We start from the raw sequence: 115343 nt of genomic DNA, 5'->3' as shown, positions 1-115343 counted from the left end.
AGGACATCGCCATGCCGTTGTCCTCCACCGCCCGGCGTGGCCGCCGCACCCGTGCTGAGGGTGCAGCCTCACCGTTCTCCGCTTAGATCCACGCGCAGAACGCCACCGCGCTGCACGAAGGACTCGGGCAGCCACGGCTGGTCCACCTCGCGGCCGTTCCACCTGGCGCCCTGGACGTAGATGTCCGGGGCGCCGGGCGCGAAGATCGTGATGTTGCGCTGGGCGATCCGGGCCTTCGGGAACATCGGGCTGGACAGGTGCAGTTCGGCGCCGCTGGGCGTGCGCGGGTACAGACCGAGCGCGGCGAAGACGTACCAGGCGGACATCGTGCCGAGGTCGTCGTTGCCGGGCAGGCCGGACGGGCCGGTGCGGTAGACCAGTCGCGCCATCGCCCGGACGGTTTCCTGGGTCTGGTGCGGGCGGCCGAGCTCGTTGTAGATCCACGGGGTGTGGATGCCGGGCTCGTTCGTCGGGTCGTACCTCAGTGCGTCGCCGCCGGTCGCCCACGAGCCGTCCACGCGGTGGAAGAACGCGTCGAGCCTGGTGGCGGCGGTGTCCTTGCCGCCCATCGCCTCGGCCAGCCCGGCGACGTCGTGCGGGACCATCCACGTGTAGGTGGCGCTGCTGCCCTGCGCGAAGCCCTGGTCGGAGGCCGGGTTGAACGGGGTCACCCAGGTGCCGTCGGCCTTGCGGGCCTGCTGGTAGCCGGTGGCGGGGTTGAAGGTGTTGCGCCACCAGCCCGCGCGCTTCCGCAGTTCCTCGCTGGGACGGCCGAGGCGTCGCGCCAGGTCGGCCAGCGCCTGGTCGGCCACGGAGTCTTCCAACGTCTCCGCGGCGCCGCCCCAGCAGTGGCAGGTGTCCTGCGGGGCGTAACCGAGGCGCAGGTATTCGGCGAGGTTGGGGCGCTGGCCCTCGCACTGGCCGGGGCAACCCTTGTCGGACAGACCGTCCGGGTGCGGAACCGTGGCCTGGCGCAGCAACGAGTCGTAGGCCGCGCGCACGTTGAAGTCCTTGGCGCCCATCGCGTACATGCCCGCGATCGCCGGTGCGGACGGGTCGCCCGTCATGACGTGCGTCGGGCCGTTGACGTGCACCCAGCGGTCCCAGACGCCGCCGTTCTGCCAGGCGAGGTTCAGCAACGACTGGGCGTAGTCGCTCGCGACCCGTGGTTCGAGGAACGCCAGGAGCTGGGTGTGAGCCCGGTACTGGTCCCAGCCGGAGAAGTTGCCGTACTGGGCTTTCTGGCCCGGTGCGAGCCGGCGGACCTGACGATCGCTGCCCAGGTAGGTGCCGTCGACGTCGCTGGCCACGTTCGGCTGCAGGAACGCGTGGTAGAGCGCCGTGTAGAAGATCGTCCGCTCGTCGGCCGTGCCACCGTCGATCTCAACCGCGCGCAGCTGCTTCGCCCAGGCCTGCCGGGCGTCCTTCGCGACGTCGGCCACGGTGGCGCGCTTCGGGATCTCCGCCGCGAGGTTGCGCTTGGCGGCTTCCGCGCTGGTGTAGGAGATGCCGATGCGCGTCGTCACCTTGGTGTCCGCAAAGGACACATAACCGCCGGAACCCCTGCCCGCGCGCGCACTTCCGGTCAGGTAGCCCTCGCCGCCCGTCGCGGTCGTCGTGCCCGGCCTGAGCTCGCTGTTGACCCACGTGCCGTACGCCGTGATGGGACGGTCGAACGACGCCGTGAAGTACAGGCGGTAGTAGGTCTTCTGGTTGTTCACGCCACCGTTCGCGCGCCTGCCGCAGAACGCGCCGGTGAGCACCGAGCCCGAGACCGTGCCGCTCGCCGGGTCGATGGTGATCTCGGCGTCCTCGCTGCCGTTGAGCGAGTTCGAGGTGCGGAACAGCAGCGAACCCGTGTCGCTCGCGGGATAGGTGAACTCGCCGATGCCCGCCCGCGTCGTCACGGACAGGTCCGCTTTCGCGCCGGACTTCAGGCCCACCCGGTACCGGCCGGGTTCGGCGATCTCGTCGGCGTGCGCGAAATCGCTGGCGTAGACTTGGTCCTTCGTGTCGGCGGTCGGCGAGGTCGTGATCTCACCGACGTGCGGCATGATCGGCACGTCCCCCGCCGCGCCGGGGTGACAGCCCGCGCCGTTGACGTGGGTGAGGCTGAAGCCGCGCACCCGCGTGGCGTCGTAGGCGTAACCGTTGGCGGCGCCCGTGTTCGTCTGGTCGCCTCGGGTCGACGTCGGGCTCCACGAGATCATCCCGAACGGCCGTACGGCACCCGGATAGGTGTTGCCGCCGCCCGCCGAGCCGATCAACGGGTCGACGTACCTCGTGTCGTCTCTCACCGCCGCGCTCACGGGAGTCGCCAGCGCGGCGGTGAGGACAGTGACCAGGATGATCGGGAGCGCTCTCACGTCCCGGGACAGTAACCGGTTTCTAGTAAACGCAGGGTGGCCGGTAACCGTCGATTTTCAGCCCTTGGAACTCCAGGTCGTTCTTCGTCTTGCCGACGAAGACCAGGCCACGGGCGTCGTCGAGCGCCTCTGCGAGCGGGTAGGCGGGCTTGCCGAGCTCGGGCAAGGTTGTCCACTTGTCAGGGTTGAAGCTGAAGAACTTCCTGACCAGCTTGCCCTGAGTGGACGGGATCTTAGTGACCCATTTGTCACCGCCGCTCCAGTGCGACGCGGGCCGCAGCTGGACGTGGAGGTCGTTGGTGGCGCGGTAGGTCATCCAGAAGCCGTGCGACTTCGAGAGGTCGGCCTGGGCCTCGAACTTGTTGCCCAGCCACACGACCATGACGGCCCAGTCGTCGGCGAGGAACTTGATCTTCGCCGTGTGATCGTGCCGGTTCCTCGGCACGAGGATGCTGCCGGTCGCGGGCTCGGTGGCGCCTTCGCCACTGGCGATCCACTGCTGCAACCGGTCGATGGACGGTGTCCCGCACTCGCTGCCGTGCGAAGCGGTGGCCGCGGTCGTCGAGCCGAGGGTGGACATCAGCGCGCACGCGATCACCGCGACGCGGCCGAGCGTCGAATTCAAGCGCATCTGGCGGACCGTAGCGGATAATGGTCTGAACCATTGCGTTCACCGTTGACCGCATTACCTGGACAGCGGATTGTGAGCGTGTCTCGTGATGGCCAGAGTTGCGTCGTGCGCCCCGCCAGATCGCTTGGATTCATAGGTGTCGTAACGATTTTCTCCCTCCAACTGTCCTCTCCGGCGGCCGCCGGCCCGCGCGGCTGCCCGACGTCGATCGACGACCGGACGTTCGCTTCCGCCGTCTCGTTGCGCGAGTCGAACGCCCAGATGGCCGGGTTCGGCGTCCGCGCCACCGGCAGCCCCGCCCACCACCGCCTGATCTCCTGGCTGGAACGCCACGTCTCCCGGCTTCCCGGCATGTCCGTGCGCTCCGAACGCTTCCCCATCACGCGCTGGCAGCCGGGCCCTGGTTTCCTCGTCTCCGACGGCGTGGTGCCAGTCGCGGGTGCCATCCCCTACTCCGCTCCGGGTCTGCGGTCCGGTGAACTGGTCCACCTGCCCACCGGCACGCCGATCACCGCCGCCAACGCGCGTGGCAAGGTCGTGCTGCGCGACTTCCCCGCCGTCGACCGCGGCTACTTCGCCGAACCCCTGCTGGACCGCGACATGGTCGACGCGGGCGTCGCCGGAGCCGCCGGAGTCGTCATCGCCTTCCCGTTCCCGCACGAGCAGGTGCGGGGCTACTGGGATCCGCACCTCGGCACGCACTACCGCGTGCCCGGCGTGTTCGTCGGCTCCGACGCGGCGCTGAAGCTGCAGGTCGGCCACCGCACGACGATCGGCGTGCTGGCAGGGCGTTTCCCGGGGTCGACGCGCTCGTTGATCGCCACCCTGCCGGGACTGAGCAGCGAGCGGATCGTCATCGACACCAACACCGACGGCGTGGGCTGGGTGCAGGAGAACGGAACCGTCGCACTCCTCGCCCTGGCCGACCACCTCGCCCGGCTGCCGCTGCGCTGCCGGCCGCGCACGATCGAGTTCGTCTTCGCGACCGGCCACCTGCACCGCCCGGCGGAAGGCAGCGAGTTCCGCGCGCGAGCCCTGGATGCCGAGTACGACCAGGGTTCCGTCGCGTTCGCGTTCGTGCTGGAACACCTCGGCACGCGGGAGTTCCTGCCCAGCGCGGGTTCCCTGCGACCAACGGGCGCGGCCGAGTTCTCGGGCTGGTTCGCAGGCAGTCCCGTGCTCGCCCGAGCCGCCGCCACGGCGCTGGCCGGACGCGCGGTGGACCGCACTTTCGTGTTGCCCGGCAGCGATGTTCCGGTGCCGGGCCGGGCGCCGCCGCAGTGCTCGTTCGGTGGCATCGGCACGCACTTCCACTCGCACCTGATCCCGACGATGGCGATGATCTCCGGGCCGTGGACGCTCTGGGCGCCGTCGTTCGGCGCCGCTGCCGTCGACCACGAACGGATGCGGAGCCAGGTGCTGGCCGCGGGCGACGCCGTGCTCGCGCTGGGCGGAGTGCCTCGCGACGAGATCGCCGGGCCCTACCTGGGCTTGCGGCAGGCACGCACGGATGGCGCGCCGACCTGTTCGCACGAACTGCCGCCCGAGTGGGCGCCTAGAAGATGATCGAGGCCTGCACCGGCAGGTGGTCGGACGGGAACTGGCCGTCCCGGTGGTAGGTGTTGATCGCGGCGGCCTGGATCGCGGCGCCACGGGTGAGGATCCAGTCGATGCGCGGGCCGTCCGGGATGAGCGGTCCGTAGCCGTGGAACGTCCCGTACGCCGGCGTGGTCCGCGACCCCGCGAGCCACGTGTCGGTCAGCCCGTTGGTCAGGGTGCAGTAGGTGGGTGAGGCGGCCGGGGCGTTGAAGTCGCCGGTGAGCACCACCGGCAACGTGAAGGCGTTGATCCGGTCGCGCACGAACTCGGCGCTGCGCAGGCGGGAGTTCTCCGACTCGTGGTCGAAGTGCGTGTTGACGGCCACGAACTGCTTGCCCGTCAAGCGGTCCGCGAACCGGACCCACGTGACCATGCGGATGACGTTGTTGCCCCACGACCTCGAACCCACGACGTGCGGTGTGGCGGAGAGCCAGTGGTGGTCGAACTCGAGCGGCTCCAGCCGGAGCGTGTCGAAGAAGACCGTCATGAACTCGTCGTGGCTGCCGCCCGCACGGCCGAGCCCGATCCAGTCGTAGTGGCCGGGCAGGTCGTGCGCGATGTCGCGCAGCTGGCCGTAGAGCCCTTCCTGGGTGCCTAACAACGCCGGCCGTTCGTTGAGCAGCAGCTGGGCCATCACCGGGCGCCGCGCGACCCACGAGTTCGGCTCGGTGTTCGAGGCGTACCGCAGGTTGAACGACATGACGCGCAGGGGATCCACCTTGCCGATCATGGCACAGGCCTGTGCTGTGACTCTCACAGCACAGGCCCGCGTTCTCGCTATGCCGGCGCGTAACCGGTGGGGCGGCTGGTGAACGAGCCGCGGCCTTGTGTCCGGCTGCGCAACCTCGTCACGTAACCGAACATCTCCGCCAACGGCACGCTCGCCGTCACCACCGTCGTGCCCGTCCTGGCTGCGGAGCCGAGGATCCGGCCCCGGCGCGCGGCCAGGTCACCGAGCACGCCGCCGAGGTAGTCGTCCGGAACGGTGACCGTGACCTCGGCGATCGGTTCGAGCAACGTCATCGCGCCCGCCTTGAGCGCCTCGCGGAGCCCGAGCCGGCCCGCCGTGCGGAACGCCATCTCCGAGGAGTCCTTGACGTGCGTGGACCCGTCGGTGAGCGTCACCCGCAGCCCGGTCACCGGGTGGCCGAGCGGGCCCTCGCCGAGCGCGTCCCGGCAGCCCTGTTCGACCGCGCGGACGAACTCCTGCGGCACCCGCCCGCCGGTGACCGCCGACCGGAACTCGAACCCGGTCTCCAGCGGTTCGGTGGTGATGACGATGTGGGCGAACTGTCCCGAACCTCCGTCCTGCTTCACGTGCCGGTAGACGAATCCCGTGACGCCCGCAGCGAGCGTTTCGCGGTAGGAGACGCGGGGCCGTCCCATGGTGATCTCGATGCGGTGGTTCGTGCGCGCCTTCTCCACCGCGACCTCCAGGTGCAGCTCACCCAGGCCGGACAACACCGTCTGGCCGGTCTCGGGGTCCGTCCTGACCTGCAGCGACGGGTCCTCGTCGACCAGATGCGCCAACGCTTCCGTGAGGCGTGCGTTGTCCGCGCTGGTCTTCGTTTCGACCGCCACCGACACGACCGGATCGGCCGAGACCGGAGGTTCCAGCAGCAGCGGAGCCGTTGGCGCGCAAAGGGTTGTCCCCGTGCGAGCCGACTTCAGCCCCACCAGTGCCACGATGTCGCCCGCGACGGCCTGGTCGACCGGCGTGTGCCGATCGGCCTGGACGCGCAGGATCCGGCCGATGCGCTCGGCCCGTCCCGCCACGCTGACCGTCTCTCCTTTGTGGAGGGTGCCGGAGTAGACGCGGACGTAGGTCAACCGCCCGTTGGGAGTGGCGTTCACCTTGAACACCAACGCCGCGAACGGTTCGTCCGGGTCCGGCCGCCGTTCCTGGCCGTCGACGCCCCGCACCGGCGGAACGTCCACAGGGGACGGCAGGTACGCGATCACCGCGTCCAACAACGGTTCGACACCCCGGTTCCGGTACGCCGAGCCGCACAGCACGACGGTGCCGGCACCCTGGCGGGTCAGTTCCCGCAACGCCTTCCGCAACGTCTCATCGGACAAACCTCCAGTGAAGAACTCCTCCAGCGCGTCCGGATGCAGCTCCGCCACCGTCTCCTCCAGGAGGCGACGACGCCGTTGTGCCTCCGCCATCAGTGTTTCCGGTACGGGACTTTCCTCGAACGAGTCTTCCCAGGTCAGCGCACGCATGCGGACCAGGTCGACGACGCCGGTGAACCCGTCCTCCGCGCCAATCGGCAGCTGCACCACGAACGGAACGGTGTGCAGCCGCGTGCGGATGGACTCCACGGCGTGGTCGAGGTCCGCGCCCGCCCGGTCGAGCTTGTTGACGAACGCGATCCGCGGCACGCCGTGCCGGTCGGCCTGCCGCCACACCGACTCGCTCTGCGGTTCGACACCCGCGACCCCGTCGAACACCGCGACAGCCCCGTCCAGCACGCGCAGCGCCCGTTCGACCTCGTCGGAGAAGTCGACGTGCCCTGGCGTGTCGATGAGGTTGATCCGGTGCCCGTCCCACGTGCAGCTGACGGCCGCGGCGAAGATCGTGATGCCGCGATCGCGCTCCTGCGGGTCGAAGTCGGTGACGGTGGTGCCGTCGTGGACCTCGCCGCGCTTGTAGGTGGTGCCGGTGGCGAACAGGACGCGTTCGGTGAGCGTGGTCTTGCCGGCGTCGACGTGGGCGAGGATGCCCAGGTTGCGGACGGCGTTCAGCGTGGTCGTGCGCATGGCTCAGTGCCTTTTCGGTGCGAAAGGACTACAGGTCAGCGCGATGAGCCGACGAACGCCTCAGCGGGGTTCGTCAGACACTCCGGTGCCCGGCGCGCAGCGGGCAGCCGGGGTGCGGAGACACGAGGATCACGTCGAAACGGGACGGGAGGACGGCAGCGGTGCGCATGGCCGGTCTCCTCTCGTCGCTCGCCCGGTGATGGTGATCGTGGGATGTTGATCGTGGAGTGTAGACGGACGAAAGCTCATACGACAGCGGTTTGGCGAATCAGGAGCGCCTGAACCTGGCCCGCGACAGCACCAACCGCGTCCACCTCCTGCTGATCGCGGAACACGTCGCCGAGCTCGAACGAGAGCTTCGGGTTCACGACCGCGTCGCGAACCCACCACTCGACGACCTTCTCCGCCGCCGCCTGCGACTCCCACTGCCCTGGCACACCCGACCCCGCTTCCACTCCTTCGTTCCGGGTGGGAAGTGCAACAGATCGGTGGCGGCGACGTTCGCGACCACGCACCACCCCAGGAGTTCGTCCACCGTCACAGTCTGACCAGGAACAGCACTTCGACGCCTGCCGTTTTAAGGGGTATGCGTCTGTGTTTGCTCGGTGACTCCATCGCCGCCGGTGTTGGCAGCACCCGCCGCGAGGACACGCTCGGCCCGTTGCTCGCCGCCCGCCTCCGTGCGGCCGGGCACGCCGTCGACCTGAGCGTGCACGCCGTACCGGGTGCGCGCTCGGCAGACCTGCGTGCGCAGGTGCGGGCCGCGGTGGCGAGCGGAGTGGACATCGCTGTGGTGGTGATCGGGGCGAACGACCTGACCAGGTTCATCCCCGCGCACGTCGGTGCACAGCAGCTGCACGACGCGGTCGCGGAGCTGCGCCTGGCGGGCGCCGAGGTCGTGGTCAGCACCGCGCCCGACCTGAGCGTCGTCGCCCACGTGCCGCCCGCGTTGCGCGACGTCGTGTCGGCCGTGAGCCGGGACTACGCCCAGGTGCAGCAGCAGGCCGTCATCCGGGCCGGCGGCGTGGTCGCCCACGTCGAACGCGTTGTCACACCGCGGTTCGCCGCGGATCCCTCGCTCTTCGCCGCGGACCGCTTCCACCCGTCCGCCGCCGGCTACCGCGAGATCGTCGAGGCACTCGCGCCCGCGGTCGAGGCGGTCGCGACGCGGCATCACGCCTGAGCGATTGCGATCACGGGCCGCGCGTCGTACTGTCCGCACTAAGTTCAAGCATTGAACGAATGAACGAGGTGGAAGATGACTGCGCCCGCTGCGCCCACACCGGCAGACAAGTTCTCCTTCGGTCTCTGGACCGTGGGCTGGCAGGGTCGTGACCCGTTCGGCGAGGCCACGCGGCCTGAGCTGGACGTCGTCGAGGCGGTGCACCGGCTGGCAGAGCTGGGCGCCTACGGCCTGTCGTTCCACGACGACGACCTGTTCGGGTTCGCGGCGACGAACCGCGAGAAGCAGATCGGCAGGCTTCAGGGCGCGCTGGCCGAGACCGGGATGGTCATCCCGATGGTCACGACGAACCTGTTCAGCCACCCCGTCTTCAAGGACGGCGGCTTCACCAGCAACGACCGCGCGGTGCGGCGGTTCGCGTTGAAGAAGGTGCTGCGCAACATCGAGCTCGCGGCCGAGCTGGGCGCCGAGACGTACGTGCTGTGGGGCGGGCGTGAGGGCTCGGAGTACGACACGGCGAAGGACGTCCGCGCGGCGCTCGACCGGTACCGCGAGGCCATGAACCTGCTGACCCAGTTCGTCACGGACCGGGGCTACGGCCTGCGGTTCGCGATCGAGCCGAAGCCGAACGAGCCGCGCGGCGACATCCTGCTGCCGACGGTCGGGCACGCGCTGGCGTTCATCACGACGCTGGACCGCGCCGACCTGGTCGGGCTGAACCCCGAGGTCGGGCACGAGCAGATGGCCGGGCTGAACTTCGTGCACGGCATCGCGCAGGCGTTGTGGCACGACAAGCTGTTCCACATCGACCTCAACGGCCAGCGCAGCATCAAGTACGACCAGGACCTGGTGTTCGGGCACGGCGACCTGATGAACGCGTTCGCACTGGTCGACCTGCTGGAGACGGCGGGCTACCAAGGGCCGCGGCACTTCGACTACAAGCCGTCGCGCACCGAGGACATCACCGGCGTCTGGGACTCGGCGAAGGCGAACATGTCGACGTACCTGCTGCTCCGCGACCGCGCCCTGGCGTTCCGGGCCGACCCGGAGGTGCAGGAGGCGCTGGCCGTGGCGGGCGTCGCGGACCTGGGCAAGCCGACGCTCGGTGACGGCGAGTCCTACGAGGACCTGATCAACGACGACAGCTTCGACCCGGACAAGGCCGGCGAACGCGGCTACGGCTTCGTGCGCCTGAACCAGCTCGCGCTCGAGCACCTCGCCGGGGCGCGCTGACATGACGCTCGTCGCGGGCGTCGACTCCTCGACGCAGTCGTGCAAGGTCGTGGTGCGCGAGGCGGAGACCGGCAAGCTCGTCCGGGAGGGCCGCGCGTCCCACCCGGACGGCACCGAGGTGCACCCGTCGCATTGGTGGAGCGCACTGCAGTTGGCTCTCGCGGACGCCGGCGGGCTCGACGACGTGGCGGCTCTGAGCGTGGCGGGCCAGCAGCACGGCATGGTCTGCCTCGACGAGGACGGCGACGTCGTGCGGGAAGCGTTGCTGTGGAACGACACCAGGTCCGCGGCGGCGGCGGCTTCGTTGACCGCCGAGCTGGGCGCGGAGCAGTGGGCCGCGCGGATCGGGCTGGTCCCGGTCGCGTCGTTCACCATCACCAAACTCCGCTGGCTCGCCCAGCACGAACCGGCCAACGCCAAGCGCACCGCCGCCGTCTGCCTGCCGCACGACTGGCTGACCTGGCGACTGCGCGGCAGCGGTGACCTCGCCGACCTGGTCACCGACCGCTCGGACGCGTCCGGCACGGGCTACTTCGACTCCGTGGCCAACGAGTACGTGCCCGACCTCGTCTCCCTCGGCCTCGGCCGTTCCGACGTGCTGCTGCCGCGAGTGCTCGGTCCCTCCGAGTCCGTAGACGGCCCGGTGCGCCTCGGCGCGGGCGCCGGCGACAACGCGGCGGCCATGCTCGGCGTCGGCGGGGGCACGGACGTCGTGGTGTCCCTCGGCACGTCCGGCGTCGTGACCGCGACCAGCGAGGTCAGGGCTCTGGACGCCTCCGGGATCGTGGCGGGTTTCGCCGACGCCACGGGCCGCTACCTGCCGCTGGCCTGCACCTTGAACGCCGCCCGCGTGCTGGACGCCACCGCCCGCATGCTGGGCGTGGACCTGGCTCGGTTGAGCGCGCTGGCGTTGTCGGCCAAGCCCGGTGCGGAAGGCGTGGTGATGGTTCCGTACCTGGAGGGCGAACGGACCCCGAACCTGCCGGACGCGACCGGCGCGTTGCACGGCCTGACGCTCAGCAACTCGACGCCCGCGAACATCGCCCGCGCCGCCGTCGAAGGCATGCTGTGCGGCCTAGCGGTGGGACTCGACGCCCTCGCCTCGCAGGGCGCGGACGTCACGGGCGTGCGCCTTGTTGGCGGGGCCGCGGCGTCCCCTGCGGTGCGGGAGATCGCGCCGATGGTGTTCGGGGTGCCCGTGACCGTGCCCGCGCCGGGTGAGTACGTCGCTGACGGTGCCGCGCGGCAGGCGGCCTGGGCGCTCGCGGGCGGGGACCTGCCGCCGGAGTGGTCCGGGGCCGAGAGCACGCGGTTCGAGGGGGCGGCGGTGCCGGAGATCCGGGCGCGGTACGGGGAGGCGGCAGAGCGGTACCTGAGCCGATGACGGCCGAGCGGTGGGCCGCACTCGCGTCGGGAGACGGGGGTCCGGCCGAGAGGTGGACCCCACGCGCGTCGGGAGACGGGGGTGCGGCGCGGCGACGACAGGTGCCCAGGGCCGGCGCGGTTCGCCGTGGCGGCCGGGCGGTGGTGCGCCGGACGGCGTCCTCGCGATCGGATGCGGTCCACCGCCTTGCCGCGATCCTGGGCCCGGCGACCACGACCGGCCACCCGCGCCGAGCTCACCGTGATCCAGCGAGGATCCGGCCGCCGGCCCGCCGCCTGCCCGGAGTCCGCGCGCTGCCCACCGCGGCCCCGCAGCGATACTGGGCGCGATGACCACCGTCGACCACCTGCGCCAGGTTCGCCTCGGCAACCTCCGGACGGTCCTGCTCGCCCTGGTCGACCGGCCCGGCTCGCGCGCCGACCTCGCGGCCCGCACCGGCCTGACCAAGGCGACGCTGTCCAACCTCACCGAGCCGTTGCTGGCCAACGGGATCCTCCTCGAGGAGCCCGCCACGTTCGCCGGCGTCGGCAGGCCGTCCAAGCCGCTGCGCTTCCACCCGGAGGGGCCGGTCGCGGTCGGCGCGGAGGTCAACGTCAGCCACCTCGCCGTCGAGACGCTGGGCCTCGACGGCGAGACCATTCGCCGCCACTTGGTGCCAGCCGACATGCGCAAGGCGACACCCGACGAGGTGCTCGACCGGGTCGCCGAGTTGATCCGCGAGATCACCGGACCGCGCAAGCTGCTCGGCGCCGGACTCGCCGTGCCAGGTGTGGTGCACGACGGCGTTGTCGTCCGGGCCCCCAACCTGCCCAACCTCGTCGGCGTACCGCTGGCCGCGGCGCTCGGCGAACGGCTCCAGCTCGACGTCGAGCTGGACAACGAGGCGAACCTCGCCGCGCTCGCTCACCTGTGGCCGCGGCACCTCGCGGGTGAGGACTTCGTGCACGTGTCGGCGGACGTCGGCATCGGTGCGGGCGTGGTGCTGAACGGTGAGGTCTACCGCGGGGCCAGTGGGTTCGCGGGCGAGCTCGGGCACGTGGTGATCGAACGCAACGGCACCAAGTGCACCTGCGGCAGCCGTGGGTGTGTGGAGCGGTATGCGGGGCTTGACGTCATCCTGCGCGAGGCGGGACGGCGCAGGCTCGACTCGCTCCACAAAGCACTCGAGGCCGGTGATCCCAAAGCGCTCGACTCGGTTCACCAGGCCGGGACGGCGCTCGGGGTCGGGCTGGCCACGTTGATGAACCTCTTCGACGTGCCCACGGTCGTGCTCGGCGGCAGCTATGCCGTGTTGTACGAGCATCTCAGCGCTGCCGTCCAGTCCGAAATGGACACCAGGGTGCTCGCGGGCGGTGAGCGGCACACCCGGCTGACGGCCTCGCCGCTCGGCGAGTTCGCCGTCGTGCGGGGTGCGGCGGGGTTGATCACGCGGCGCGCCGTGCACCAGCCCGAGAGGCTCTTCGCATAGCGAGGCCGCCCAGCGCACCGGCGACGGCTCCCACCACCAGCGAGACGTAGCCGCCGACGATGCCGTAGCCGGTGCCGGGCCCGCCCTTGGCCATCAACACGACCAGCGCGCCGATCACCACCCCCGCCGCGCCGGCGGCGACAGCCACGACGGCACCCCGGCGCCGCGTCAGCGCCAGCACACCGAACACCACACCGACCAGGCCGAGCGCTCCGCCCACCAAGGACCAGGCGCGCCCCGCGGTCATTTCATAAGCAGCCTGTGCAAGTGACATGGCACCAGCCTGTCCGAGAGACCCACCGCAGGTCGTCGTGCGAGCGCAGACAGTGCCTACTGCGGGCGCGGTAGCCGAACAGTCCTCCCCACGCAGGATCTACCAGCGCGAACATCGGTTTAAGGTGCACCCATGAGCAGGCGCTGGCTGGACTGGGCGATCGCCGCAGGGGTCGCGGCGAGCCTCGTGGTGGCCGGGCACCCGGCCACGCCCGCGGGGTACGTCCTGCTGGCCGCGAGCGGGCTCGTACTGGTCGCACGCAGAACAGCACCCAGAGCCGTGCTCGCCGCCACCGGACTCCTCGCGCTGGGATACCAGGCGACCGGGGCCGAGGTACCGGTGATCGCGTTCCTGTTCGCCGTCTACGCGACGATGAGGGCCGGCCATCGCGCGGTCACGCTCGCCGGGTCCGTGCTGATGATCGTCACGCTCCCCCTCGCCGCACTCGTGTCGCCGCGCGACCTCACCACCTTCGAGGCGTTCGCGCAGACCCGGGACGTCCTCCAGATCGCCTGGCTCATCGCCGCCGCGGCAGCAGGGGAAGCGCTCAGGCAGGCCGAACGAAGGGCCGACGAAGCCGAGCACACCAAGGAGGAAACGGCCAGGAGGCGCGCGAACGAGGAACGCCTGCACATCGCCCGCGAACTCCACGACTCGCTCACCCACCAGATCTCGGTGATCAAGCTGCAGGCCGAGGTCGCCGTCCACCTGGCCCAGAAACGCGGCGAACAGGTACCGGACAGCCTCGTCGCGATCCGGGACGCCGGACGAGAAGCGGCCAGAGAGCTCCGCGCCACGCTGGAGGCGTTGCGAGACGACGACAAGAACCCGCCGCACGGCATGGACGACGTCCCCGAGCTGGTCCGACGAGCCAGAGCCACCGGCCTGAACGCACAGCTCACGATCGAAGGCCGCCACGACGGTGTGCCCGCGGCGGTGGAACGGACGGCGTACCGGATCGTGCAGGAGTCGCTGACCAACATCGCGCGGCACGCCGCCGCCGCGACCGCCAAGATCAGCATCGACTACCGGCCGGACGCGCTGCTCATCCGCGTCGACGACGACGGCACGGCATTTCCCAAGGACACCGCGGCTCCGGGCGTGGGACTGCTGGGCATGAGGGAACGGGTCACCGCGCTCGGCGGCAAGCTCGACGCGGCACCGCGCAGCGAGGGCGGCTTCACCGTCCAGGCCGAACTCCCCGTGGCACAGCCGTGATCCGCGTCCTGCTGGTGGACGACCAGCCGTTGATCCGCAGTGGTTTCCGCGCGCTGCTCGACGCGGAGGACGACATCGAGGTCGTGGCAGAGGCCGCGAACGGCAGGGAAGGCCTGGAACAGGCCCGGAAACACGCCCCGGACATCGCGTTGATCGACGTCCAGATGCCCGAGGTCGACGGCATCGAGGCGACCAGGCACATCGCCGCCGACCCCTCGCTGGCCAGCACGCACGTCGTGATCCTGACCAACTACGGCCTTGACGAGTACGTCTTCCACGCCCTGAAAGCCGGTGCGGCAGGGTTTCTCGTCAAGGACGTCCAGCCAGAGGACTTCCTGCACGCCGTCCGGGTCGCGGCACGCGGTGACGCGCTGCTCGCCCCGTCGATCACGCGACGGCTGATCGACCGGTACGTCAGCCAGCCGCTCAAACCCAGCACCAGCCTCACCCAGCTCACCAACCGGGAGCGCGAGGCCGTCGTGCTGGTGGCGCGGGGCCTGTCGAACGACGAGATCGCCGCGAGCATGGTGATCAGCCCGCTCACCGCGAAGACCCACGTCAACCGCGCGATGACCAAGCTGCACGCCCGCGACCGCGCCCAGCTCGTCGTCATCGCCTACGAGTCGGGCCTCGTCGTCCCGCACACCTCGGAACGCGGATAGGTCTCCGCGCAGATCCGCTTCTCGGCGTCCGAAGTGGACAGCGACCAGCGGATGATCCGCGAGTCGTTCGCGCCGGACACCAGTTCGTCCTCCCGCGTGAACGCCACAGCCTGCACCGGACCGGTGTGCCCGGTCAGCGTGGCGCCAGTGTGGGTGCCGAGGTCCCACACGACGACCGCGTGGTCCTCTCCCCCGGACGCCAGCGCGTGTCCGGACGGGCTGAACGCCAGCGTCACGACCGGCGCGGAGTGGCCGGACAACGTCATCAGCTCGGCACCGGTGGCCACGTCCCAGACCTTGACCGTCCGGTTCGCCCCCGCCGTGGCGAACCGCGTGCCGTCCGGGCTGATCGCCACGTCACGCACGTCGCCCTGACCGGTGCTCACCCGTCGTTCGAGCTTGTCGGCGGCGACGTTCCACAGCATCGCGCCGCCCGCCGGGTCGGTGGAGATCAGCAACCTGCCGTCCGGCGTGAACTCGACGGCGCTCGCGATGTACGGGCCGCCGGAGAACGTCCCTTGGACGAGGCCGGGCAGGCTCCAGCGGAACCGGCCGAGCGACGCCGTGACGAGCCCACGCCCGTCCGGTTGGTAGGCGATGTCGGTCGACGCTCCCAGACCGCTGTAGGAGAACGACGACAGCTGCGAGCGCCGGGCGACGTCCCAGATCGTGATGGTGTGGTTGCGGGTCAGCGCGGTCAGCCGGGAGCCGTCCAGGCTGAACGACACGGACTCCACCCGGTCCGGATGACCATCCAAAGTGGCCAGAGCGGTGCCGTCGAGCCGCCACAACCGCACCGTGCCGTCGTCACCCGCGGACGCGACGGTGTCCTCGAAGACGTCGATGTCGTTGACGCCGTCGGCATGGCCGGTGAACGCGGGCACGGCGTCCTCGCGCACCGCGACGGTCCGGCCGAAACCGCCGGACACCAGCAGCGTGCCGTCCCGGCCCAGCGCGAGCGACCTGGACTCGGTGCGGCCGCGGTCGCGGTAGGTCGTGATGGGGCGGCCGGTGCGGATGTCCCAGATCGTGATCAGGCCGTCCTCGTCCGCCACCGCCATCCGCCCGCCGACCGGCGCGGAGGCCTCCCACGCGTACGGGCCCTGTTTCGGCAGCTCGGACAGCAGCTTTCCGGTCACGTCCCAGAAGTTCACGCCGTTGCGCAGGGTGGCCGTGGTGATCTTGGCGGGGCCGTCGAAGCTGACGTTGTTGACCTCCAGCGACGGGATCTCGCCGATTCGGGTGCCGGCCGCGACGTCCCAGACCAGCGGGTGGTCCTTGCCGTTCGCGGTGACGAGCAGCGCCCCGTCCGGGCTGAACGCCAGCGAGTTCACCTCGTGCGCGTGCCCTTTCAGCGTCCGGCTGACCTTCGAGACGACGTCCCACACCTGGACGTCGCCGCCCGCGACACCGACCGCGAACGACGTCCCTGCCGGGTGGAACGCGAGTCCGGTGGTGAGCACGTCGAACCGTTTCGAGAACACGACCTGGCGGGTCGACAGATCCCAGACCACGACGTCGCCCGGGCTGCCGGCCAACGTCGGCATGGTGGCGTTCGAGGCGATGTACCTGTCGTCCGCGCTGAACTCGACCTGCCGGGCGTAACCGCCCTCCGTAAGTCCATTGTGGTCGGACAGCAGCAACGTCCGCTCACGCGTCCTGGGATCCCACAGGGTCACGTTGCCGTCCCGGTCGGCGGTGGCGATCACGTCGCCCTTGTACGACACGCTGACGTCCAGCACGGGCGGGCCGTCGTTGTTCAGGTCGACGCGCCGCCGGGGTGCGGAGGCGGTGCTGAGCAGGGCGCCTCGGGTGTCGTCGTCCGCGTGCAGCCGGAACGCGGAGATGGCGAGCTGCCCGGCGAGGTCGGGAGCCGTGTCGACGAGGCCGCGCGCGGACAGCGCGAGCTGGTGCGACTGGTCGATCCGTTGGCGCAGCTGGGCTTCCCGCGACTGCCACCACGCGACACCGCCACCGCCCGCGGCGAGCACCAGCAGCACGCCCATGATCGCGACGAGCTTGGTGAGCAGCCGGTTGCGGCGCTTCACGGTCACCTGCTCGGCCTCGTCGCGATCGCGGCTCGCCTGGAGGAACGCCTCCTCTGCCGCGTTCAGCTCGCCGGGGTGGTCCTGCGCCCAGGCGGACGCGGTGACCAGCTGGGTGCCCCGGTAGAGCGCGCCGTCGTCCTGGTCCAGCTCGGTCCACGTGTGGGCGGCCGCGGTGAGCCTGCGGTGCACCAGCAACGTCGACCGGTCGTCGGAGAGCCAGCGCTGCAACCGCGGCCAGGCGCGGATCAGGGCCTCGTGCGCGATCTCGACGGTGTCGTCGTCAAGTACGATCAACCGTTCGGTCACCAGCCGGTCCAGCACGCCGTCGATCACCCGCGGTGCGGCGATGCCGTCGAGTTCCGCGCGGCGGATCGGCCTGCGGGTGTCCTCGGTGCCGTCGCCGAACGCGGTGAGGCGCACCAGGATCCGGCGCATGGCCTGCTGTTCGGCCTCGCCGAGTTCGTCGTAGGCGCGTTCGGCGGTCTGGGCGATCGCGCCGTGCACCCCGCCACCGGCCCGGTAGGCGGCCAGGTTCAGCTCGGCGCCGCACCGCTGCCAGGTCTCGACGAGCGCGTGCGAGAGCAACGGGAGCGCGCCGGGTTCGGTGTCCACGTCAGCGAGGACGGTGGCGAGCAGGTCGGCGGCGACGGACAGGCCGCTCATCGCCGCCGGGCGCAGCACGATGTCCCGCAGGTCGGCGGTCGAGGGCGGCCCGACCAGCACGGTCGCCTCGTCGGCCAGCGCGGTCACCAGGCCGGGGTGCTGCGTGACGTGGGCGAGGAAGTCCGCTCTGATGCCGAGCACGACGCGGGTGCGCCGGTGTGGTCCCTGCGCCGCGTCCAGCAGCACTGCGATGAACTGTGAGCGCTCACTTTCGCTGGCGCACAGGGTGAACAGCTCTTCCAGCTGGTCCACGACGAGCAGCACGCGCACGTCGTCGGGACCGCCGGAGAGGGCGTTGCGCACGTCGACGTCGAACGCGGCCGGATCGCTGCCCAGGTCAGCGCGCTTGCCGGTGATCGACGCGAGCGCGGTGGTGAGCGCTTCCACCGGGCGCGCGGTCGGCGTGATCACGACCGGCCGCCACGTCTCATCGAGGCCGCCTACGACACCGGCCCTCAGCAACGAGGACTTGCCGCTGCCGGACGCACCGAACACCCCGACCACGGGATAGCGCTCGATCCTGCGCGTGACCAGTTCGACGAGGTGGTCGCGGCCGAAGAACCACGGGTGGTGCTCCGGCTGGTACGCCATCAGGCCGCGATACGGGCAGTCGGCACGGGAAAGCTTCGGCGGAGCGGGTTCGTCGACCTGTTCACCCCGCAGCATCGTCTCGTGCAGGCCACGCAGGTCGGGACCCGGTTCGATGCCGAGATCGTCCACGAGCCGTTCGCGCGCCCGGCGGAACACCTCCAGCGCCTCTGCCTGCCGGTTCGCGCCGTAGAGGGCGGTCATCAGCTTGGCGTGCAACGGTTCCCGGTACGGGTGGGCCTCCGCCAGCTCGGCCAGCTCACCGATCACCTCGGCGTGCCTGCCGAGCGCCAGTTCCGCCGCGACACGCGTTTCGACGGCTCTCAGCCGTGCCTCGTCGAACCGTGCCGCGAACTGGCCGGGCAGGTCCGGGTAGGCCGGTCCGCGCCACTTGCCGAGGGCCTCGGCGAGCAGGTCGGCCGCCTTGGCCGGGTCGCCGTCCGCGAGCGCCCGTTCGCCGTCCTCCGCCAGCTGGTCGAAACGGTTCGCGTCGAGTTCACCGGCGTGGATCGTGAGCTCGTACCCCGCCGGCTCGCGCGTGAGCCGGTCGCCGAGATCGAGCGCGCGCTTGAGCTGGTAGACGTACAGCCGGACGTTCTCCTGCGCGGAAGCCGGCGGGACCTCCCACAGCGCCTCGATCAACCGCTGCGGCGAGACAGGCGTGTTCGCGTGCCGCAACAGCATCGCCAGCAGGATCCGTTGCTTGGCCGAGCGCAACGGCACCTCGGCGTTCCCTGCCACGACGACGAGCGGACCAAGCACCCGGAACTCCACGCACCCTCCCCCTCGACCGGCGGAACGGTAACAACGACCAGGCGTTATACGAAGCCGATACGGGAAAATACGGTCCTCACCAGACCGTTCCGGGCTGTGCGGAAAATCCATGTCGCGCTGTCGCTGCGCAGCGCCCTGCTGGCAGACAAGATCTCCTCGCGCCTGGCCACCCTGTCGTGGGCTGCCCCAGGCACTCCCGCCGATGTGACCGTCACCGACGCCGCCACCGCCGGCGGGCCGCGGACCGTCGCGGTGCTGCCGTTCGTCGGCGCCGTGGACGGACTGGTCCGGGCGGGCGTGACCGGGCTCGTGCTCGCCGACGACCCGCTGGACGACATCGTGCGGGCGATCCACGACGTGCACCGGTTCGGCGGCTGGGTGTCGCCGCGGCTGGTGTCGTCGCTGCTGCCCACTCCCCCGCCGGCGTCCCTCACCGGCCGTGAGCGCGAGACGTTGCGGCTGATAGCAGAGGGGCGGGAGAACGCGGAGATCGCCGCCGCCATGTTCATCACGGTGAGCGCGGTCAAGTACCACGTCTCGAACCTGCTGAGGAAGTTCGGCTGCCGCGACCGCACGCAACTGGTCTCGCGACTAGGGCGCCCGCTGCTGGTGCGTTCCTAGCGTGCTGGGCATGAGAATCCTCGTTGCCGCCCTGATCTCGTTCGGGGTTCTGATAGGACTCGTCAGCCCTGCTCAGGCCGCCCTGCCGGCGTGGCCGAACGTCAAGGTCGGCCAGAACGGGTCGAACGTGCTGACGGCCCAGCACCTCCTGCGCCACCGCGGCTACAACATCAGCGCCGACGGCGACTTCGGCCCGGCCACCGAAACCGCGGTCAAGCAGTTCCAGAGCGCCAACGGCCTGTCCTCCGACGGTGAGATCGGCCCGAACACCTGGCCGAAGCTGATCGTCAGCGTCCAGCGCGGCAACAACAGCAACGCGGTCCGCGCCGCCCAGGTCCAGCTCAACCGCTACGGCTACGGCCTGGCGGAGGACGGCGACTTCGGCGGCGGCACCCACAACGCCGCGGTCGCGTTCCAGAGCTCGAAGGGCCTGTCCGCCGACGGCGTCGTCGGCCCGAACACCTGGCAGACCCTCGTCGGCGGCACCCCGTCGTCCGGTGGCGGCTCCTACAGCCTCCCGCTGGCCAAGAGCGCCCTGCCGCGCAGCGAGTACGACGACCCGCACCACGACTACCCGGCCATCGACCTGCCCGTGAACAACGTCCCGGCGTACGCGGCGGTCACCGGCACCGCCTACCGCATCAACGAGCCCAGCGGCTGCGGGAACGGCCTGCGGATCGTCAAGAGCGGCGTCGACTACATCTACTGCCACTTCTCCGGGTGGTCCGTGGCGAACGGTGCCGCCGTCAAGGCCGGCGACCGGGTCGGCACGACCGGCAACACCGGCAACTCGACCGGCCCGCACCTGCACTTCGCGATCAAGATCAGCGGGACGTCGTACTGCCCGCAGAACTTCCTGCTCGCGATCTACGACGGCCGCACGCCGCCGGCGCCGTCCTCGCTGCCGAGGACCGGCTGCTTCTACTGAGCAGGCCTCCGAAAAGGTTCTGTCCGTGACGCGCCACGCGGTCGTCGCCTGGCCCTGATGGCGTCTGCAAGTACCACCAACTCAACATCAACAAGCACTTCTCCACTACCAACTGCTCCCGGACCTGCTGCGGCGGACAGCGAACAGGTTGGGTGTGGTTGAGGGCGATTCGATCAAGTGTTGGTAGTACTTGCAGACGCCCTTCGAGACCAACGAGCCAAGAGGTTCACCTAGGCGTTCGAGCCGCAGGCCTGATGCGCCGAACCGGCCGGGCACCCGGCCGCCAGCCAGTCGCGGGTGCTCGCGTACGCGGCGTCGATCAGCTCCCGCCCGCGGGTGAAGTCACCGGGTGACACCCGCAGCGGGCAGAGCGAGGGCACCACCCGCAGCTCGACCTCGTCCCGATAGCGTTCGACGTCCACCGCCAGCCGATGGTTGACCAGCAACGTCAACGCCTGCAACGCGATCGCGACGGCGCTTCTCGGCGGCGAGGTCAACGAGCACGCGTAGCCGGTCGGCAGCACCCACACCTGATCGGCACCCAGCGCGACCGCGTGGGACACCGGGTTGTTGTTCACCGCGCCGCCGTCCATCAGGTACCGGCCGTCCAGGTGCAGCGGTGGGAACACCGCGGGAATCGCGGTCGAGGCCAGCACCGCGTCGACCGCGTTTCCCCTCGACAGCAGGACTTCCTCCCCGGACAACACGTCGGTCGCGCCGACGTGCACGGGAATCACCGTGCTGGTCAGGTCGATCGAGCCCAGCGAGCGTGCCAGCAGGCGGCGCAACGCGGCGTTCGGCACGAGGTGGTCGCGGAAGCCGAACAGGCCGAGCAGTCCGCGCACCGGCCGGATCGGGAAGACGTCCGTGCGGCGCAACGAGACCCAGAGGTCGACCAGCGAGTCCACATCGGACGGATGCAGCGCGTACCAGGCGGCGTTGGCCGCGCCCACCGAGGTGCCGACGACGAAGTCCGGGTGGACGTCCGCGTCGATGAGCGCGGCCAGCATGCCGACCTCCGTCGCGCCCAAGCTCCCACCGCCTGCGAGCACGAACGCGGTCGCCATCCCCTCATCCTCCTCGCGCCACGCCCGCCGCAGCGAGGGGCCAACTCCTCCGGCACGGGTGGTCGCGGACCTCCGAACCATCCGCGCGAGGTGAACCGGCACGCCCGATCTCCCAGCCAGCCTGGGGTTTCCGAGCGACGAGAGGTGGGCGACGTGGTCAGTGCGGAGAAGCAGCGACTGCAGGAGGCGGGTCCGTGGCGGAGGTGGGGACCGTATCTCAGCGAACGGCAGTGGGGAACGGTCCGCGAGGGTGGCGACGACGCCTGGACGGCGTTCACCCACGACCAGGCCAGGTATCGGGCGTATCGATGGGGTGAGGACGGGCTGGCCGGGTTCAGCGACGACCGGCAACGCGTCTGTCTGTCGCTGGCGTTGTGGAACGGCACCGACACGATCCTCAAGGAACGGTTGTTCGGTCTCACCAACGGCGAGGGCAACCACGGCGAGGACGTCAAGGAGTGCTACTACTACCTCGACGCCACACCGACTTCCTCGTACCTGCGGATGCTCTACAAGTATCCGCAGGCGAAGTTCCCGTACGAGGACCTCGTCGCCACCAACGCCGCGCGCACCCGGCAGGATCCCGAGTACGAGCTGCTCGACACCGGCGTGTTCGACGACGACCGCTACTTCGACGTCGTGGTGGAGTACGCGAAGGACGGTCCCGAGGACGTGCTGATGCGCGTCACGGCCCACAACCGCGGCCCGGAAGAAGCGACGCTGCACCTGTTGCCCACGCTGTGGTTCCGGCACACCTGGTCGTGGGCGGGCGATGTCCGCATGCCGACGCTGCACACCTGCGAGCCCGGCACCGTGCGGGCCGAACACCCGGAACTCGGCGTGCGGTGGTGGTACGTCGCGCCGCCGGCCCCGATCCTCGTGACGGAGAACGAGACCGACAACGAGCGCGTGTTCGGCTCGTCCAACGTCACCCCGCACGTGAAGGACGGCATCGAACGGGCCGTGCTGCACGGAGATCTCACCGCCGTCACACCGGACGGCGTCGGCACGAAAGCCGCCGCTCACCACGAGTTCCGCATCCCCGCGGGGCAGAGCGCCACGGTCAGCGTGCGGCTCAGCGACCACAGTCTCCAGGACCCGTTCGCGGACTTCGACGCCACGATCACCAAGCGGCGTGAAGAAGCCGACGACTTCTACGACGAGGTGCTCGGCGGTGATCCGCGCACCGACGAACGGCTGGTGTGCCGGCAGGCGCTCGCGGGGCTGCTGTGGTCGCGGCAGTACTACGCGTTCGACGTCGAGCGCTGGCTGACCGAACGGGGCGCGGATCCGCTGGGAGGCGACCAGAACTGGCGGCACCTCGTCGCCGAGGACGTCATCGTCATGCCCGACAAGTGGGAGTACCCGTGGTTCGCCGCGTGGGACCTGGCCTTCCACGCGGTGCCGCTGGTGGTCGTGGACCCGGAGCTCGCGAAGCAGCAGATCGACCTGCTGCTCGGCCGCCGCTACCTGCATCCCAACGGGCAGATCCCGGCGTACGAGTGGAACTTCAGCGACGTCAACCCGCCGGCGCACGCGTGGGCCGCGTGGTTCGTCTACCAGTACGACGGCGACAAGGAGTTCCTGGCGCGTGTGTTCCCGCCGCTGCTGCGCGCGTTCGGCTGGTGGCTCAACCGCAAGGACGCCGACGGCCGCAACCTGTTCCAGGGCGGGTTCCTCGGGCTGGACAACATCGGGGTGTTCGACCGCAGCGCTCCCCTGCCGACCGGCGGGCGGATCGACCAGGCGGACGGCACCGCGTGGATGGCGTTGTACTGCCAGAACCTGATCCAGATGGCGCTCGAACTGGGTGAGGTGGAGCAGGCCGCGACGTTGCTCGAGAACCTCGCGTGGATCGCGGCGGCCACCGGCAACGTCGGCAGCGGGTTGTGGGACGAGGAGGACGGTTTCTTCCACGACGTGCTGCGGCATCCGGACGGGACCACCACGGCGTTGAAGGTCCGCTCGGCCGTCGGGTTGCTGCCGCTGGCCGCCGCGACGGTGATCGGGCCGGAGGTCCGGCGCGAGCATCCCGAGCTGGTCGACGGCATGCGTGAGTTCCTCGACCGGCATCCGGCCGTGCGGGCCGCGCTGTGGGGGCACGGAGCGCAGACCGACGCGGACGGCCCCGTGCTGTTCTCGCTGTTCGACGAGAGCCGGCTGCGCCGGATCCTCGCGCGGATGCTCGACCCCGCGGAGTTCCTGAGCCCGCACGGGATCCGCTCGTTGTCGCGGTGGCACGCCGAACATCCGTACGTGCTCACCGTCGACGGTGTCGAGCACCGCGTCGGCTACCTGCCGGCCGAGTCCGACAGCGGGATGTTCGGTGGCAACTCGAACTGGCGCGGACCGGTGTGGTTCCCGATCAACGCGCTGGTCATCCGGGCGTTGCGGCACCTGCACGAGTACTACGGCGACGAGTTCACCGTGGAGTGCCCGACCGGTTCCGGGCGGCAGCGCACCCTCCGCCAGGTGGCGGACGACATCGGCGAACGGCTGCTCGACACATTTCTGTCCGGTGTGGACGGTCGCCCGGTGCACGGCGGGCAGACGCGGTACAGGGATCCGCACTGGCAGGAGCTGCCGCTGTTCTACGAGTACCTACACGGGGACAACGGCGCGGGCGTCGGCGCGAGCCATCAGACCGGGTGGACGGCACTGGTCGCCCTGCTGCCGCGGGAGGTGGCGCGATGAGCTGGCCAGAGCAGCCGGTCATCTACGAGATCAACACCGCCGTGTGGCTGAACGAGCTGTCGCACCAGGCAGGTCGCGAGGTCACCCTCGGCGACGTGCCCGCCTCCGCCTGGCACGCGGTCACCCCGGCCGGGGTCGACGCGGTGTGGCTGATGGGCGTGTGGGAACGCAGCGTGCTGGGGCTGGCGATCGCGAACGCGCATCCCGGCCTGCGGGAGTCGTTCCGCGCGGCGCTGCCGGACCTGCGCGCGGAGGACGTCGCCGGGTCGCCGTACTGCGTGCGCCGCTACGCCGTGGCCGAGGAGCTCGGCGGCGAGGAAGGCCTCGCGAAGGCACGCGCGGAACTGGTCACCCGCGGGGTGCGGCTGATCCTCGACTACGTGCCGAACCACGTGGCACCGGACCATCCCTGGGTGCTGGAGCATCCGGAGTTCTTCGTGCGCGGGGACGCCGACGACTACACCGACGACCCGCGCAGGTGGCTCGTCGTCGGGGGAAACGTCCTGGCTCGTGGCAAGGATCCGTACTTCCCGCCGTGGCCGGACGTCCTGCAGCTCGACGCCTTCTCCCCCGCGTTCCGCGCGGCTGCCACCCTGACGCTCAGCTCGGTCGCCGCACGCTGCGACGGGATCCGCTGCGACATGGCCATGCTCGCCACCAACGAGGTCTTCGCGCGCACGTGGGGCAGGACGGCACCGGAGCAGGACTTCTGGCCGGAGGTCATCGGGGGCCTGCGGGCCGACCACCCGGAGACCGTGCTGATCGCCGAGGCGTACTGGGACATGGAATGGCCGTTGCAGCAGCAGGGTTTCAACTTCTGCTACGACAAGCGCCTCTACGACCGGCTTCTCGGCAACGACGGGGTGCGCGATCACCTGCGAGCCGATCCCGGTTACCAGTCCAGGCTCCTGCGGTTCCTGGAGAACCAGGACGAGCCGCGCATCGCGAGCCGGCTCTCGCCGGCCGCCGCGCGGGCAGCCGCCGTGGCGATCGCGACGTTGCCCGGTGCGACGCTCTGGCACGAGGGACAGTTCGAGGGCAGGCGCGTCCGGCCGCCGGTGTTCCTGGCCCGGCGGCCGGACGAACCTCTCGACCACGACCTCGCCGCCTGGTACCGGCGCCTGCTCGCGATCGTGAGCGATCACCAGGTGCGGCTCGGCGAGTGGCGGCTGCTCGACGCCGAGGGCTGGCCGGACAACCAGTCGTGCCGGCGACTGCTCGCGTGGACGTGGACAGCCGCCGGCGGTGCCCGGCACGTCGTGGTCGTGAACTACTCCGACCGGCCGGCCCAGGGGCTGCTACCGGTGGAGCTGCACCGGTACACCGATCTGCTCGACGGAATGGTGTACGAGCACGAGGACGATCTCAGTCCGCTGTTCGTGGCACTGGAGCCGTGGGGCTGTCACCTCTTCGCGGCGGTCTGAGCAGGGCCGCCGCCCAGCCCGCCGCCGGGTCGATGTCGACCAGCAACACCTTCACCAGCACCGTGAGCGGCACCGCCAGCAACGCGCCGAGCGGGCCGAGCACCCAGGCCCAGAACACCAGGGCCAGGAACGTGACGGTGGTCGACAACCCGGCGGCGTCGCCGGTGAACCGCGGCTGGATCAGCGACTGCACCACGAAGTTCAGCGCCACGTAGAACACCAGCACGGCCAGCGCCCGGCGCGGGCCGTGCTGGAGCAGCGCGAGCACCGCGGGCGGCACGACCCCGAGGATGAACCCGATGGTGGGGATGTAGTTGGTGACGAAGGACAACACCCCCCACAACACGGCGAGCGGGACGCCGAGCAGAGCCAGTCCCACCGTGTCGAGCACCGCCACGATGAACCCGAACACCGTCGTGACGACCACGTAGCGCCGGGTCCGGCGGACGAACTCGATCAGCGCCTCCCGCAGGTACGGCCGATCCGCCGCGATGTCGGCCAGCCGGGAGTTCGCCCAGCCGACCTCGACACCGAGGAACAGCAGCAGTGCCACCAGGAACACCAGACTCGTGGTGAGGCTCGTCAGCTCGGTCAGCAGCCCGCCGATCGCGCCGACGAGCTGCCCCCTGTCGAGGCCGTCGATCGCCCGCACGGCCCGCACGACCAGTTCGTCACGCGCGAACTCCGGCAGCATCGACGCCAGCCGCGCCCCGGACATCGCCACCGTGACGGCGACGACGCCCAGCACGCCGTAGACGAGCACCACCACCGCGAGCGTCGCCAGCCACGGCGGCGCGCCGCGGCCGCGCAGCCGCCGGTGCACGGGACTGATCGCGATGACGACCAGCAACGCCAGCATCGCCGGCGCCACCAGCCACGCGACCGCCCGCACACCGGCGACCACGACGACCGCGGCCGCGCCACCGAGCAGGATCGTGAGTGCGCGAGGCATCAGTGGTTGTGCGTCGTCTCGTACTTGGTCGTCATCGTGGCGTCCGCCTCGGAACCGTGCACGACCACAGCCCAGATCACTATCACGCACAGCGCGATGACGATCGTGGACCACACCGGGTGCACCGACATGAACGCCAGTTGTGCCACCGAGTTGACCACCGCGAGCACCACCGTGAGCACCCTGGCCCACGCGGCACCGGAGAGCAGCGCGGCGCCGGCGAGCGCCACCAGAATCCCGATCAGAAGGGTGATCCAGCCCCACGCGGTGAGGTCGAAGACGAGCACCTGCTCCTCGGTCACGACGTAGTACTCACCGCGGAACAACGCCACCAGCCCCTCAATGGCGTTGAACGAGCCCATGACGATCATCATGATGCCCGCGAACCAGATCCAGCCGAGCCAGCCTGTTTCCCGCATCGTGCCTCCGTTGTCTCGGGACGAGGAATTGCCCGGTCACCGTGGCACCGGCGCGCGGCGCGGATCTTCACCCGTTTCGCGCGAGAGGCGGCGCGGTGCTCGGTCCGGGAGGGTGAAGACCTGTCCCCGCCCTGCCGCGAAGTCTCGATCCCATGACGACACAACCCCCGTACCCGCTGATCGCCGACCACGGGCTGATCGGCGACCTGCAGACCTCCGCGCTGGTGTCCACCGACGGCACCGTGGACTGGTTCTGCGGCCCGCGGTTCGACTCGCCGTCCGTGTTCGCCTCACTGCTCGACCGGCAGCGCGGCGGGTTCTGCCGCATCAGGCCTTCCTCCGGGCACACCGGGCGTCAGCTGTACTTCCCCGACACCGCCGTGCTGATCACCCGGTTCATGACCGACGAGGGCACGGGTGAGGTCGTCGACTTCATGCCACCCCTGCCGGACGAGAACGCGACCGAACGGCATCGGCTGGTGCGCATCGTGCGGTGCGTGCGCGGACGCATGACGTTCGAGGTCGATGTGGCGCCGCGGTTCGACTACGGCCGTCGCGCCCACCGCGCGCGGATCACCGACGACGGCGTGATCTTCGACTGCGGCCAGTTCGGGCTGGTGCTGCACGCGGTCCGCGAACCCGGCGATCCGCGGGTGGTGTCCGGGGAGATCACCGACACGCAGGACCTGCGCGCCACGCTCTCCCTGACGGAGGGCCAGACCCGTGGCATCGTGCTGGAGTCCGGTGCCACGGGTCCGCCCCGTGCGGTCAGCGCGGCCGAGGCGCGGGAGTTGTTCGACGCCACGGTGCTGTTCTGGCACAGCTGGCTCACCCAGTCGACCTACCGGGGCCGCTGGCGCGAGGCGGTCGACCGGTCCGCGATCACGTTGAAGCTGCTGACCTACGCGCCCTCCGGTGCGTTGATCGCGGCGCCGACCGCCGGCCTGCCGGAACAACTCGGTGGCGAGCGGAACTGGGACTACCGGTACACCTGGGTCCGTGACGCGTCGTTCGCCGTGTCGTCGTTGCTGCGCCTGGGCTTCACCTCGGAGGCCGCGGCGTTCGGACGATTCCTCACCGAGCGCTGCGAAGAGGCAGGGCCGTTGCAGGTGATGTACGCGGTCGACGGGTCCGCCGATCTCACCGAGCACGTGCTGGAGCACTTCGAGGGATACCGGGGATCGTCGCCGGTGCGGGCGGGCAACGGGGCGGCGGGCCAGCTGCAGCTCGACATCCACGGCGAGTTCATGGACAGCGTGTACGCGGCGCACCTGTGCGGTCTGCGGATCTCGCACCGCGGCTGGCACGCGGTGGTCGAGCAGCTGGAGTGGCTGGCGCAGAACTGGGACCAGCCGGAGGAGGGCATCTGGGAGACCAGGTCAGGGCGCGCCGACTTCACCTACGGCCGGGTGATGAGCTGGGTCGCGTTCGACCGGGCGATCCGCATCGCCACTGCGGAAGGCAGGCCGGGGCCGGTGGAGCGCTGGCGTTCGGCGCGCGACCAGATCTACGGCCAGGTGTGGGAACGGGGCTGGGACCGGACGACCGGAGCGTTCGTGCAGCGGTACGGCTCATCCGCGCTGGACGCGTCCTTGATGCGGCTGCCGCAGGTCGGTTTCGTCTCCCCGCACGACCCCGTGTGGCTGGACGCGTTGGCCGCCATGGAGTCGCTCGTGCACGACAGTCTGGTGCTGCGCTACGACACCGAGGCCGCACCGGACGGACTGCGCGGGTCGGAGGGCACCTTCTCGTTGTGCACCTTCAACTACGTGACCGCGCTGGCACTGTCCGGACGGGCCAGGGAGGCGCGGCTGGTGTTCGAGAAGATGCTGACCTACGGCAACCACCTCGGTCTGTTCGCCGAGGAGATCGGGCTGACCGGCGAGCAGCTCGGCAACTTCCCGCAGGCGTTCACCCACCTGGCCCTCATCGACGCGGCCGTCACCCTCGACGAACAGCTCACCCTCGGCGGGTGAGGACTCGTGCTCTGTTCTTCTCGCACAGTTTCGGCCATGGCCACTTTGACCGTGTGGAAGTTCGACACCTCCGACGGGGCGCGCAACGCGCTCGACCTGTTGCAGAAGCTCCAGGACCAGCAACTGATCACCATCCGCGACACGGCGTACGTCTACTGGGAGGAAGGTGCGAAACGCCCGAAGACCAAGGAGCTCGGCAAGCTCACCGGCGCGGGCACGCTAGGCGGAGCGTTCTGGGGGCTGCTGTTCGGGCTGATCTTCTTCATCCCGGTGCTGGGGGCGGTGATCGGCGCGGGCATCGGCGCGCTGTCCGGCTCGCTGTCCAGGGCAGGCATCGATGACAACTTCGTCCAGGACGTCCGCGAAAGCGTCACGCCGGGCACGTCCGCGTTGTTCGTGATGTCCGAGAACGCGGTCGTGGACCGGGTCGCCGACCAGTTCAAGCAGACCGGGGCCTCGCTCATCACCACGAACCTCTCCGCGGACCAGGAGAAGCTGCTGAAGGAGACGTTCACCTCGTGACCTGGGCGGTGGTGCGGCCGGCAGCGACTGTCGGGGTGCTGCTGCTGGTCTACTACCGCCTGCCGATAGACCAGCCGGAGGACGGATTCACCGTGCTCCGGCTGGTCGCGGCTCTGCTGCTGGTCGTCGTGGTGTTCTGGTGGCAGGTGCGGATGATCGGGCGGTCGGAGCACCCCGGCTGGCAGGGCGTGCAGGCGCTCGCGCTGGTGATTCCGTTGTTCCTCATGGTGTTCGCCCAGGCCTGCTTCCTGCTGGCCCGGCATCAGCCCGGCAGCTTCACGGTTCCGCTGAGCCGCACCGATGCCCTGTACTTCGTCGTCACGGTGTTCGCGACGGTCGGATTCGGCGACATCACCCCGGTTTCCACCACAGCCCGGGTGCTGGTGACCGTGCAGATGGTGCTGGACCTGCTCCTGCTGGGCGTGGCCTTGAAGGTCATCCTCGCCGCGGTTCGCCGTCGCTCCGGATGAACAACGCCAGCACGAGACCCGCGGTGGAGAACAGGACCAGCAAAGTCAGCGCCGCGCGGTACGGATGCCCCGCCCCGAGGAGAACCGACCCGACCAGCGCCGTGCCGAACGAGGACCCCAGGTTCGACATCGCCCGCGACACCCCGGACACGTCCGCCTGGTCCTCGTCGGGCCAGCGCGACTGCACGACGTTCACCGAGGCCGTCAGCATGATCCCGATGCCAGCGCCGAGCAGGAACAGCCCGACCGGTTGCTGCAGGGTGCCGAAGATCGTGAGCACGAAGCCCACGCGGATCAGCGTGGGCTGGGCGTACTTGCGCGCGAACCTGCCCGCCAGCGCGGAGGTCACGAGCATGCCGACGGTGGCGGGCAACAGCGCGACGCCGGTCTCGATCGCGCTGAGATGCTGTTCCTGTTGCAGGTGCACGGAAAGCACGAAGAACGTGCCCTGCAGCACGAGCCACTGGATCAGCTGCGTGCCGAGGCCGAGGTTCGACGTGCGGTCCTTGAACAGCTTCGGGTCGCACAACGGGTTCTTCGCCCTGCTGATGTGCACCCCGAACAACGCCAGCACCACGACCCCCGCGCCGATCAGCAACCACGTGGTGGTCTGCCAGCCGTTCACGTTGGTGCGCAACACCCCCAGCACCAGCAGGAACAGCCCGGCGCCCGACAGGATCGCACCGATCCCGTCGAACCTCCCGCCTTCCGGCGCGGTCCTGGGCAGGTTCCTGGCCAGCACGATGATCGTGAGGACGACCAGCACCTGCAGCCCGAACGAAGCCCGCCAGCTGAACGCGCTGGTGATCAGGCCGCCCAGCAACGGCCCCGCCGCCGCACCCAGCCCACCCGCGCCGGAGACGATGCCGAAGCCTCTGGCCCGCGCTGTGGAATCCTTGGCGAGCGCCGTGACGAGGATGTAGATCGGCGGAATCATCAACGCGGAGCCGATGCCTTCGAGCAACGCGTACCCGACCAGCAACAGTCCGGGACCGGGCGCGAGCGCCGCCAGCAACGCGCCCGCGCCGTAGATCGTGAGGCCCAGCACGAAACACCGGCGGCGGCCCCAGATGTCGGTGAGCTTGCTGCCCGGCACCATGAGCGCGGCCATGACGAGGGTGAACAGGGTGATCGTCGTCTGGACGCCGGTGATCGTGGTGCCGAGGTCGTCGGCGATCGTGCTGATGGCGACGTTCATGTTGGTGGCGGCGTAGCTCGCGATGAACTGGGCCAGGGCCAGGGGAAGGATCTTCACGCCGGCCCGCCTCCGACCCGCCCGTGGTCCGCGGGCCGCTCGTGGTGCGCTTGGCGCTCATCGTGCGCTTGGCGCTCATCGTGCGCTCGGCGCTCGTCATGCGCTCGGCGCTCGTCATGCGCCCGGCGCTCGTCATGCGCCCGGCGCTCGTCATGCGCCCGGCGCTCGTCATGCGCCCGGCGCTCGTCATGCGCCCGGCGCTCATCGTGCGCCCGGCGCTCATCGTGCGCCCGGCGCTCATCGTGCGCCCGGCGCTCATCGTGCGCACACCGCTCGTCATGCCCACACCGCTCGTCATGCGCTCGGCGCTTATCGTGCGCACACCGCTCGTCATGCCCACACCGCTCGTCATGCGCTCGGCGCTTATCGTGCGCACACCGCTCGTGGTCCGCGCGCGGAACTGGTGCGGGCGATGGCCGGCCGAGGGCGGGCGATGGCCGGCCTGTGGTGGGCGATGGCCGGCCTGTGGTGGGCGATGGCGAGCCTGGGGCGCGCGGTTGCTCACCGGTCCCCGAATGCCGCACCCGCTGGCCTTCCGCAACCGACGGCCCACCCAGCACACTCTCGTCCCACCGCGGACCGACCACTTCCCGACCGGCACCGACCGGCACCGCCGAACCCGCGGCCGACCCGCCTGCCCCGGCCACCGGCTCACCAGCCGGGCTCTCCCCCGTCCCCGCACGCTCCGCCCACCGACCGCCCCACTCCGCCGGCCCGCTGGGTCCGCTCTCCCCCGCCCGCCTCCCCTCCACTTCCCGGCCGCTCCCACCGGGCGCGTTCTCCCCAGTCCGCGCCCCTTCCACTGCCCGGCCGCGACCGCCGGGCGCGCTTTCTCCCGTCCGCACGTGTCCGGCGGCCTTGCCCAGCAGCGCGTGCACCACCCGCAGCACCTCGGCGACGTGGTCCCGGTGCTCCCGCAGCACCTCCACCTGCCGTGCCGCCTCCCGCACCGTCTGGTCCGCCCGCCGCCGCGCGGTCTCCTCGACCAGCCGCGCGTCCCGCAGGGTTTCCTTGCGCCGCAACGCCAGCGCCAGCTCGAAGTCCTCGTCGGCCTGCGCGCGTTGCTGGGCCGCCGCCTCGTCCAGCGCGCGACGGCGGGCCTCGCCCTCGCGGACGAGGCGGGACATGCGTTCGCGGGTCGTGGTCAGCAGGTCGCGGTGCTCGGCGTGGGTCTGCCGGGCGGATGCCCAGACGTGGTCCTCGATCGCGCTGGCACGTTCCACGATCGCGGCGGCTTCCGACAGTGCCGAGTCGACGGCGTGGCGGAGGCGTTCGCCCACGGAGTCTGGCGACAGCGGCTGGCGGCAGAGACGGTCGATGCGGTCGCGCAGCAGGCGGTTCTCCTCGCGGGCGGCTTCCAGGGCCTTCGCCAGCGAGAGTGCGCGGGCCTCGGCGGCGTCGCGGTCGGTGGCCAGCAGTTCGAAGTCGCGTTCGGTTTCGCCCACGTAGTGCTGGACCTGGTCGCGGCGGTAGCCGAGCCAGCCGACGTCGAAAGCGGTGCGCAGCGGCACCAGGTCGGTGGTCATGAGCGCACCAGGGCCAGCTGCGCGCGGCACAGGCCGCCGATGTTCTCGAACGGCGCGGACGGCAGGCCGGCGGTGATGATGTGCACCCGCGTGCCGCTCAACAGGGCGGCGCGCACCGCTACGTCCGCGAGCATGCCGCAGCGGCGGGCCGGAGACCAGCCTCGGGCCACGTCGGTCGGGGCGGGGCCGTACCAGGCGGTGGCGGTGACGTCCTCCGGGTAGCCGACGAGGAGGTCGTCGAGACGCCCCGCGGCGATCGCGTGCAGAGTGTCGTCGGCGCCTTCCACGGCCAGCCGATGGGTGCGGCCGCGTTCGTTGAAGTCGGCCAGCACGCCCTCGGTCCACGAACGGGCGGCGGCACGCGTTTCGGCCACGATCCGGCCCGGCGTGAGAGCGCGGCCGCTCCACCGGACGACGACGTCGCGGCGGACGGGGGCGGGCAGCGCCTCCCACAACGCGCCCACCACCTCGTCCTCCCCCGCGACCACCAGCAGCCTCGACTCCTGGCGGACGAGCATCTCCGCGCACGCGGCCGCGGCGGAACGCACGCCGTCCTGCCACTGCGGCTCCGGGTAGTTCAGCGACACGTGTTCGTTGCCCGCCACCAGATCGGCGCTGCACCGCCCCGCGGTCACCGCCACGCGCGGCGGGCGGTCCTGCAGCCAGGCGAGCAGCGGCAGGACGTGGGCCGGTGAGCTGAACCAGGCCAGGTCCAGATGGCGCAGGCCCGGCGTGTGGAAGACGCGCGCCGGCAGTTCCTCGCCGGCGAACGCCACGAGCGTGTCGGCTGTCGGGTAGAGGGAACGGGCTCGGTGCAGCACTTCGCCGATCGTGCTGACGAGTTCGGCACCCGCGCCGTCGCAGCGCAGCTGGTCCGCCAGTCGCTGCCAGCGCCCCCGCCAGGATCGCAGCGGGCTCGATCCCAGGTAGACGGATGCGACGGGCCGGGCGGGACGGACGACGTCGATCAGGTCTCGCAACGCGAGTCGGTGGCTCATGAGGCAAAGGTTCTTGGGGCGGCCCTGCCCGCTGCCTCACCCGTCGAAGGTGAACCCCTTCCGGGCGGCACTCCGTTACCGCCCACGCCGGGGGAGGCCGTGCACGTGTGCGGGCGGGCAGCGTCGACGGCGGAGGTGACCGATCTTGAGCCGTCAACCCGACCGTTCCCGATCCAGGCGCATCGTGCTCGCCGTGGCCGTTTTCCTCGCCGTGGTCGTCACAGGTGGAGGTGAGGACGACTGCGAACCGGCAGGCGAGAGCGGGACGCTCGCGATGCTCTCGTTGCTGCCGCGGCTGATGGGCGTCATGGGCCGTGCGCTGTGGCTGATTTCCGTTCCAGACCAGGCGAACGAGTCCACATGCCCGCCTTCGCGGTGATGCGGTTCGATCACACGATCATGTCCAAACGAACTTCATCGGGAGACAAAAAGCAATGTCCGACAGTTCGGAGTGTGATCCTTCCAGGCCCGAGACCGGCCAGGCGAAACTGCGCGTGCCCACCGCGGCGACGCCGCTCGTGCCCCGCGGCACCCTACTATCCACAGTGGACAAACACGTGACATCGGCACCGGTCACGGTGGTCACCGGCCCGGCGGGCTGCGGCAAGACCACGCTGCTCGCCGAGTGGGCGCGGCGGCGTGACGACCGGGTGGCGTGGCTGACGCTCGACGAGCACGACAACGCGCCGGAGCGGCTGCGGGCCGCCGTCCGCGACGCCCTCGGCCTGACCGACGAGGTCCCGTTGACCGAACCCGGCTTCTCGTCGGCCGTGATCGCGGCCGTCGACCAGATGCCCACTCCGGTGTGTCTGGTGCTGGACAACGTGCACGAGATCCGCGACGCCGACGCGCTCGCGAGCATCGACCTGATCACCCGCCGGCCGCCCGACAGGCTACGACTCGTGCTGCTGGGCCGTTTCCCGCCACGTCTGCACCTCGGCCGGCTGCATCTGGAGGGGCGGGTGCGCGAGGTGCTGCCGCACGAGTTCGCCTTCACCCGGGCCGAAACGGAGGCCCTGCTGGCCGTGCACGGGCTCCAGCTCTCCCCCGACGACGTCGGCCTGCTGCTCGACAGGACGGAGGGGTGGATCGGCGGGCTGCGGTTCGCGGTCATGCGCATGTCCACCACGGGCGCTCGTCCCGACGACCTGCTGCTGTTCGCGGGACTGGACCAGGTCGTGAGCCGGTACCTCAACGAGGAGGTGCTCGCGCGACATCCCCACCGGGTGCGGGATCTGCTCGTCGCGACCAGCGTGTGCGACACGATCACCGCGGACCTGGTCGGCGAGCTCACCCGGCACCCCAGTCCCGGCGTCGTGCTCGACGCGCTGGAACGCACCAACTCGTTCGTCAGCAGGCTGGACACCGCACCCGAGTGGTATCGCTGTCATCCTGTGCTGCGGGCGCACCTGTCCGCGGAACTGCGCAGGTCGCGCCCGGCCGATGAGATGTCGTTGCACCAGACCGCGGCCCACTGGTATCACCGCAACAACGAGCCTGCGGTGGCGTTGAGGCACGCGTTGCGGGCGGGCGACGACCAGCTGACCGCCGAGATCGTCGAACACTCGGTGCTGCCCGAGGTGCTGCGGGAGGGCAGCGGGCAGTTGCGGGAGGTGTTCGACGCGGTGCCCGGCCACCTGCTCGCCCGTCCCCAGGTCGGCGTCGTCGCGGCGCTGGTGGCGATGGACGCGGGCGACGTGGCAGCCGCGGACCGGGTGCTGACCGGACTCGGCGGCGAGCCCCTCGCGTTGCGGCAGGACAGGGTGCGGGTGCTGCACGCGACGGCGTTGTTGCGCCGGGGCCGTTTCGACGCACGACAAGGTGACGCGTTGCGGGTGATGGCACGCACGGCGGCGGGGCGTGGCGGCGCCGACGCGGAGGTGACCGCGTTGCTCAACCGAGGTGTGGCGGCGTTGCTGTCCGGTGATCATTCGAGCGCGGAGCACGATCTCCTGCGCGCGTCGGCGATCGCGCGGCAGGAGCGGTTCGACCACGCGACGCTGGACTGCCAGGTCCATCTGGCGGCACTGACCAGCGCCGGCGGTGACATCCGCACCGCGGCCAGACAGGCAGGCGAGGCGTTGGAGTTCGCCGAGGAGAAGGGCTGGGAGTCCCACTTCGTCTGCGCACTCGCCTACGCGCTGGTCGGCGTGCAGGCCTACCTGCGGCTGGACGACGCACGCGCCGCTGAGCTCTCGGGTCGCGCGGTGCGCGCACTGGGCGACCGCCCCGATCCGGCGACCGGGCTGGCGGTGTCCACTTTGGACGCCGCCGTGTCGTTCCCGACGGCCGGTGATCCGCGTGCCGTCGTCGGCCGCATCCGTGAACGGTGGCAGGCCGTCGCCGGGCAGCAGGTGATACCCCTTGTCATAGCTCATATCGCCCCCGCGGTGCAGCGGATCGCGTTGCGCTCGGGGGACGAGCAGTGGGCGACGGCGATGGCAGACCAGGTGGAGGCGATGTTCGGCCCGTGCGGTGAGCAGGCGGTGTTGCGCGCGGTCGTGCACACCCACAACGCCCGCGTGTCGCAGGCCCGCAAGGTCATCGAGCCGCTGCTGTCCGGCGAACTACCCGCGCTGGCGGCCCCGACGGTCGTGGAAGGCTGGCTGCTGGAGGCCATGATCGTGGAACGCGCCGGCGACCAGCGGCGTGCGCACGAGGCGGTCACTCGAGCACTGGCCGCCGCGGAACCGGTCGGCGCGCTGCGCCCGTTCTTCAACGCCGGCAAGCCGGTGCGCGACCTGCTCGCGCGCGGCGCCGGCCGGTTCGGCAGGCTGGAGTCGTTCGCCACCACCACGATGACCGCACTGCCCGCGGCCTCGACCGGGCACGTCGACGTGCTGACCGGCCGCGAACGCGACCTGCTGCTCGAACTGCCGTCGATGCGCACCACCGAGGAGATCGCCGACTCGCTGTTCGTCTCCGTCAACACGGTGAAGACGCATCTGCGCGGCATCTATCGCAAGCTGGGTGTGAACCAGCGCCGTGACGCCGTGCTCGCGGCGCGACGGCTGGGCCTGATCTGAGTTTGGCCCCTTGGGGCCACCACGGCACGAACGCCACACTTGATCCACGCGAGCCCCGCCGACACCATCGCCCGGCTCGCCTCACTCGCGATCGCGAGCTGTTTCCGCGCCAACGGCACCCCCGGCCGTGCGTCGCTTCGTGCTGCGCACGACCGGGTGAGGTGCCGCCACCGTCACAGCTCGGCGACCTCCGACGACGCGAGCAGGAACGCCCCCACCGAGAAGTTCGAGGTGTCGTCGCGCCCCACCGGTTGGTGGTCCGACGGCTGCTGCCCCACGCCCTGCACGTAGCCGAGCCTGCCGTTGTTCTGCAGGGCGGTGCGCAGCATCCCGTCCCACGCCTTCACGGCCACCGGCCGATACGTTGCCGCGTCGAGCACACCCTTGCGCACGCCCCACGCCAACCCGTAGGTGAAGAACGCCGTGCCGCTCGTCTCCGGGCCGGGATAGTTGGCGGGGTCGCCGAGGTTGACGTTCCAGAACCCGTCCGCCCGCTGCACCTGGGCGAGTTTCGCCGCCATCTGCTTGAAGTCGTTGACGTAACCGGCGCGGTACGGCGACTCCGGCGGGAGGACGTTGAGCACCTTGGCCAGCGCCGCGATCGCCCACCCGTTGCCGCGCGACCAGTAGATGTTCTTGTTGACGAACTTGCCGTCGCGCCACCACAGCCCGTTGTTCCACAACCGCTGCCGCGTGTACCGGTAGAGGCGGTCGCCGTAATCCATCCTGCCGAGCCGCGCGTAGATCGGCAGCGCCATGTGCAGCGCGTCGACCCACCACCAGTAGTCCGTCCTCCGGGTCGCGATCGTCGCGTCGATCTCCCGCACGATCGCCGCGCGCCGGCGTGGTTCCGGATTGTCCTCGTACAGGTCGAGATAGGCCTGCCCCGCCGCCTGGTGGTCGGCGAAGTGAGGGTTGCCCGACGAACTCCTCAGCGCGAAGTTGTGCCGGTTCGCCCAGCTCAGGGTGTAGTCCCGGTACCTGGTGTCGTTCGTGGCCCGGTACAGCGCCATGACGCCGCTGTGCAGGATCGCGTCATGCCAGTCGTTGCCGCCGAGGCTCATCGTGCGGATCCAGTAGTCCGCGGCCGCGCGACCGGCGTCCAGCGGGGCCGGCGGTGCTGTCGGGTCCGCGTGCGCGGTGGCGGTGCCGGTGCCGATGAGCGGTAGGGCCGATGCCCCAAGCAGGAACGAACGCCGCCTCACCATTCAGGTTTCTCCAACCTGGGACATGGGCGGCGTCACCCCCAATAGAGCGGGGACGTGCACCGCGGGCCAGGGTTTCGTGAGATCCCGGTACCGGGTGAGGGACCACACAGATCATCCGGAAACACCACGGGCACCCGTGCCGTTGAACAGATTGGTCGGTGCGGTCCGTGTCCCCCGGGCCTCACCTCAACGCCTTCGCGGAAGACCGTTCGGCTGGTACCGCGTCGAGCACTTCGCCGAGAGGCGACCGCCGCACCGGCCATCACGAACTCGTCCCCAGGCCGTCGACTCCCCCGACGGACGGCCTGGGGGCGTCCTGCTTCTCGTTGCGGGGCAGGGACTCCGGGCGTTGCCGGGGTGAGCGACAGCACAGATCACGTTGGAACACAACACATCGCGGCGCCGTTGAACCAGACGGTCGGTGCGGAACGAGTCCCCGGGCCCCACCTCATAGCCTTCGCGGAACACCGTTCGGCTGGTACCGCGTCGTGCACACCGCCGAGAGGCGACCGCCGCACCGACCATCACAGACTCGTCCTCAAGCCGCCGACTCCCCCGACGGGCGGTTTGAGGACACCCCGCCCTCAAGCTGTCGTCCTCCCCCAGACAGCTTGAGGGCGTTCCGCTTCTCTTTGCACGGGCACGGTTTCCTGCACCCGCCGGGGTGAGCGGGCACACAGATCACGTTGGAACACAACAGGTCTCGGTGCCGTTGAACCACACGGTCGGTGCGGAACGAGTCCCCGGGCCCCACCCCAAAGCCTTCGCGGAACACCGTTCGGCTGGTACCGCGTCGAGCACACCGCCGAGAGGCGACCGCCGCACCGACCACTCAAGACCCCGCCCTCGAGCTGTCGTCCTCCCCCGGACAGGTCGAGGGCGTGCACCCGCCCCCAGGCTGCCGTTCTCCCCCGGTCAGCGTGGGGGCTTCCTGCATGCGGAACCAGAGGCTCAGGCGATGCCGGCCGCGATCAGCTTCTTCCAGATCTCGCCCTGGTCGACGACCTCGACGCCGAGCTTCTCCGCCTTCGTCAGCTTGTTCGCGCCGACGCCTTCGCCGGTGATCAGCAGGTCGGTCGTCGCGGACACCGACGAGGCGGCCGTGGCGCCTGCCCGTTCGCACATCTTCTGGAACGTCGGGCGGGTGACCTTCTCGCCGGAGCGCGGGTCGCTGATCGAGCCGGTGATCACGACGGACTTGCCCTCCAGCGGGGCGCCGGCGACGACGACGGGCGGCAGATCCTCCTCGCGGACTTCCAGCGACACACCGCGTTCGCGCAGGCGCTCGATCTCCGGGCGCAGGCGGTCCAGGTGGAAGTTGATGGACTCGGCGACCTTCTGGCCGATGTCCTCGACGGCGACCAGCTTCTCGACGCCCGCGTCGGCCACCTCTTCCAGGGAGCCGAAGCCCGCGCGGCACAGGCGGGCCGCGGTGCCTTCCGAGGCCATCGGGATCGACAGGCCGATCAACGCGCGGCGCAGGCCCACGGAGCGGCTGCGGTCGATGGACTCGATCATGCGAGTCGCGGAGACCTCGCCCACGCGGTCGAACTCCAGCAGGCGCTCCTTGGTCAGGGTGTAGAAGTCCGACGGGTTCACCAGGTCGCCGGTTTCGGCCAGGCGTTCGATCCACACCTGGCCGATGGCGTCGATGTCCGCGGCCGCGCGGGAGGACCAGTGGATCAGGCGGCGCACGGTCTGGGCCGGGCAGACGGCGTTCGTGCAGAACAGCTCACGGCTGTTGCCCTGCTCGGTCAGCGGCTGGCCGCACGACGGGCAGTCCGACGGCGGGATGATCTCCTGCTCGTCGCCGGTGCGCTTGGACTCGTCCAGCACGCCCGCGACGAACGGGATCACGTCGCCCGCACGACGGACCAGGACCGTGTCGCCGATCTTGATGCCGCGGGAGCGGATGACCTCCTGGTTGGCCAGCGTCGCGCGGGTGACGGTGGTGCCACCCACGAAGACCGGTTCGAGCCAGGCGACCGGGGCGATCTTGCCGGTCTTGCCCACGTCCCACCTGACCTCCAGCAGGACCGTCGTCTTCTCCTCGGCGGCGAACTTGTAGGCGATGGCGCCGCGCGGGGAGCTGGAGCGGGTGCCGGCGGCGGCGAACGCGTCGCGGTTCGCCAGGCGCAGCACGGCGCCGTCCAGGTCGTAGTCGAGGTCGTTGCGCGCCTGCTCGATTCCCTCGATGAGCTTCTGGGCCTCGGCGGCGGACGAGCAATGGCTCATCTCGGCGACGCTGAAGCCGAGTTTGCGCAGGCCCGCGTCCAGGTCGGAGTCCGCGCTCTCCGGTTCGGTCGTCAGGTCGAACGCGAAGAACTGCATGCGCCGGCCCTCGACCGCCTTCGGATCCTTCGCGCGCAACGTGCCCGCGGCCGCGTTGCGCGGGTTGATCAGCGGCTTCTCGGGGTTCTTCTTGTTGTACGCGTCGAACGTCGAGCGCAGCATCACGCACTCGCCGCGCACCTCGACACGGCCCGGCGCGTCGACCTTGTCCGGCACGCCGTCGCACAGCGCGCGCGTGAGGAACGTGACGTCGTCGCCCGTCGTGCCGTCGCCACGGGTGATCGCGCGCGCCAGCTTGCCGTTCTCGTAGACCAGGGCCAGGGACAGGCCGTCGAGCTTCGGCATGACGACCACCGGCTGACCGGGGAACCGCGCGAAGAACGACTCGACCTGCTCGGGCTTGTTCGCCTTCTCCAGCGACAGCATCGGCCGTGAGTGCCGCACCGGCGCGTGCAGCACCGACGGCGCGCCGACGTGATCCAGCGGGTTGTCCGCGGGCTTCAGCTCCGGATGCTCCGCGACCAGCGCACGGAACTCGTCCTCGATCGCGTCGTACTCGGCGTCGGCCACCAACGGCTCGCCCTGGTAGTACGCGTCACGCAGCTCCACGATCCGCGCGGCGAGCTCCTGAATCCGGTCCCCAGCTGCACTCATGCCGGGGACGTTACCCGGCACCCCTGACAATTCCGTGCAGCTGCGATCGAGCGCCGCTCAACCCGGTTGCACTCGCTCCCAAAGCCACCCGAACCGGTCAATGCGCCACAGCTGCGCGCCCACGACCAGCGTCGCCCCGAACACCGTCGGCCACACCGCCAGCGCCACCAGCCCCCAGATGATCAACGCGAACCCGGCCGAACCCGCGGCCACGAGCAGCCGCAGCACCGCCCGGTGGTCAGGCGGCAACGCCGAGCGGTTCTCCAGCCAGAAGCGCTCACCGTAGATGCCTCGCGAGACCCAGCCGCGCGGCGAGTCGACCGGTGCGAACACCTTGACGTTCAGCACCAGCCACACCACCACGGCGAAGACCGGCACCAGGCACCACCAGCCGATCCAGGTGCGGCTCCAGATCGCGAGCAGCATCGCCGGATCGCCGCGAACCGGGTCCACACGCTCCACGGGTTCGCGTGCCGGCGCCACGCCTCGTCGTCCATCCGGAACGCCTTCGCGACCATCTCAATCATCGCCAACCCCCAAGTAGGCCGACAGGAACCTGTCATCGGTAAACAGGCCGTGCGTCAACATCTCCAGACCAGACCGTGCGGCCCGCACAGCCGTGGCGGTCTCCGCCGGATCACCACCGAGCAACCGACCGACGTGTCCGCTCAGCACCAACGGCGCCAACAACCAGGACACATAAGTCACGGCACGAGCGCGCGCGTCCAAGCAGGGGCGCACCCACCCCTCGGCCTCGCCCCCTGCCAGCCACGACTCGGTACGCGCCACGATCGAGTCGAACAACGCCGAGGCACCGGCCGTGCCGTCCAGCAACGCCCGCGCCAGATACCGCCGCACCGGCGTCGCGGCCTCCAGCAGTTCGCCGAGGTCGGCCTCCGACTCCACGCCTTCGAGCACGTACTCGTCGCACGCCTGCCGCAACCCGTCCTTCGACCCGAAGTGGTGCAGCACCAGCGCCGCCGACACCCCGGCATCGGCCGCGATCGCCCGCACGGACACAGCCGCGACGCCCTCAGCGCCGAACCGCGCCAGGGCGGCGTCCCGGATGCGAGCGCGCGCCGTCAGATCTGAACGCATGTTCAGAGTATTGAACAATTGTTCAGCCCCTGTCCAGCCCCGCGACTCATCACCTCACCGCCGGCCCGTCCCGCAGCACGCCACGCACGTGGTCCACAGACAAGGACGCAGGGTCGAACGCCGTCAAACACCACGTCGCCCCAGCCTCGGCATACGGCGCGACGTCCACCCCAGGCTCGACCTCGCAGACGTAGTCGAACGGCCCACCATCCGTCCGCAGCGCCTCCACCTGCCCCACCGCGTCGGCGAACTGATCAGCGGACGTGAGGTTGACCGGGAAGAACCCGTCCAACCGGGCAGCACGACGCATCGGCCGGGCGTTCCCGGGGAAACCGGCAGCCCACACCGGCACGCCGGGCCGTTGCACCGGCCGGGGCAGGAACGTCACGCCGTCCACCGTGTAGTGCGCACCGCGGTGGTGCACGACCTCGCCCGACCACGCCTCCCGCAGGATCTCCAGCGACTCGTCCAGCATCTGGCCGCGCACCCGGTCGTCGCACTCCTCGCCGGTGCGGGAGAACTCGCCCGCGAACCGGTCGCTGCCCAGCCCCACGCCGAGCACGAGCCGTCCACCGGACAGCAGGTCCAGCGTCGCGGTCTCGCGCGCGAGCTTCACCGGCCGGCGCCGGGTGATGGCCGAGACCATCGGGCCGAACCGCAGCCGTTCGGTGGCGGTGGCGACGGCGGCCAGCGTGATCCACGGGTCGGCCACGTGCGTCACCGGCTCCCGCCAGCGGACGTGGTCCCAGACGAAGAGGCCCGACCAACCCCTCTCCTCCGCCTCGGCGGCGAGGCGGGCGACGAGCAGCGGGTCGGCGAGACCGTCGAACAGCGGTAACCAGAGGGCACATTTCATGGGGCCAACGCTAAGAACGAGCGAGCATTAACAAAAGCGATACATTCTGCTTAATTCGAACAGCTAGCCTTATGCTCATGCTGGACCTCCGCCACCTGGCCACGCTGCACGCCGTGGCCGAAGAGGGAACGTTCGGCCGCGCCGCCGACCGGCTCGGCTACACGCAGTCGGCCGTGAGCCAGCAGGTCGCCGCGCTGGAGAAGTCCGTCGGCGGCACGGTGTTCGACCGGCCGGGCGGCCCGAAACCGGTCCGGCTCACACCGCTCGGCGAGGTCCTCCTCGCGCACGGGCGTGACCTGCTCGCCCTCGCCGCCGCCACCGAGGACGCCGTGGAACGGTTCAAGGCCGGCGAGGGACGCGTCGACATCGGCACGTTCCAGAGCATCACCAACGTCATCCTGCCGACCGTGGTGCGCAGGCTGCTGGACGAACAACCCGCCGCGGACATCCGGTTGTTCGAGGAGGAGACCGACCAGCCCAGCGCCGACGGCCTCGACCTGGTGTTCTTCGACGGGCCGCTGAAGGGCGACGTCGAGCAGGTCAAGATCCTGGACGACCCGTACGTGGTGGTGGCCCGGCACGGCCAGTTCGCCGACGGACCGGTGCCGCTGCAAGCCCTGGACGGCGCCGCGATGGTCGCCCAGCCACCGATCTGCGACCAGGCGAGAGTGGAACGGGTCTACGCCGAGGCCGGGGTCGCGCCGCTGATCGTGTTCCGCACGGCGGACAACCGGGGCGTGCTGTCGATGGTCCGCGCCGGCATGGGCATCGCGGTGATGCCGTTGCTGACGCTGGACATCCCGCCGGACGACATCCGCACGCACGAGATCGAACCCGCCCTGACCCCGCGCGAGATCTACCTGGCCTGGCACGCGAACCGCACGCTGTCACCACTCGCCAAGCGGGTCATCGACCTGACCGAGCAAGCCGTGCGGCAACTCCGCTAGTCACGCGGCCCGCGCAACGTCAGCACCACTCTCAGCACGTGCTCGACCGCGGCCGGGAACAACGCTCCCCGCAGCTCGTCGCGGTGCGCGAGGGTCTGCCCGGCGAACTCGACCATCCGTTCCGGCCCCACCCGGCGGACCACGAGCGAGGCGACCTCCTCCAGGTCGAGGCCGGGGTTGTCGAGGCGGGTCAGCGCGAACTCGACGATCAGCTCCTCATCGGTCACCGGCACCTCCCACGCGATTGATCGGATTCTTCCACCGATACAGATCGAAAACGTGCGCTGGACCGACGATCGGTGTTCACCGCACGCTGACAGCATGAAATTGATACGGCCAGCCGCCCGCGACTGGAGGTGCCCGCCCGCGTCCATCGAGGTGCGGGACTTCCACGCGCACCTCCCCGGCTACGCGCCCACTCCGCTGACCGAACTCCCCGCCCTCGCGACCGAGCTCGGAGTCGGCCGGTTGTTCGTCAAGGACGAATCCTCCCGGCTCGGCCTGCCTGCTTTCAAGGCCCTCGGCGCTTCATGGGCCGTCCACCGGGTCCTGAAAGACCACACCGGACAGGTCACGCTGACCACCGCGACCGACGGCAACCACGGCCGGGCGGTCGCCCGGATGGCCCGGCTGCACGGCCGGAAAGCGCACGTCTTCATACCGAACACCGTGCCACCGCAGGCGATCGACGCCATCCGCGCCGAACAGGCCGAGGTCACCGTCGTCGAAGGAACGTACGACGACGCGGTCGCCATGGCCGCCAGCGCCGACGGAATCCTGGTGCAGGACATGGGCCGGCCGGGTTACGAGGAGATCCCGGCCTGGATCGTCGAGGGCTACAGCACGCTGTGCCACGAGATCGACGAGCAGCTCGACCACGAACCGGACCTGGTGGTCGTCCCGGTCGGCGTCGGCTCGTTCGCCCAGGCCGTGATCACCCACTACCGCGGCCGTGACTCCCGCACGAGGCTGCTCGCGGTCGAACCGGAGAACGCCGCCTGTGTCCTCGAAAGCCTGAAAGCCGGCGAACCCAGGACCATCCCCACCGGCGACACGATCATGGCCGGACTCAACTGCGGCACCCCGTCGACGACCGCGTGGCCGTTCCTGCACAACGGTCTGGACGCCGCCGTCGCCATCTCCGACGATCAATGCGCCGAGGCCATGGCGGACCTCAACGCCCTCAACGTCCATTCCGGACCGTGCGGCGCCGCACCGCTCGCCGGGCTGCGCGCCGTCCGCGACGAGTTCGGCGACCTCGGCACCGTCGTGCTCATCAGCACCGAAGGACGCTCGTGAACCCACGTGACCTGCTCGCCGGACTGATCGCCATCGACTCGGTCAACCCGGACCTCGTCCCCGGCGGCAACGGCGAATCAGCCGTCGCCGACTTCTGCGCCGACTGGTTCCGGCAGCACGACTTCGAGGTCCACCGCCTGGAGCGACGCGCGGGCAGGCCGAGCCTGGTCGCGGTCAGGAAGGGCACCGGCGGCGGCAGGTCGTTGATGCTCAACGGCCACATCGACACGGTCGGCACCGCGGGCTACGACGGCGACCCGCTCAAGCCGGAGATCAGGGACGGCAAGATGTTCGGCCGCGGCACGTTCGACATGAAAGGCGGCATCGCGGCGATGATGGTCGCCGCGGCCAAAGCCACCGAACGCCCGCTGCGTGGTGACGTGATCGTGGCGTGCGTCGCCGACGAGGAACACGGCAGCTTCGGCACCGAAGAGGTCCTCAACACCTTCACCGCCGACGCCGCCATCGTCACCGAACCGAGCCACCTCGAAGTCACCCTGGCACACAAGGGTTTCGTCTGGTTCGACGTCGAGGTCGAAGGCAGGGCTGCCCACGGCTCACGGCCGGAGCTCGGCGTCGACGCCATCGTCAAGGCCGGCCACTTCCTGGTGGCGCTGGAAAACCTCGATCTGATCACCGAACACCACCTGCTGGGCCGCGGAACGGTCCACGCGTCGTTGATCAGCGGCGGCGAGGAGGCCTCCACCTACCCGTCGAGCTGCCGCATCACCCTCGAACGGCGCACGGTCCCCGGCGAGACTCCTGACCACGTCGAGGCCGAACTCCAGCACATCCTCGACCACCTCACCGCCACCGTCCCGGACTTCACCGCCACGCTCACCCGAGGCCTGGCCAGGGACCCGTTCGAGGCCGACCAGGACGCCGAGATCGTCCGCACGCTCATCGCCAACCTGGGCGCGCCGCCGGTCATCCGGGCAGAGCCGTTCTGGACCGACTGCGCGCTGCTGGACCGCGCCGGCATCCCCTGCCTGCTGTTCGGCGTCGACGGCGCGGGCGCCCACGCGGCCACCGAGTACGTCGACCTGGCGTCGCTCGACCGCCTCACCGACGTCCTGACCGGCACGATCACCGACTTCTGCGGCTGATGTCGCGAGTCAGCGCAACGAGACCACCGATCCGTAGATTCCCATCGCAGAACGATGGGGGAACTGGGGATGCCACGCAAGGAACGCCCGCTCGACTCGGGTGACTCGGCGGTGCTCACGTTCGCGCGTGAGCTCAGATCGTTGCGGGACAGGGCAGGCAGGCCGACCTACCGGCAGCTGAGCTCGCTGACGCACTACTCGGAGGCGGCCCTGTCGCAGGCCGCCTCCGGTCGCAAGCTGCCGACGCTGCAGGTCACGCTCGCCTACGTCCGGGCGTGCGGCGGGCGGACTCCGGCGTGCCGATGATCAGACCGACGATCTCGGCAGACCCACCTCGTCCACAGCAGTCCCCTCAGCTCGTGAACAAACCCCCTCACCGAGCCTGTCTAGCCGCCGGACGTTCTTCACGTTCGGCGTCGCACAGCTGAAGAAACAACGGTGAACAACAGATCGCGATCTTGACGTTCCTCGAACAAATCCCGAACCACGCCCTGTTGCGCGTCCGGCAACGTACCGCCCCGAACGGTTCTCTGAGAGGGGTAGCAAGTGAAGCTGAGACAGGTGGTATTCGGTGTCACGACCGCCGCGGTGCTGTTGTTGAGCAGCGTCCCGGCGTCGGCGGCGGCGCCGGCACGTCTCTCGGTGTCAGGCGCGAACGTCGTCGATCCGTCCGGCAACCCGATCGTGCTGCGGGGGTACAACTGGGGCCATTGGGGCACGGTGCAGCCGCAGGACCCCGGCGACCACGTGACGGCGGGCGCCAACTCGGTGCGGATCCCGTTGCGCTGGTGGGGCGAGTGGAAGGACGACGTGGACAGCCGCGACCCCGACCCGGACAACCCCAGCCACATCAAGCAGGGACACCTCGACCTGCTCGACAAGACGATCGAGCAGGCGAGCTCGGCCGGCCTGTGGATCACGCTGTTCGTCGACTCGGACCACGGACAGGGCGCGGGTGGGCGCCCTGACAACTTCTGGACCAACCCGGTGATGAAGCAGCAGTTCAAAGAGGTCTGGCAGTTCCTCGTGCGGAAGTACAAGGCCACGCCGTACATGGGCGCGTTCGAGATCCTTCCCGAGCCCAAGCCCGTCGGTCAGGACGACGCCCACGTGCGGGCGTTCTACGACGAGATGATCGGGGTCATCCGCGGCATCGACCGCCGGACGCCGATCGTGGTGGGGCCCAACGACAACTACAGCTGCAGCCGCCTGGAGGGCGCCTACACCACGGTCGACCCGAAGGTCATCTACACCTGCAACTACTTCATCTTCGAGAACCCGCTCAACCGGATCAAGGTCATCACCGACTTCCGCGCCGCGCACTCCGTCCCCGTGTGGATCAACCAGGTCGGCATCGAAGGTTGCAACGACGACGCCGTCGCCAAGGGGAAGGCCCGCGACGTGCTGGGCGCCTTCCAGGACAACGGCATCGGCTGGGCATGGTGGACCTACCGGCTCAACGGCACCAACCCGTGCACGCACGGCATCTACTACCTCGACCCCAGCGAGCCCGACGGCTGGCACGTCAAGAAAGCCTGGCGGACTCTGGTGAACGGCTACCTCGCCGCATGACCGGCTCCTCCACGTAACGCCAGCTGAGCGCCGCCGCCACGACCGTGAGCACCGCCGCGACCGGTCCGGCGGCGGCGCCCAGCTCCGGCCGCAGCCACAACGTCAGCGGGTAGTTCCACAGGTAGGCGCCGTACGACAGCACCCCCAGCGCCACCAGCGGCCGGATCGGCGTCGCCACCTGCTCCCACTTCGACCAGACCAGCAGCAACACCGCCGTGCAGCCCGCGATCGCCGGACCCGCGACCAGGTACGTCAACGGGTGGCCCCGCAACGGGATCACCGACAACACCGCCAAGCCGACGAGCGCGATCGGCACCGCCCAGCGCGGCGCGCTGGTCAGCTTGAGCCTCGTCGCCGCGCCGATCACGAAGCACACGAACCACGACGTCGGCAGCGCGTAGGCGTTGTCCGCGTTCGGCCACAGCCAGATCAGCGTCGCCGTGCAGGCCGCGAGCGCCCCGAGCGCCGTGACCACCAGCACCGCGCCCGTCCGGTTGCGCACCCACGCGAACGCCAGCAACGCGGGCCACAGCAGGTAGAACTGCTCCTCGGTGGCGAGCGTCCAGCCGTGGAACGCCGCCGGGCTCACCCCGCCGATCGGCAGGTTGCCGGTGAACGTCAGCAGCACCACCACCGTCCGGACCAGCTTGTCCCGCTCCCCCAACGGGTCGAACACGAGCGTCACCACGACGAAGATCACCGTCAGCGCGATCAACGCCGGCAACAGCCTGCGCGCCCGGCGCAGGTAGAACCGCTTGAAGTCGACGCGTCCCCTGCTCCCCAGCTCCCTCGCGAGCACGCCGGTGATCAGGTAGCCGCTCAAGGTGAAGAACACGACGACCCCGACCACACCGGCGCCGGGGAACACGTCAGGAAACGCGTGCCGCAGCATCACCAGAAGAATCGCGATGCCGCGCAACACGTCCAGCCCGGCGATGCGCTTCACCGCATCGCTCCCCTGACGAGCTTGTCCAGCAGGTCCGGATAGGACAGTCCGGCGACCGCGAACATCTTGGGCACCTGCGACTCCGCCGTCATGCCCGGCATGGTGTTGACCTCGTTGAGCACCAGGCCGTCGTTCGTCAGGAAGAAGTCGATCCTGGCCAGCCCACGGCAGCCGAGCGCCTCGTAGACCGCCAGCGCCGCGTCTTCGAGCGCCTTGAGTTCGGTGTCGGCCAGCGGCGCCGGGATCACGAACGTCGCGCTGCCGTCGTACTTCACGGTGGTGTCGAACAGGCCGGGGACCTGGATCTCCAGCGGTGGCCCGGTCCGGCGCCCCTCGTCCGGGTCGTCGAGCACGGCGATGTCGATCTCCCGGCCTTCCACGAGTTCCTCGACCAGCACGCGGTCGTCCAGCTTCAACGCCTCGCGCACAGCGGGTTCGAGATCCGCCTCGTGTTCGACGAGCGTGACGCCGAAGCTCGACCCCGCCGCCACCGGCTTGACCACGACCGGACCGGTGAAGTCCACAGTGGACGCGTTGGTGACCAGCCCGGCCCTCGCCGTGCGCACCCCGACGGCCTCGGCGACGAGCTTGGTGGCCCACTTGTCCATCGCGAGCGCACCGGCCCGCAGCGGCGAGCCCACGTACGGCACCCCCGCCAGGTCGCACAGGCCGGCCAGCGTGCCGTCCTCGCCCAGCGGCCCGTGGACCAGCGGCAACACCACGTCGCAGCTCGCCAGCACGTCGAGCGCGGCGGCGAGGCTGCCGGCCGTCGTCGCGCCCAGGACCTGCCCGTTCTGGCCGTACCACCGGCCGTCGCGGCCGATCGTGAGCGCCACGGCCTCGTACTTGGCCGGGTCGAGCGCGGCCCGCACCGACGCCGCCGACGCCACGGAGACGTCGTGCTCGCAGTTCTGTCCACCGCCGATGACGGCGACCCTGATTTCCCTCATCGCCGCACCCCACGTGCAAGATTGATTTTGGTCAACACTGAAGCAATAGTCATCGCACAAACCTCTGCACCCGTGCGCCGATGCCGGTCACGATCTCGTGCGGGATCGTGCCCGCCCACCGAGCCCAGTCCCCGACCGTCGGCGCACCGTCGTCCCCAGCCCCGAACACCACTGCCTCGTCCCCCGGCTCCACCACGTCGTTCCCCACGTCCACCACGACCTGGTCCATCGAGATCACCCCGACGACCGGCCGCCGGCGACCTCCGACCAACACCTCGGCCCGTCCGGAAGCAGCGCGCGGCACCCCGTCCGCGTATCCGACCGGCAGCAGCGCCAACGTGGTCGCGCGCTCGGTCACGTGCGCATGTCCGTAGCCGACCCCGACGCCGGCCCGCACCCTCCGCACCTGGACCACCGGCGCCGTGAACCGCAACGCGGAGCGCAGCCGGGTGGTCCCGGACGGGTCGATCCCCACCAGACCCGCGCCGATCCGGACCACGTCCAGATGGCTGCCGGGGTCCGTCAAAGCCGCGCTCGTGGCCGCCAGATGCCGGACCGACGGCCGCAACCCCGCCTGTCGCGCCATCTCGACGCCGCGCAGCAGCGCCCGCTTCCCCGCCTCGTTCATCCCCGGCGTGTCGGCACACGGCAGATGTCCCATCACGCCGACGACCGAGATCTTCCCCGCCAGTTCCGCGCGACGAGCCGCCGACATCAACGCCAGCCACTCGTCCGGCGCGGCCCCGTCGCGCGCCATCCCCGTGTCGAGCTGCAGGTGCACGCGCACCGGCCCGGCCAGCTCGATCGCCGCGAGGTGCTCCAGGCTCGGTACGCTGAGGTCGATCCCGTACCGGACCGCCAACCTGACGTCGACGTCCACCGGGTTGAGCCAGCTCAGCACCGGAACGTCCACACCGGACTCCCGCACCGCCACCGCCTCGGCCAGGGACGTGACCCCGACCCAGCCCGCACCCGCGGCCACCGCGGTACGGGCGACGTCGCCGAGCCCGTGCCCGAACCCGTCGGCCTTCACCACCGCCATGACGGAGCCACGCACGTGCGAGACGAACCGCCGTGTGTTGGCGGCCACCGCGGCGAGGTCGACCGAGAGCGAGGGCGCCGCCGAGACCTGGCGGAGGCTCGTCACGAGCGCGCCCACGCAGGCACCTCCACTGGTCCGTAGACGGCGTGGCCGGCACCGCTCAGCAAGGCCCAGTAGCGGTCACCGTAGGACCAGTGCCACCACTCGGTGGGGTAGTTGACCAGCCCGGCACCGCGCAACGCCGTGGCCAGGACCGTCCGGTTGCAGCGCGCCTCCCCGTCCACGTCGGCGTCGAAGAAGCACGCGCCGTCGCTCTCCTCGGGCGTGGCGTCGACCTCCGTACCCATCCACAGCTCCGCACCGGAGGTCGTGACCAGCGTCAGGTCGACGGCCGCGCCCGCGACGTGCGGGGCGACGGCGAGCGGTGCGACGAAGCGGCTCGACAGGCGGTCCAGTTCGACGGCGTCGGCCGACGGGTGGAGCTCCCGCAGCTCACCGGTGTACCGCTCGATGATCGCGCTCTGGTCCGCGATGCTGCGGTGCCCCTCGATCACCCGCAGGTCCACACCGGACGGCAGCGCGTCGCGCGCCTCCACCAGCCGCTCCGCCAGCCCCCGCCTGACCAGCACGTCCGGCGCGAACACGAGCGGTACCAGTGGATCTCCGTTGTCGAGCACGCGCATGGCGCGCACGACCGGATCGGCTAGGAGGATGGTCATGCGGCCAACCTAGAAACGGCGCCGGTCCGCGAACTCCTCCTCAAGGTCGACGCCGTTCGCCGAACGGCCGGTTCGGGCGCCTCAACATCAGCCGTTCGGCCGAGGAACCTCGTCGGCGCACGGACGTCCACAGTGGCGCACCTCAGGCCGACACGACCCGCCGAAATTCGGCAGACTGGCGTCGTGACTCGACAGAAGACGAACTGACGTGCACGCCGCCGGTCTGGTGCTGCACCCGCAACGAGACTCCGCCGCCGCGGTCGAGGCCGTGCTCGGCTGGGCGACCAAGCGCGGTGTCGAGATCCTCGGCATCTCCGACGAGATACAGCGACTCCGCTGCGAGGCCACCCCGGTGTCGGCGGAGGAACTCGGCCGCCGCGCCGACCTGCTCGTGAGCCTGGGCGGCGACGGCACGATGTTGCGCGCCATGCGCATGGCCGACGGCGAGAAGGCCCCGGTCCTCGGCGTCAACCTGGGCAAACTCGGCTTCCTCGCCGAGGTCGACGTTCCGGACCTGCCCGCCGCGCTGTCCGCCATCGACGCCCACGACTTCACCGTCGAACCCCGCCTGGCCGTCGACGCGACCTTCGGCGACCAGAAGGTCACCGCCTTCAACGACGTCGCCGTGGTCCGCGTCCCCGGCGACGGCAGCGCGCGGGTCGCCGTCCGCGTGGCCGGGCAGCGGTTCGTCAGCTACGCCGCGGACGCCGTGATCGTCGCGACCCCGACCGGCTCGACCGCGTACAGCTTCTCCGCTGGCGGGCCCATCACCAGCCCGTCCGTCGAAGCCCTGCTCGTCACCCCGGCCGCGCCACACTCCGCCTACAGCCGCGGGATCGTGCTGTCGGTGCACGACCACGTGGAGCTGGACCTGCTGCCGTCCAGCGGCCGGCTGGCCGTCGAGGTGGACGGCATGGTCGCGGGCTACGTCGAGGCGGGAGACCGGGTGTCGCTGCGGGGCAGGGCCGGTGCCGCCCGCGTGGTGCGGCTCGGCATGACGACGTTCTACCAGCGTGCCCGCCGCAAGCTGAACCTGACCGACTCGGCCGAGCTCTCGTGAGGCTGCGCGAGTGGACGGTCGAGGACGCGGCCTGGTACGCCGAAGCCACCAAGGACCCCGAGGTCCAGCGCTTCACCGCCGACCCGCCCACGATCACCGCGGACCAGGTCGCCGCGGCCGTCGTGGCCCGGTCGGCCGACCCCGACGTGGCGTCGTTCTGCATCGAGGACGGCGGTGAGCGCTGCGGCAACATGGCGGTCGACGTCGAGAACGGCATCGGCCACGTCTCCTACCTGGTGGCCGCCCACGCCCGCGGCCGAGGCCTGGCCACCCGAGCGCTCACCGAGTTCGTGGCGTGGATCTTCGCCAACCACGCGGCCGACGAACTGCGGTTGTGGACCCACCGCGACAACCTCGGTTCGCGCAAGGTGGCCGAACGCGCCGGGTTCGTCCGCGACCCCGCCCGCGACCAGGACCGTGAGATCAAGGGCGAGGTCTGGCCAACTGTGGCGTACAAACTTTCCCGGTGACGCGGCCATCTCGGCCTAGGATCTCCGGGCTCGGCGTGGGCCGGGCCGGAGCTTGGGGGTTACCGAGATGTCAGAGTTGAGCAGACGCGGCGTTTTCGCCTTAGGTGCGGGCGCCGCACTCGCCGGGGCCGCCGGCACCGGCGCGGCCTCCGCCGACAGCTTCCGCGAGGCGAACCTCGCCGGCTTCCAGCACAACTACGCCCAGGTCAACGGGGTGCGCCTGCACTACGTCACCGGCGGGCGCGGCGAGCCTCTCGTGCTGCTGCCGGGCTGGCCGCAGACGTGGTGGGAGTACCACAAGATCATGCCCGCGCTCGCCACGAGGTTCCGGGTGATCGCGGTCGACCTGCGGGGCATGGGCGGGTCGGAGAAGCCCCAGGGCGGCTACGACAAGAAGACGATGGCGACCGACATCCACGAGCTGGTCAAGAAGCTCGGGTACACGAAGGTCGGCCTCGCCGGGCACGACATCGGCAGCCAGGTCGCGTTCAGCTTCGCGGCCAACTTCCCCGCCGCCACGCGCAAGGTGGCGTTGCTGGACGTGCTGCACCCCGACGAGAGCTACTACCAGATCCCGCTGCTGCCGCCGCCCGGCCAGTTCAGCCTGTGGTGGTTCGCGTTCAACCAGGTCCAGACGTTGCCGGAGCAGTTGCTCGCCGGGCGGTTCCGATTCCTGATCGACTGGCTGTTCGCGAACACCGCGTTCAACCCGGACGCGATCGACGAGCGGTCCAGGACGATCTACGCGCGGGCCTACAACTCGCCGGAGGCCATCCGGGCGAGCAACGCCTGGTACAAGGCGTTCCACCAGGACATCGCCGACGGCAAGACGTACGCCAAGCTCACGCCGCCGGTGCTGGGGCTCGCCTCCGTGCTGTCCTACGAGCAGATGGTGGCGGCGCTGCCGAACGTGGCGGTCGACGGCAAGGCCGTGCAGGTCGACGGTGCCGGGCACTGGCTCGCAGAGGAGGCACCCGACGCCGTCGCGCGTGCGCTCACGGAGTTCTTCGGCTGACCCGAGGGATGAACGCCGCGACCACGCACGCCACGAGCGCGGTCGCGGCGCCCAGGCCCATGATCAGTTCGAAGCTGAACGGGATCGTCACCTGCGTGAGCACGACGCCCGCCACCGCGCTGGAGACCGACGTGCCGATCGCACGCATCAGCGTGTTGAGACTGTTGGCGGCGGCCGTTTCCGACGTCGGCACGGCGCCCATGATCAGGGCGGGCATCGAGCCGTAACCCAGCCCGATGCCGGCGCCGATCACGGCCGACACGACGACGAGGTGCCACACCGCGGTCATCATGAAGACGCCCGCGCCGTACCCCAGAGCGACCACGACGGCGCCCAGCATCAGCGTCACGCGAGGTCCCCTGGCCGTCGTGATCCGGGCGGACACCGGCGCCATCGCCATCATGACCAGTCCGGACGGCACCAGCACGAGACCGGTGACGAGCAACGACTGCCCGAGGCCGTGACCGGTGGACGCGGGCAACTGCAGGATCTGCGGCAGCACCAACGACTGCGCGAACATCGAGAACGCGAAGACCAGCGAAGCGACGTTGGTCAGCAGCACCTGCCGGCGCGCGGTGGTGCGCAGGTCCACCAGCGGTTGCGACGACCGCAGCTCCCACCAGCCCCACAGCCCGAGCACGACCGCCGCCACGGCGAACAGACCCGTGGTGGCACCGGCGCTCCACGACGACGCCTTGGACACGCCGAGCAGCAGGCAGATCAGCGCGACCGAAAGCCCTGCCGCGCCGAGGAAGTCGAACCGGCCACCGCCGCGGACCGGTGATTCCGGCACCACGACCAGGACAGCGACCAGCACGATCACCCCGGCCGCCGCCGAGGTCCAGAACAGCATGTGCCAGTCGCTCTGCTCGACCAGGAACGCCGCCGCGGGCAGGCCGAGCGCTCCACCGACACCCAGCGAGGCGCTCATCAACGCGGTCGCGCCGGCCAGCCGCTCCAGCGGCAGTTCGTCGCGCATGATGCTGATGCCGAGCGGGATCACGCCGACCGCGAGCCCCTGCACGACCCGCCCGACGATCACCGGCAGCAGCGAGTGGCTGAGCGCGGCGATCACCGAGCCCGCCACCAGCATGACCAGGCTGATCAGCAGCATGCGGCGCTTGCCGTACATGTCGCCGAGCCGGCCGACGACCGGTGTCGCGACCGCGCTGGCCAGCAGCGTCGAGGTGACCACCCAGGCCGTGTCACCCGGCGACGAGCCCAGGAGCTGCGGAAATCTCGGCAACAGCGGGATGACCAGCGTCTGCATCAGCGAGACGACGATGCCGCCCATCGCCAGCACGGCCACGACCAGGTTCGGGCGCGTCACCGGACGCGTCTCTTCGAGGAGCACGCCGCCAGTCTAAGTCAGTCACTTGACTTAAAACATCCGGGTGGGCATGTTGGAGAAGAGACGCCTCCCACCACGAAGGAACTCCCGAATGTCCGAAGTAGACGATCTGCCACGTTTCCCGTTCCCCGTCGACGCCGCTCTCGAACCGCCTGCCGAGTGGGCTGAGCTGCGGTCGAAATGCCCGGTGGCACACGTGAAACTCGCCAGCGGCGACGAGGCCGCGCTGCTCACCCGGCACGAGGACGTGAAGCAGATCCTGTCCGACCCCCGCTTCACCCGGCCGACTCCCGGCGACGGTGCCGCGCGGGTGGCGGACAGCGAGGACGGCGGCATCTTCAACAGCGAGATGGCGACCGTGATCCCGCAGCACGGTGAGGCGCACCTGATCTGGCGGCGCGGCATCGGGAAGTGGTTCACCGCCAAGCGGATGAACGCGCTGCGGCCGGGCATCGCCGCGATGGCCGAGCAGCTGATCGACGAGATGGTCGCCAAGGGCGCGCCCGCGGATCTCAAGGCGAGCCTGGGTTTCCCGCTGCCGGTGTGGGTCATCTGCGACATGCTCGGCGTGCCGGACAGCGACCGCGACCGGTTCGCGCACTGGTCGGACACGATGCTGAGCATGACCCGCTTCAGCGACGCCGAGATGAAGGCGGCGGAGCAGGAGTTCGGGCGGTACATGGCGGGGCACGTGGCTCTGAAGCGCGCGGAACCGGGTGACGACCTGCTCAGCGCGTTGATCACCGACCCGGAGCCGATGGCCGACGCCACGCTGATCGCCACCGGCATCGGACTGCTGATCGCCGGGCACGAGACGACCGCCAACATGATCACGAAGATGGTCGCGATGCTGCTGTCCGACCGCGGCCGCTGGGAATCCCTGCTCGCCGACCCGTCGCTGGTGCGCACCGCCGTCGAGGAGTCGCTGCGGCTGGACGCCAACGCGGGTGTCGGCATGGCTCGCTACATCACCGAGGACGTCGAGATCGGGGGAACCGTGCTGCCGAGCGGCACGACCGCGATGTGCAGCATGGCCGCGGCGAACCGGGACGAGGAAGCCTTCGCCCGCGCGTCCGAAATGGACCTTCGCCGCAGCCCCAACCAGCACCTGGCGTTCGGGGCCGGCGCGCACGCGTGCCTCGGTCAGCCGCTTGCCCGCACCGAGCTGCAGGTGGTGCTCGAGGTGCTGCTGCGCAAGCTCCCGTCGCTCGACCCGGCGGTCGCGGTGGAAGATCTACGCCGAGTCGAGGGGCTCGTCGTCGGCGGGCTCGTGGAACTACCGGTGCGATGGTGATCTGATGAACAAGGTCGACGACAACCCGTCACGGGCGGAACGGGTGCACGCCACCCGTGAGCTGATCCTGACGGCGGCGGAACGGCTGTTCGCCGAGCACGGGGTGCTGGCTGTCTCGAACCGGCAGGTCAGCGAGGCCGCCGGGCAGGGCAACAACACGGCCGTCGGCTACCACTTCGGCACCAAGGCCGACCTCGTGCGGGCGATCTCGCGCAAGCACCTGGCGCAGATCGAGGAGATCCGCCAGGGCATGGTCGCCCAGGCCGGTCCCGGCGCGGACCTGCGCTGGTGGCTCTCCTGCCTGGTGCGGCCGGTCACCGAGCACCTCGCGGCGGTCGGCAGCCCCACCTGGTTCGCGCGGTTCGGCGCCCAGGTCATGACCGACCCGACGCTGCGGCCGATCATCGTCGAGGAGACGCAGTCGTCGCCGTCGCTCGTGCGCGTCCTGGCGGGCCTGAACGCCTGTACGCCGGACATGCCGGACGAGGTGCGGGCCGAGCGCTACGACATGGCGCGCCAGCTGCTCGTGCACATGATCGGTGAACGCGAGCGCGCCCTCGCCGACAACACCCCGACCCCGCGTGCCACCTGGCACGACGCCGCGACCGGCCTCGTCGACGCCCTCGTCGGGCTGTGGCTCGCGCCGGTCACCAACGACTCGTAGGAGAACCATCTCGTGAAGATCACCGTGGACCAGGACAAGTGCTGCGGAGCCGGAACCTGCGTGCTGCTCGCGCCCGACGTGTTCGACCAGCGCGACGAGGACGGCATCGTGGTGCTGCTGGATCAGGAACCTCCTGCTTCCCTGCACTCGCTCGTGCAGGAGGCCGCCAGTGTCTGCCCGGCCGCCGCCATCTCGGTGACGTCGTGACGCTGATCGTCGGAGCCTCGGCGGCTGGTCTCGCCACCGCCGAGGCGTTGCGCCGCAAGGGGTACACCGGCCCGCTGACGATTCTCGGAGCCGAGCCGCACCTGCCCTACGACCGGCCGCCACTGTCCAAACAGGTCCTGTCCGGCACCTGGGAGCCGACCAGGGCGCGGTTGCGGTCGGCGGAGGCGCTCGCCGCGCTGGACGCCACGTTCGTGCTCGGCGACCCGGCGGTGCACCTCGACGTCTCCGAACGGGCCGTGCACACGGCGTCCGGCAGAGTGTTCAAGGCCGACGACATCGTGCTGGCCACCGGGCTACGACCGCGCACGTTGTCCGGCCGGCCCACGCTCCGGACTCTCGACGACGCGCTGGCGTTGCGCTCGCAACTGCTGTCGTGTTCGCAGGCCGTGGTCGTGGGAGACGGCGTGCTCGGCGCCGAGATCGCCGCGACCGCCCGCCAATTGGGCGTGCCGGTCACCCTGGCCGGTCCGCAGCAGGCTCCGATGGCCCTCCAGCTCGGGCCTTTCGTCGCCGGACTGCTCGCCGATCTGCACACCTCCAACGGTGTCGAGCTGCGGCTGGGTGCCGCGGTGACCGGGGTCGAGGACGGCGTGCGGCTGGAGACCGGCGAGGTGCTGCCCGCCGACCTGGTCGTGGTCGCGTTCGGCTCCGTTCCGGCCACCGAATGGTTGCGGGACAGCGGACTCCAGCTGGACAACGGCGTCGTGTGCGACTCGCGCTGCCGGGCCGCCGACGGCATCTACGCGGTCGGTGACGTGGCCCGCTGGCACCACGAAACGCTGGGAACGTCGTTGCGCCTGGAGAACCGGACCAACGCCACCGAGCAGGGCATCGCCGTCGCGGGCAACATCCTCGGCGCCGACGAGCCCTACACGCCGGTGCCGTACTTCTGGACCGACCAGTTCGACGCGAAGATCCACGTCCACGGTTTCGTCGGCCCGGACGTGTCCGTCGCCGAGGGAAGCGTGGCCGAACGTCGTTTCGTGGCGCACTACCACCGCGACGGCGAACTGGTGGGCGTGCTGGGCTGGAACATGCCCAAGCAGGCCCGTCAGCACCGTCAGTCGATCACTCCGAGTTGTCGCGCAACCGTCGCAGCATCAACGCCAGGTGGAGCCTGAACCGTCCGGACGCCGAGTCGAGCTCGAACCCGAGCGTCGACTCGGCCCGGTCCAGCCGCGCGGTCATCGTGCTGTGGTGCCGATGCAGCACAGCCGCGGCCTTCCTGACCGATCCGGCCGTGCAGAGCGCTTCGAGCGCGGTGATCATGCCCGGCTCCGCGGCCAGCCCGTCGAGCGCGCGCACGTCCGGCAGCGCGGCGATGTCCGCGGGGTCCAGCTGTTCGGCGAGCAGCGTGAGGCTGCCGAGCCGTTCCCACCACACGACCGGCTCACCGTCCGATGTGTACTTGAGTGCCGTGCGGGCGGCCTGCCAGGACCTGGCCGCGTCGAGTGCGGGCAGCAGCGGCCCGACGCCGAGACGTCCGGCGACCTCGGGAACCTCGGTGGTCAGCACCGCCTGCACCTTTCCCAGCAACACCGACCGCCCCGGGACCTCGCCGGTCGTCGCCAGCACCCGCAACGGCGTCGTGGCACCGATCCCGAGCAGGTGCAGGGCGCGGGACCGTTCCGCCGTGCCCACGCCTTCGGAGAGGACCAGCTCCACGAGTGCGGGATCGCCGAGTTCCGGCAGCGGGACGCTGGAGTGCTCCAGCAACACCGCGGCGGCGATCGCGAAGCGTTCCAGCAGCATGTCGTCGAGCGGCGCGGGCGCACCCTGACGGGCGACCCAGACCTCCACGCCACCCTCGAGCGTGCGCACCGCGGCCCGCGCGGGCGCCGGCCTCGTCGTGACCACTCCCCCGGCGTCCGCGCGCAGGGACAGCCCCTGGCCGGGAGCGTGCAGTCCTGCCGGGCACCCGGCCAGTTCCGCCGTGCTGCGCACCAGGGTGTCGAGGCCCGCCCGCTCGGTGATCAGGCGATCGAAGAACCCGATCACCCGCACGGCGCTCTCGGCGTCGGCGTCCAGCCCGGACAACCTCAGCAGCAGACCTCTCATCCAGTCACCATAGCCCCGACAGGTGGCTGGTCCGACGCCCGAAATGCCCGCCACGTGTCGGCTGCCCGCACCGTCGCTCCGAGCCGAGGATTCAGTTCATGAGCTACGCCATCGATCCCGAACTGCTGCCCTGGCTCGACATGCTGCCCCAGGTGGTGATGACCGACTACGACGCGCTGGTCGCCGCCCGCACCCAGCAGTCGGAGCTGGCCGGCCTCATTCCGACGTACGAGCCGAGGAACCCGATCGACGTCCGCGACGAGACGGTCCCCGGCCCGTCCGGCGCTCCGGACGTGCGGGTGCGCGTCTACCGCCCGTCCGATCGGCAGGACCTGTTGCCCGGCTTCGTGTACATCCACGGCGGCGGGTTCGTCCTCGGCAGTGTCGAGATGTTCGAAGCGCACGTCCTGCGGCTCGTCGACGAACTCGGCATCGTCGTCGTGTCGGTGGACTACCGGCTGGCGCCAGAGCACCCGTTCCCGGCACCGGTGGAGGACTGTTACGCGGCCCTGCAGTGGGTTGCGGCCAAGGCCGGCGAGCTGGGCATCGACCCGGCACGCCTCGGCATCGGCGGCGAGAGCGCCGGCGGCGGGCTCACCGCCGGAACCGTGCTGCTCGCCCGCGACCGCGGCGGCCCCGAACTGTGCTTCCAGCTGCTCGGCATCCCGGAGCTCGACGACCGCCTAGACACCGAGTCGATGCGCGACTACGTGGACACCCCGCTGTGGAACCGTCCCAACGCGATCTACAGCTGGACCGCGTACCTCGGCACCGAACCGGGCGGCGACGACGTCTCGCCCTACGCCGCTCCTGCCCGCGCCACCGACCTGTCCGGGTTGCCGCCCGCGTTCGTGACGACGTGTCAGTACGACCCGCTGCGCGACGAGGGCATCGAGTACGCCCGGCGGCTCGCGCACGCGGGCGTGCCGACCGAACTGCGCCACTACCCCGGCACGTTCCACGGCTCGTCGCTCGTCGGGAGCGCGGCCATCTCGCACCGGATGTTCGCCGACGAGGTGGAGGCGTTGCGGCGCGGCCTGAGGCTGTAGACCCTCCCCCGCGGCCGGCTGATGGCGTCTGCAAGTACCACCAACCCAAGATCACCAAGCGCACAACCACACCCAACTGTCCGGCCCGCAGCGGTGGACGCGAGACCCGCTACGGCGGCCGGGAGCCGTGGACCTTCCTGTTGGGTGCAGTTTGAGGCGGTCTGATCAAGAGTTGGTGGTACTTGCACACGCCACCCGGCCAACCGACCAGCACGCTCTCGCTCTGTGAGCGCTAACAGCAATGTTCACAGCGTGGTTACGGGGCCTTGACGTCGGCGATGTTAGCGATAACACTCGCCGCCTATGAGGTTCCCCCAGATCGCCGCCGCCGCGCTGGTGCTCACCCTCTCGGCCTGCGGTTCGGCACAGAAGACGATCGATCAGCAGAGCGGGTCGAGCGAGGGCGCGCTGGTGGGCGTGACCATGCCGACCCGGTCGTCCGAGCGGTGGATCCACGACGGCGACAACATCAAGAAGGCCCTCGAAGCGAAGGGCTACAAGGTCGATCTGCAGTACGCCGAGAACGACATCCCCACCCAGGCGAACCAGATCGAGAACCAGATCACCAAGGGCGCCAAGCTGTTGATCGTCGCGTCCATCGACGGCGCCGCGATCACCTCGCAGCTGCAACAGGCCGGCGACGCCAAGATCCCGGTCATCGCCTACGACCGGCTGATCCGGCAGAGCCCGAACGTCGACTACTACGCGACGTTCGACAACTTCAAGGTCGGCGTGGAGCAGGCGAACTCGCTGCTGGCCGGCCTGAAGACGCGTGGCGAGGGGCCGTTCAACATCGAGCTGTTCGCGGGCTCGCCGGACGACAACAACGCCACGTTCTTCTTCAACGGCGCGATGTCCGTGCTGCAACCGCTCATCGACCAGGGCAAGCTGACCGTGAAGTCCGGCCAGAAGGACTTCAAGACGGTCGCGATCCTGCGCTGGGACCCGGCCACCGCGCAGAAGCGGATGGAGGACCTGCTCACCTCCACCTACGGCGGTGCCAAGGTCGACGGCGTGCTGTCGCCCTACGACGGCATCTCGATCGGCATCCTGTCGGCGCTCAAGAGCGGCGGCTACGGCACGGGCGGGCAGGCTTACCCGATCGTGACCGGGCAGGACGCCGAGGTCGCGTCGGTGAAGTCGATCATCGCCGGTGAGCAGTACTCGACGATCCACAAGGACACCCGTCAGCTCGCCGACGTCACGGTGAAGATGGCCGACGCGGTGCTCAAGGGCACCAAGCCCGAGGTCAACAACACCAAGGACTACGACAACGGCGTCAAGGTCGTGCCGTCGTTCCTGTTGCAGCCGGTCCCGGTCGACAAGGCGAACTACCAGAAAGAGCTGATCGACTCCGGCTACTACACCGCCGACCAGCTCAGGTAAGTCCCGTGTCCGACGAAATCCTGGTGATGCACGGCATCACCAAGAGGTTCGCGGGAGTCACCGCGCTGCACGACGTCTCGTTGAGCGTGCGGCGCGGTGAGATCCACGCGATCTGCGGAGAGAACGGCGCGGGCAAGTCCACGCTGATGAAGGTGCTGTCCGGGGTGCACCCGCACGGCACGTACGAGGGCGAGATCGTCTTCGACGGCGAGCCGTGCGCGTTCCACGGCATCCGCGACAGCGAACGGCGCGGCATCGTGATCATCCACCAGGAGCTGGCGCTGTGCGGTCAGCTCTCGGTCGCGGAGAACCTGTTCCTGGGCAACGAAAGGGCGCGGCGCGGGTTCATCGACTGGAACCGCACCAACCACGACGCCCAGACCCTCCTCGACCGCGTCGGGCTCAGGGAGAACCCGACGACGCCGGTGAACGATCTCGGCGTCGGCAAGCAGCAGCTGGTCGAGATCGCCAAGGCACTGTCCAAAGAGGTCAGTCTGCTGATCCTGGACGAACCGACGGCCGCGTTGAACGACGACGACTCGCAGCACCTGCTCGACCTGCTGGACGGCCTGCGCGACGAGGGCATCACGTCGGTGATCATCTCGCACAAGCTCAACGAGGTCACCAGGATCGCCGACACCGTCACGGTGCTGCGCGACGGCAGGACCATCGAGACGCTTCCGGCGGACGGGCTCAGCGAGGAACGGATCATCGCCGGCATGGTCGGCCGCGATCTGGAACACCGGTTCCCGCCGCGCACCCCCGACATCGGCGACGAGGTGCTGCGGATCGAGGACTGGACCGTGCACAGCCCGGCCCAGCCCGACCGGGTGGTCGTCGACCGGGCCACGTTGTCGTTGCGGCGCGGCGAGATCGTCGGTCTCGCCGGGTTGATGGGCGCCGGCCGCACCGAGCTCGCGATGAGCGTGTTCGGCCGGTCCTACGGCGTCGGCGTCTCCGGCCGGGTCGTCAAGGACGGCGTGGAGATCGACACCCGGTCCGTGCGGGCGGCGATCCGCCACGGCCTCGCGTACGTGAGCGAGGACCGCAAACGCTACGGGCTCAACCTGATCGAGGGCGTGCAGCGCAACGTCTCCGCGGCGGCGCTGGGCAAGCTCTCGACGAACGGCTGGGTGAACGAGAACGAGGAGTTCTCGGTCGCGGAACGGTTCCGCCGCTCGATGGGCATCCGCACGCCCGCCGTGTCGACCCAGGTCGGCACGTTGTCGGGTGGCAACCAGCAGAAGGTCGTGCTGGCGAAGTGGATGTTCACCGACCCGGACGTGCTGATCCTCGACGAACCGACGCGCGGCATCGACGTCGGCGCGAAGTACGAGATCTACTCGATCATCAACGATCTCGCCGCGCAGGGCAGGGCCGTGCTGGTCATCTCCTCGGAGCTGCCGGAGCTGCTCGGTCTGTGCGACCGGATCTACGCGCTGTCCGAGGGCCACGTCACCGGAGAGGTGAGCCGCGCCGACGCGACGCAGGAACTCCTGATGCAGTACATGACACGAGGACAGAACTCATGACCACGAAGACCGCGCCTTCCCCGGTCGCCTCCCCACCGGCCGCGCCCCGGCGGTTCTCGATCAACCTGCGGCAGTCCGGCATCTACGTGGCGTTCGCGCTGATCGTCGTGCTCTTCGCGGTGCTGACCGACGGCGCGTTGCTGCAGCCGCAGAACATCTCGAACATCATCGTCCAGAACTCGTACGTGCTTATCCTCGCGATCGGCATGATCCTGGTGATCATCGGCGGGCACATCGACCTGTCGGTGGGGTCGACGGTGGCGCTCACGGGCGCGATCTGCGCGGTGCTGACCGTCCAATGGGGACTCCCGTGGCCGATCGCGGTGCTCCTGACGCTGGTCGCGGGCGCGATCCTCGGTGCGGCGCAGGGTTATTGGATCGCCTACTTCGGCATTCCCGCGTTCATCGTGACGCTGGCGGGCATGCTGGTGTTCCGCGCGTTGACGCTGACCACCCTGGGCAACCAGGGCATCGGGCCGTTCCCCGACGAGATCCGCTCGCTGTCCAACGGCTTCACCGGCGGCTACCTCGGCAACATCGGCCTCGGCCCGCTCGGCGGTGCCGACCTGGTGAGCCTGCTGGCCGGTCTGGCGTTCGCGGCCGGGTTCGCGTTGTCGCAGTGGCGCAAGCGGGTGGCCAGGGCCGGGTACGGCCAGGCCGTCGAACCGATGCCGGTGTTCGTGCTCAAGATCGTCGGTGTCGCGATCGTCGTGCTGGCGGTCGTGGTCCAGCTGGCCAGATTCCGCAACCTGCCGTGGGTGCTGGTGCTGCTCGCGGCACTGACGCTCGGCTACTCGCTGATGGCCGGAAACTCCGTGTTCGGACGGCACATCTACTCGATCGGCGGCAACCTGCAGGCCGCCACGCTGTCCGGCGTGAAGGTCAAGGCCGTCACGTTCTGGGTGTTCGTGAACATGGGCGCGCTGGCCGCGCTCGCGGGCGTCATCTTCGCCGGCCGGCTCAACCAGGCCGGTCCGACCGCGGGCACGGCGTTCGAACTGGACGCGATCGCGGCGGCGTTCATCGGCGGCGCGGCCGTGCAGGGCGGCGTCGGCAAGGTAGTCGGCGCCATCACCGGCGGGCTGATCATGGGTGTGATCAACAACGGCATGTCGCTGATCGGCGCGCCCAGTGAGCGCGTGATGCTCGTGAAGGGACTGGTCCTGCTCGTGGCGGTCGCTTACGACGTGTGGACCAAGAGAAGGGCCTGACCCCCTTTTTAACTCGGAAGGCAGACAACAACGATGTTGTTATCCCTGCGGCGTCTCGGCGTCGTCATAGCGGTTTCGGCCGCCCTGATCCCCGTGCCGGCCAACGCGGCCGAGTCGGTGGTCAAAACCGCCGCCGAGGCGTTGTCCGTGCCGAACGTCGACGACGTGCGCGGGCACCTGACCCTGCCTTCGACCGGTCTCGACGACACCACGGTGACGTGGACGTCGTCGAACCGGTCGGTGATCACCCCGACCGGCGAGGTCACCCGCCCGGCGACCGGAGCGAAGCCGGCGAAGGTCGTGCTGACCGCTCGCGTCAGTCGTGGCTACCAGAGCACGACCCGCAAGCTGACGGCCACGGTCGCGCCGCTGCCGGCGAAGGAACCCCTGTCGGGCTACAGCTTCTTCTACTTCACCGGCGAGGGCAGCCCGAACGGCGAGCAGATCTACGCCGCAGCGAGCAAGGGCAACAACCCGCTGGACTGGGCCGAGGTCAACAACGGCCAGCCGATCCTGAAGTCCAGCCTCGGTGAGCTGGGCGTGCGCGACCCGTTTATCCTGCGCTCCCCCGAGGGCGACAAGTTCTACCTGCTGGCAACGGATCTGAAGATCAACGGTGGCCGCGGCTGGGACGCGGCCCAGCGCACCGGCAGCCGGTCGATCATGGTCTGGGAGTCGACGGACCTCGCTCACTGGTCTCGCCAGCGCAGCGTGCAGGTGTCGCCGCCGACCGCGGGCAACACGTGGGCGCCGGAAGCCTTCTGGGACGCCAAGCGCGGCACCTACGTCGTCTACTGGGCGTCGAAGCTGTACGCGGACAACGATCCCGGCCACACCGGCAACAGCTACAACCGGATGATGTACGCGACGACGCGTGACTTCGTGTCGTTCAGCGCGCCGAAGGTGTGGATCGACCCCGGTTACTCCGTGATCGACTCGACGATCATCGAGAACGGTGGCACCTACTACCGGTACACCAAAGACGAGCGGAACAACACGTCGACCACGCCGTGCAGCAAGTTCATCACCGCGGAGAAGGCGACCGACCTGCTCGACACCTCGTACGACTTCGTGGCGGAGTGCATCGGCAAGGCCACCTCGACCAGCCCGGGGCTCTCCGCGGGTGAAGGTCCGACCGGCTTCAAGTCCAACACCGAGAACAAGTGGTACCTGTTCATCGACGAGTTCGGCGGCCGCGGCTACGTGCCGTTCGAGACCACCGACCTCGCCTCCGGCAAGTGGACCATGTCGACCGGCGCCCGCCTGCCCGCGTCACCCCGGCACGGCACCGTGCTGCCGGTGACGCAGGCCGAACTGAACCGGCTCACCGCTCCCCCGGCCCCCGTCCGCGCGGACAGCAAGGGCCTGGTCGCGCACTGGCCGCTGAACGCCACGTCCGGCCAGGTCGCCGCGGACGCCACCGGCCACGGCTACGACGGCGCGCTCGCCGGTGACGTGAGCTGGTCCGGCGGCGCCCTGCAGTTCGGCGGCCGCACCGGGCACGTCCAGCTGCCCAACAACATGCTGACCGGCGCGGCGGCGGCCACGGTGTCCGCGGACGTGCTCGTCGACCCGAACCAGCAGACGCCCTACTTCCTGTACGGGTTCGGCAACACCGCACCGGACGGCGTCGGCAACGGTTACCTGTTCAGCACCGGCAACAACTACCGCGGCGCCATCGCCACCGGGAACTGGAGCACCGAACAGGGCGTCGACTCCGGCAGCGCACTACCACGCGGTGTCTGGAAGAACGTGACGCTGACCGTCGGCAACGGTGTCGAGGTGCTCTACCTCGACGGCAGGGAGGTCGGCCGCAACACCAACGCGACGACCAAGCCCTCCGACCTCGGCGGCGGCATCACCGCGGCGAACTACCTCGGCCGCTCGGTCTACGCGGCCGACAAGACGCTGACGGGCAAGATGAAGGACGTCCGGCTCTACAACCGGGCGCTGTCCGGTGCCGAGGTCGCCGGGCTGCCGTCGAACAGCACCGTGATCACCTCGGTGGAGCTCGCCTCGCTCAAGGTTCCCGCGGTGATCGACTCGGCGGCCGGCACCGTCGTGCTGCCCGTGCAGCCGGGCACCGACCTGCGCCGGCTCACGCCCCGGTTCGGTCTCGCGCCAGGCTCGTCCATCAAGCCCGGCGGGACGGTCGACCTGCGCAAGCCCAAGAAGTTCACGGTCACCAACGCGTCCGGCGACCGTCGTGAGTGGACGGTGGAAGCCCGCGAGATGCGCAGCCCGGTGCTACCGGGGCTCAACGCGGACCCGAACATCGTCGCGTTCGGCGACACCTACTACATCTACCCGACCACCGACGGCTTCCCCGGCTGGAGCGGCACGAAGTTCTCCGCGTGGTCGTCGAAGAACCTCGTCGACTGGAAGGACGAGGGTGTCATCCTCGACCTCGGCCCGGACGTGAGCTGGGCGGACAAGAACGCCTGGGCGCCCACGATCACCGAGCGCAACGGCAAGTACTACTTCTACTTCTGCGCCGAAGCCAAGATCGGCGTCGCGGTGAGCGACTCGCCGACCGGGCCGTTCGTCGACTCCGGCAAGCCGCTGATCGCGAAGAACCCCGGCGGCGGCCAGGCCATCGACCCGGCGGTGTTCATCGACAGGTCCGGTCAGCCGTACCTGTACTGGGGCAACGGCGAGGCCTACGTCGTACCGCTCAACAACGACATGATCTCCTACGACCCGGCCAAGATCTCCCGCATCACCGGCCTGACCGACTTCCGCGAGGGTCTGTTCATGGTGGAGCGGAAGGGCACCTACTACCTGAGCTGGTCGATCGACGACACCCGCAGCGAGGACTACCGCGTCGCCTACGCGACCGCCTCCAGCCCGACCGGCCCGTTCACGAACCGCGGCCTGATCCTCAGCAAGGACACGAAGCTCGGCATCAAGGGCACCGGGCACAGCTCGATGCTCCAGGTGCCCGGCACCGACGACTGGTACCTCGTCTACCACCGCTTCGCCATCCCCAATGGCGACGGCATGAACCGCGAGACCACCATCGACAAACTCGTCTTCAACCGCGACGGGACGATCGCCCCGGTCGTGCCGACGCTGGAGAGCGTCAAACCACAACGGATCCGCCCGCAGCACTGCCGGGCCCAACACAACTGACCCAGTACAAGCGACCTGGTAGGACCAGCAGTTCGACGGTCGGCCGACCTCCGTGACAACGCACGCGCCGGCCGACCGTCGAACGCATTCGACTCGAATGCAGTCGAAATGGACTTCAACGATACGAATCAGTTCCAAAATCCGGGAAGAGCTTTCCGCAAACCACCGAAATACTTACGCTCCCTCCGTTCGCCGTGCCGACAAGGCGAACTCAGCTCCACGTGGGGGATCGATGAGACTGCGTTACCGGTACCGCCCCGTCTTCTACACGCCGGCCGCGGTGCTGATCGTGGCGGCGTGCACGACCGGTTCCTCGGACCCGGCGTCACCCGGATCGTCCCCGTCATCACCACAACACGTCACCGTGCAGCCCCCACCACTGGAGGTCGTGGCAGGAGTGGTCGACGCGAGGACCGTCCAGCTGTCCAACGGCCTCGAAGCACGGATCCTCGGCCTGGCCGCAGCGGACGAATGCTGGTCCGCCTCGTCCCTCAAGTTCACCCAGGACACCTTGCTGGGCAAGCCCGTCCGCTACAGCCGGGCATCCGAGTCGTCGATCACCTTGCGGCTCAACAACAACGACGACTTCGCCGCGCTGGCCGTGAGCAAGGGCGTGGCGCGCGCGGAGAAGGACGACCTGGTGCTCACCGAGGTCGAGAAGTCCGCCGCGACCGCGGGCCTGGGCCTGTGGGGCCCGCCGTGCAAGACGTCCGCGACGAGCGCCGCTCCCCCGCCCTCGCCCACCACGACCACGCCCCCGCCGCCACCTGCCCCACCGGCGGCGAAGAAGGACTGCGCGGTCTCCTACGGCATCCTCAAGGAGTGGACGGGCGGGTTCCACGTCGAGATCACCGTCCGCAACACCACCCAGGCGTCCGTGCAGCAATGGATGCTGACCTGGAAGTTCTCCGGCGGACAGAGGGTCGGGCAGGCTTTTGGCGCGTCCGTGTTCCAGCGCGGGGCCGACGTCGTCGCAATGAGCTCCAACGGTCCGGCACCGCTCAACGCGGGTTCCTCGGCGACGTTCCGCTTCAACACCGAGGGCTCGACCGTCACGCCCAGCGCCTTCGCGTTGAACGGCAAGGCGTGCTCGCTGGGCTGAGCCGATCAGCCAAGTGACGTCACGCCGCGTGGACGCAGGTCGGGCAGGTGCAATCGGCACAATTGCAGTTGGCGCACGCGTCCGCACAACCGTTGCACGAACACATCGCGTGGTTGCACGTCGGACAGTCGCAGTCCGCACAAACGCACTGTGCGCATGAGTCTGCGCAGTGCGCGCAGCGGCACTTGTCGCACTCGTCGTAGTGCACACCGTCATCGGTCACGTGCTCCCGATGCACATGACCGTCGTGCAGGTAGTCGACGTGGTCCCGGTGCACGACCGCGTCGTGCCCGCAGCCGGGGCCGTGGGTGTGGCGATGCACTTCCGCCGGAGCGTGCTCAACAGTCGTCATGCCGAGATGCTCATATGCGCAGAGGTGCATGACAAACCGAGATGGCACAGATCATCCGTCCAGGTGACGGAGCGACCAGATGCTCATTCGGGGCCGTCCAGCTTTCGCCGAACGCTCCTTCCCCGCCGCGTGCCCGCGTTATCGTCCCCAGCGGTACCCGAACACCGAGCCGCCACAAGGGAAGCCTTCACGAATGCGCGATCTGCCCGACCTGACCTTCCGCGGCGCGCTCGGCCTCCTCGGCCACCACGACCGCCCGGTGCTGGACCGCCTGAACAAGCTGCTCGGCGGCGTGATCATGATCGGCGGCGCCGTGGCACTGGGCGCCCCGGTCGCGGCGCCACTCGTGGCCTTGGCGGCGATGTGGGGTTTCGTCGACCAGAAGAACGAGGCGTTCACTCTGGTCCGGAGCCTCCTGGACGGGGTCGGCGACCGCCGCAGCGCCCTCAAGGGGTACGACCGCACCCGGCTGATCGCGGCGGCACACACGGTTCTCGCGGCCAGCGCCGTCGTCGAAGCGTTTCGGGATGCGGTGGGTCCGGATGCCTTCAAGTCGATGAAGTTCACCGAGACCGAGCTGGCCGAACTGATGACGTATCTGCCCGGCGGGCAGAGAGCAGCCGCGGACGTCTACGACACCATCGTGCCCACGCCTTCGTCAGGACGCGGGTTTGAGGAGAACTCCAAGAAAGTCCTCAGCTGGCAGTTGGGATTCGTCGACGCCTTGATCGAGTTCTGCAGCGGCATCAACGCCCAAGCGGCAGTACGAGGCATCGACGCCATGGTCGTCGCCGTCGCGGCCGAGAGGATCTACCGCGACCGGTATCGTGAGATGGCCGCCAAAGTCCCCGAGTTCCAGATCTGGGCGCTGCTCAACGAAGACGCGGCGACCCGCAGCGCTGTGGTCACCGCGCACGACGCTCTCGCCACGGCGCTCGCGGACCAGGCACTGGCCATGTCCCGGCTCGAGTCGATGCTGACGGCGCTCGGCAGCACGTCCGGCCACGTTTCCGTGCTGCACCAGGCATTACATGCCGAGCTGGACCAGCCGGTGGTGCCGCGGTCGTCCACCATGAGGTACCTGACCGATGTCCGGTTCCCGCTGGTCCGCGAGATCTTCGTCCGGCCTCGCTACCGGCAGAACCGCATCGGCGCGCCTTCGTTCGTCGCCGACGAGCAGTGGTGGAAGACGTTGCCGGTGCACGACGACCTCGACGTCCTGCTCACGGCTCATCTCGCGTCCGTCGAAGCGACCCGCCTGCCCATGCTGGTGCTGGGCCATCCCGGCGCGGGCAAGAGCCTGTTGATGAAGGTGCTGACGGCCAGGCTGCCCGCCGACCAGTACACGACGATCTACGTCCCGCTGAGGCACGTGTCCGGTGCGGCTCCGATTCACGAGCAGATCGACGAGGCCCTGCGCAAGCGCACCCACGGCAGGGTCGAGTGGTCACACTTCGTCAAAGAGGACCTGCGGACCACCAAGGTCGTCATCCTCGACGGGCTCGACGAGATGCTTCAAGCCTCCGAACGCGATCGCGCCAACTATCTGAACGAGGTGGCGGACTTCCAATGGCGTGAATCGACCCACAACTGCCCCGTCGTGGTCATCGTGACTTCACGCACGCTGGTGATCGACCGCGTGCACGTGCCGCCCGGCACGACGTCGATCAAGCTCGAGGACTTCAGCGCCGACCAGATAGAGCAGTGGCGTCAGGTGTGGAACTCGGTGAACCAGGCCGCGATCGACGCTGGAACCGTGCGCGAGCTGTCGCCCGAGGCCGTGCAGCACCAGCCTGAACTGGCCCGGCAACCGTTGCTCTTGCTGTTGCTCGCTTTGTATTCGGCCGACAAGTCGTTCCCAGCGATCGCGTCGAGCATGTCCCGCACGGCGTTGTACCGTACGCTGTTCGACAACTTCACCAGGCGCGAGTCCACCAAGCTGCAGGACTCCTCCACGCCCGAGGAGCAGATCGCGCAGCTGTCCGTCGCCGCGCTCGGCATGTTCAACCGGGGCCGTCAGCACATCACCGACCGAGAACTCGCCGATGACCTCGCCGCCCTCGGTGTGGCCGAGGGACCGGAGAATCCCGAACAACGTCTCGTGGCGCAGTTCTTCTTCGTCTACACCGCCGAGGCCGATGTCGACACGGACCAAGCCCGGCGCAGTTACGAGTTCCTGCACGCCACGTTCGGCGAGTATCTGGTGGCGCAGGAGATCGTGGAAACACTCATCGACACGGTGGAAAGCGCTGTGGGCCGCCGCGGGGCAAAGGAACCCGACGACAGCCGGCTCTTCGCCCTGCTCTCGCACGACTCCATAGCGACCCGGACCCCTGTTGTCGAGTTCGCTCTCAACCTCTTGGACGAACTGACATCTGATCATCAAGCACGAATTCGTTCCACCACAACGTCGTTGATCACAAATGCGCGCCGCAGGCAGGGTTCCTCGCGCTACCAGGACTACTGTCCTGTCGGGACTGATCACGTCCGGGAGATCGCCGCCTACACCGCGAACCTGATGGTGCTCGGCGTGGCGTCCGGGCCACTGGTCCGGATCGACGAGCTGATCGGTGACCCGGCGATCTGGCGCGGCACGCTGGACCTCTGGCGCGCAGGTCTGGCGCCGGACAGCTGGCACGCCCTGCTCGGCATACTCAACCGAGTGGACGACAAGTTGAACTTGTGGTTCGGGCTCGGGTGGGCTGTCCGCCTGGACGCCGAGTTGGAGCAGGCGACACTGGCCGGTGATCTGGACCTGGTGTACAGGCTGGAGATGGGGCGGACGATCCGCGAAGCGGCGGAGGAGGCACTCCCTGTGCACCGGGTGCCAGAAGCAACCGAAACCGCGGCTTACGACGAAGTGCTCAGCTGGCTCGTCGCGACGCTGGCATTCGGTCGTCAACTCGGCTACGGGACGCCCGAGGCCGAGTTCCCCAGACTGTTCGCGGAGATGACCGCGGTCCACAAGAATCAGCTGCTACCGATGACCGCGATGGTGCTCAAGCAACGTGCTTCCGACCTCACCGCCGAGACGGCGGCCACGCTCGTTTCCTGCCTGCTCGCTCATGACCACCACGATGCCTACGCCTACATGGCCGCCGTGGCCGTACATCCCGGCCTGCTCTCAAGCATCCCTGAGCTCAGGGATCCCGACACCTATCGCGGCGCGGAGTGCGCGGCGTTCATCTACCTCGGCACTGGCAGGGCCTCAGACCACCCGCCTCTCACGGAACTGGCGAAGTCGATGCAGAAGAAACAACTCGGCAAGCGCGTTGGCAGCAAGAAGCTCGCGGTGGAGATCCTGAACGCGTTCCAGTGGAAGCACACGCTGTAGTCAGGCGCGGCGCACCACGTTCAGCTCCGGCGTGCTCGCCCTCCGAGACAGCCTGGGCGGCAACAGCATCAGCGGAGGTGACGGCTGCCCGTCGAGCTTGCCGACCAGCAGATCCACCGCCCTCCTCGCCAGTTCCGCAGCCGGCAGCCGCACCGAGGTCAGTGGCGGTGACATCTGCTCGGCGACCTCGTCCGGGCAGATCGCCACGACGGCGACGTCGCCGGGCACGCTGCGGCCGGCGGCTCGCAGGCAGCCGGTGACCCAGCCGAGCGCGGCCTCGTTGTGCACGACCAGGGCCGTCATCGTCGGATGGGCGCGGAGCAGCGCCTTGATCGCCCTGAGCACCGAGTCGTGGTCGTCCTCCGCGGGCAGGGTCGTCACGGCGATCCCCCGGCGCATGGCCGCCGCGCTGAAGCCCGCCATCGTCCGGTGGGCGGCGCCGGGGTTGCGGCGGTAGACCGCGCTCGGTGCGCCCAGGAAGCCGATGGAGCGGTGTCCCAGGTCGGCGAGGTGGTCCACGCACAGCGCGCCGGCCTCCTCGAAGTGGAGGTCCACGCAGGTGAGTCCCTTGGCCGAGGCCGGGTGTCCGATGAGGACGGACGGCTTGGTCAGCTGCCGCAGCAACGGCACCCGCTCGTCGTCCATCTCCACGTCCATCACCAGGAAGCCGTCGGCCTGCGCGCTCTCCGCGGCCCGGCGCAGTCCCGGCGCACCCAGGTCCCCGGTCACCAGCAGCACGTCCATCTCGTGCCTGCGCGCCGCCACGACCGCCGCGGCCACGAACCGCATCACCACCGGCATCTGCACGCCCGCCCGCAGCGGAAGTACCACCCCCAGGACGTTCGTCCGGCTGGAACCGAGGGGGTGTTCGCCGACGTGCGGCCGGTAGCCGAGGGTCCGGATGCTCTCCCGGACCTTGGACTTCGTCACCGCCGAGATCGACCGCTTGCCCGTCAGCACGTAGGAGACGGTGCTCGGAGCGACACCCGCGTGCCGTGCGACGTCCGCGATCGTGACCACCCGGCCCCCTTCACAAATTAACACCGAGGAGTCTCGCAACCATAGGGATGACACCTACGACGTTCAAGGGTGATGTTTGCGTTAACAATTCCCGTCAGTAGTGGTCCAGACGAATTCTGCAAAAGGACACTAAGTTGCCCATACGACCTGGGCACTCCCGTTCGCCCGTATGAGCGTGCCGAGGACAGTGTGCACGCTCACATCGGCTAGGTGATCGTTGGTGCGTTTTTCGCGCTGCGGACGATGACGGAGCGCTCCGCGGAACGTCGATCCGCTACCCGCTCAGCAGCAGTGGTGGCCCCGCCACGCCTCGCGACCTTCCTTCACCGCCACCACCGCGATCACCAGCGCCGCCAGCGGATCCGCCCACCACCAGCCGAACAGGCTGTTCACCACCAGTCCCACCAGCAGCACGGCGGACAGGTAGGTGCACAGCAACGTCTGCTTCGAGTCGGCCACCGCGCTCGCCGATCCGAGCTCACGGCCGGCCCTGCGCTGGGCGTAGGACAGGCCGGGCATGACCAGCAGCGACACGGCGGCGAGCACGATGCCGACCGTGGAATGCGAGGCCCGCTCCCCCTGCAGCAACGACAGCACGGACTCGACCGTCACGTAGGCCGCCAGCGCGAAGAACGACACCGCGATGACCTTCAACGCGGCGCGTTCACGCTGTTCGGGATCACGGCCGGAGAACTGCCACGCCACCGCGGCCGCCGACGCCACCTCGATCACCGAGTCCAGCCCGAACCCGATCAACGCCGTGGACGACGCCACCGTGCCCGCCGCGAGCGCGATGACCGCCTCGACGACGTTGTAGATGATCGTCGCCGCCACCAGCATCCGGACGCGGCGCTGAAGCGTGAGCTTGCGCGAGTCCGGCACGATCGGCGCGCAGCAGGCGTCACTCATCGACGCACTCCGGCCCGGGCTCGACCGCCAGCACGACGTCCAGCAGCTCACCCAGTGCCCGCCGGAGGTGCTGATCAGCCAGGTCGTAGCGCACCTGCCTGCCCTGGTAGGTCGCCACGACCAGGCCGCAGCCGCGCAGGCACGACAGGTGGTTGGAGACGTTCGACCGCGACAGCCCCAGCTGTTCCGCCAGTCGGGCGGGATAGCCGGGGCCGTCGAGCAGCGCCACGAGGATCCGGCAGCGCGTCGGGTCGGCCAGGGCACGGCCCAGCCGGGCGAGCGCGGACTCGCGGGTCTCACAGGTCAGCATGGATCGAACTGTACAGCGCACGCCGAACAGTTCAACCGGCAGTGTTCAGCGGAACACCACCGTGCCGTTGCCGTTGGGCATCACCCGGTGCTCGCAGTGCCACCGGACAGCGCGGGACAACGCCAGGGCTTCGGCATCGCGGCCCACCGCGGTGAGCGCCCGCGGGTCGAAGGTGTGGTCGACCCGCAGCACCTCCTGCTCGATGATCGGCCCCTCGTCCAGGTCAGGGGTGACGTAGTGCGCCGTCGCCCCCACGTACTTCACGCCGCGGTCGTACGCCTGGTGGTACGGCTTGGCGCCCTTGAAGCCCGGCAGGAACGAGTGGTGGATGTTGATCACGCGGCCGGCCAGCTTGGCGCACAGGTCGTTGGACAGCACCTGCATGTAGCGCGCCAGCACCACCAGGTCGGCCTGGTACTCCTCGACGAGCTCCAGCAGGCGTTGCTCGGCGGCGGGCTTGTTGCCGGCGTTGTTCGGCACGTGCACGAAGTCGAGCCCGGCCGCCTCCGCCATCGGGCGCAGGTCCTCGTGGTTGGACACCACCGCGACGATCTCGCCGCCGAGACTGCCCGCGCGCCAGCGGAAGAGCAGGTCGTTCAGGCAGTGGCCGGCCTTCGACACCATCACGAGGATGCGCGTCCGCCGTTCGTCCCACAGGCCGTACTTCATCGAGAACTCCCGTGCCACCGGGTCGAACTCGCGCACGAGGTCGTCGACGCTGCCGGAAGCGCACGAGAACGCGGTGCGCAGGAACAGCCTGTTGCGCTCGTCGTCGTCGAACTGCTGGTGTTCGACGATGTCGCAACCGTGGTCGACCAGGAACGACGTCACGGCGTGCACGATTCCCGTGCGCTCCGGGCAGTTCAGGGTCAGCGTGAAGTTCCGCATCACGACACCGCCAGGTACTCGACGCACGCGTCGCTGAGCCAGGCCGCCAGGTACTCGGCGAACGACGACCGCACCAGCAAGGTCACGCTGCCGTCGTTCACTTGCAGGATGATCCCCGTCCTGGCGAGCAGCGTCTGCACGCAAGTGCCGACGGGAGCCGCAGACGGGTGCAGGTCCACGGAACATCCGTGAGCCAGCACGTCCCGGACGTGCGGCCCTTCCAGGACCACGGTCGTGCGCTGAGCCGAAGTGTCCACAACGGACCCTCTGACAGTCCCGAGCGCGCCACGCAACACCTCCTCGATCGTGACCTGCAGGTCGGGCGACGCCACCACGAGAAACTCGTCAGGCCCCAGCCACAGCACTTCGACGTGCCCGAACTGTCCGGCACCTGTCGTGAAGGTGCAAGGAACAGACGGGAAAACCACACCCAGCGCGGAACCCATCGCCGCGATCGCCGAAGGATCCGACACGCGCACGGTGAGCTGCGAGCGGAACGGCCGCTCGGTCACCGTCAACGCGGGTGCGAGCGCCGCCAGCCGGTCGGTCCAGGCCGCCAGCGGACTGGTCGGGTCAGCCGTCACGACGAGCTCCTTCCTTGTCGTACAGCACGGATTCGGTGACGGTGACGGGCACGAGCGAGTCCTCGACCGGCACGTACAGCGTCTCGCCGATGCGCTCGTGCCCGGACCGCACGAGGGCGAGCGCGAACGTGCGGCCGAGCGCCGCGCTGGGGTAGCTGGACGTGACGTGGCCGAGCATCCGCACCGGTGGTTCGGGCAACCGGTCGGTCTCGACGATCTGCGAACCCTCCGGCAGCAGCACGTTCGGGTCCACGGGCAGGAGTCCGACCAGCTGCTTGCGGTCCGAGCGGTTGTTCTCCGCACGGGCGAACGACCGTTTGCCGATGAAGTCGGGCTTCTTCTTCGACACGGCCCACGACATGGCCAGGTCCTGCGGGGTGACCGTGGCGTCGGTCTCCTGACCGATGATCGGATAGCCCTTCTCGGCACGCAGCACGTGCATGGTTTCCGTGCCGTACGGCGTGATCCCGTACGGCTCCCCCGCCGCCATCAGGGCCTCCCACACGGCCAGGCCGTGCCAGGCGGTCACGTTGATCTCGTACGCCAGCTCGCCGGAGAAGCTGATCCGGCAGACCCGCGCGGGAACTCCGGCGACAACGGTGTCGTGCCAGGTCATGAACTCGAACGCCTCGTTGCTGACGTCGAGCGAAGGGGCGACCGCAGCGAGTACGTCACGGGATTTGGGGCCCACCAACGGGATCGTGGCCCAGTGCTCGGTGACCGAGGCGCAGTGCACGTCGAGGTGCGGCCACTCCGTCTGGAGCCACTCCTCCATCCAGTCGAGGATCTTCGCGGCGTTGCCGGTGGTCGTGGTGACCAGGTACCGCTGTTCGCCGACCCGGATCACCGTGCCGTCGTCGATCACCATGCCGTCGACGCCGCACATGACGCCGTAGCGGATCCGGCCGACCTTCAGCGTGCTCATCATGTTCGTGTAGAGCATGTCCAGGAACTTGCCGGCGTCACGACCCTGCACGTCGATCTTGCCCAGCGTCGAGCCGTCCATCATCCCGACGCTCTCGCGCGTGGCACGACACTCGCGCAGCACCGCCGTGTGCAGGTCCTCGCCCGGCCGCGGGTAGTACCAGGGCCGCTTCCACTGGCCGACGTCCTCGAACAACGCCCCGTGCGCCACGTGCCACGGGTGGATCGCCGTGACGCGCACCGGATCGTGCAGCTCGCCGCGGTCGCGTCCGGCCAGCGCGGCGAACGACACCGAGGTGTACGGCGGGCGGAACGTCGTGGGCCGCTGGTCCTCCAGCTCGACACCCAGCGCCTCGGCGACGATGCCCGCCGCGATCATGCCGGACGTCTTGCCCTGGTCATGTGCGGTACCGATGGTCGTGTACCGCTTGATGTGCTCCAACGACCGCAGACCCGCGCCGGTCGCCCGCAGCACGTCGGACACCGTCGCGTCTCGTTGCAGGTCAACGAAACTCGCATCCTCGTCACCGGGCACGCGCCACAGGACCAGGCCGGACCGTGACGTGCAGCGCGAGTCGGACGCCGGCAGCGGTACCGCACCGCGCGGCGTGAACCCGGCGGAGATCGCGGCCGACGCACCGGCGTTGCGTCCCTGCCGCACGCATGCCGTCAGGTCCAGCTCACCCGTCGCGGCACCGGCCACCCGAACCGTCTCCAGTTCCTCGCCCGGCACGAACGCACCGAGTTCGGCGTCGTAGCGCAGCTTGCCGCGGGCCTGGCTGAACAGGCTCACCACCGGGTTCCAGCCGCCCGACACCAGCAGGGTGTCGCACGCGATCGTCTCTCCCTGAACGTGCACGCCCGTCACCCGCCGCGCACCCTCGGTCCCCGTCACCACTTGCCCCGCGCGCACCTCGATGCCCCGAGCCGCACACTCAGTCGCGAGCCGCGCCGGAGCCTCCGACCGCGCATCGACGATCAACGCGATCTCCACACCGGACTCGGCGAGGTCGATCGCCGCGCAGTACGCGCTGTCGTTGGTGGTGAACACAACCGCCCGCGAGCCGGACAGCACGCCGTAGCGGTGCAGGAACGTGCGGGCGGACGACGCCAGCATGATCCCGGGCCGGTCGTTGTCGGCGAACACCACGGGACGTTCGTGCGCGCCGGTCGCGAGCACGGTCTGCTTGGTCCTGATCCGCCAGACCCGCTGACGTGCCACCGAGGCGGGCGCCGCGAACCCGAGGTGGTCGGTCCGCTTCTGCAGGGCCAGCACGAACCCGTCCTGGTACATGCCGAACGCCGTGGTCCGCTCCAGCACCAGCACACCGGCCGTGCTCCTGAGCTCGGCGAGGATGTCCGCGACCCACTCCGCGGACGGCCGGTCGTCGAGGTACTCGTCGACACCCAGCAACGCGCCGCCCGGCTGGTTCTGCTCGTCGACCAGAACCACCCGCGCACCACTGCGGGCAGCGGTCAGCGCGGCCACCAGCCCGGCCGGTCCCGCGCCGACGACCAGCACGTCGCAGTGCTCGTGCTTGGCGTCGTAACGCGACGGGTCAGGTTCGGCCGCCAGCCGTCCCTGACCGGCCAGGCCACGCGCGACCAGGCCGTCGTACAACTCGACGGTCGTCGCAAGCAGCATCGGTTCGGGGAACGGCTCTTCGATCTGCACCAACGACGTCGGGTCCTCGGACCCCGCCGCGACGATCCCGCGCGGCCGCCCGAGCTTCACGCTGCTGCCGACCTCGTGCACACCGTTCGCGAGCAGCGCCGAAGCAAGCGTGTCACCGGGGTGCCCGGTCAACTCCTGGCCGTTGAAGGTGAAGTGCAGCAGCGTGTTCCGGTCGATCGCGCCACCGGTGGGCGTGCGATGAGTCACGAGGCCACCTCGGGCATCGGCTCGCCGGCGCGGTAGACGGCGAGCAGGTCGTGGGAGCGGGTGTCGCGCACGGCGTTGAACCACCGGCGGCACCCGGCGCTGTGGCTCCAGCGCTCGGCGAACGGGCCGCTCGGGTTGTCGCGGAAGAACACGTACTGCGCCCATTCCTCGTCGGTCAGCGCGGACGGGTCCTCGGGGTACGCGACGTGGGCCTGGCCGCCGTAGTGGAACTCCGCTTCCTCACGCGGCCCGCACCACGGACACGGGATGAGTTGCATTCTCAGCTCCTAGTGCGCGACGGCGGCGGCGCCGTGCTCGTCGACGAGTGCGCCGGTGGTGAAGCGCTCGAGGGTGAACGGCTCGTTGAACGGGTGCGGCTTGTCGTGGGCGATGGTGTGCGCGAAGCAGTCACCGACACCGGGCGTGGCCTTGAACCCGCCGGTTCCCCAGCCGCAGTTCAGGTACAGCCCGCCGACCGGGGTGAGACCGACGATCGGAGAGGCGTCGGGGCTCACGTCGACGATGCCCGCCCACGTGCGCAGCAGGTGCGCACGGGCGAAGACCGGGAACAGCTCCAGCGCCGCCGACATCTGCTGCTCGATGATGTGGAACGAGCCCCGCTGGCCGTAGCCGTTGTAGCTGTCGATCCCGGCACCCATCACGAGTTCTCCCTTGTGCGCCTGGGAGACGTAGACGTGCACGGCGTTGGACATGACCACGGTCGGGTGCACGGGTTCGAGCAGCTCTGAGACCAGCGCCTGCAACGGGTGCGAGGCGAGCGGGAGGCGCAGGCCGACCATCTTCGCGAGCACCGAGCTGTGGCCGGCCGCGCACAACGCGACCTTGCCGGCGGCGATCCGGCCCCGGGAGGTCTCGACCGCGGTGATCCGGCCACCCGCGGTTTCGAGTCCGGTGACCTCGCAGTTCTGGATGAGGTCGACGCCCATCGCGTGCGCGGCGCGCGCATAGCCCCACGCCACGTAGTCGTGCTTGGCGATGCCCGCGCGCGGCTGGTACGTCGCTCCCAGCACGGGGTAGCGCACGTCCGGCGAGGTGTTGACGATCGGGCAGATCTCCTTGACCCCGGCGGGATCCACCCATTCCGCGTCGATGCCGTTGAGCCGGTTCGCGTTGACCCGCCGCACGCTGTCCCGCACGTCCTGCAGGCTGTGCGCGAGGTTCAGCACGCCGCGCTGGTCGAACAGGATCGGGTAGCCGAGGTCCTCCTCCAGGCCCTCCCACAGCTTCAGCGAGTGCTCGTAGATGCCGGAGCTCTCGTCCCACAGGTAGTTGGACCGGATGATCGTGGTGTTGCGGGCCATGTTGCCGCCGGCCAGCCAGCCTTTCTCCAGCACCGCGACGTTCGTGATGCCGTGCACCTTGGCCAGGTAGTAGGCGGTGGCGAGGCCGTGCCCACCACCGCCGACGATCACGACGTCGTAGGAGGCCTTCGGTTCCGGGTTGTCCCACAGGAAGTCCGGGTGCTCGGGCAGATGTGCTCCGGGCGGGCTGGTCATGGGCGGCGCCTCCAGCGAAGTCATCTGGTCGACTACTGGTATATCAGTCTGTGCAGTACCGTAGGTCACATGAACGCACGGGTCAACGACGAGCCCGCCACCGCCTCGATGACCGAGCAGGCGTACGCCGTCCTGCGCGATCGCCTGGTGATGCTGGAGATCAGGCCGGGCGAACCGATCAACGAGGACCGGCTGCGCGCCGAGCTCGGCGTCGGCCGCACCCCGATCCGCGAGGCCCTGAAACGGCTGGAGCAGGAACGGCTCGTCGTCGCCTTCCCGCGCCGCGGCACGTTCGCCACCGACGTGAACATCTCCGACCTCTCCCACATCTCCGAGGTCCGCCGCACCCTCGAACCGCTGGCGTCGTCCGCCGCGGCCGAGCGGGCCACGGCGGACGACCGGACCGCACTGACCGAGCTGCGGTCCCAGCTGGAGACCGCCGCCCGGCCGGGCGACAACGTCGAACTGCTGCGCGACGACGTCGGTGTGCACCGCGCGATCTACCGGTGCGTGCACAACCCGTTCCTCGAGGACACGCTGATCTCCTACGACAACCTGGCCACGCGCATCTGGTGCGTGTTCCTGCCGCGGCTGTCCGGAATGGCCGGTCACGTCGACGAGCACGTGCCGCTCCTGACCGCGATCATCGAGGGTGACGCCAAGAAGGCGGGCGAGCTGGCTTCTCAGCACGTCATCGGGTTCGAGCGGGCGATTCGGGCGTTGATCTAGCCATCTGGTCCACGGTGTGGGCGCAGTGCTTCTCCCACAACACCATCGGGTCGCTGCGCAGGTCCTTCACCAGCGCCACGCACAGCACGACCATCACCAGCGCGAACGGTGCCGCCGCGATGATCGTGAGGTTCTGCAGGCCGGTCAGCGCCGTCGCGCCACCACCGCCGACCAGCAGCATCACCGCCGCCACGCCACCCGTCGCCACGCCCCAGAACACCACCAGCCGGCGATGCGGTTCGATGGCGCCACGTTGCGACAACGTGCCCATCACCAACGACGCGGCGTCGGCCCCGGAGACGAAGAAGATCGCCACGAGGACCATCACGACCACACCGGCGACCGCCGCCAGCGGGAACTGGTCGAGCACACCGAACAGCTGCGACTCCGGGTTCGCCGCTCCGGCCAGGTCGGTACCGGTGCGCTGCACCGTGATCGCGGTCCCGCCCATGATCGTGAACCAGATCAGGCTCACCACCGACGGCACCAGGATCACGCCGCTGACGAACTGCTTGATCGTCCGGCCACGGCTGATCCGCGCGATGAACATCCCGACGAACGGCGTCCACGAGATCCACCAGGCCCAGTAGAAGATGGTCCACGACGACAGCCAGCTCTCCATCGCCGCGCCGCCGGACGCGCCGGAGCGGGAGATCATGTCGCCCATCTCGCGGAAGTAGTCACCGATCGCCGCGGGCACCAGGTTGAGGATGAGAATCGTCGGCCCGACCACGAACACGAACACCGCCAGCACGGTCGCCAGCCGTGACATTCCTAGAAGCCCTGGATGTTGTTGTCAACACGAGAAAAGCGCTCGTGTTGACAACAACATGTTTGTGTTCGAAAGCCACTGGATGCCCTTGGCCACACCGGAAACGGCCGAGGCGACGAACGCGACGGTCAGCACGGCGATGATCCCGATCAGCACGCCGACACCGGGGTTCTCGCTGACGTACCCGCCCGCCTTCAGCCCGCTGCCGATCTGCAGCGCGCCCAGCCCGAGTGACGCGGCCGACCCGAACAACGTCGCGAAGATCGCCAGGATGTCGATCACCCGGCCCAGCGGTCCCGCGGACACCCGGTCACCGAACAACGGCGCGAACGCGGCGCTGATCAGCTGCTTGCGGCCACGCCGGAACGTGCCGTACGCGATCGCCAGTCCCACCACCGCGTAGATCGACCACGGGTGGATCGCCCAGTGGAACAGCGAGGTCGCCATCGCCGTCTCGACGGCCGCGTCCGTGCCGCCCTCGACCGTGCCGGGCGGTGGTTTCACGAAGTGCGACAACGGTTCCGCGACGCCGTAGAACATCAGTCCGATGCCCATGCCCGCGCTGAACATCATCGCGACCCACGAGATCGTCCGGAACTCGGGCCGCTCACCGTCCTGGCCGAGCGGGATCCGGCCGTAACGGCTGAAGGCCAGCCACAGCGCGAAGATCACGAACCCGGTCGCGGCCGTGAGGAACGCCCAGCCGGTGTTGCGGATGACCCAGCCGAGCACAGCCGTGGACACGCTGCCGAGGCTCGCGGTGCCGAACACGCCCCAGGCGAGGAACGCCGCGGCGACGACCGCGGACACGACGAACACGACGCGATCGGTGCCCGTCTTCGTGGTGGGTGAGTCTGTCGGTCCGGACATGGCCTGCTACCACCTCTTCGTCGATGTGGCTTCCTGAACCCAGCGGTGGAACTCCCCGATGTGGTGCTCGGAGGGAACCAGCACACCCCCTTGCGCGTAGGCCCTCGACGACATCGCGGGCTGGCACCGTTCACAGGCTTCGAAGTCCTGCTCGTTGACGCGGTGGAACAGCTCGACGGACCGCGAGACGTCCTTGCCGGTGGCCACGACGTCCTTGGCGTAGAGCCAGTCGCACTCGACGATCGTGCGGTCGGCCGCCATCGGGAACATCCGGTGGATGATCACGTGGTCCGGCACCAGGTTGATGAACACCTGCGGGCGCACCGTGATCGCGTAGTACCGGCGGTCCTGGTCGGAGTCCACCCCGTCGAGCCGCTCGAACCCTTCGCTGCCGTCGATCGTGAAGCCCTTGATCTCCTCGCCGAACACCGCGCCGTGCCCGACGTAGTACTGCGCCGCGTACCCGTCCGCGAACTCGGGCAGCACCTCGGTCAGCTCCGGGTGGATGGTCGCGCAGTGGTAGCACTCCATGAAGTTCTCGATGATGAGCTTCCAGTTCGCCTTGACGTCGTAGGTGATCCGCCGCCCCGGTTCGAGCTCACTGACCTGGTAGTTGCCGATCGCGTCGAGGTTGCCGAGCCGCTCCCGGACGTCCTGCTGGACGGTCTCCTCGAACGACGGCGGTTCGTCGGCGAGACACAGCCACGCGTAGCCGAGCCATTCGCGGAGGTGCACGCGCTTGAGGCCGTACTCGGTGCGGTCGATGTCCGGCATCGAGGTCAGGTTCGGCGCGGCCACCAGCTTGCCGTCGAGCCCGTAGGTCCAGGCGTGGTACGGGCACTGGAAGTTGCGCTTGACCGTGCCGGTCTCCTCGACGCACAGCTTGGCGCCGCGGTGCCGGCAGATGTTGAGGAACGCCCGCAGGTTGCCGTCGCGCGAGCGGGTGACGAGCACGCTCTCGCGTCCGATCTGGACGGTGCGGAAGTTGCCGGCGTCGGGCAGGTCGGCGCCGCGGACCGCGCAGAACCACATCTGCTCGAAGATCGTCTCCTGCTCCAGCTGGAAGTTCGCAGGGTCGGTGTAGGTGTGGCCGGGCAGGGTGGGGATGAGGCTGGCCGGCAGCTGCGTCTGGGTCATGACCGAATCCGCCTCATCTCGGGGTCGAACAGCGGTTCCGCTGCGACGACTGCTGGGACTCGCTCGCCGAAGTACTCGATCTCGACCTGCGTTCCCGGCACCGCAACGGATGCGGGCAACCAGGCGTAGGCGATGTTCTTGCCGATCGAGTAACCCCGCGCGGCACTGGTGACGTACCCGACCGGCGCCCCACCGGCGAACACCGGCTCACCACCCATGACGACCTGGTAGGCGTCATCGATCGTCAAACACGTCAGCTTGCGCGTGACCGTGCCCTCGGAACGCCCCTCCAAAGCCTGACGGCCGTGGAAGTAGCCCTTGTTCATGCGCACCGCGAAGCCCAGCCCAGCCTCGAACGGGTCGTGCTCGGTGGTCACATCGGCGCCCCACGAGCGGTACCCCTTCTCCAGCCGCATGCTCGTGAACGCGCTGCGGCCGGCGGCGATCACACCGTGCTCCTGACCGGCATCCCACAACGTGTCCCACAAACGACGACCCATGTCGGCGGTCGTGTAGAGCTCCCAGCCCAGTTCGCCGACGTACGACAGGCGCATCGCGGTCACCGGCACGTCCCCGATGAACGCTTCCTGAGCCTTGAAGTAGCCCATGGCCTCGTGCGAGAAGTCCGTTCGAGTCAACGGCTGCAACAACTTCCGCGCCGCCGGTCCCCACAGACCGATGCAGCACGTGCCCGGCGTGATGTCGGTGATGTGCACGCCACCGTTCGGAGGCAGGTGCCGGCGCAGCCAGTCGACGTCGAGCGGGCCGTTCGCACCGACCTGGAAGCGGTCGGCGCCGAGCCGGGCGATCGTGAGGTCGCTGCGCACTCCCCCGTCCTCGTTGAGCAGCAGCGTGTAGACCACCGCGCCCGGCTTGCGGTCGAGCTGGTTGGTGGTCATGGTCTGCAGGAACGTCAACGCCTCCGGGCCGCTGACCTCCAGCCGCTTCAACGCGGTCATGTCGAACATCGCGACCCGCTTGCGGGCGACCAGGGCCTCGGCGCCCGCGATCGGCGACCAGAACCGGGACGCCCACTCGTTGCGTTCCGGGATCTCGGCGACCTCGGGCAGGCCGGCGTTGGCCTCGTACCAGTGGGGCCGCTCCCAGCCGGACGCCTCCAGGAACACCGCGCCGAGTTCCTTCTGGCGCTCGTAGAACGGACTGGTGCGCAACGGCCGCGGTCGTTCGGCGGGCTGCAACGGGTGCAGGATGTCGTAGACCTCGACGAAGCTCTGGCAGCTGCGTTCGTGGACATAGCCGGGCGAGCGCTGGACGTCCTCGAACCGGTTGAGGTCGCAGCCGTGCAGGTCGATGTTCGGTTGCCCGTCGACCAGCCACTCCGCCATCGCCCTGGCCACGCCGGCGGAGTGCGTGATCCACACGGCTTCGGCCACCCAGAAACCCTTGAGGCCGGGGTGCTCGCCGAGCAGCGGGTTGCCGTCCGGGGTGAAGGAGAACAGGCCGTTCACGCCCTCCTCGACCTTGGCGTCACCGAGGACCGGCAGCAGGTCGACGGCGGCGTCCCAGGAGGTGTCGAAGTCCTCCGGGGTGAACGCGATCTCGGACGGCATGGTCGGCGCCACGTCGAAGTCGAGGATGTCGTCCGCCGAGATCGGCATGGGCCGGTGCCCGTACGCGCCGATGCCGATGCGGTCCACGTGCTCGCGGAAGTAGAGGTCGGCGTCCTGGTGCCGCAGCAACGGCTTGGACATCTCGGACAGCTCGGTGTTGACGCCCTTCAACGCCGGCAGCGGGGTGGTCTTCGCGTACTGGTGCGCCATCGGGACGAGCGGGATGTCGAGGTCGACCATCCGCCCGATCCGCGGGCCCCACATGCCGACGCAGGACACCACGACGTCCGCGGCGAACGTGTCGTGCTCGGTGACGACGGCTTTCACGCGGCGGCCGTTGCGTTCGACGCCGGTGACCTTGTGGTGCGCCAGGAACTTCGCGCCGCGGTCCATCGCCCGCCGGGCCTGTGCCTCGGCCGCGCGCAACGGCTTGGCGATGCCGTCGGCCGGGATGTGGAACCCGCCGAGGATCTTGGCGGGGTCGAGCAACGGGTGCAGCCGGGCGCATTCCTCCGGGTCGCGCAGGAAGCTCTCGACGCCCCACGACGTCGCCCAGCCGTGCCGGCGCTTGATGTCCGTCCAGCGTTCCGGCGTGGTGGCGACCTCCAGCCCGCCGAGCTGCTGGAAGCACCACTTGTCGTCCATCGTCAGCGCCGTGTACTTCTCGACGGTGTACTTGGCGAACGAGGTCATCGTCCGGCAGCCGGTGGTCTGGAAGACGAGGCCCGGCGCGTGCGAGCTCGATCCGCCGGTGGCGAACAGCGGGCCCTGTTCGAGGACGGTGACGTTGGTCCATCCTCTGGCGGTCAGTTCGTCGGCGAGCGCGCATCCGACGATGCCCGCTCCGATCAGCACGACTCGTGGCTGGGTCACAGGATCACCACCGAGCGGAGCACGCGGCCGTGGTGCATGTCGTCGAACGCCTTCTCGACGTCACCCAGCCCGATCGTCTCCGACACGAACGCGCCCAGGTCCAGCCGGCCCTGCAGATAGAGGTCGATGAGCATCGGGAAGTCCCGTGACGGCAGGCAGTCGCCGTACCAGGAGGACTTCACCGCGCCGCCGCGGGAGAACACGTCGATCAACGGCAGTTCGAGCTTCATGTCCGGGGTCGGCACGCCCACCAGCACGGTGGTCCCTGCGTGGTCGCGGGCGTAGAAGGCCTGCTGGAACGTCTCCGGGCGGCCCACCGCGTCGATCACGACGTCCGCGCCGTTGCCGTCGGTCAGCTCGCGAATCGCCTCCACCACGTCCTGCTCGCGCGCGTTGACGGTGTGCGTGGCCCCGAACCGTCGCGCCCATTCGAGTTTGGTGTGGTCGAGGTCGACGGCGATGATCGTGCGCGCACCCGCGAGCCGGGCGCCCGCGATGGCCGCGTCACCGACGCCGCCGCAGCCGAGCACCGCCACGCTGTCGCCGCGGCCGACGCCGCCGGTGTTGATCGCGGCGCCGATTCCCGCCATGACACCGCAGCCGAGCAGGCCCGCGACCTCCGGCGGTGCCTTGGGGTTCACCTTCGTGCACTGTCCGCTGTGGACGAGGGTCTTCTCCGCGAACGCGCCTATGCCCAGCGCGGGTGACAGCGGGGTGCCGTCGGCCAGGGTCATGGGCTGGGCGGCGTTGTGGGTGTTGAAGCAGTACTGCGGCCGGCCTCGCAGACATGAGCGGCACGAACCGCACACCGCGCGCCAGTTCAGAATCACGAAGTCGCCGGGTGCGAGGTCGGTGACACCGTCGCCGACCGCTTCGACGACGCCCGCCGCCTCGTGCCCCAGCAGGAACGGGAACTCGTCGTTGATCCCGCCCTCCCGGTAGTGCAGGTCGGTGTGGCAGACCCCGCAGGCCTGCACCTTCACCAACGCCTCGCCGGGCCCGGGATCCGGCACGAGGATGGTCTCGACCGAGACCCTGGCCCCTCGCCCCGCCGCCACGACACCGTTCACCGCGTGTGCCACTTGCTTCTCCAGACTTGTCAGAGGTGCGGGTAGAGGGGGTTGTTCTTGGCCAGCGACGCGACTCGGGCGGACAGGTCCGCCTCGGCCGTCTCGTCGAACGACGGCCGCAGTGCGGCGGCGATGATGTCGGCGACCTCGGTGAAGTCCTCGGCCGTGAAGCCGCGGGTGGCGAGCGCGGGCGTGCCGACGCGCAGGCCGGAGGTGATCATCGGCGGTCGCGGGTCGAACGGAACGGCGTTGCGGTTGACCGTGATCCCGATGCGGTGCAACCGGTCCTCGGCCTGCTTGCCGTCCAATGAGGACTCCACGAGGTCGACCAGCACGAGGTGCACGTCGGTGCCGCCGGACAGCACCTTCACCCCGGCTTCAGCGCAGTCCTGGCCACTGAGCCGCGCGGCCAGGATCCGGGCGCCGTCGAGGACCCGCTGCTGACGTTCGCGGAACTCCTCGGTCGCCGCGACCTTGAACGACACCGCCTTGGCCGCGATGACGTGCTGCAACGGCCCGCCCTGCTGGCCGGGGAACACCGTCGAGTCGACCTTCTTGGCCAGGTCCTTGGTGCACAGGATGACGCCGCCCCGCGGACCGCCGAGCGTCTTGTGAGTGGTGGTCGTGACCAGGTCGGCGAACGGCACGGGGCTCGGGTGCAGGCCCGCAGCGACCAGGCCCGCGAAGTGCGCCATGTCCACCATGAGCTTGGCGCCGACCAGGTCGGCGATCCGGCGGAACTCGGCGAAGTCCAGCTGCCGCGGGTAGGCGGACCAGCCCGCGATGATCAGCTTCGGCCTGGCCTCCACCGCCAGCCGTTCGACCTCGGCCATGTCGACCCGGCCGGACTCGCGTTCGACGTGGTAGGCGACGACGTTGTAGAGCCGGCCGGAGAAGTTGATCCGCATGCCGTGCGTCAGGTGACCGCCGTGCGCCAGGTCCAGGCCCATGATCGTGTCGCCGGGCTGGAGCACCGCCGCCATCGCCGCGGCGTTGGCCTGCGCACCCGAGTGCGGCTGCACGTTGGCGTGTTCGGCACCGAAGAGGGCCTTCACCCGCTCGATCGCCAACGCCTCGATGACGTCGACGTGCTCGCACCCGCCGTAGTACCGGCGTCCCGGATAGCCCTCGGCGTACTTGTTCGTCAGCACCGATCCCTGCGCCTGGAGCACTCCCACCGGCGCGAAGTTCTCGGAGGCGATCATCTCCAGCGTCGACTGCTGGCGGTGCAACTCGGCGCGGATCTCGGCGGCGACCTCGGGGTCGAGCACGTCGAGGTCCTGGTCCAGAACTGTGGTGGAAACGGAGAGTGACAACGGCCAACCCTTCCGAGCGAGTTCCGTAATACGCAACCTGGTTCGCATTATGCAACTGCGGGCGCATCACGGTGCGGCTCGCCCAGGCCCGTTGTCAAGACCCCGTCGCACGGACGGAGGCACCCGGAACGGCAACGAGCCCCCGGCGCAGGCCGGGGGCTCGTTGTTCGTGAAAGTCTTTCACAGCACGGGATGCCCCATTCGGACGGACAGGTCGCGCGACGCCACCCGCAGCTCCTCGACGATCGCGGGCATGCGCTTCTGCGAGAGCCGGTAGGCCGGACCGGCGGCGCTGATCGCCGCGACGACGTCCCCCTGCGACCCGAACACCGGGACGGCGACCGCGTGCAGTCCCGCCTCCAGCTCCTCCATGCAGGTCGCGAACCCGTCCTCGGCGGTGCGCCGCAGCACGGTCCGCAGCCGGACGGGGTCGGTGATCGTGCGCGGGGCACAGGACTCCAGTTCGCCGGACAGCAGGCGATCCTGCTCCGCCGGCGGTGCGGCGGCCAGCAGGACCTTGCCGCTCGACGTCGCGTGCAACGGCGTGCGCTGGCCGACCCAGTTCTGCGCCGCGACCGCGGAACTCCCCCATGCCTGGCTCACGTTGAGCGCGACGTCGTTGTCGAGGACCGCGATGTTGACAGTCTCGCCCAGCCGTTCCGCGAGCGCGGTGCAGACCGGGCCGCCCACCCGGACGTAGTCGAGCTGACCGGTGACCGCGCCGGCGAAGCGGAGCATGCCGATGCCGATCCGGAACGGGCCGCGCTCGCCGTCCTGCTCCACGAGTTCGCGGGCCTGAAGTGTGTAAACGAGTCTGGACGCGGAGGACTTGTGCACCCCGAGCTCGGCGGCGATCTCGGTGATCCCCGCTTCCCCGTTGCGGGCCAGCAGCTCCAGAACGGCCACCGCCCGATCGACCGATTGCACCAGCGCCGGGTCGCGCGCCTCCCCGTTGTTGCTCATGACGCAACGGTATCCGATTGGAGCAACCACCTTGATCAGCCAAAACGCGTCTTGACTCGCTCAGGGATCCTGAGCCATTCTGCTGTTGCGTATCGCACATCGTGTTCCGTAATACGCAACGGAGGGGTTAGAGATGATCACCGCCTGCGCCGTGGACGACCTGCCCATCGGCGAATCCACGCGCATCTCCGGCGAGGTCGCCATTGCCGTCTTCAACGCGGACGGCGAGTTCTACGCCATCGACGACACCTGCAGCCACCAGGACGCCTCGCTGTCCGAGGGCTGGCTCGAAGGCTGCCTCGTCGAATGCCCGCTGCACGCCGCGAGCTTCGACCTCCGCACCGGCGTCCCGACGTGCCTGCCCGCCAAGAAGGCCGTGCGCACCTACCCGGTCGTGGTGCGGGACGGCGTGATCTACGTCGACACGGGAAGCCGCGAGGCCGTCGCGTGAAGACGGTCGCCGTGGTCGGCGCGTCGCTGGCCGGCCTGCGTTCCGTGGAGGAGCTGCGCAGGCAGGGCTTCGACGGCCGCATCGTGGTGATCGGCGAAGAGCCGCACGCGCCCTACGACCGGCCGCCGCTGTCCAAGGCCTTCCTCGCGGGCACCCTTCCCGCCGCGGACCTCACCCTCTCCGACGACGACTTCGACGCCGAGTGGCGACTGGGGATTCGCGCCGACCGCGTCGACGCTGAGACGGCTTCGGTCCACCTGTCGACTGGCGAGACGGTGCGCGCGGACGGCCTGGTGATCGCCACCGGCGGCCGGCCCCGCACGCTCCCCGGCACCTCGAACCTGGCGGGCGTGCACACGTTGCGCACCCTCGACGACGCCGTCGCACTTCGCGCGGATCTCCGGCCCGGCGCCCGAATCGTCGTCGTCGGCGCGGGCTGGATCGGCGCCGAGGTCGCGTCGACCTGCCGCTCGCTCGGCCTCGAAGTGACCGTCGTCGAAGCCGCCCCGATCCCGATGGAACGCGCACTCGGGCCGACACTGGGCTCGCTCTGCGCGGACCTGCACGCCGACCACGGCGTCGATCTGCGTCTCGGCGTCGGCGTCGCGTCCTTTGTGGACAACGGCACCCGCGTGACCGGAGTCGTGCTGCACGACGGCACCCACCTGCCCGCCGACGTCGTGGTGGCGGGCATCGGCGTGGAACCCGAGACCGGCTGGCTGCACGGATCTGGTCTCGCGCTCGACAACGGCGTGCTGTGCGACACCGGCTGCGTCACGTCGATCCCGTCCGTGGTCGCCGTCGGCGATGTCGCCCGCTACCGCACCCCGTCCGGCCGGCACGTCCGGCACGAGCACTGGACGAACGCCTCAGAACAAGCCACCGTCGCCGTCCGCAACCTGTTGGCGGGCACGACGATCGAGACCTACCGCCCGTCCGGTTACGTCTGGTCCGACCAGTACGGTGTCCGCCTGCAGCTGGCTGGCGAGACGACCGGCGCGGACGAGGTCGCGGTGATCGACGGCTCGCCGGACGACCGCAGGTTCGTGGCCGAGTTCCGCCGCGCCGGCCGGCCCGTCGGGCTCCTCGCGATGAACAACGCCAAGCTGTTCGGCCGCATGCGCCGCCAGCTCACTCCGGCGTGACTCACAGGGCATCCAGAAGTGCGGCCATCCGCTTCGCCAGGTGCGGCCGCACCTCGTCGCCCGTGAAGATCCACGGCTGACGCGCCTCCATCCCCGCCACCACCATCTCACCGACCGCGTCGATGCTCGGCCCGCTCTTGAGAAACGTCGCGACGGCCGGCACCAGTTCATCCCGCAACGCGACGCTCTCCTCCAACAGCCGGGTGTTCGCGACGATGTCCGTGTCGACGGGACCGGGGCACAGCACGCTCACGTCGATGCCGTGCTCGGCCACGTTGAGGCGCAACGACTCCGACAAGCCGACCACCGCGAACTTCGCCGTCGCGTAGAGCAGGTTCGGGTCGCTCACGAGCCCGGCGGCCGAGGCGGTGTTCACGACGTAACCCCTGCGGCGCTCGATCATGCGCGGCAGGAACGTCTGGACGCCGTTGATCACCCCGGTGAGGTTGACCGCGAGTGCCAGGTCCCACTTGTCGTAGCTCAACTCCTCGACCGCGGCGTGCGGCACGATCCCGGCGTTGTTGAACAGCAGGTCGACGTGCCCCAGCGCTTCCTCGGCCTCTTGCGCCGCCGCGGCGAATCCGGCGCGGTCCCGCACGTCCAGCCGATAGATCTCCACCGCCGTCACCCGCGACAGCTCCTGCGCGGCTCCGGCCAACGCCTCCGCGTCGATGTCGGCCAGCGCGAGGCGCACGCCGCGTCTGCCCAGCGCACGCGCGATGCCCAGGCCGATGCCTCTCGCGCCACCCGTGATGAAGGCGACCACGCCCGTCCACTCCCTCATTCAGCCCACCTCTATGTTGACCTGATGACACTGTGCTAGCCAACACAGTAGCCTGCTCAGCATGGAGATGACCCTCGGCAAGGTGCTGTCCACCGGCGGCCGGGCGACGCTCGGCGTACTGGTGGGCCTGCAGGTGCTGGACAGCGTCGACAACGTGATGTTCGTGGTCTTCGCGCCGGAGATCCGCGCGTCGCTGGGCATCAGCACGGCGGCGATCGGCATCGTCGGCGCGTTGGCCGGGGTGATGGTGGCCCTCGCCGCGCTCCCGCTCGGCCTGCTGGGAGACCGGCGCCGCCGCACGTCGATCGCGGGCGTCGCCACCCTCGTCTGGGCAGCGGCGGCCGGGTTCCTCGGCCTGGTCCAGCACCTCTGGCAGGCGGTCGCGGTCCGGGTCGTCGCGGGCATCGGCAAGGCCAACGAAGGTCCGATCCAGGCATCGCTGCTGGTCGACGCCTATCCCCCGGCCGGGCGCGGGCGGGTGCTCGGGCTGCACCGCGGCGGGCAGCCACTGGGCATCGTGACCGGCCCGCTGCTCGCGGCGGCGTTCGCGACGGTGATTCCCGAGGAGCACGAACCGTGGCGGTGGGCGTTCGCGTTCCTCGCGGTGCCGGCGGTTCTGCTGGGCCTCGCCGCACTCCGCCTGCCCGAACCACCACGGGAGACGTCGACGACCACACCGCGCGGCGCGTTCGGGAGGCTCACGAAGATTCGGACGTTCGTGCTGGTGATGGTCGCGCTGGGCACGTTCGGCATGTGCGTGACGACGGTGCCGATCTACCTCAACGTCGTCCTCGAAGAACACCTCGGCCAGGGCGTGGCGGCCAGAGGCATGATCACGTCGATCTGCGCGGCGGGCGGGCTCGCCGGCGCGGTTCTCGGCGGGGCGCTGAGCGATCGGCTGTTCCGCCGCAGCCCCAAGGCGTGCATCTACCTGGCGGCCGTGGCACTCACGTTGCTGGGCATCGGGTTCGCGGCGCAGGCGTATGCACCGGACGTCACCACTTATGTCGTCATCGGGATGGTCACGCAAGGAATGACGTTCGCGGGCATCGTGCCGTTGAGCCTGGTCGTGGCATCGGTGACGCCACAGGAGATTCGCGCCACGGCGTTCGCGCTGGTCGGCGTCTACCTGGCGCTGGTAGGCGGGCTGGGCGGGGCGGTGGTCACCGGTGTCGCGGAGTCGATCTGGGGCGTCCGGGCCGCCGTCGCCGTCACCGCTCCGGTGGCGTCCGTGCTCGCGGGTCTGGTCCTGGTCCTCGCTGCGCGTCACGTGCTTCACGACATCGCCCGAGTCGTACGATGATCGCCGTGAACTCCCCTGCGCCACGCCGGATCGACGAGATCGGTGACGAGAGCCGCCGTCGCATCCTGGACGCCGCCGAGGAACTCTTCGCCGAGCGCGGGTTCGACCGCACGTCCTTTGTGGACATCGCGAAGCGGTCCGGCATCAGCCGCGGCTCGATCCCCTGGCACTTCAAGAACAAGAACGGCCTCGTGATGGCCGTCGTCGAGCGCGTGGTCGAACGGATCTGGCCCGCCGAGCGCTACGAGTCGGTGCCGTCGCTCGCCGAGGTGTTCGGGGAGACCGCGGAACTCCTGCGCAGCGGCAACTCCGCGCTGGTGTTCATGATCCTGGTCGAGGCGCTGGGCAACCGCGGCGTGGTGCACGAGCAGTACCGGGAGTTCTTCGCCCGGCGGCGCGAGGGCATCGAGACCCTGCTGCGGCTACGACGTCCGGCCGACGTGGATCCCGCCACCGCGGCCGAGCAGGAGCGCGCCGCGGCCGTCGCGCTCAACGGCGCGCTCCTGGGCATCCACCTTCAGGCACTGGTCGATCCCGCCGACGTGGACCTCGACGCGGCACTTCAGTCCGTGGCGACGATGTTCGACAGGAACCTCGCCGACGTGTGGCGCACCTGATCCCGCAGGCGGCACCAGCACCGGTCCAACGTGACGGGCGCGATCAGCGTGAGGCCCGGGGTCTCCTCGATACCGCGAGCAAGCCGTTGAGCTAGAGCCAGCGTGCGCTCGTTGGCCGCGCGGAAGGACTCGACGCCGAACGCGCTGACCCGGCTGCCCGGAGTGGCGCGCACGAACTCGCAGTTCCCGATGAAAACCGTGAAGTGATACCTGAGTAGTACAAGGCGTTCTCGGCTACGCAGGTAGCGCACGCAGTGAGCGCCTCGGTACGACGATTTGCGCACGCCGTTTTCCTAGCGTTGCGGTGTGCTCAAAATCCGTTCTGTCCCAGCGGTTGTCGCCGGTGCGTTCCTCCTCTTCGGACTGGTGGGGTGGCTCGGCGGTCTGCATCTCGGCATGGACAGCGCGGTCTACCGTTCCGGGGCGCTGGCGGTGCTCAACGGCGAGGCGTTGTACGGGCACCTGACCGCGACGCCGGACTGGTGGGTGGACCTGCCGTTCACCTACCCGCCCATCGCGGCCGTCCTGTTCCTGCCGCTGGCGCTGCTGCCGATCCAGCTCGTGTGGGCGGTGTTCGCCGCCGGTACCGCCCTCGGGGTCGGCGCCGTGCTGCGCTGGAGCACCGGGCGGATGCCCTCCCTGCTCCTGCTCGCCCTGGCGTTCAGCCTCGAACCGGTGTGGCGGACGATCGGGTTCGGGCAGATCAACGTCGTGCTGATGGCGATGGTCGTGTTCGACCTCCTGCGCGCCAACAGGTGCTCCGGCGTGCTCATCGGAGTCGCCGCCGCGATCAAGCTGACGCCGCTGATCTTCGTGCTCCACCTGCTGGTCACCGGTCGGGTCAAGGAAGCGGGACGGGCGATCGCGACGTTCTGCGGCCTGCACCTGCTCGGGTTCCTGCTGCTGCCCGGCGACTCGATCCGGTACTGGGGATCGGCGATGATCGGCGGCAACAACGCCACGGGCAACGGCTACATCTTCAACCAGTCCTTCTCCGGTGCGGTGCAACGGCTCACCGGCGGCGCGGCCTGGGCACCGGTCCTGGTCGCCGTGCTCAGCGTGTGCTGCGTGGTCGTCGCGGCGATCCTGGCGCGCCGGACGTACCTGCGCGGTGAGCACCTCGCCGCTGCGCTGATCACCGCGTTCTGCGGGCTGCTGGTCAGCCCGATCTCGTGGTCGCACCACTGGGTGTGGGTGGTGCCGCTGGTGGCGTTGCTGGTCCGCAAACCGGGGGTCCTGCTGGTGTGGGTCGTCTTCACGTGGTGGTCGCTGTTCATCCCGTCCGGCAACGCCTTGCTGGACAACCTCTACGTCGTGGCAGCGCTCGCCGGAGGCGCGATCTGGTGGGCACGCGGTCGATCAGAGGGTGATGTACGTTCAGCGCGAACCGATGCGGGGGCGCTGTGGGGGCGGTGGAGCGGATGAAGGCGCGGCAGTTCTTCGCCACCGGTGCGTCCACGCTCTTCTCCGCGGATCGCCTCGTGCGGACGCCGGTGTCACCGGAATGGCGGCGCATCCGGCTGGTGCTGACCTACGGCGTGGCGTTGTGGGCCGTGTTCCTGAGCGTCGTCGCCCCGCCCGACCTGAGGCTCGACCAGCCGTCGATTCCGGGGTGGTGGTTGACCGGGCTCACCGTGGCGGCGGTGCTGCTGACCCTCGCGCATCCGTTGTGGGCGTGGCGGTTGATGGCGGTGCTGATGGTGCTGCCGCCACTGGTTCTCCAGGGGCTCGCCCGCGAGTGGGGCTGGCCGTGGACACCCGGCATGGTGGTCGGGGCCGCGGCGGTGCTGCTCGTCGTCGCCCAGAGCTACCGCCAGGTCGTGCTGGTGTGGGTGTTCATCTACACGATGGTCGTGGTGTGGCTGCACCTGTACGACTACCGGGACGTCTTCCTGGTGAGCGCCTTCGTCACCGGTGTGCTGGTGGTCGGCAACGCCATGCAGTTGCGGCGCATCGCCGAGACCGAGCGCAACGAAGAACATCAGCGCCGGCAGACCGAAGAGGCGCGGGCCGCCACCCTGGCGGAACGCGCGGTCATCGCCCGCGAGCTGCACGACGTCGTGGCACACCACATGTCCGTGCTCGCCCTGCGCGCGGGAAGCGCCCGCTACCGGTTCGCCGATCTGCCACCGGAACTGCTCACCGAGTTCACGGAGATGCAGGACACCGCCCGCGAAGGACTGTCGGAGATGCGCCGGCTGCTCGGTGTGCTGCGCAACGAGGACGGACGTGTGGAGACAGCGCCGCAACCGCGCGTCGAGGAGATCGCCGAGCTGGTGGACCGGTTGCGGGGCGCGGGAGTCGCGGTGTCGTTGCAGATCGAGGGGAACGTGCAGCGCGTGCCGAGCGGGGTGGCGCTGTCCGCGTACCGGATCGTCCAGGAGGCACTGAGCAACGCCGTCCGGCACGCTCCCGGGTCCACTGTGGACGTCCGGATCGCGGCGGACTCGGCAGAGCTGCGGCTGGCGGTGGACAACGGCGAGGCCGCGGAACCTCCTCCGCCACCGGACGACCGGACCAAGCACGGCCTGCTGGGGATGCGGGAGCGGGTGGCGACCCTGCACGGCACGTTCCGCGCGGGGCCGGGTGAACGGGGTGGATTCGTGGTGGCGGTCGCTCTGCCGCTGAACGGGAACGAGGGATGACCGGGGTGGACACGACGGTGCTGATCGTCGACGACCAGACGATGGTCAGACAGAGTTTTCGCGCCGTGCTCGCCGCACAGCCCGACATCACGGTCGTGGGCGAGGCGAGCAACGGCGTGGAGGCCGTGCACGCGGCCATCCGCGACCGGCCGGACGTCGTGCTGATGGACGTCCGCATGCCGATCATGGACGGCCTGGAAGCCACCAAGCAGATCCTCGGCAATCCTGACCTCGCCGACACCGTGCGGGTCCTCATGCTCACCACGTTCGACGTCGACGAGTACGTCTACGGCGCCCTGCGGGTCGGCGCCAGCGGGTTCCTGCTCAAGGACGCGCCGCTGGAGGACCTGGTCAACGCCGTGCGGGTGATCGCGGCCGGCAACGCCCTGTTCGCACCCGCCGTGACGCGCCGGCTGGTCGCGGAGTTCGCCGCGCGCAGGCCGGAGACGGTCAAGCCGGAACGCGCGGGCCGGCTGACCGCGCAGGAGTTGAAGGTGTTGCGGCTGGTTGCCCGCGGCATGTCGAACAGCGAGATCGCGGCCGCGCTGGTGATCGTCGAGCAGACCGCGAAGACCCACGTCAGCCGGGTGTTCGCCAAGCTCGGGGTGCGGGACCGGGCGCAGGCGATCGTCGCCGCCTACGAGATGGGCATCGTGGTTCCCGGCGAGTAAAACCAGAACGATTTCAGTTTCAGAACCGTTCTGACTATCGTGGAGACATGACAGCAGGACGACGCGACCGCAAGAAGGCCGCGACCCGCCAGGCGCTGGCCGACGCGGCGCTGACGCTCTTCCTCGAACGCGGCTACGACAACGTGACGGTGAAGGAGATCGCCGAGGCCGCCGACACCGCGATCGCGACGCTGTTCGCGCACTTCCCGGCCGGCAAGGAAGCACTGATCCTCGACGACAGCGGCGAGCGCGAGGCATCCCTGACGCTCGCGGTCCGCGAACGCCCGGAAGGCACCTCTCCGCTCGACGCCCTGCACGCGTTCTTCGCCGGCCGGGCGCCGTTCCGGGAGGACCTGCCCGAGGAGTACCGGCGCCGCATGGACCTGGTGATGAGCACCCCGGCGCTGTGGGCCTACGCCCGCACGGTCTGGGTCGTCTGCCAGGACACCCTCGCCGCGCTGCTCGCCGAGGCCGCCGGACTCGCGGAGCCGGACGACTCACTGCACGTGCTGGCCCGCTACGTCCTCGAGACACCCGACCTCGCCGCGGCCAGGCCCGACCGCAACGCGGCCCTCGCCGCAGCGTTCTCCCACCTCAAGCAAGGATGGCCAGGGCTGTGAACGTCCTCGTGACCGGCGGCAACGCGGGCATCGGCTACTTCACCGCCGAACAACTCGCCGAAGCAGGAGCGACCGTCGTGCTCGGCAGCCGTTCCCAGGCCAAGGCGGACGCGGCCGCCGCTTCGATCCGGGCCAGAATCCCCGGCGCCGTCGTCCGCCACATGCCGTTGGACCTCCGAGACCTGTCGTCGCTGAAGTCCTCAGTGGACGGTCAGGACCCCCTGGACGCGGTCGTGTTCAACGCGGGCATCGCGCTGGACGAACCGGTCCGGCGCACGAGCGCCGACGGCCACGAATTGATGTTCGCCACCAACCACCTGGGGCACTTCGCGCTCGCCTACTGGCTCGCCCCGCTGCTCACAACCGCCCGGTTCATCACCGTCGGCAGTTTCGCGACCCGTTCCGAGCGTCTCGACCTCGACGACCTGCAGTCCACCCGCGACTACGACCCGAAGCGGACCTACGGACGCTCCAAGCTGGCCCAGATGAGCTTCGGCTTCGAACTGGACCGCCGCCTGCGCGCCGTCCGCAGCAACGCCATGAGCGTCGTCGTCCACCCCGGCGGCGCCCTGGACTCCCTGACCCCCTCACGGCCGGGCGTCCACACCCGTCCCTCATCCACCCGGATCGCCGGACTTCTCTTGCACGGCAAGGACTCCGGCGCCCGGCCGGCGGTGCACGCGGTGCTCGATCCCCAGGTCGAGGGCGGGCAGCTCTGGGGCCCGCGCCAGTTCGGCCTGCGCGGCAAGCCTCATCTCGAGAAGCCGCACGCGCACATGACCGACCCCGAAACCGCCGCGGTGCTGTGGGAGAAGAGCTGCGAGCTGACCGGTCTCGACCTAGGCGAGGTCCTCAGCCTGTAGCTCCGCCCGCGACGACACCCCGAGCTTCCGCAACACCCGCGCCGCGTGCTGCTCGACGGTGCGCGGCGACAGGAAAAGCACGTCCGCGATCTTCCGGTTGGTGTGCCCGGCGACCAGCAGCCGGGCGACCTCCTGCTCGCGGGGCGACAGCTCGTCGCCGTACCCGCGCCTGCCCCGTCGCGACGGCTTGCCACCGCCGATGCCGCGCAGCTGGTGCCGGCACCGGGCCGCGTCACGGGTGGCGCCCAGGCCGTCGAACGTGTCGACCAGCGACGACAGGATCTCGGCCGCCTTCTCCTGGTCGGACGGCAGCAGGCAGGCGGCCTCGCGTTCGGCGACCAGCGCGGTGCAGTAGGGCGCGGGCAGCGCCGTGTACCGGTCAGCGGCCTCGCGGAAGAGCGACACGGCGTCGTCGAGCTGACCGCGTGCCTCCGCGAGCAGGCCGCGGCACCAGGCCAGGGCGGCGAACGCCATCGGGGCGTCCCTGCCCTCGATCCCGGCGGCGATCTCCTCGATCAGCGTCTCGGCGTCGGTCTCGCGCCCGGCCGCGAGGAACGTGGCCACGGCGACCGGGCCGAGTTCGGTCGCCCACACCCACACGCCCTTCGTGCGCACGATCGCCAGGCCGCGGTCGACGTCGACGCAGGCGCGGGTGATCTCGTCCTGCGCGAGCATCGTCCTCGCGAGCGCCGCGCAGCCCGCGATGGCGACCGGCGTGATCGACTCCTCGGGGGCGAACGCGCCGGTCTCGGTGAGGTAGCTGGTCGCCTCCGCCCACTCCCCCCGCGCCGTCGCCAGCGAGCCCAGGATCAGGCACAGCTCACTGGCCAGCGGAAACAGGTCGCGGTACTCGTCGAGCAGGTTCTCCGCCCGCTCAGCCAGGCCGTCCCAGTCGCCGGTCAGCCAGTCCAGGCGGGCTCTCGTCGCGTGGGCCGTGCTCGCGACGAACGGTGCGCCGCACTCCGCGGCGAACCGAAGGCCGTTGCGCAGCAGGTCGGCGCACAGGTCGAAGTGGCCGGTCGTGGTGAGCGCGTCGGCGAGGTTGCAGTGGGCACGGGCCAGCTGGCGCAGTTCGCCTGGCGTGGACGCGGGCGAGAAGTCCAGGGTGGACAGAACCTCTGGGTCGCCGAGGTGCATCCGTGAGCCGACCTGGTTGGCGTACAACGACATCCGCAGCTCGCGGTCGCCGGACGCCGCGCGGTCGCGCTCGACCCGGTCAAGCCACGGCTGGACCTCGCTCATCGGGGTCATGCCAAGGTAGGACAGTCCCAGCACGGCGGCACCCCGCGCGGCCAGGTCCGGTCGTTCGGCCAGGTCGGCGACGGCCCGTTCCAACTCGGCACGGGCCTCCTCGATGCCGCCTGCCTGTCGGATCAGCAGCACGCCGCGATAGTGCCGCACCTGGCCGCGGGCGGCCGTCGACAGGCGCCGGTCGGACAGCAGGCGCTCCAGCGTCTCGGTCGGATCCAGCTGGTCGAGGCCCTGGTGAGCGATCTGGCCGAGCTTGATCGCGAGCCGGTCGACGTCGGCCGCGGGCACGGCCGGGTCGAGCAGCAGCCGTTGCAGCAGAGCGGTGGCGGTGCCCGCGTCGCCGTTCTCGACGGCCCTGTCCGCGGCGGCCTCGCCGTAGTGCAGCCACGCCGACGTGCGCCCGGCGCGTTCGCTGTGCTCGGCGAGCTGGACCAGCGGACGCGGTTCTACCTGGTCGAGCACCTCGACCGCACGGTGGTGCAGCTCCTGGCGGTCCGGTCCGCTCAACGTGTCGTAGACGGCCTGCTGCGCCAGCGCGTGCCGGAAGCCGTACCGCCGTGCGTCGACCTCGTGCAGAACGTGGCCCGTCAGCGCGTGCGTCAGGGCAGCGCGGCTCTCACTGATCTCGGCCACCTCGCCGAGCAGTTCGGCCGACGCGGGCGCGCCGAGCACGGCAGCGGCCTGGACCAGCCGGGTGGCGGCGGCGGGCAGCGCGGCGAGGCGCTCGGCGATGGCGTCGCGCAGCAGCACCGGAACGTCCACGTTGTCGAGCAGCCGGCGAGCCGTGGCGCCGTCCGCGTGCACGGCGCCGGCGGGATTTCGCAACGCCCGCAACGTTTCCTCGACCACGAACGGGATGCCCGCCGTGCGTTCGTGCAGTTTGGCGGCGAACTCCGCGGACACGGTCTCGCCGTCGAGGATGGCCGAGGTCAGCGCCCGCACCTCGGCGACGTCGAGCGGTTCGAGTTCGAGCAACGCGCTGGTGATCCCGGTGGGCGGCCGGTACGCCGATCCCAGCGGGACCCCGCCCGGCACGTCCTCGCGCCGGTACGTGACCACGATGGACAGATTGGCCGGCGGATCGCCCATCAGGAACCGCAGCAGCTGCCGGGATCCGTCGTCGGCCCAGTGCAGGTCCTCGACGACCAGCAGCACCGGTCCGAGCACGCCGATCAGCTCGCGCATCGCCCGGAACAGCCGATGCCGGTCGGCGCGCGGATCGCCGGTCGGTGGAGGTGGCGCGGGCAGGTGTTCGGCGAGTTCCGGCAACAGTGAACCGAGCACGCCCGACACCGGGCTGAGCCGCGAGTGGTTGCGTGCCAGGCGATCCGTGCAGTCGCGCAGCGCCTCGAGCACCGCGCCGTACGGGAACGGCTCCCCCACCGGCTGGCAGTGGCCGATGAGGACGGCGATCGGGCCGAGATCCGCGTCCAGGAGTTCGCGCACCAGGCGTGACTTCCCGACGCCCGCCTCGCCCTCGATCATGACCACCGCGGGCTGGCTCGGCACGGCGGTGCGCAGCGCGCCGAGCTGGTCACCTCGCCCCACCAGCACCGGCGAGCTGGTGCGCATCAGTCCGCTGGGGTCGCAGCGCCGCGCCCTGGACTTCGGTGTCCGGCTCATCCGCACCGATGTTAGGTGAAAGACGGGTATCCCTACGTAGCGATATCCGGATTGTTCGCCGTTCCCGCTCGCCCGATGGTGATCGGCACGTGGTCGCCCACCCCTGCCGAGGCGGCCGGAGAACGGAGATCCAGAGATGCGACTTGATCGCACAACGCGCCTGCTCGCGGCAACAGGCATCGGCTTGGCCGTCGTGGCCGCGGTGAGCAGCCCAGTTTCCGCCCAGACGGGTTCGATCCAGACGGGTTCGATCCAGAAGACCGCCGAGCCCGTGGCGGGCAGCTACATCGTGGTGTTCAAGGACGGTGCCAGCGACGTTCCCACCACGAACGCCAAGGCGCTCGACCTCGCCCGCAAGCACGGCGGCAAGGTGAGCAACACCTACGTCGCGTCCGTGCGCGGCTTCGCGGTGAAGCTGGACGAGGCGGCGGCGCGCAGGCTCGCGGCCGACCCGGCGGTGGCCTACGTGCAGCAGGACGGCTGGGCGCGGATGTCCGACATCCAGACGAACCCGACGTGGGGCCTGGACCGGATCGACCAGGCGAACCTGCCCGTCGACGCGAAGTACACGTATCCGAACACCGCGCCGAACGTCACCGCGTACATCCTCGACACCGGGATCTACAAGGCGCACACCGAGTTCGAGGGCCGGGCCAAGGACGGCTACGACTTCATCGACAACGACCCGGACGCCTCGGACTGCCAGGGCCACGGCACGCACGTCGCGGGCACGGTCGGCTCGAAGACGTACGGCGTGGCGAAGAAGGTCAACCTGGTCGCGGTCCGCGTGCTCGACTGCTCCGGCAACGGCCAGTACTCGCAGATCATCAAGGGCATCGACTGGGTGGCCCAGAACGCGACGAAGCCGGCCGTGGCGAACATGAGCCTCGGCGGCGGCGCCGACTCCACTGTGGACAACGCGGTGAAGCGCGCGATCGCCGCTGGTGTCACGTTCGGCCTGGCGGCGGGCAACAACAACGGCAACGCCTGCAACACCTCTCCCGCCCGCGTGCCGGAGGGCATCACGGTGGCCGCCAGCGACTCGGCCGACAAGCGCTCGATCTACACCGGCGGGCAGGCGTCGAACTGGGGCTCGTGCGTCGACCTCTTCGGGCCCGGCTCGAACATCACCTCCACCAAGAACGGCGGCGGCACCACGTCGATGGGCGGCACCTCGATGGCCACCCCGCACGTCGTCGGTGCCGCCGCGCTGTACGTGTCCGCGAACCCGTCCGCCACCCCTGCCCAGGTTCGCGACGCGCTGGTGAACAACGCCACGACCGGCAAGATCACCGATCTCCAGGGTTCGCCGAACAAGCTGCTGAACATCAGCTTCATCGGCGGTGGCCCGGACCCCGAGCCGTGTGCCGCGGCCACCAACGGTGACGACGTGTCCATTCCGGACAACAACACCGCGGTGACCTCGTCGGTGACCGTGACCGGCTGCACCGGCAAGGCCACGACCACCACCGAGGTCAAGGTCGACATCAACCACCCGTACACCGCTGACCTGGCCATCGACCTGGTCGGTCCGTCCGGTGCGACCTACAGCCTCAAGAAGGCGCGTGGAGCCACCTCCTACGCCGGTGTGCACGAGACCTTCACGGTCGACGCGTCCGCCGAGAACCGCAACGGCACGTGGAAGTTGCAGGTGACCGACGTCTGGACCTACGACGCCGGGAACATCGACACCTGGACCCTGACGTTCTGACGACGCCCGGAAGGACTTCCCATGCACCGCACCACCTGCGGGCTCGCCGTTCTCGTCATCGCCTCCGCCCTGCTGGCCATCCCGGCTCAGGCGGCTGAGGCCGACTTCGTCAAGGCCGAGAACCCCGCGGCCGGCGGCAGTTTCATCGTGTCCCTCAAGCCCGGCGCCGCCGTCCAGTCGACGTCGAGCGCACTCACCCAGAAGTACGGCGGCAACCTCGACGCCGTGTTCTCCCACGCCATGCGCGGCTTCCAGGTCAGGAACCTGACCGAGGCCGCGGCACGGAAACTGGCGGCAGACTCCGCCGTCAAGGCCGTCTACCAGGACGGCACCGCGAAGGCGTTGGACGTGCAGGACAACCCGACGTGGGGCCTGGACCGCGTGGACCAGGCCTCACTGCCGCTGGACAAGAAGTTCAACTACCCCAGCGGCGGCGCGTCGAACGTGACGGTCTACATCACCGACACCGGTGTGAAGACGTCGATCGCCGACTTCGAGGGCCGCGCGTCCGTGGGCGCCGACTTCATCGAGGACGGCCAGAACGGCCAGGACTGCTCGGGGCACGGCACGCACGTGGCGGGCACGGTCGGTTCGAAGACCTACGGCGTGGCGAAGAAGGCCAAGCTGGTCTCGGTCCGCATGCTCGGCACGAGCTGCACCGGCAACGGCCCCGACTCGGCCGGTGTCAAGGCCATCGAGTGGATCACGGCGAACGCGCGGAAACCCGCTGTGGTCAACGCTTCCTGGACCTTCGACACCGCCGACATCGGCAACGACGCCATCGCCGGCATGGTCGCCTCCGGTGTCCAGATGGCCGTCGCGTCGGGCAACAGCTCGACCGACGCCTGCTCCACCGGCCCCGCCAAGATCGGGTCGCTGATCACGGTGAACGCGACCTCGTCCAACGACGCGCGTGCCTCGTTCTCGAACTACGGCACCTGCACGGACATCTTCGCGCCGGGTGACAACATCACCTCGCTGGGACTGAACGGCGGCAGCACCAACATGTCCGGCACGTCCATGGCCACCCCGCACGTCGCGGGCGTCGCGGCCCTGTACCTGTCGGCCAACCCGTCCGCGAGCCCACAGGCCCTGCGCGACGCCCTGGTGAACAACGCGACCTCCGGCAAGGTCACCAACCCGGGTTCCGGCTCGCCGAACAAGCTGCTCTACAGCGGTTTCATCGGCGGCGGGCCCAACCCGGAATGCGGCCCCGGCACCAACGGCGACGACGTGTCCATTCCGGACACCAACACCGCCGTGTCGTCCTCGGTCACGATCTCGGGCTGCACCGGCAACTCCACGGCCTCGGCAACAGTCAAGGTCGACATCAACCACACCTACACCGGCGATCTGGCCATCGACCTGGTCAGCCCGTCCGGCAAGTCGTACGTCCTCAAGAAGGCCGGCGGTGCTTCGTCCTCCGCCGGAGTCCACGAGACCTACACCGTCGACCTGTCCTCCGAGGCGCGCAACGGCACGTGGAAGCTCCAGGTGAAGGACATCTACACCTACGACACCGGCAACATCGACTCCTGGACCCTCACGGTCTGAGCGTCGCGCAACAGAACGAGCCCCGGAGCCGTGGTGGCTCCGGGGCTCTTCCCTGTTCCCCCAACGGGGCCTAGCGGGTGACGGTCAGCGTGAACGTCGTCGTGCCGGTCTTCCCGTCGGCCGAGGTGGCCTTGATGGTGATCGGGTAGGTGCCGGGCGGGGTGGAGAAGTTCGTGAAGATCCAGACGTTGCTGCTGCCGTTCTGGCCGATCGTGGCCGGGTTGAACGACATCTGGGCACCGGTGGGCACACCGGACGCGGTCAGCGTCAGGTTTCCGGTGCCACCACTGGCCTTCACCACGGTCTGGCCCAGCAAGCCCTGCTTGACGGTGGCCGACGACGGCGAAGCGGTCACCGTGACGTCACCGGTCGGCGGGTCGGTGCCCTCGACCGTGAGCGACACCGTTGTGGTGGCGGTCTTTCCGCCCGCGTCGGTGCCCGTCACCGTGATGCTGGAGGTTCCGGCGACAGCAGTCGTCGACACGTCCAGCGTCAGCTTGGACGAGCTGCCCGCTCCGACCGAGGTCGGCTGGAACGTCGCCTTCACACCGCTGGGCACACCGCTTGCCGACAGGTTGATCGTCTGACCGCCGCCGGTGCTGGAGATGGTGGTGGAGACGTACTTCCCCTTGGCCGCCTGCACACTGCTCGGCGACGCCGACAACGTGAAGTCGCCCGGCTGCGGGTCGCCGCCACCGGTGACGGTCAGCGAGAACTTGCCGGACGCCGTCTTGCCGCTCGACGTCGTCCCGGTGATGCTGACCTCGTAGGTGCCGTTCGGTGCCGAGGTGGCGGCGTCGAACGTGACCTTGGCCGAGTTGCCGGTGGTCACCGACGTCGGCTGGAAGACCGCCTTCACCCCGCTCGGCAGACCGGACGCCGACAGCGTGGCGTTCTCCGCGCCACCGGAACCGGCCGTCGTGGTGATGCCCGCGGACAGCGTCTTGCCGGCCGCGACCGAACCGCTGCCCGGCGCGACGGTCAGCCCGAAGTCGCCGACCGGCGGCTGCGTGCCGACCTCGGTCTTGACCCAGTCGCCCATCTCGTTGTCCAGGCGGCCGTAGACCGAGTACCACTTGAAGTCCGACCGGCTCCACGACGCGACGCCGTAGATCTTGCCGTCGAAGATCAGCGGGCCGCCGCTGTCACCGGGCAGGATCGAGATCCGGCCGTCGGAGTACCCGGCGCAGATCATGGTCGCCGACTTGAAGCCCGCGCCGACGCCCTGGCAGACGCTGTCACCGTTGACGACCGGCAGGCTCGCCTTGTCGAGGGTGACGTCCTGCGAGTTGTCGTTGAAGTCCTTCTTGCCGTAGCCGAAACCCAGTCCGGTCTTACCCGGCGCGGCACCACCGGAGTCCGCCGAGGTGGCGAACTTCGGATACGCGGCACCGCCCTTCAACGCGATGTCGCGGTCCACGGTCACGACGGCGACGTCGTAGCCCTGGTCGAAGTTGACGTACTTCGGGTGCTTCTTGTAGCTGACCACGTTCACCGCGAACCCGGTGCCGTTGCCGTTGTTGTAGTCCTTGAGGTCGTCGAGCCCGTAGACGAACTTCTTCTCCCCCTGGGCATCCGCGCAGTGCGCCGCGATGAGGATCTTGCGCGGCGCCACGACGGTGCCGGTGCAGGTCTGTCCCTGCGGCCGGGTGCCGCCCTCCCGGATGCCGGCGATGATGCCGGGGAACTCGCTGACGGTCGCGTTCTGCCCGCCGACGAACATGGGCGAGGCGTCACCGAGGTTGGCGGGGACGGTGTCCCCCAGGTAGTTCGCCGCAGGGGCGTTCTGCGGGGCGGCGTGCGCGATGCCGAGTGGTGCCAGCACCGTGGCCGCGGCAAGGGCCAGCAGACCCCAGGACCGTGGTGTTCTCACGTTGGTTCCTCTCCGGATCTCCGAACGCCCACCTCAGGGCAGGGGTGGTGGGCTTGCGATCACTCTCGGAGCACCGCCGGTGAGGAACAATCAGGGTCGGCATCCGTAGGGGTACGGAACTTTCTCGCCACTACGGTCTGCGGAAGATCGTGATCGAGTGGCCGACATCGTCGATCGGCGTGCTGGTGGCGATCAGCGCCAAGAGCTGCTCGTCGGCCTTCGCGATGGCGGAATCCGAGATCACCAGCAGCCCGTGCACCTGCTCCGGCGGCACGGTGCGCGGGTCCTCGGCGCGGATGCCGTAGTACTCCGGCACCCCGGCTCCCTTGTAGATGAGCCAGGTCCGCTCACTCGGATAGCGCTTCAGCCGTTCTGCCAGCCGCCCCAGGTCCTGTCCCCAGTCGACGTTCGAGTCGTGCAGGTGCTGGTGGGTCTTCGCCGGGCCGCCGAACGCCTCGTTCGAGTAGGGCAGGTAGTACGGGAACGCGGCCAGCGAACTCACCGCGGCCACGGCGACGGCGGCGATCGCCCAGCGTCTGCGGGTCGCGACCACGGCAGCCGCAGCGACCGCCAGGAACATCGGCACGAAGATCGCGTACCGCACACCGAGGTCGCGGCTGCCCATCATGGCCGCCGCCAGCAACACCGCTGTGGGAGCGAGAACGTACGGTGCCGCCGCGCGCAGTTTCGCCATGGCGACGATTCCGGCGAACCAGAGCACGAGCGCGCCCAGCGGTGTCTTCACCAGCAGCGCGGCGGGCAGGTAGTACCAGCGCGAGCCTTCGTAGTGCTCGCCGAACAGGTACCCGCCCCAGACCCGGTTCTCGAAACCGAGCTGGACGCCCATCCCGTCGAGATACGGCCCCGGGAACGGCGCCAGCGGATCCACGGCGACGTAGGACGCCCACACGACGGCGACCGCGATCAACGACATGGTGGCGACGCCGCGCATCCGGTGTGTGCGGAAGACGAGGAACAACAGCATCGGAACCGCTGCCAGCGCGTTCATCTTCGTGGCCAGTGCCGCGCCGAGAGCGAGTCCGGCGAGCCACACGCAGCTCGGGTGGTGGCGGGCGCGCCACAGCAGCCAGGCCGAGGTCAGCAGGAACCCGGCCGCCGGAACGTCCAGCGTGGCCAGCGATCCGTGCGCGATGAGGTCCGGCGAGAACGTGTACAGGCCGAGCGCGACGAGTCCGCCGGCGTTGCTGGTGAGGTCACGGGCGAACAGGAGCACGACGATCCCGAACAGCAGTGTCAGCACGATCATCGGCAACCTGGCCAGCAGCAACAGGTGCTGCGGATCATTGCCCGACTCGTAGAGCACGTGCCGGCCGAGTTCGGTCTGGTCGCCCTGGAAGCCGGGATCGAGGCGCGGCCCGGCGAAGACCAGGCCGGTGGCCATGATCAGCTTGCCCAGCGGCGGGTGTTCCGGGTTGTACCGCAGGCTGTGCTGGTCGAGGTAGACGGCCGCGGTGCCGACGTAGACCGGCTCGTCGATCGTCGGTGACTGCCGCACCGCCGTCGTGATCATCGCGATCGCCATCTGGGCCAGCAGCACGGCGGCGACCAGCGCGAACAACCACCGGCGGTGCGCGACCGGTGGCTGTTCGCCGGAGCGCACCCGGATGGTGCGAGGCAGCTGGATCGTCGCGGGCGCCAACCGGGGTCCTTTCACGTGCGTGAACAAGCCCGACACTCCGGAAACGGGATGCCCGCCGGTTTGGTTGTCAAAGCCTTTCGCTACAGATCGTTGCGAAAGACCCTGTCGACTTCCGCTACACGTTGTAGCTTTACTGGCCACGCACCTGACCCGGGAAGGATCAACCATGCTCAGATCCAGCCGTCCCGCCATGGCCGTCCTGGCGGCACTGGCCGTCACGATCGGCGCTCTCGAGAGCATCCCGTTCCCCGCGTTGCCGCTCCTGCAACGGGAACTCGGCCTCGACCCGGCTCAGGCCGCGCTGCTCTCCACCACGCTGATCATCACGTCCGCGATCACCATGCCGATCGTCGCCAAGATCGCCGACGACCGCGGCGGCCGCCGGACCCTGCTGGTGCTCACCTGGTGCATCGTCGTGGGAGCCGTCCTGTCAGCGTTCGCCACGACGTTCCCGGTGATCCTGCTCGGCCAGTTCCTCCAGGGGCTCGGCGGCGGCATCCTGCCCGTCTCGTTCGTGGTGGCGCGCGAGCTCTTCACCGATTCGACCCCGGTGGCGGTCGGGTGGCTCACCGGCCTGTTCACGGTGGGCACCGGCCTGGGCGTCCTCGCGTCCGGCCCGCTGGCGGACGCGTTGTCACGGCAGTGGATGTTCCTGCTGCCGGCGTTGATCGTCTCGGCGGTCGCGATGATCGCGCCCTTCGTGCTGCCCGGCCGCACCCAGGTCCGGACGGCACGGCTGGACTGGCCGGGCGGCGTGCTGCTGGCGTTGACGCTCACGACCCTGATGCTGACTCTCTTCCTCGGCGCACTGGTGCTGCTCGCGCAGACCCTCGCGCTCGGCACCGGATGGGTCCTGGTCGAACGACGAGCCGCGCACCCGATGGTCGACCCGCGCATCCTGCGCACGCGCGGGGTGTGGACCGCGAGCATCACGGCCGGAGCGCTGGGCGCGAGCTACTCGGCGACGTATTTCCTGGTGCCCCAACTGCTTTCGACGCCACGCTTCGGCGCGACCGCGACGGACATCAGCCTGTACCTGTTCCCCACCGTGCTCGTCGCGGTCGTGGTCGGCCCGGTGTCCGGACTGCTCGTGCGCAGGGCCGGTGCGCGCGCCGTGGTGTTGGCCGGGCTGGCTCTCACCGCGTTGGGCACGCTGTTCATCTCGGTGTGGCACAACGAGCCGTGGCAGATCGTGGTGAGCATGCTGGTGACGCTCGGCCTCGGGGTCGGTGCCGCGTCCACCGCCACCTACACCAGCGTCATCGCCTCGGTGGGCGAGCAGGACACCGGCGTGGCCGCGGCGACGTGCGGGATCGCCCGTGCGGTGGGGGCGGCGCTGGGCGTCCAGGTCGCGGCGGCGCTGCTCACCGGCACGGGCGCGTTCGAGGTGGGCTTCCTGGTGGCGGCCGTCGTGGTGCTGCTGCCGCTCGCACTGCTGGGTGGCATCCCAGGGCGGTCCGATGAACGGAAAATTCGTTCGGGGGTGGCCGCGACCCAGGTCTAGCCTGCGGGAATGCCGATCGAGGACGTTGACAGGATCGCCGCGGAGACCGGTTTCTCCGGTGTGGTCTCGATCGACCGCGCCGGAGAGGTCGAGTTCGCGAAGGCCTACGGGCTCGCCAACCGCACCTACCAGGTGCCGAACACGCTGGACACGAGGTTCGGCATCGCCAGCGGCAGCAAGGGTTTCACCGCCCTGGTCGTGCACTCCCTGATACGCGACGGCGTGCTGAAGCTCAGCACGACCGCCCGATCGCTGCTCGGCGACGACCTGCCGTTGATCGCCGACGACGTGACGGTGGAGCACCTGCTCACGCACACGTCCGGCATCGGCGACTACCTCGACGAGGAAGGCGACCTGCAGTCCAACGACTACTTGGTCGGCGCCGTGCACGAACTGACGACCACCGAGGCGTTCCTGCCGTTGCTGGACGGGATTCCCACGAAGTTCAAGGCCGGCGAACGGTTCGGCTACTGCAACGGCGGTTTCGTGGTGCTCGCACTGCTGGCGGAACGGGCCGGCGGCGCCGGCTACCACGAGCTCGTCCGCGAACGCGTGCTCCGCCCGGCCGGCATGACGCGGACCGACTTCCTGCGCGCCGACGAACTCCCCGCCGACGCCGCCGTCGGCTACCTGGACGGGATGGACCGGTCCAACGTCTTCCACCTGCCGGTGCTGGCGACCGGGGACGGCGGCATCCACACCACGGCCGCCGACATGTCCACGTTCTGGCGCGCGCTCTTCGCCGGCGACATCGTGACCGACGTGGACGAGATCGTCCGTGCTCGCGTCGACGTGCCCTCGGAGTCCATGCGCTACGCCCTCGGTTTCTGGCGGCACGAGACCACCGACGAGGTGATCCTGATCGGCGGCGACGCCGGTGTGTCGTTCAAGTCCACCCACGACCGTCACACCAGCACCACCCGCACAGTCCTTTCCAACACCGCGCCCGGCGCCTGGCCGATCGCCCGCGCGATCATGTGACAGCACTGTTCTGAACGGGTGACGGATGCGAACATGTGTTCGTGAGCACCCCGATCCTGCATGCCGACCTGGACGCGTTCTACGCCTCCGTCGAGCAGCGGGACGACCCGAGCCTGCGCGGCCGTCCCGTGATCGTGGGCGGCGGCGTGGTGCTGGCCGCGAGCTATGAGGCCAAAGCATTCGGAGTGCGCACCGCGATGGGCGGCGGACGCGCCCTGAAGCTCTGTCCACACGCGATCGTCGTGCCACCGCGCATGTCCGCCTACTCCGCCGCCAGCAAGGCGGTGTTCGAGGTGTTCCGCGACACGACACCGCTGGTGGAAGGCATTTCGATCGACGAGGCGTTCCTCGACGTCGGCGGCCTGCGCAAGATCGCCGGCCCACCGGAACTGATCGCCGCACGGTTGCGGGCAGCCGTGCTGGCGGACGTCGGCCTGCCGATCACCGTGGGAGTGGCGCGGACGAAGTTCCTCGCCAAAGTAGCCAGTGGCGTCGCGAAACCGGACGGCCTGCTCGTCGTGCCGGCGGACCACGAACTCGATTTCCTGCACCCGTTGCCCGTCGAACGCCTCTGGGGCGTAGGCGACGTCACCGCGGCCAAGCTGCACGCCCTCGGCATCCGCACGGTCGGCCAGGTGGCGCGGCTCGACGAGAACGACCTGGTCTCCATCCTCGGCCGGGCAGCGGGCAGGCACCTGCACGCGTTGGCGCACAACCACGATCCCCGTCCAGTCCAAACCGGACGACGCCGCCGCTCGATCGGTTCACAACGGGCGTTGGGCCGCAAGGAACGCACGCACGAGGACCTGGAAGCCATCCTCGCCTCGCTCATCGACGGCATCTCAAGACGCCTCCGCACCGCCCACCGCGCGTGCCGCACCATCATCCTGCGCCTGCGTTTCGCCGACTTCACCCGAGCGACCCGCTCCCACACGCTGCGACACCCGACCACCGACACGGAAGTGCTGCTGACAGCGGCAAAGCAGGTCCTCGACGCCGCGATGCCCCTCATCGAGGCCCGCGGCATCACCTTGCTAGGGGTATCCCTCACCAACCTGCAGAACGACACACCAATGCAGATGACGCTCCCGTTCGAGGAGACCGAACCCGGCGCCCTGGACGCCGCACTGGACCACGTCCGGGACCGTTTCGGCGGCTCCTCGGTGACCAGAGCAGCACTGCTGGGCCGCGACCCCGGAATCTCGGTACCACTGCTCCCCGACTGACCCCATACGCTCCGGCCATGCGACTGCACGTTCACCAGTGGGGCCAGGGTCCACGCGTGGTGCTGGTGCACGGCGGCGTGCTGGGCGGCCGCGAAACCTGGCGAGCCCAGCGCCCGCTCACCGACCGCTGGACCCTCTGGCCCCGGACCGCCCAGGCCACGGCCAGTCGCCCCCAGCGCGCCAAGACTTCGACCCGGAAGCCGCCCTGGTCGCCGACCAGCTGCTCGACCAGCCCAGCCACCTCGTCGGCCACTCCTACGGCGCCATCGTCTCCATGTACGCGGCAGCCTTGCGGCCGGACAACGTCCTGTCCCTGACCATCGCCGAACCACCAACCACCGCCGTCGCACGCGGCATCCCAGCCGTGGACGAGTACGCCACCGCCATCCGCTCCCTGATCGACTCCGACCTGACCCCGGCCGAGGGGCTGCGCCGCTTCTTCACCATCGCGGGCGTGCCGGTCGAAGTCCCAGACGAGCCACACCCCACGTTGCTCAAGGGCATGCGGCAACTGCTGGGCGCCCGCTCCCCGGACGAAGCCGACCCGCCACTGTCCGCGCTCCGCGACGCCCCGTTCCCGATCCTCGTGGTCTCCGGCGGCCACAGCGAGGCGCAGGAGATCATCTGCGACACGATCGCCCGCGAGACAACCGCCTCACGGGCAGTGTGCCGAGGCCGCGACCACCTGGTACCGGAAGCGCCCGATTTCAACGCGGTACTAGAACGCTTCCTGTCCGCTCCTTCCTTCTTTCACCCGAACGAGCCCGTATCATGGACCGATTCCAAGCCATAGCGTCGAACGCGTGACGACCATGAACTCCACCGCGTACAGCCGAGACCTGGGCGACGAACTCCGCCAGTTGCGACAGCGGTACACCGGCCTGCGAGGCCGTGGACTAGCCGTCCAACTCGGCTGGGACCCCAGCAAGGTCTCCAACGTCGAGCACGGCAAGATCCGCGCCAGCGAGTTCGACCTCGCGCAGTACCTCACCGCCTGCGGCAAGGACATCGACTTCATCGAGGACTTCTTCCGCCGCTACCGCAACGCCTTCGACCCCTACTTCGTCCAGGAACCCACCAACCTCCGCACCCTGGCGATGTCAGAAGCGTCCGCCACCAAGATCACGGCCTACGACGTCCTCACCGTCCACAGCCTCCTGCAAACCCCGGCCTACACACGCGCACTCCAAGCCGCGACCCACGAAGGCGGCACGACCGAGTACGACCGCCAAGCCGTGATGCGCCGCCCAACCAGCCCCGAATGCGTGTTCTACCTGCACGAGATCGCTCTGCGCATGCGACTGGGCAGCGAACAGGTGATGCACGACCAGCACCACAAACTGCTGGCCCACGCCAACCTCGTGCGCATAGTGCCCATCGAGGCCACCACCGCCGCCTTCCAGTCGAAGTGCACGCTGTTCGAGTTCGACAAGTCACTCCCACTCGTCTACGCCGAATCCGGCCACGCCAGGGTTTTCACCCAGGACGAAGCAGCGGTGGACCGCGCCGAAAAGCTCTTCGACCTCCTGGACTCCGTGGCCCTGGACGAAAAACAGACCCAGCGCAAGCTGACCGAGTACACCAGCCAGCTAGCGCCGGTCCGCGCCCTGACAGTCCGTCAGTAGCCGTACACGAGGTCGAACGCCAGCTGCGGGTCGAACTTCCCGGCATCCACACCAGGCGCCTTCCCGCAACGCCCATCGGAATCACCAGGCACCTTGACCCACAACAACATCTCAGCCCCACCCCCGACCCGAGCAGGCGTCCCGAGCTTCCGCCCACCGGGGTTGCACCACTCCCCGTTGTGCCCGTTGCCGTTACGACTGGTGTCGACAACGTACGGCTTCGCATACCCAGGCAACGCCCCACTGACCGCGTTGCCATACGTCGTAGAAGCCGCCGTGGTGTGGTAATTCGACACGTTGATCGAGAACCCGCGAACGTTCCGCACACCAGCCGCATCAAGCCGCGCCGCCATCGTACCAGCGGGCACCCACTGCGCATTACCGGCATCGAGGTACGCCCACGTGTTGGGCGCCTTGGCCTTGAACTGCTCGGTGGCGTACTTGATCATCGCCGTCCGCTCGGCAACCTTCCCACCGTCCATGCAGCCGAAGTCCGCCAAGGAGTCCGGCTCGATCACCACGACAGCGGGCCGCGCCCCAATCCCCTCAGCAAACCCCTTGATCCATTCCCTGTAGGCCTCCGGCGTACCGGCACCACCCCCGGAGTGCCCACCACACGCGTCACGCCCAGGGATGTTGTAGGCGACCAGAACCGGGAGCTTGGTGCCGGTTTTGTTGACGTAGGCCGACACAGCAGGCTTGATGTCACCACTCCACGCACCGAACCAGCGCGCGATCGGCTTGCTGGAGATGTTCGCCTTGATCGCCGCCTGACGGCCATCGCCAGCGTGATCACGCACCCACACAGCAGGATTGGAGTCCGGGTCGACATAAAACCCGTCAGTCAGACTGACGGGACTGGCCGCGTGCGCCGCCGGTGCCGCAACCACCACCGCCAAGAGTGCCACCACAAGTGCTCTAATCATGCCCAGCACCCTCACGCAAACCGCTTAAGCGACGGTAAGTCGCCGCGATGCCGCAGGCGAGCACGCGATGCCGCAGGCGAGCACGCGATGCCGCAGGCGAGCGCCCAAGCGAAGGCGAAGCCGAGCACACAGGTAGTGGTGGTGGGCTCCCCCGTCTAGCGCTCCTCAGCACTTGCTGCGGCACGCTCTGGCGCGCTAGACGGGGGAGCCCACCACCCAAACGCAACCACCTACGCAACGCGCCTCCGCCCATAGCAACAGGCGTGCCATCAACCCGCGCACGGCGTAGGAGGGGCTCTTTTGGGAGTGTCGGGGG

General features: G+C 69.6%; 97 protein-coding genes and 1 pseudogene (1 of these 98 running past the window's edge). 52 read left to right on the top strand and 46 right to left on the bottom strand.

Translation table 11 applies throughout. From position 1 onward, the window contains the following. The 3 genes in view from SK803_RS02890 to SK803_RS02880 are tightly spaced (at most 22 nt apart) and all read right to left on the bottom strand, a layout consistent with a single transcriptional unit that may run on beyond the window. A protein-coding gene (locus SK803_RS02890) for a hypothetical protein (RefSeq protein ID WP_319964140.1) crosses the window boundary here: on the bottom strand, positions 1-49 show its 5' end (the start). Its footprint begins 104 nt before the window's first position; only the first 49 of its 153 coding nucleotides appear in the window; the start codon lies at positions 47-49; the stop codon falls past the left edge of the window. A gap of 19 nt (positions 50-68) precedes the next feature. Then, complete coding sequence (locus SK803_RS02885) at positions 69-2366, bottom strand: GH92 family glycosyl hydrolase (protein WP_319964139.1); 2298 nt, start codon at positions 2364-2366, stop codon at positions 69-71. 22 nt (positions 2367-2388) lie between these two features. Continuing rightward, the gene (locus tag SK803_RS02880; RefSeq protein ID WP_406601471.1) at positions 2389-2997 is read right to left on the bottom strand and encodes a hypothetical protein; all 609 of its coding nucleotides are present in this window, start codon (positions 2995-2997) and stop codon (positions 2389-2391) included. A 105-nt stretch (positions 2998-3102) separates the two neighbouring features. On the opposite strand from SK803_RS02880, the gene SK803_RS02875 reads away from it, so the two are divergent. Next, positions 3103-4563, top strand: coding sequence for a hypothetical protein (locus SK803_RS02875; RefSeq protein ID WP_319964138.1), 1461 nt, complete (start codon positions 3103-3105; stop codon positions 4561-4563). Here SK803_RS02875 and SK803_RS02870 read toward each other — a convergent pair. The 3 genes from SK803_RS02870 to SK803_RS02860 form a co-directional block, all read right to left on the bottom strand. Then, positions 4553-5314, bottom strand: coding sequence for an endonuclease/exonuclease/phosphatase family protein (locus SK803_RS02870; protein WP_319964137.1), 762 nt, complete (start codon positions 5312-5314; stop codon positions 4553-4555). The genes SK803_RS02875 and SK803_RS02870 overlap by 11 nt on opposite strands. 59 nt (positions 5315-5373) lie before the next feature. After that, positions 5374-7359 carry an elongation factor G gene (gene fusA / locus SK803_RS02865; protein WP_319964136.1) on the bottom strand — a complete coding sequence of 662 codons (1986 nt, stop codon included), beginning with the start codon at positions 7357-7359 and terminating at the stop codon, positions 5374-5376. A gap of 245 nt (positions 7360-7604) precedes the next feature. Then, complete coding sequence (locus SK803_RS02860) at positions 7605-7796, bottom strand: hypothetical protein (protein ID WP_319964135.1); 192 nt, start codon at positions 7794-7796, stop codon at positions 7605-7607. A gap of 149 nt (positions 7797-7945) precedes the next feature. Between SK803_RS02860 and SK803_RS02855 the strand changes: the two genes are divergently transcribed. The 4 genes from SK803_RS02855 to SK803_RS02840 all read left to right on the top strand — a co-directional run bounded on the left by SK803_RS02855 (position 7946) and on the right by SK803_RS02840 (position 12627). Then, positions 7946-8542 carry an SGNH/GDSL hydrolase family protein gene (locus SK803_RS02855; protein WP_319964134.1) on the top strand — a complete coding sequence of 199 codons (597 nt, stop codon included), beginning with the start codon at positions 7946-7948 and terminating at the stop codon, positions 8540-8542. 75 nt (positions 8543-8617) lie between these two features. After that, the gene (xylA, locus tag SK803_RS02850; protein ID WP_319964133.1) at positions 8618-9775 is read left to right on the top strand and encodes a xylose isomerase; all 1158 of its coding nucleotides are present in this window, start codon (positions 8618-8620) and stop codon (positions 9773-9775) included. Position 9776: 1 nt separating this feature from the next. Beyond that, positions 9777-11159 carry a xylulokinase gene (gene xylB / locus SK803_RS02845; RefSeq protein WP_319964132.1) on the top strand — a complete coding sequence of 461 codons (1383 nt, stop codon included), beginning with the start codon at positions 9777-9779 and terminating at the stop codon, positions 11157-11159. 328 nt (positions 11160-11487) lie between these two features. Continuing rightward, entirely contained in the window at positions 11488-12627 is a 1140-nt protein-coding gene (locus SK803_RS02840) for an ROK family protein (RefSeq protein WP_319964131.1), read from the top strand. Here SK803_RS02840 and SK803_RS02835 read toward each other — a convergent pair. Further along, positions 12584-12901, bottom strand: coding sequence for a DUF6223 family protein (locus SK803_RS02835; protein ID WP_319964130.1), 318 nt, complete (start codon positions 12899-12901; stop codon positions 12584-12586). The genes SK803_RS02840 and SK803_RS02835 overlap by 44 nt on opposite strands. Positions 12902-13033: 132 nt before the next feature. Here SK803_RS02835 and SK803_RS02830 point away from each other — a divergent pair, with 132 nt between their 5' ends. After that, a complete protein-coding gene (locus tag SK803_RS02830; protein ID WP_319964129.1) occupies positions 13034-14119 on the top strand; it encodes a sensor histidine kinase in 1086 nt (361 codons plus the stop codon). Then, complete coding sequence (locus SK803_RS02825) at positions 14116-14781, top strand: response regulator transcription factor (protein WP_319964128.1); 666 nt, start codon at positions 14116-14118, stop codon at positions 14779-14781. Before SK803_RS02830 ends, SK803_RS02825 begins: the two co-directional genes overlap by 4 nt. Here SK803_RS02825 and SK803_RS02820 read toward each other — a convergent pair. Continuing rightward, entirely contained in the window at positions 14736-18854 is a 4119-nt protein-coding gene (locus tag SK803_RS02820) for an nSTAND1 domain-containing NTPase (RefSeq protein WP_319964127.1), read from the bottom strand. The genes SK803_RS02825 and SK803_RS02820 overlap by 46 nt on opposite strands. A gap of 96 nt (positions 18855-18950) precedes the next feature. On the opposite strand from SK803_RS02820, the gene SK803_RS02815 reads away from it, so the two are divergent. Continuing rightward, entirely contained in the window at positions 18951-19475 is a 525-nt protein-coding gene (locus SK803_RS02815) for a helix-turn-helix transcriptional regulator (protein ID WP_319964126.1), read from the top strand. A 10-nt stretch (positions 19476-19485) separates the two neighbouring features. Continuing rightward, on the top strand, positions 19486-20403 hold the full coding sequence (locus tag SK803_RS02810) for a peptidoglycan-binding protein (protein ID WP_319964125.1): 918 nt from the start codon (positions 19486-19488) through the stop codon (positions 20401-20403). A 230-nt stretch (positions 20404-20633) separates the two neighbouring features. On the opposite strand, the gene SK803_RS02805 is transcribed toward SK803_RS02810, so the two are convergent. Beyond that, on the bottom strand, positions 20634-21470 hold the full coding sequence (locus SK803_RS02805; RefSeq protein WP_319964124.1) for a patatin-like phospholipase family protein: 837 nt from the start codon (positions 21468-21470) through the stop codon (positions 20634-20636). A 153-nt stretch (positions 21471-21623) separates the two neighbouring features. On the opposite strand from SK803_RS02805, the gene SK803_RS02800 reads away from it, so the two are divergent. Beyond that, positions 21624-24164 carry an MGH1-like glycoside hydrolase domain-containing protein gene (locus SK803_RS02800; RefSeq protein WP_319964123.1) on the top strand — a complete coding sequence of 847 codons (2541 nt, stop codon included), beginning with the start codon at positions 21624-21626 and terminating at the stop codon, positions 24162-24164. Beyond that, positions 24161-25588 (top strand): alpha-amylase family protein, encoded by a 1428-nt coding sequence (locus tag SK803_RS02795; RefSeq protein WP_319964122.1) that lies wholly within the window; start codon positions 24161-24163, stop codon positions 25586-25588. The genes SK803_RS02800 and SK803_RS02795 overlap by 4 nt, the downstream gene beginning before the upstream one ends. Here SK803_RS02795 and SK803_RS02790 read toward each other — a convergent pair. Beyond that, positions 25530-26540 (bottom strand): AI-2E family transporter, encoded by a 1011-nt coding sequence (locus SK803_RS02790; RefSeq protein WP_319964121.1) that lies wholly within the window; start codon positions 26538-26540, stop codon positions 25530-25532. The genes SK803_RS02795 and SK803_RS02790 overlap by 59 nt on opposite strands. Continuing rightward, complete coding sequence (locus SK803_RS02785; protein ID WP_319964120.1) at positions 26540-26959, bottom strand: DUF7144 family membrane protein; 420 nt, start codon at positions 26957-26959, stop codon at positions 26540-26542. The genes SK803_RS02790 and SK803_RS02785 overlap by 1 nt, the downstream gene beginning before the upstream one ends. A gap of 152 nt (positions 26960-27111) precedes the next feature. Here SK803_RS02785 and SK803_RS02780 point away from each other — a divergent pair, with 152 nt between their 5' ends. The 3 genes from SK803_RS02780 to SK803_RS02770 are packed head-to-tail and all read left to right on the top strand — an operon-like array spanning position 27112 to position 29927. Continuing rightward, on the top strand, positions 27112-28935 hold the full coding sequence (locus SK803_RS02780; RefSeq protein WP_319964119.1) for a glycoside hydrolase family 15 protein: 1824 nt from the start codon (positions 27112-27114) through the stop codon (positions 28933-28935). A gap of 36 nt (positions 28936-28971) precedes the next feature. Next, positions 28972-29457 (top strand): DUF1269 domain-containing protein, encoded by a 486-nt coding sequence (locus tag SK803_RS02775; RefSeq protein WP_319964118.1) that lies wholly within the window; start codon positions 28972-28974, stop codon positions 29455-29457. Beyond that, entirely contained in the window at positions 29454-29927 is a 474-nt protein-coding gene (locus SK803_RS02770) for a potassium channel family protein (protein ID WP_319964117.1), read from the top strand. The genes SK803_RS02775 and SK803_RS02770 overlap by 4 nt, the downstream gene beginning before the upstream one ends. Here SK803_RS02770 and SK803_RS02765 read toward each other — a convergent pair. Genes SK803_RS02765 through SK803_RS02755 form a run of 3 tightly spaced genes read right to left on the bottom strand, consistent with a single transcriptional unit; the run spans position 29893 to position 33706 of the window. Beyond that, a complete protein-coding gene (locus SK803_RS02765; RefSeq protein WP_319964116.1) occupies positions 29893-31182 on the bottom strand; it encodes an MFS transporter in 1290 nt (429 codons plus the stop codon). The two genes, SK803_RS02770 and SK803_RS02765, sit on opposite strands and share 35 nt — an antisense overlap. Continuing rightward, positions 31179-32708, bottom strand: a complete 1530-nt coding sequence (locus SK803_RS02760; protein ID WP_319964115.1) for a coiled-coil domain-containing protein — start codon at positions 32706-32708, stop codon at positions 31179-31181. Before SK803_RS02760 ends, SK803_RS02765 begins: the two co-directional genes overlap by 4 nt. Then, on the bottom strand, positions 32705-33706 hold the full coding sequence (locus SK803_RS02755) for a hypothetical protein (RefSeq protein WP_319964114.1): 1002 nt from the start codon (positions 33704-33706) through the stop codon (positions 32705-32707). The genes SK803_RS02760 and SK803_RS02755 overlap by 4 nt, the downstream gene beginning before the upstream one ends. Positions 33707-33899: 193 nt before the next feature. On the opposite strand from SK803_RS02755, the gene SK803_RS02750 reads away from it, so the two are divergent. Further along, a complete protein-coding gene (locus SK803_RS02750) occupies positions 33900-34085 on the top strand; it encodes a hypothetical protein (protein ID WP_319964113.1) in 186 nt (61 codons plus the stop codon). Positions 34086-34263: 178 nt separating this feature from the next. Next, entirely contained in the window at positions 34264-36732 is a 2469-nt protein-coding gene (locus tag SK803_RS02745; RefSeq protein ID WP_319964112.1) for a LuxR C-terminal-related transcriptional regulator, read from the top strand. A gap of 173 nt (positions 36733-36905) precedes the next feature. On the opposite strand, the gene SK803_RS02740 is transcribed toward SK803_RS02745, so the two are convergent. The 6 genes from SK803_RS02740 to SK803_RS02720 all read right to left on the bottom strand — a co-directional run bounded on the left by SK803_RS02740 (position 36906) and on the right by SK803_RS02720 (position 42840). Further along, the gene (locus tag SK803_RS02740) at positions 36906-37940 is read right to left on the bottom strand and encodes a glycoside hydrolase family 88/105 protein (RefSeq protein WP_319964111.1); all 1035 of its coding nucleotides are present in this window, start codon (positions 37938-37940) and stop codon (positions 36906-36908) included. A gap of 951 nt (positions 37941-38891) precedes the next feature. Beyond that, a complete protein-coding gene (gene ligA, locus SK803_RS02735; protein WP_319964110.1) occupies positions 38892-40886 on the bottom strand; it encodes an NAD-dependent DNA ligase LigA in 1995 nt (664 codons plus the stop codon). A gap of 57 nt (positions 40887-40943) precedes the next feature. Continuing rightward, the gene (locus tag SK803_RS02730; RefSeq protein ID WP_406601470.1) at positions 40944-41312 is read right to left on the bottom strand and encodes a DUF6653 family protein; all 369 of its coding nucleotides are present in this window, start codon (positions 41310-41312) and stop codon (positions 40944-40946) included. Next, on the bottom strand, positions 41228-41404 hold the full coding sequence (locus tag SK803_RS46470; protein WP_406601478.1) for a DUF6653 family protein: 177 nt from the start codon (positions 41402-41404) through the stop codon (positions 41228-41230). The genes SK803_RS02730 and SK803_RS46470 overlap by 85 nt, the downstream gene beginning before the upstream one ends. Before the next feature lies 1 nt (position 41405). Beyond that, complete coding sequence (locus tag SK803_RS02725; RefSeq protein WP_319964108.1) at positions 41406-41984, bottom strand: TetR family transcriptional regulator; 579 nt, start codon at positions 41982-41984, stop codon at positions 41406-41408. Positions 41985-42033: 49 nt separating this feature from the next. Beyond that, positions 42034-42840 carry an LLM class flavin-dependent oxidoreductase gene (locus SK803_RS02720; protein WP_319964107.1) on the bottom strand — a complete coding sequence of 269 codons (807 nt, stop codon included), beginning with the start codon at positions 42838-42840 and terminating at the stop codon, positions 42034-42036. Between the two features lie 77 nt (positions 42841-42917). Here SK803_RS02720 and SK803_RS02715 point away from each other — a divergent pair, with 77 nt between their 5' ends. Then, positions 42918-43787, top strand: a complete 870-nt coding sequence (locus SK803_RS02715; protein ID WP_319964106.1) for a LysR family transcriptional regulator — start codon at positions 42918-42920, stop codon at positions 43785-43787. On the opposite strand, the gene SK803_RS02710 is transcribed toward SK803_RS02715, so the two are convergent. Continuing rightward, positions 43784-44014 (bottom strand): hypothetical protein, encoded by a 231-nt coding sequence (locus SK803_RS02710; protein WP_319964105.1) that lies wholly within the window; start codon positions 44012-44014, stop codon positions 43784-43786. The two genes, SK803_RS02715 and SK803_RS02710, sit on opposite strands and share 4 nt — an antisense overlap. Before the next feature lie 94 nt (positions 44015-44108). Between SK803_RS02710 and SK803_RS02705 the strand changes: the two genes are divergently transcribed. The 4 genes from SK803_RS02705 (at position 44109) to SK803_RS02690 (ending at position 47764) form a co-directional block, all read left to right on the top strand. Continuing rightward, complete coding sequence (locus SK803_RS02705) at positions 44109-45086, top strand: pyridoxal-phosphate dependent enzyme (RefSeq protein ID WP_319964104.1); 978 nt, start codon at positions 44109-44111, stop codon at positions 45084-45086. Continuing rightward, complete coding sequence (locus SK803_RS02700; RefSeq protein ID WP_319964103.1) at positions 45083-46192, top strand: ArgE/DapE family deacylase; 1110 nt, start codon at positions 45083-45085, stop codon at positions 46190-46192. The genes SK803_RS02705 and SK803_RS02700 overlap by 4 nt, the downstream gene beginning before the upstream one ends. 69 nt (positions 46193-46261) lie before the next feature. Beyond that, complete coding sequence (locus SK803_RS02695) at positions 46262-46498, top strand: helix-turn-helix domain-containing protein (protein WP_319964102.1); 237 nt, start codon at positions 46262-46264, stop codon at positions 46496-46498. A gap of 240 nt (positions 46499-46738) precedes the next feature. Further along, positions 46739-47764 (top strand): glycoside hydrolase family 5 protein, encoded by a 1026-nt coding sequence (locus SK803_RS02690; protein WP_319964101.1) that lies wholly within the window; start codon positions 46739-46741, stop codon positions 47762-47764. Here SK803_RS02690 and SK803_RS02685 read toward each other — a convergent pair. From SK803_RS02685 to SK803_RS02670, 4 genes are read right to left on the bottom strand one after another with little or no spacing between them, the layout of a single operon-like run. Further along, complete coding sequence (locus tag SK803_RS02685) at positions 47718-48710, bottom strand: acyltransferase family protein (RefSeq protein ID WP_319964100.1); 993 nt, start codon at positions 48708-48710, stop codon at positions 47718-47720. The genes SK803_RS02690 and SK803_RS02685 overlap by 47 nt on opposite strands. Next, positions 48707-49660, bottom strand: a complete 954-nt coding sequence (locus SK803_RS02680; RefSeq protein WP_319964099.1) for a D-alanine--D-alanine ligase family protein — start codon at positions 49658-49660, stop codon at positions 48707-48709. The genes SK803_RS02685 and SK803_RS02680 overlap by 4 nt, the downstream gene beginning before the upstream one ends. Positions 49661-49709: 49 nt before the next feature. Further along, complete coding sequence (gene alr / locus SK803_RS02675; protein WP_319964098.1) at positions 49710-50819, bottom strand: alanine racemase; 1110 nt, start codon at positions 50817-50819, stop codon at positions 49710-49712. Then, positions 50804-51421: a M15 family metallopeptidase gene (locus tag SK803_RS02670; protein WP_319964097.1), complete on the bottom strand. Its 618-nt coding sequence runs from the start codon at positions 51419-51421 to the stop codon at positions 50804-50806. The genes alr and SK803_RS02670 overlap by 16 nt, the downstream gene beginning before the upstream one ends. A 208-nt stretch (positions 51422-51629) precedes the next feature. Between SK803_RS02670 and SK803_RS02665 the strand changes: the two genes are divergently transcribed. The 3 genes from SK803_RS02665 to SK803_RS02655 all read left to right on the top strand — a co-directional run bounded on the left by SK803_RS02665 (position 51630) and on the right by SK803_RS02655 (position 53966). Continuing rightward, complete coding sequence (locus SK803_RS02665) at positions 51630-52481, top strand: NAD(+)/NADH kinase (RefSeq protein ID WP_319964096.1); 852 nt, start codon at positions 51630-51632, stop codon at positions 52479-52481. After that, positions 52478-52951 carry a GNAT family N-acetyltransferase gene (locus SK803_RS02660; RefSeq protein WP_319964095.1) on the top strand — a complete coding sequence of 158 codons (474 nt, stop codon included), beginning with the start codon at positions 52478-52480 and terminating at the stop codon, positions 52949-52951. Before SK803_RS02665 ends, SK803_RS02660 begins: the two co-directional genes overlap by 4 nt. A 67-nt stretch (positions 52952-53018) precedes the next feature. Then, positions 53019-53966 (top strand): alpha/beta fold hydrolase, encoded by a 948-nt coding sequence (locus SK803_RS02655; protein WP_319964094.1) that lies wholly within the window; start codon positions 53019-53021, stop codon positions 53964-53966. Here the strand turns inward: SK803_RS02655 and SK803_RS02650 are convergent. Then, complete coding sequence (locus SK803_RS02650; RefSeq protein ID WP_319964363.1) at positions 53947-55260, bottom strand: MFS transporter; 1314 nt, start codon at positions 55258-55260, stop codon at positions 53947-53949. The two genes, SK803_RS02655 and SK803_RS02650, sit on opposite strands and share 20 nt — an antisense overlap. A 148-nt stretch (positions 55261-55408) precedes the next feature. Here SK803_RS02650 and SK803_RS02645 point away from each other — a divergent pair, with 148 nt between their 5' ends. From SK803_RS02645 to SK803_RS02630, 4 genes are read left to right on the top strand one after another with little or no spacing between them, the layout of a single operon-like run. Next, positions 55409-56611 (top strand): cytochrome P450, encoded by a 1203-nt coding sequence (locus SK803_RS02645; RefSeq protein WP_319964093.1) that lies wholly within the window; start codon positions 55409-55411, stop codon positions 56609-56611. Between the two features lie 4 nt (positions 56612-56615). Further along, complete coding sequence (locus tag SK803_RS02640) at positions 56616-57275, top strand: TetR/AcrR family transcriptional regulator (protein WP_319964092.1); 660 nt, start codon at positions 56616-56618, stop codon at positions 57273-57275. A 12-nt stretch (positions 57276-57287) separates the two neighbouring features. Continuing rightward, positions 57288-57482 (top strand): ferredoxin, encoded by a 195-nt coding sequence (locus tag SK803_RS02635; RefSeq protein WP_319964091.1) that lies wholly within the window; start codon positions 57288-57290, stop codon positions 57480-57482. Positions 57483-57487: 5 nt separating this feature from the next. After that, positions 57488-58624 (top strand): NAD(P)/FAD-dependent oxidoreductase, encoded by a 1137-nt coding sequence (locus SK803_RS02630; RefSeq protein ID WP_319964362.1) that lies wholly within the window; start codon positions 57488-57490, stop codon positions 58622-58624. Here the strand turns inward: SK803_RS02630 and SK803_RS02625 are convergent. After that, positions 58572-59561 carry a helix-turn-helix domain-containing protein gene (locus SK803_RS02625; RefSeq protein ID WP_319964090.1) on the bottom strand — a complete coding sequence of 330 codons (990 nt, stop codon included), beginning with the start codon at positions 59559-59561 and terminating at the stop codon, positions 58572-58574. The genes SK803_RS02630 and SK803_RS02625 overlap by 53 nt on opposite strands. A gap of 98 nt (positions 59562-59659) precedes the next feature. Here SK803_RS02625 and SK803_RS02620 point away from each other — a divergent pair, with 98 nt between their 5' ends. The 7 genes from SK803_RS02620 to SK803_RS02585 all read left to right on the top strand — a co-directional run bounded on the left by SK803_RS02620 (position 59660) and on the right by SK803_RS02585 (position 72659). Beyond that, positions 59660-60610, top strand: a complete 951-nt coding sequence (locus SK803_RS02620; RefSeq protein ID WP_319964089.1) for an alpha/beta hydrolase — start codon at positions 59660-59662, stop codon at positions 60608-60610. Positions 60611-60913: 303 nt separating this feature from the next. Continuing rightward, positions 60914-61996, top strand: a complete 1083-nt coding sequence (gene chvE / locus SK803_RS02615) for a multiple monosaccharide ABC transporter substrate-binding protein (RefSeq protein WP_319964088.1) — start codon at positions 60914-60916, stop codon at positions 61994-61996. Between the two features lie 26 nt (positions 61997-62022). Then, complete coding sequence (gene mmsA, locus SK803_RS02610) at positions 62023-63528, top strand: multiple monosaccharide ABC transporter ATP-binding protein (protein ID WP_319964361.1); 1506 nt, start codon at positions 62023-62025, stop codon at positions 63526-63528. Further along, on the top strand, positions 63525-64739 hold the full coding sequence (mmsB, locus tag SK803_RS02605; RefSeq protein ID WP_319964087.1) for a multiple monosaccharide ABC transporter permease: 1215 nt from the start codon (positions 63525-63527) through the stop codon (positions 64737-64739). Before mmsA ends, mmsB begins: the two co-directional genes overlap by 4 nt. Before the next feature lie 33 nt (positions 64740-64772). Beyond that, entirely contained in the window at positions 64773-67871 is a 3099-nt protein-coding gene (locus SK803_RS02600; protein WP_319964086.1) for a family 43 glycosylhydrolase, read from the top strand. 232 nt (positions 67872-68103) lie between these two features. Next, positions 68104-68973, top strand: a complete 870-nt coding sequence (locus SK803_RS02595; protein ID WP_319964085.1) for a cellulose binding domain-containing protein — start codon at positions 68104-68106, stop codon at positions 68971-68973. 545 nt (positions 68974-69518) lie between these two features. Then, entirely contained in the window at positions 69519-72659 is a 3141-nt protein-coding gene (locus tag SK803_RS02585; protein ID WP_319964083.1) for an NACHT domain-containing protein, read from the top strand. Here SK803_RS02585 and SK803_RS02580 read toward each other — a convergent pair whose 3' ends face one another. From SK803_RS02580 to SK803_RS02545, 8 genes are all read right to left on the bottom strand, one after another. Further along, positions 72660-73679, bottom strand: a complete 1020-nt coding sequence (locus SK803_RS02580; protein ID WP_319964082.1) for a LacI family DNA-binding transcriptional regulator — start codon at positions 73677-73679, stop codon at positions 72660-72662. It abuts the gene before it with no gap. A 282-nt stretch (positions 73680-73961) separates the two neighbouring features. Next, a complete protein-coding gene (locus SK803_RS02575) occupies positions 73962-74588 on the bottom strand; it encodes a cation diffusion facilitator family transporter (protein WP_319964081.1) in 627 nt (208 codons plus the stop codon). After that, complete coding sequence (cmtR, locus tag SK803_RS02570; RefSeq protein WP_319964080.1) at positions 74581-74898, bottom strand: Cd(II)/Pb(II)-sensing metalloregulatory transcriptional regulator CmtR; 318 nt, start codon at positions 74896-74898, stop codon at positions 74581-74583. The genes SK803_RS02575 and cmtR overlap by 8 nt, the downstream gene beginning before the upstream one ends. Before the next feature lie 45 nt (positions 74899-74943). Continuing rightward, entirely contained in the window at positions 74944-75786 is an 843-nt protein-coding gene (gene purU, locus SK803_RS02565) for a formyltetrahydrofolate deformylase (RefSeq protein WP_319964079.1), read from the bottom strand. Next, complete coding sequence (locus SK803_RS02560) at positions 75786-76370, bottom strand: sarcosine oxidase subunit gamma (RefSeq protein ID WP_319964078.1); 585 nt, start codon at positions 76368-76370, stop codon at positions 75786-75788. Before SK803_RS02560 ends, purU begins: the two co-directional genes overlap by 1 nt. Beyond that, positions 76360-79176, bottom strand: coding sequence for a 2Fe-2S iron-sulfur cluster-binding protein (locus tag SK803_RS02555; RefSeq protein WP_319964077.1), 2817 nt, complete (start codon positions 79174-79176; stop codon positions 76360-76362). Before SK803_RS02555 ends, SK803_RS02560 begins: the two co-directional genes overlap by 11 nt. Further along, the gene (locus tag SK803_RS02550) at positions 79173-79454 is read right to left on the bottom strand and encodes a sarcosine oxidase subunit delta (RefSeq protein ID WP_086661971.1); all 282 of its coding nucleotides are present in this window, start codon (positions 79452-79454) and stop codon (positions 79173-79175) included. The genes SK803_RS02555 and SK803_RS02550 overlap by 4 nt, the downstream gene beginning before the upstream one ends. 9 nt (positions 79455-79463) lie before the next feature. Beyond that, a complete protein-coding gene (locus SK803_RS02545; RefSeq protein WP_406601468.1) occupies positions 79464-80717 on the bottom strand; it encodes a sarcosine oxidase subunit beta family protein in 1254 nt (417 codons plus the stop codon). 45 nt (positions 80718-80762) lie between these two features. Between SK803_RS02545 and SK803_RS02540 the strand changes: the two genes are divergently transcribed. Continuing rightward, positions 80763-81422 (top strand): GntR family transcriptional regulator, encoded by a 660-nt coding sequence (locus SK803_RS02540; RefSeq protein ID WP_319964076.1) that lies wholly within the window; start codon positions 80763-80765, stop codon positions 81420-81422. Here the strand turns inward: SK803_RS02540 and SK803_RS02535 are convergent. The 6 genes and pseudogenes from SK803_RS02535 to SK803_RS02510 form a co-directional block, all read right to left on the bottom strand. Then, positions 81385-83064 (bottom strand): annotated as a pseudogene (locus SK803_RS02535) (BCCT family transporter). The gene SK803_RS02540 and the pseudogene SK803_RS02535 sit on opposite strands and share 38 nt — an antisense overlap. A gap of 6 nt (positions 83065-83070) precedes the next feature. Then, complete coding sequence (locus tag SK803_RS02530) at positions 83071-84201, bottom strand: aromatic ring-hydroxylating oxygenase subunit alpha (protein WP_319964075.1); 1131 nt, start codon at positions 84199-84201, stop codon at positions 83071-83073. Beyond that, entirely contained in the window at positions 84198-86645 is a 2448-nt protein-coding gene (locus SK803_RS02525; protein WP_319964074.1) for a GcvT family protein, read from the bottom strand. The genes SK803_RS02530 and SK803_RS02525 overlap by 4 nt, the downstream gene beginning before the upstream one ends. Further along, positions 86642-87727, bottom strand: coding sequence for an S-(hydroxymethyl)mycothiol dehydrogenase (locus SK803_RS02520; RefSeq protein WP_319964073.1), 1086 nt, complete (start codon positions 87725-87727; stop codon positions 86642-86644). The genes SK803_RS02525 and SK803_RS02520 overlap by 4 nt, the downstream gene beginning before the upstream one ends. A gap of 17 nt (positions 87728-87744) precedes the next feature. Next, a complete protein-coding gene (locus SK803_RS02515; RefSeq protein ID WP_319964072.1) occupies positions 87745-89031 on the bottom strand; it encodes a serine hydroxymethyltransferase in 1287 nt (428 codons plus the stop codon). A gap of 180 nt (positions 89032-89211) precedes the next feature. Further along, a complete protein-coding gene (locus SK803_RS02510; protein ID WP_319964071.1) occupies positions 89212-89994 on the bottom strand; it encodes an IclR family transcriptional regulator in 783 nt (260 codons plus the stop codon). Positions 89995-90127: 133 nt separating this feature from the next. Here SK803_RS02510 and SK803_RS02505 point away from each other — a divergent pair, with 133 nt between their 5' ends. Together SK803_RS02505 and SK803_RS02500 are read left to right on the top strand one after the other, a co-directional pair. Next, on the top strand, positions 90128-90445 hold the full coding sequence (locus SK803_RS02505; protein WP_319964070.1) for a bifunctional 3-phenylpropionate/cinnamic acid dioxygenase ferredoxin subunit: 318 nt from the start codon (positions 90128-90130) through the stop codon (positions 90443-90445). Continuing rightward, positions 90442-91590: an NAD(P)/FAD-dependent oxidoreductase gene (locus SK803_RS02500; RefSeq protein WP_319964069.1), complete on the top strand. Its 1149-nt coding sequence runs from the start codon at positions 90442-90444 to the stop codon at positions 91588-91590. The genes SK803_RS02505 and SK803_RS02500 overlap by 4 nt, the downstream gene beginning before the upstream one ends. A gap of 1 nt (position 91591) precedes the next feature. Here SK803_RS02500 and SK803_RS02495 read toward each other — a convergent pair whose 3' ends face one another. Continuing rightward, positions 91592-92374, bottom strand: a complete 783-nt coding sequence (locus SK803_RS02495; protein ID WP_319964068.1) for an SDR family oxidoreductase — start codon at positions 92372-92374, stop codon at positions 91592-91594. Between the two features lie 61 nt (positions 92375-92435). Here SK803_RS02495 and SK803_RS02490 point away from each other — a divergent pair, with 61 nt between their 5' ends. The 7 genes from SK803_RS02490 to SK803_RS02460 all read left to right on the top strand — a co-directional run bounded on the left by SK803_RS02490 (position 92436) and on the right by SK803_RS02460 (position 99093). Next, positions 92436-93677, top strand: coding sequence for an MFS transporter (locus SK803_RS02490; RefSeq protein WP_319964067.1), 1242 nt, complete (start codon positions 92436-92438; stop codon positions 93675-93677). 5 nt (positions 93678-93682) lie between these two features. Then, entirely contained in the window at positions 93683-94294 is a 612-nt protein-coding gene (locus SK803_RS02485; RefSeq protein WP_319964066.1) for a TetR/AcrR family transcriptional regulator, read from the top strand. Positions 94295-94600: 306 nt separating this feature from the next. Further along, entirely contained in the window at positions 94601-95719 is a 1119-nt protein-coding gene (locus SK803_RS02480; RefSeq protein ID WP_319964065.1) for a glycosyltransferase 87 family protein, read from the top strand. After that, positions 95716-96939, top strand: a complete 1224-nt coding sequence (locus tag SK803_RS02475; protein WP_319964064.1) for an ATP-binding protein — start codon at positions 95716-95718, stop codon at positions 96937-96939. Before SK803_RS02480 ends, SK803_RS02475 begins: the two co-directional genes overlap by 4 nt. Next, a complete protein-coding gene (locus tag SK803_RS02470; RefSeq protein ID WP_319964063.1) occupies positions 96936-97610 on the top strand; it encodes a response regulator transcription factor in 675 nt (224 codons plus the stop codon). The genes SK803_RS02475 and SK803_RS02470 overlap by 4 nt, the downstream gene beginning before the upstream one ends. Positions 97611-97657: 47 nt before the next feature. Next, a complete protein-coding gene (locus SK803_RS02465) occupies positions 97658-98230 on the top strand; it encodes a TetR/AcrR family transcriptional regulator (protein ID WP_319964062.1) in 573 nt (190 codons plus the stop codon). Further along, a complete protein-coding gene (locus SK803_RS02460) occupies positions 98227-99093 on the top strand; it encodes an SDR family NAD(P)-dependent oxidoreductase (protein ID WP_319964061.1) in 867 nt (288 codons plus the stop codon). The genes SK803_RS02465 and SK803_RS02460 overlap by 4 nt, the downstream gene beginning before the upstream one ends. On the opposite strand, the gene SK803_RS02455 is transcribed toward SK803_RS02460, so the two are convergent. Further along, positions 99070-101967: an ATP-binding protein gene (locus SK803_RS02455; RefSeq protein ID WP_319964060.1), complete on the bottom strand. Its 2898-nt coding sequence runs from the start codon at positions 101965-101967 to the stop codon at positions 99070-99072. The genes SK803_RS02460 and SK803_RS02455 overlap by 24 nt on opposite strands. A 136-nt stretch (positions 101968-102103) precedes the next feature. On the opposite strand from SK803_RS02455, the gene SK803_RS02450 reads away from it, so the two are divergent. Both SK803_RS02450 and SK803_RS02445 read left to right on the top strand, forming a co-directional pair. Then, complete coding sequence (locus SK803_RS02450; RefSeq protein WP_319964059.1) at positions 102104-103678, top strand: S8 family peptidase; 1575 nt, start codon at positions 102104-102106, stop codon at positions 103676-103678. A 21-nt stretch (positions 103679-103699) separates the two neighbouring features. Then, positions 103700-105232 carry a S8 family serine peptidase gene (locus SK803_RS02445; RefSeq protein WP_319964058.1) on the top strand — a complete coding sequence of 511 codons (1533 nt, stop codon included), beginning with the start codon at positions 103700-103702 and terminating at the stop codon, positions 105230-105232. Positions 105233-105302: 70 nt separating this feature from the next. Here SK803_RS02445 and SK803_RS02440 read toward each other — a convergent pair whose 3' ends face one another. Both SK803_RS02440 and SK803_RS02435 read right to left on the bottom strand, forming a co-directional pair. Continuing rightward, complete coding sequence (locus SK803_RS02440) at positions 105303-107105, bottom strand: trypsin-like serine protease (protein ID WP_319964057.1); 1803 nt, start codon at positions 107103-107105, stop codon at positions 105303-105305. A 130-nt stretch (positions 107106-107235) separates the two neighbouring features. Further along, positions 107236-108765, bottom strand: coding sequence for a phospholipid carrier-dependent glycosyltransferase (locus tag SK803_RS02435; protein ID WP_319964056.1), 1530 nt, complete (start codon positions 108763-108765; stop codon positions 107236-107238). 166 nt (positions 108766-108931) lie between these two features. Here SK803_RS02435 and SK803_RS02430 point away from each other — a divergent pair, with 166 nt between their 5' ends. Genes SK803_RS02430 through SK803_RS02410 form a run of 5 tightly spaced genes read left to right on the top strand, consistent with a single transcriptional unit; the run spans position 108932 to position 114101 of the window. Further along, positions 108932-110269, top strand: a complete 1338-nt coding sequence (locus SK803_RS02430; protein ID WP_319964055.1) for an MFS transporter — start codon at positions 108932-108934, stop codon at positions 110267-110269. Between the two features lie 9 nt (positions 110270-110278). Beyond that, positions 110279-111250 carry a serine hydrolase domain-containing protein gene (locus SK803_RS02425; protein ID WP_319964054.1) on the top strand — a complete coding sequence of 324 codons (972 nt, stop codon included), beginning with the start codon at positions 110279-110281 and terminating at the stop codon, positions 111248-111250. A gap of 35 nt (positions 111251-111285) precedes the next feature. Further along, positions 111286-112476 carry a DNA polymerase IV gene (gene dinB / locus SK803_RS02420; RefSeq protein ID WP_319964053.1) on the top strand — a complete coding sequence of 397 codons (1191 nt, stop codon included), beginning with the start codon at positions 111286-111288 and terminating at the stop codon, positions 112474-112476. A gap of 37 nt (positions 112477-112513) precedes the next feature. Beyond that, positions 112514-113269, top strand: coding sequence for an alpha/beta fold hydrolase (locus SK803_RS02415; protein WP_319964052.1), 756 nt, complete (start codon positions 112514-112516; stop codon positions 113267-113269). A 19-nt stretch (positions 113270-113288) separates the two neighbouring features. Beyond that, positions 113289-114101 (top strand): helix-turn-helix domain-containing protein, encoded by an 813-nt coding sequence (locus tag SK803_RS02410; protein WP_319964359.1) that lies wholly within the window; start codon positions 113289-113291, stop codon positions 114099-114101. On the opposite strand, the gene SK803_RS02405 is transcribed toward SK803_RS02410, so the two are convergent. Then, positions 114095-115042, bottom strand: a complete 948-nt coding sequence (locus tag SK803_RS02405; protein ID WP_319964050.1) for a glycoside hydrolase family 6 protein — start codon at positions 115040-115042, stop codon at positions 114095-114097. The two genes, SK803_RS02410 and SK803_RS02405, sit on opposite strands and share 7 nt — an antisense overlap. Positions 115043-115343: the final 301 nt, after the last annotated feature.

It is taken from the genome of Lentzea miocenica, from assembly GCF_033949945.1.
Classification (GTDB): domain Bacteria; phylum Actinomycetota; class Actinomycetes; order Mycobacteriales; family Pseudonocardiaceae; genus Lentzea; species Lentzea miocenica.
The sequence above is the reverse complement of the archived record's forward strand: the minus strand, read 5'-3'. Positions and strand labels throughout refer to the sequence as shown.

Coding starts and splice junctions, on each gene's coding strand:
- SK803_RS02650 (WP_319964363.1), bottom strand. CDS start 55,260: ATGGGCGGCATCGTCGTCTCGCTGATGCAGACGCTGGTCATCCCGCTG.
- SK803_RS02715 (WP_319964106.1), top strand. CDS start 42,918: ATGCTGGACCTCCGCCACCTGGCCACGCTGCACGCCGTGGCCGAAGAG.
- xylB (WP_319964132.1), top strand. CDS start 9,777: ATGACGCTCGTCGCGGGCGTCGACTCCTCGACGCAGTCGTGCAAGGTC.
- xylA (WP_319964133.1), top strand. CDS start 8,618: ATGACTGCGCCCGCTGCGCCCACACCGGCAGACAAGTTCTCCTTCGGT.
- SK803_RS02795 (WP_319964122.1), top strand. CDS start 24,161: ATGAGCTGGCCAGAGCAGCCGGTCATCTACGAGATCAACACCGCCGTG.
- SK803_RS02840 (WP_319964131.1), top strand. CDS start 11,488: ATGACCACCGTCGACCACCTGCGCCAGGTTCGCCTCGGCAACCTCCGG.
- SK803_RS02780 (WP_319964119.1), top strand. CDS start 27,112: ATGACGACACAACCCCCGTACCCGCTGATCGCCGACCACGGGCTGATC.
- SK803_RS02730 (WP_406601470.1), bottom strand. CDS start 41,312: ATGCTGCTCGCGATCTGGAGCCGCACCTGGATCGGCTGGTGGTGCCTG.
- purU (WP_319964079.1), bottom strand. CDS start 75,786: ATGCGGAACTTCACGCTGACCCTGAACTGCCCGGAGCGCACGGGAATC.
- SK803_RS02670 (WP_319964097.1), bottom strand. CDS start 51,421: ATGACCATCCTCCTAGCCGATCCGGTCGTGCGCGCCATGCGCGTGCTC.
- SK803_RS02810 (WP_319964125.1), top strand. CDS start 19,486: ATGAGAATCCTCGTTGCCGCCCTGATCTCGTTCGGGGTTCTGATAGGA.
- SK803_RS02445 (WP_319964058.1), top strand. CDS start 103,700: ATGCACCGCACCACCTGCGGGCTCGCCGTTCTCGTCATCGCCTCCGCC.
- SK803_RS02655 (WP_319964094.1), top strand. CDS start 53,019: ATGTCAGAGTTGAGCAGACGCGGCGTTTTCGCCTTAGGTGCGGGCGCC.
- mmsA (WP_319964361.1), top strand. CDS start 62,023: ATGCACGGCATCACCAAGAGGTTCGCGGGAGTCACCGCGCTGCACGAC.
- SK803_RS02760 (WP_319964115.1), bottom strand. CDS start 32,708: ATGACCACCGACCTGGTGCCGCTGCGCACCGCTTTCGACGTCGGCTGG.
- SK803_RS02790 (WP_319964121.1), bottom strand. CDS start 26,540: ATGCCTCGCGCACTCACGATCCTGCTCGGTGGCGCGGCCGCGGTCGTC.
- SK803_RS02640 (WP_319964092.1), top strand. CDS start 56,616: ATGAACAAGGTCGACGACAACCCGTCACGGGCGGAACGGGTGCACGCC.
- fusA (WP_319964136.1), bottom strand. CDS start 7,359: ATGCGCACGACCACGCTGAACGCCGTCCGCAACCTGGGCATCCTCGCC.
- SK803_RS02835 (WP_319964130.1), bottom strand. CDS start 12,901: ATGTCACTTGCACAGGCTGCTTATGAAATGACCGCGGGGCGCGCCTGG.
- SK803_RS02720 (WP_319964107.1), bottom strand. CDS start 42,840: ATGAAATGTGCCCTCTGGTTACCGCTGTTCGACGGTCTCGCCGACCCG.
- ligA (WP_319964110.1), bottom strand. CDS start 40,886: ATGAGTGCAGCTGGGGACCGGATTCAGGAGCTCGCCGCGCGGATCGTG.
- SK803_RS02620 (WP_319964089.1), top strand. CDS start 59,660: ATGAGCTACGCCATCGATCCCGAACTGCTGCCCTGGCTCGACATGCTG.
- SK803_RS02585 (WP_319964083.1), top strand. CDS start 69,519: ATGCGCGATCTGCCCGACCTGACCTTCCGCGGCGCGCTCGGCCTCCTC.
- SK803_RS02475 (WP_319964064.1), top strand. CDS start 95,716: ATGAAGGCGCGGCAGTTCTTCGCCACCGGTGCGTCCACGCTCTTCTCC.
- chvE (WP_319964088.1), top strand. CDS start 60,914: ATGAGGTTCCCCCAGATCGCCGCCGCCGCGCTGGTGCTCACCCTCTCG.
- SK803_RS02645 (WP_319964093.1), top strand. CDS start 55,409: ATGTCCGAAGTAGACGATCTGCCACGTTTCCCGTTCCCCGTCGACGCC.
- SK803_RS02470 (WP_319964063.1), top strand. CDS start 96,936: ATGACCGGGGTGGACACGACGGTGCTGATCGTCGACGACCAGACGATG.
- SK803_RS02455 (WP_319964060.1), bottom strand. CDS start 101,967: ATGAGCCGGACACCGAAGTCCAGGGCGCGGCGCTGCGACCCCAGCGGA.
- SK803_RS02510 (WP_319964071.1), bottom strand. CDS start 89,994: ATGAGCAACAACGGGGAGGCGCGCGACCCGGCGCTGGTGCAATCGGTC.
- mmsB (WP_319964087.1), top strand. CDS start 63,525: ATGACCACGAAGACCGCGCCTTCCCCGGTCGCCTCCCCACCGGCCGCG.
- SK803_RS02465 (WP_319964062.1), top strand. CDS start 97,658: ATGACAGCAGGACGACGCGACCGCAAGAAGGCCGCGACCCGCCAGGCG.
- SK803_RS02425 (WP_319964054.1), top strand. CDS start 110,279: ATGCCGATCGAGGACGTTGACAGGATCGCCGCGGAGACCGGTTTCTCC.
- SK803_RS02530 (WP_319964075.1), bottom strand. CDS start 84,201: ATGACCCAGACGCAGCTGCCGGCCAGCCTCATCCCCACCCTGCCCGGC.
- SK803_RS02540 (WP_319964076.1), top strand. CDS start 80,763: ATGAACGCACGGGTCAACGACGAGCCCGCCACCGCCTCGATGACCGAG.
- SK803_RS02805 (WP_319964124.1), bottom strand. CDS start 21,470: ATGGCGACCGCGTTCGTGCTCGCAGGCGGTGGGAGCTTGGGCGCGACG.
- SK803_RS02575 (WP_319964081.1), bottom strand. CDS start 74,588: ATGAGTGACGCCTGCTGCGCGCCGATCGTGCCGGACTCGCGCAAGCTC.
- SK803_RS02695 (WP_319964102.1), top strand. CDS start 46,262: ATGCCACGCAAGGAACGCCCGCTCGACTCGGGTGACTCGGCGGTGCTC.
- SK803_RS02740 (WP_319964111.1), bottom strand. CDS start 37,940: ATGGTGAGGCGGCGTTCGTTCCTGCTTGGGGCATCGGCCCTACCGCTC.
- SK803_RS02680 (WP_319964099.1), bottom strand. CDS start 49,660: ATGAGGGAAATCAGGGTCGCCGTCATCGGCGGTGGACAGAACTGCGAG.
- SK803_RS02775 (WP_319964118.1), top strand. CDS start 28,972: ATGGCCACTTTGACCGTGTGGAAGTTCGACACCTCCGACGGGGCGCGC.
- SK803_RS02545 (WP_406601468.1), bottom strand. CDS start 80,717: ATGACTTCGCTGGAGGCGCCGCCCATGACCAGCCCGCCCGGAGCACAT.
- SK803_RS02785 (WP_319964120.1), bottom strand. CDS start 26,959: ATGCGGGAAACAGGCTGGCTCGGCTGGATCTGGTTCGCGGGCATCATG.
- SK803_RS02755 (WP_319964114.1), bottom strand. CDS start 33,706: ATGAGCCACCGACTCGCGTTGCGAGACCTGATCGACGTCGTCCGTCCC.
- SK803_RS02880 (WP_406601471.1), bottom strand. CDS start 2,997: ATGCGCTTGAATTCGACGCTCGGCCGCGTCGCGGTGATCGCGTGCGCG.
- SK803_RS02550 (WP_086661971.1), bottom strand. CDS start 79,454: ATGCAACTCATCCCGTGTCCGTGGTGCGGGCCGCGTGAGGAAGCGGAG.
- SK803_RS02595 (WP_319964085.1), top strand. CDS start 68,104: ATGAGACTGCGTTACCGGTACCGCCCCGTCTTCTACACGCCGGCCGCG.
- SK803_RS02450 (WP_319964059.1), top strand. CDS start 102,104: ATGCGACTTGATCGCACAACGCGCCTGCTCGCGGCAACAGGCATCGGC.
- SK803_RS46470 (WP_406601478.1), bottom strand. CDS start 41,404: ATGGTCGCGAAGGCGTTCCGGATGGACGACGAGGCGTGGCGCCGGCAC.
- SK803_RS02490 (WP_319964067.1), top strand. CDS start 92,436: ATGGAGATGACCCTCGGCAAGGTGCTGTCCACCGGCGGCCGGGCGACG.
- SK803_RS02495 (WP_319964068.1), bottom strand. CDS start 92,374: ATGAGGGAGTGGACGGGCGTGGTCGCCTTCATCACGGGTGGCGCGAGA.
- SK803_RS02830 (WP_319964129.1), top strand. CDS start 13,034: ATGAGCAGGCGCTGGCTGGACTGGGCGATCGCCGCAGGGGTCGCGGCG.
- SK803_RS02505 (WP_319964070.1), top strand. CDS start 90,128: ATGATCACCGCCTGCGCCGTGGACGACCTGCCCATCGGCGAATCCACG.
- SK803_RS02410 (WP_319964359.1), top strand. CDS start 113,289: ATGAACTCCACCGCGTACAGCCGAGACCTGGGCGACGAACTCCGCCAG.
- SK803_RS02855 (WP_319964134.1), top strand. CDS start 7,946: ATGCGTCTGTGTTTGCTCGGTGACTCCATCGCCGCCGGTGTTGGCAGC.
- SK803_RS02705 (WP_319964104.1), top strand. CDS start 44,109: ATGAAATTGATACGGCCAGCCGCCCGCGACTGGAGGTGCCCGCCCGCG.
- cmtR (WP_319964080.1), bottom strand. CDS start 74,898: ATGCTGACCTGTGAGACCCGCGAGTCCGCGCTCGCCCGGCTGGGCCGT.
- SK803_RS02430 (WP_319964055.1), top strand. CDS start 108,932: ATGCTCAGATCCAGCCGTCCCGCCATGGCCGTCCTGGCGGCACTGGCC.
- SK803_RS02600 (WP_319964086.1), top strand. CDS start 64,773: ATGTTGTTATCCCTGCGGCGTCTCGGCGTCGTCATAGCGGTTTCGGCC.
- SK803_RS02625 (WP_319964090.1), bottom strand. CDS start 59,561: ATGAGAGGTCTGCTGCTGAGGTTGTCCGGGCTGGACGCCGACGCCGAG.
- SK803_RS02725 (WP_319964108.1), bottom strand. CDS start 41,984: ATGCGTTCAGATCTGACGGCGCGCGCTCGCATCCGGGACGCCGCCCTG.